Below are 111,567 nucleotides of genomic sequence, written 5' to 3' on the forward strand. Positions count from 1 at the left end.
AAGGTGAGAAGGTCTCGAAAAACCGAGTCTTCGAGGGCGTCGAGGTCGGCGTCATAAATCCAGACGCCATGCGCCCGCTCGGCGTCGCGCTGCGAATAGGCGTCGAGCACGTCTTTCAGCAGCATGGCGGCCGAATCATGCATGGTCCTCAGGCCGATGATCGCGCGAGGGATGCGAATGTCCGCTGCGATCTTGATCGTTCGCTTGGCGATGTTCTTCGCGAGGTCGCCGACCCGCTCGAGATCGTTCGAGATCCGAATGGTCGCGATGATCTCGCGTAGATCGACGGCGAGAGGCTGGCGGCGCGCGATCGCCATGATCGCGCGCTCTTCGATCTCTCGTTGCAACACGTCCAGGCGCGGATCGCTGTTGATAGTCGCCTGAGCCAGCTTCACGTCCGAATCCGCCAGGGCGTCCATCGCGTCGGACAGCATTTTTTCAGCGATGCCGCCCATTTCGGCGATCTTTTGACCGAGCGTTTCGAGCTCCTGATCATAGGCTTTTACGATGTGATCCGGCATGAGAAGCTCCTCGAAAGTCCGGCAATCAGCCAAAGCGGCCGGTAATGTAATTCTGCGTCTGCTTCTGCTTCGGCGACGTGAACATTTGCGCCGTGGTGTCGAACTCCAGGAGTTCGCCGAGATACATGAAGGCGGTGTAGTCCGAGACGCGGGCGGCCTGTTGCATGTTGTGCGTCACGATCGCGATCGTGTATTTTTCTTTCAGCTCGTCGATCAATTCCTCGATCTTCGCGGTCGAGATCGGATCGAGCGCGGAGCAGGGTTCGTCGAGCAGGATCACCTCGGGATGGATGGCGACCGTGCGCGCGATGCAAAGGCGCTGCTGCTGCCCGCCGGAGAGCGACAAGCCCGAAGCTTTCAACTTGTCCTTGACCTCGCCCCACAACGCGGCGCTTTTCAAAGCGGTCTCGACGCGTTCGTCGAGATCGGCTCGGTTGACCTTTTCGTAAAGCCTGATGCCGAAAGCGATATTGTCATAAATCGACATCGGGAACGGCGTCGGCTTCTGGAACACCATGCCGACCCTGGCCCGCAAAAGATTGACGTCCTGATCGGCGCTCAAGATGTTCTTGCCGTCGAGCAGGATCTCGCCTTCGGCCCTTTGCTTCGGATAAAGATCATACATCCGGTTGAGCACGCGCAGCAGCGTCGATTTCCCGCATCCCGAGGGTCCGATGAAGGACGTCACCTTATTGGCGTAGAGGGGCAGGCTCACGCCTTTCAGCGCCCGCGACTCGCCATAATAGAAGTCAAGGTTTCGAACCGAAACTTTTTCGGGCGGAAGAGCCGCGGGGCGAAGGGCGGTTTTCGCCGGAGTCGCGACGACCACGTCGGGGCGCGGCGACGTCGCGGCTGGAGCGGTGGCAGGCTCTCCCTCCACGCGATCGTCGGGGCGGGGCGCGTCCGCCTCTTGGTCGTTCGCCGTCAATATGACGGGGGCGATCATCTCGATGGCCTCCTGGTTTTTTTGGTCTTGCGTCATGGCTTGGACCTCCGTCATTTCGCGGTCCTCTGCGCGCCGAGAATGCGCGCAATGATCGACAGCGCGAGCACGGCGAATGTGATGAGAAGCGCGCCCGTCCAGGCGAGCTGCTGCCAATCCTTGTAGGGGCTGAGAGCGAACTGGAAGATGACCGCCGGAAGGCTGGCCATTGGGGCGTTCAGATTCGTGCTGAAGAATTGGTTGTTGAGCGCCGTGAACAGCAAGGGGGCCGTTTCGCCGCTGATGCGGGCGATCGCGAGAAGGACGCCGGTGATGAGGCCAGCCCGCGCCGCCCTATACGCGACCTTTCCGATTACGATGGCGCGCGGCGTTCCAAGCGCGCTCGCCGCTTCCCGCAAGGGATCGGGAACCAGCAGCAGCATGTCCTCGGTCGTCCGGACGACGACGGGCATGACGATCACGGCCAGAGCCACTGCTCCGGCCACCCCGGAGAAATGCCCCATGCGCGTGACCATAACCTCATAGATGAAAAGGCCGACGACGATCGAAGGCGCGCTGAGCAAGATGTCGTTGATGAAGCGGACGACGAAGGTCAGCTTCGTATGGCGGCCATATTCGGCCATATAGGTCCCCGCCAGCATGCCGAGCGGGGCTCCAATAGCGACGCCGAGAAATGTCAGGATGAGGCTCCCGACGATCGCGTTCAGCAAGCCTCCGGCCGAACCCGGCGGCGGCGTCATCTGGGTGAAGACGGCGGGCGACAGGCCACGAAACCCCTCCCAGAAGAGAGAGGCGAGGATCAGAACGAGCCAGCCGAGCCCGAAAAGGGTGGAGGCGTAGCAGAGGCCGATGTAAATAGCGCTGCCGCGGCGGCGCCGATCATAGCGCGACATGGTTCAGGCGCCCTCCTGCATTTGGAGCCTCATCAACATGTAGCGGGCGATCGCTAGAATGATGAATGTAATGACGAAGAGAATGAGGCCGAGCGCGATCAACGCCGAGGTGTAAAGGTCTCCGACAGCTTCGGTGAATTCATTGGCGATCGAGGCGGATATGGTGGTGCCGGGGGCGAACAAAGACGCCGAAATCCGATGCGCGTTGCCGATGACGAAAGTCACCGCCATGGTCTCGCCGAGCGCGCGGCCGAGGCCGAGCATGATCCCGCCGATGACGCCGACGCGCGTGTAGGGAATCACGACGAAGCGCACAACCTCCCAAGTCGTGCAGCCGACGCCATAAGCCGCCTCCTTCAGAACCGGCGGCACGGTCTCGAAGACGTCGCGGGAGATGGAGGTCACGAAAGGCAGCACCATGATCGCCAAGATGATTCCCGCGGTGAGCATGCCGATTCCATAAGGCGGCCCGGCGAAGAGCGTCGACAGGATTGGCACGTCAGCGAATAGGCTGATGATTCCGGGCTGGACGTGCTTCTGCAGGAAAGGTGCAAAGACGAAGAGGCCCCAGATGCCGTAGATGATCGAGGGAATGCCGGCCAGAAGCTCGATCGCAATTCCGATCGGACGCCGCATCACATAGGGACAAAGCTCGGTCAGAAAGATCGCAATGCCGAGCCCGATCGGCACTGCGATCACCATGGCGATCGCCGCCGTGATCAGCGTGCCGTAGACCGGCGCCAAGGCCCCGAATTTTTCGGTCACCGGATTCCATGTGTCGGAGGCAAGGAAACCGAATCCAAAAGCTCTGAAAGCCGGAAGCGAGCCAATGACCAGCGAGGCGATGACGCCGCCGAGCACCAGCAGGACGGCGAGAGCCGCCGCCAAAGTGAGAAGACGGAAGCCGGCGTCGCGAAGCTGCAGGCCGCGCAGGACCTTGGCGCGTCGCCGGAGCGCAACGGATTCGGAAACGCCACTATCGATTGCCAGGTCGGACACTTTAGTTTTTCTTCCTTGCCGAGGTTGCTTTTTTCTTGGCGCCGAGGCGATCCATCGGCGCGGAACGACGCCGCAGATCTTGGCCGCGTGCTCAAACACTCCAGAATGAGCTGAAAAGGAAGGGGCGCGAGGCCCCATCCCCCACTCGACTCAGTTTAGAGCCTGTTCGCCGAAGAGTTGGACGACTTTTGACGTCGCCCTATGCTCCGGCATTCCAATTTTGCGCGGTTGGCTTCGCTCAGACCGCCCGGCCCGCGCGAAAGCTGGCTAGTTCAAGAGCGCCTTGCCGTCCGCGTCCTTGATCTCGGCCGCCCAGGTCTTCTTGATCAGCGCGACGACCGATTCCGGCAAGGGAATGTAATCCAGCTCCTCGGCGGCCTTGCCGCCCTTGGCGAAGGCCCAGCCGAAGAATTTGAGCGCTTCGGCGGCGGAGGCCGAATCCTGCGGCTGCTTCGGGATCAGGATGAAGGTCGCGGCGGTGATCGGCCAGGAGGCCGCGCCGGGCTCGTTGGTCAGAATTTGGTAATAGCCTGGCGCATGAGCCCAGTCGGCGTTGGCGGCGGCGGACTGGAAGGCCGGAACGGTCGGCGCGACGGTCTTGCCGGCGGCATTGATGAGCTTGGCGGAGCTCATGTTGTTCTGCTTGGCGTAGGCATATTCGACATAGCCGATCGAACCTTGCGTCTGAACGACATTATTGGCGACGCCTTCATTGCCCTTGGCGCCGATGCCGACGGGCCATTCGACGGCGGTGTTTTCGCCGACCTTGGTTTTCCAATCCGGCGAAACCTTCGACAGGTAATTGGTGAAATTGAAGGTCGTGCCGGAGCCGTCGGAACGATGCACGACCGCGATGGCGGCGGACGGCAGCTTGAGCGACGGGTTCAATTTCTTGATCGCAGGGTCGTTCCAGGTCTTGATCTCGCCGAGAAAGATCTTGGCGAGGGTCTGGCCGTCGAGCACGATCTCGCCAGGCTTCACCCCTTCGAGATTGATCACCGGCACGATGCCGCCAATCACCTGCGGCCATTGGACCAGCCCGGCCTCGGTAAGTTCGTCGGCCTTGAGGGGCGCGTCGGTCGCGCCAAAAGTGACGGTCTTGGCCTTGATCTGCTTGATTCCGCCGCCGGAGCCGATGGATTGGTAATTGAGGCCGACGCCGGTTTCCGCCTTATAGGACTGCGCCCATTTCGCATAGATCGGAAAAGGAAAAGTGGCCCCCGCCCCAGTTATGTCGACGGCGCCGGCGCTGGCGGCCACAGTCATCGCCGCCGCCGTAAGCGCCGTGCGCAGGAACATAAAGCTCATTGCTTGCCTCTCAAGTGGCTGGAGATCGGCCGCGCCATGAACGAGGCCCGAATCTTGGGCTTGGCGATCGGCCCGTGGGAAGCGCGGGAAATGCCTGCGCCGCGCCGCGCAAGAGACTCTAGACGCGCTCAACGAGCGGAGTATGAAATTAAAATGACACTGGGATGACGCCGGCCGGGACAAATGCAGGCCGACGGCGTTCAGCGTCCGAGCAATGGCAGGTTCACGCTGAATGTCGCGCCCGAACCGGGCTTCGATTCAATGCCGAGCCGGCCGCAATGGCGTGCGACAATATGCTTCACAATAGCCAGCCCGAGGCCTGTGCCGCCCTTGGCCCTGCTCTGGCCGGCGTCAACCCGGTAGAAGCGCTCGGTGAGGCGCGGCAAATGTTCAGGCGCAATTCCCGGCCCAAAATCTCGCACGCTCAAGACGCATTGCCGCTCCTGCTCGACAAGTGTGATCTCGACCGTCCGATTGAGGCTCGTCGGCTCCGAAGCGCCATATTTTATGGCGTTCTCGACGAGATTTTCGACCACTCTGAGAAGCTCGTCTCTATCTCCCCTAACCATGACCGATTTGGGAGCCTCCAGCTTCAAGGCGACGTCATTGTCTCGCGCCATGGACGCCAGCGTGTCCGCCATATGGCGCAGGATCGCAACCATATCGACCGGCGTCTGCGGTCGAAGATGCAAGTTCTGCTCGATGCGCGACAGCGAAAGGAGATCGTCGACGAGGCGCGTCATGCGTTGCGCCTGCTCGCGCATGATCCCGAGAAACTTGATCCGGTTCTCCTTGTCCTCGCGCGCGGGTCCTTGGAGCGTCTCGACGAAACCAAGCAGCGAGGCGAGCGGCGTGCGCAATTCATGGCTGGCGTTGGCGACGAAATCCACCCGCATCCGCTCGACCCGGCGCGCTTCGCTCATATCGCGCAAAGTCAAGATCATCGTAGGCTCGATCTGTGGACCTTCCATCGGAGCGACGCTGAGCTCGAAGAAACGCTCGACGGGCACCCGCTCGAGCCAAGTCGTGCGCTCCGGGCGGCCCGAGGCGCGAGAGCGAGCGATCGCGTCGAGAACATCCGCCGCGCGCAATCCGCGCGCCAGCAGATCATCCTGCCGCAGAGCCGGAAACAGGGCCTGAGCCGGAGGGTTCACCGCAAGCACGCGGTCGGCCGCGCCGATGACCACTACTGGCTCCGGCAGCGCGTCAATAAAGCGGCCGATAATGAAACGGTCACGAGCCAACTGGCTTTGATCCATGACGCCCTCGTTTCGCCGCCTTATGCCCACTGTTGTGAGCTAAGATCAAGCCTCACTATAAACCAAGGATTGCGGCAAAGGCTGGCCCCAATGCAGGCGGGCGAGTCCTATATCTTCAAATTCGTGCTTGCGCGATGAATCATTCCGCCCGATCTCGCGTCGCTCGGGCGAGCTTGTCCATTGACCGCGGGGTTGAACGAATGGACCAGCGGTCGTCAGCCATCGAGCTCAGGATAATGCCGAAAGATTCCTTGCTCATTGAACGCGAGCCGCCGGGAGCTCTCGAGATAGGCGCGAATGCGAGGACGCCGGGCGACCGCCTGATGCAAGGCCGCGACGCTCGGGGCGTCGGCGAGCGCGCGCTTCATCCGGCGCGGAAAAGCATAGGCCAGGCCCTCCACAACTTGAAACAAGGACAGATCCGCATAGGTGACGGCGGCGCCGACAAGATGCGCCTCCCCGCTAGGATTGCGTGCGAGGATCGTCTCGAACCAAGCGAGAAATTGAGGGATGCGCTCTTCCCGAAAATACTTCGCCCGCCGCAACGCTTCCGGCTTCTGCTCCTCGTAGTAAAGGTTTGCGCCCAGCGGATGATGGACATCATGCGCCTCCGCCACGAGATCGGCGATGGTCAGCTGAATCTGATGCGTCCATATTCGCATCGCTTCATCCTTCGGAGCGAGTTGATGGCGATCGCCAAGATAGAGCAAAATGGCGGAGGTCTGGCCGATCACCACATCGCCATCTTTGAGAAACGGCGCCGCGAAAGGCGGCTGCGCGAGATCTCGCCGCGCAAGAAAATCCAGCAGGGCGCCGTCGCAGTCAGGCTGCCGGCCTTTGTCCAAATAATCCGCAGCGGACTCCTCGAGCGCGAGCCGGACGAACTCCCCGCGTCCCTGAATGCCGGACCAATAATAAAGCTCGTAAGCCATGTTCAAGCTCCTTCCCTCTTTGAATTCCAACGGCGCCTTTGGAGCCGCAGGCGAACTGTTGCGGACATTGAGCGTTTTGCCTGGACTCCAACGGGAGATCGCTTCGTCGAGCGCAGACATTCGATTTGATTGTTCGTGAGCTAACACGCGCCGGAGCTGGACCAGCGCATCAACTTAACTATGGAGCGGATCATAAGGCCCGTCGCGTTCGCAAGCTTAATATCGATGAGCGAGCACATCCCCTAAATCGGGCGACGGGCCGAACAAGGTTGAGCGGACCACAGGGAGAAAGCGCGCCTCCGACGCAACAGAACATTCAAGCCGACAAATTAAGTCCAGCTTCATCCGTTTGCCACGCAATTGCGTCAACGACTTGCCAATGTGCCGACGGGTGCTAAGTTTTCTCCAAAGGAAATTCGATGCGATAGCTCGAAGGCCTTCGCCGCGGCTTATTTTTCATGGACGCGCTTGCAGCGCTCGGGCACGGGAATTGGAAAGGAAAACTCTGTCCCATCGCGATGATGTCTGCTCATCTCCATAGCCAGCCGGCGGCGCCCATTGGCTTGCGACGACGAGACAACTCGAAGCGGCGGCCCGTCGGCGATAATTCGGCGAAGTTCGGTTTCAGCGACGTTTGGTTGATGTGACGACGCCAGAGCATATGGTCACGGGAGGTTGTCATGAATGCGCTTTCGCCGCCTCAATTGTCCGCCCCGACCAAACAGGATCGTCGCGGCCTCCTCGCGTCTCGCCTATTTGAAACGCGTCGTCATTCGCTGGAGCTCGCAGGTCCGCTAAGCGCGGAAGACATGACGCCGCAGGCAATGGAGGATGCAAGCCCCACCAAATGGCATCTCGCACATTCGACGTGGTTTTTTGAGGCCTTTGTGCTTGAGAAGCATCTCGACGCCTACCAGCCGTTCGATGAAACCTTTGGCTATTGTTTCAACTCATATTACGAGAGCCTCGGCGATCGGCAGCCGCGCGCCCGGCGCGGCCTCCTCACACGACCGTCGCTGGAGCGCGTCCTCCAATATCGCGAGCATGTGGATCAGGCTTTAGAAAAGCTGCTGAACGAAAATCTTGCTCCCGACGCCGAGGTCTTGCGGCTCGTCGAGATCGGCGTCAATCATGAACAACAGCACCAAGAACTGCTTCTGACCGATATTCTCGCATTATTTGCCGCTCATCCGTTGCGGCCCGCCTATCGCACTCATTTGCGCGGAGGTCTCCCGGATGAGCCTGATCCATTGCAATGGATCGAATACCCCGGCGGCGTCCATCGGGTGGGTCATCAAGGCGACGGGTTCGCGTTCGACAACGAGCGCCCGCATCATGATGCGCTCATTCACCCATTCCGCCTTGCCGATCGTCTCGTGACGAATGGGGAATGGCTCGATTTTATCGCAGATGGCGGATACCGCGCGGCGTCGCTTTGGCTTTCGGACGGTTGGACGACCCTCAATCGCGATGATTGGCGAGCGCCCCTCTATTGGGAATGTCGAGACGGCCAATGGTTCGCTATGTCGCTCGATGGTTTGACTCCGGTCGAGCGGGCGGCCCCGGTCGTGCATGTAAGCTACTACGAAGCGGACGCATTTTCGCGATGGGCGAGCGCGAGGCTGCCAACCGAGTTCGAATGGGAGGTCGCGGCGCAGGATTCGCCGCCGAATCTGTCGCCTAAGAGCAACGCCATTTCGTCCCGCGCGCTATGGCCTTCGCCGGCGAAGCAGCCCTCCGACGGTCGTCCCCGTCAAATGTTCGGGGAGGTGTGGCAATGGACGCAAAGCGCCTATTCGCCCTACCCCGGCTATCGGCCCCAGAAAGGCGCCCTCGGCGAGTACAATGGCAAATTCATGGTCGGCCAGCAGGTGCTACGCGGCGCCTCTTTTGCGACTCCCTACAATCACAGTCGGTCTACTTATCGGAACTTTTTCTATCCACACCAGCGCTGGCAGTTCATGGGTCTGCGCCTCGCCTCGGAGATCACGCAATAATGACCCGTCCCGCCGCCGCCCATCCCTTGGAAGCATTTGCATTTGCAGATCAAGCTTTCGCCGCCGACGTGATCGACGGTCTGTCACGCTCGCCGAAATCTCTCTCTCCTCGATATTTCTACGACGCGCTCGGCAGCGACTTGTTCGAACGGATTACGCAACTCCCTGAATATTATCTAACGCTCGCCGAGGCCTCGATTCTCAAAGCGCGCGCGGCCGAGATTGCCCACGGCGTCCCGCCTGGCGGCGTGCTTTTGGAATTCGGCTCCGGCTCCAGCCGAAAGACGGAATTTCTCCTCGACGCGCTGCCTCAGTTGGCGGCCTATGTGGCGGCCGATGTGTCCGAGACCGCGCTCGACGACGCGCGACGACGGTTGGCTACGCTTTATCCATCGCTCGACATACGCCCTATCGTCGCTGATTTCTCCCATCCGATCGAGTGCCCCCCCGATCTCGCAGAACGGCCTCGGATCGGTTTTTTTCCAGGATCGACAATCGGTAATTTATTGCCCGCGGACGTTATTCGCTTACTCCTTGTCATGGGGCGCTCACTGGGGTCCAACAGTCGCCTGATCGTCGGCGTCGACATCAAGAAGGACGCGCCACGGCTCGTCGCCGCCTACAACGACTCGGCTGGCGTGACGGCGGCGTTCAATCTCAATTTGTTGACGCGCATCAACCGCGAGCTCGGAGGCTCCTTCGACCTGACGGCGTTCCAGCATAGAGCGCTCTACAATGCGCAAGAGGGCCGCATCGAGATGCACCTCGTTAGCCTCAAGGATCTGTCCGTAAAAGCGGTTGGACGGCAGTTCCATTTTCGCGCAGGCGAAAGCATTCACACCGAAAATTCTTACAAATACGCAGTCGAGGAATTCCAGGGGCTCGCCATCTCGGCGGGATGGATACCGCGGCGGGTCTGGCTCGACGAAGACCGGCTGTTCAGCTTGCATGAACTGATCGCGCCATAGCTGCCCGTAGAAGCGGCGCCTTTGGCATTATTGCTTCTGCGGCTGCGATTTTGAGTTCGCTCAAGGCCCAGACGCTGGACCGGTTCCGTTGACAAGCCAGTCTCACCAAGTAGAAGATTAGAGGGAGCTTGGCGAGGCCTCGGGCGGCGCTTGGAGCCGCATCCGGCCTCGAATGACATGCGCTATGATTCGACTTGACGGCGTCACCAAGTCCTATGGCGGTTCAATCGCCGTCGACGATGTCAGCCTGACGATCCTGCCGGGGCGGACGACGGTTTTGATCGGACCATCCGGGTCAGGAAAATCCACGCTTTTGGCTTTGATCATCGGGCTCGAATTGCCCGACGCCGGCAGGATTGCGGTCGACGAGCATCCGCTCACGCGCCTATCCGCGCTTAGTTTGCGCCGCCGGATGGGCTATGTGGTTCAAGATGGCGGCCTATTTCCGCACCTCACAGCGCAGGAAAATATCTGCCTCATGGCTAAAGAGATCGGCTGGCCGCCTCAGCGGCGCAGAGATCGAATAACTGAGCTTTGCGCGCTAACGCGCTTTCCTCCTACGGCGCTCGGCCGCTATCCAGTCGAATTGTCAGGGGGCCAGCGTCAACGCGTCTCTCTGATGCGCGCATTGATGTTGGACCCCGACGTGCTCCTCATGGACGAGCCCTTGGGCGCGCTCGATCCCATGATCAGAGCCGAGCTGCAGGATGAACTCAAAGACATATTCGGACGTCTCGCGAAAACGGTCGTGCTCGTGACCCATGACCTCAGCGAGGCGGCGTTTTTCAGCGATGCGATCATCCTGATGCATCAAGGTCATGTCGTCCAACAGGGGCTATTCCGTGATTTGATCGAGAGCCCGGCCGAGCCGTTTGTCGGTCAATTTGTTCACGCGCAATTGCGCCGCCTCGCGATGATCAACGAGCGGGCGATGAAGATAAAGAAGGGACGCGCTTGAAGCCCAGCTGCAAAAGCATCGTTTTTATTGCGCTTCTTGTCGCAGCTCTCGCCGGCCCGGCGTCGACGTCGGCCAACGCGGCCAATTCCGGTCCAGAAATCCGCATCGGCTCCAAGAAATTCACCGAATCCGTCATTTTGGCCGAAATGGCAGCGAGTCTAGCCGCCTCGGCGGGCGCGACCGTCATTCATCGCCAGGAACTCGGCGGCACTCGGCTTGTGTGGGACGCCTTGCTTGCCCATGAGATCGACGTCTATCCTGAATATGCCGGAACGCTCGCGAGGGAAATTCTCGCAAATGAGCATGTTGTCGACGAACAATCGCTCGAGGGCGCGCTTGCGAAGCGCGGACTTCGCGTGAGCCGATCGCTCGGCTTCAACGACAGCTATGCGCTCGGCATGATGCGGCAAACGGCGGAAAGATTGCGGATTTCAAAAATCTCCGATCTTGCCCGACATCCCTCGCTCCGATTCGGAATGAGCGATGAATTTCTCGACCGCGCGGACGGTTGGCCGGCGCTCCATAGCGCCTACGGCTTGAGCGCGCCGGACGTGCGCGGCGTGGATCATGACATTGCCTACAAGGGCCTTGTCGACGGGGCGATCGACGTGATCGACCTCTACACGACGGATGCTGAAATTGGGCGCTACCAGATTCAGGTTCTAGAGGATGATCGGCGTCATTTCCTCGATAATGAGGCCGTCCTCATTTACCGGATCGATCTCGAACAAAGCGCGCCGAATGCTTTGCGCGCGATGCTTCAGCTCCAAGGGCGGATCAAAGACTCCGCAATGGTTGAAATGAATGGGACCGTGAAGTTCGAGCAGCGAACGGAAGCAGATGTCGCAGCGCAATTTGTCGCGACGAATTTCGGGATCGCCAATCCAACCCATAATGAAGGGTTGGCGGCGAGGCTCTTGCGACGCACCGGCGAACATCTCAGATTGACCCTGCTGTCTCTCGCGGCCGCGATCGCCGTCGCTTTGCCGCTCGGCGTCGTTGCGGCCTGGCGTCCAACCTTTGGTCACATCATTCTGGCGCTCGTCAGCATTGTTCAAACAATTCCGTCGCTCGCGCTTCTGGTGTTCATGATCCCCCTTCTCGGCATCGGAGCTCTGCCGGCCATAGCGGCGCTTTTCCTGTACAGTCTGTTGCCGATCGTCAGAAATACGGCTTCAGGGATTATGAACATCCCTTTGTCGATCCACAATTCCGCAGTCGCGCTGGGGCTCACCCCGATGCGCCGCCTAAGGCTTATTGAAATTCCCTTGGCGTCGCCGACGATCCTCGCCGGCATTAAGACAGCGGCGGTGATCAACGTCGGCACGGCGACGCTTGGCGCGTTAATCGGCGCCGGCGGCTACGGCCAACCTATTCTCACCGGCATCCGGCTCGACAATTTCAATTTAATCCTCGAAGGAGCCGCGCCGGCGGCGTTGCTCGCGCTCTTCGTGGAGGGCCTCTTTGAGCTTGCCGAGCGTCGCCTCGTCCCACGTGGGTTACGATTGAGGCCGAACCGGTCGGCATAGCGCACGCAACATCGCGCCTATTGGCCTTTGCGCTACCCTAGTGGCGGAAATGCCGGACGCCGGTCATGACCATGGCGAGGCCCGCGGCGTCGGCGGCCTTGACGACGTCATCGTCGCGAACCGAGCCGCCGGGTTGAATGACCGCGGTCGCGCCGGCTTCGGCGGCGGCGAGCAGCCCATCGGCGAAGGGGAAGAACGCGTCCGAGGCGACGGCCGATCCTTTGGCGAGGCTCTCCGACAGGCCTGCCGCGCGCGCCGCCTCCGCCGCCTTCGTCGCGGCGATTCTCGACGAATCGACGCGGCTCATCTGGCCTGCGCCAATCCCTACGGTCGCGCCGCCCTTGGCGTAGACGATGGCGTTCGACTTGACATGCTTGGCGACGCGAAAGGCGAATTTGAGGTCGGCCCATTCCTCTTCCGTCGGCGCGCGCTGCGTGACGACGCGCAAGTCCATATCGTCCACGACGGCATTGTCGCGGCTCTGCACCAACATGCCCCCCGCGACCGGGCGATAGGCGAGGCCCGCCGCACGCGGATCCGGTAGGCCCCCGGTCAAGAGCAGACGCAGATTTTTCTTCGCGCCGACGATCTCTATCGCTTCTTCCGCGGCGTCCGGCGCGATGATGACCTCGGTGAAAATCTTCACGATTTCACGCGCCGCCTCGGCGTCGAGCTTGCGATTGAGAGCGACGATCCCGCCAAAGGCTGAAACCGGATCGCAGCGCAGCGCCAACTCATAGGCCTCGCGCAGAGTCGCGGCCTCGGCGACGCCGCAAGGATTGGCGTGCTTGATGACGGCGACGGCGGCGGCGCGCGTCGGATCGAACTCGGCGATGAGCTCGAAGGCCGCGTCCGTGTCGCCGACATTATTGTAGGAGAGCTGCTTGCCCTGCGTCTGGCGGGCGGTCGCGACGCCGAAGCGGCGTTGCGGCGTGAGATAAAGGGCGGCGGATTGATGCGGGTTCTCGCCATAGCGCAGGCTCTCGGCGCGCGCGCCGCCGAAGGCGCGATAGGCCGGCGCTTCCTCCCCGATCTCCTCGGCGAGCCAATTCGAGATCGCGGAATCATAGGCTGCGGTGCGGGCGAAGGCTTTTTGCGCGAGCCTGCGGCGCAGTTCGATACTGGTCGCGCCGCCCTGCGCCTTCAGCTCTTCGATCAGCGCTCCGTAATCCGCGACATCGACCACGACCGCGACATCGGCGAAATTTTTCGACGCGCCTCTGATCATGGCCGGGCCGCCGATGTCGATATTTTCGACGCAATCAGCGAAATCCGCGCCCCTGCTGATCGTCGCCTCGAACGGATAGAGATTGACGACGAGAAGATCGATCGGCGCAAGGTCATGCGCGAGCATCGCGGCCTCGTGCTCGGGGTTGCCGCGGATCGCCAGCAGCCCGCCATGCACCTTGGGATGGAGGGTCTTGACGCGCCCGTCGAGAAGCTCGGGAAAGCCGGTCAGATCGGCGACCTCTCGGACCGGGACGCCCGCTTCGGCGAGCGCCTTTCGCGTGCCGCCGGTGGAGACGAGCTCGACGCCTAGGCCCACGAGTTCGCGCGCGAATTCGACGAGACCGGTCTTATCGGAGACGGAAATGAGGGCGCGGGCGGCGCGGCGAAGCTCGATCGGCATTGCGATAACCTGCTGAAATGCGCCTGGCGCAGGGCGATGCGCGCGCCGAAGCGGATCGGAAGAGGAGCCGCGAGGGACGCGGAGGGATGGCTGCAACGCCGCGTGTTAGCACAAAGCGCGGGCGGCACCTATTCAAACGAAAATAAGGTCGTGACTCAGTTTGAAATTCGCCCGGCGCGCCTTGTGGGAAGTTCGGCTCAGAGCTTACGATGACGAGAATCAACCCAATGCGGACTCTGCTGGTCCGTGCTCTTGAATGGAAGCGCCGCACTCTAGGCCCAATCTCAACTTGGTGAAATTTTTCAGGATTAGTTAGCGTATTTGTATTCTGGCGCGGCCTTAAGTTGATCAGCGTTTGCGTTCATTGTGGCGTGCCATTTGTGGTCCTTGGCCTTGAAGCTGATTGCCGACGGGTGCACGACAACATAGTGCTCGCCCATCCCGAGAAACTCTCCCACGCTGACGATATAACCGTTTAGGCCGCTTGCATCTAAGGCGATATCCTTGATCGTACCGATGTTTTGCTTGTCTTTGTTGTAGACGTGCAAGCCGACCACGTTCGAGCTGAGTTCGCTATGGGCAGGAACATATATGAATACGCCGCTGGGAGCGGGGTTGGCCCCTCGCATCATGGCGGCGCAGACAAAAACCTCGGATATTCCCGCATGCTTGGCGATTTCCTTGGCCGTGTGAACAGCCGTCAAGAACGAAAGCTGTCCCATGGCGCTGGCCACCGTGATGGTGAGGCCGAGGGGGTCATTTGTTTCCGCATATTCCTCGCCATACATGACGAGCACGTATTTTTGTCCGGCGGGAATCTCGTTTTGTGACGAAATGTATTTTACTTTGGGCATTGGTCGGCCTTTGCATCTTGCCGATGGTTCAGAAATTGCGCGATTTGTCGTTTCAGAGACGATCGCTGCCCGCACCAGAGACTACAACACTAACGTCATCTCCTGGAGCTCGTTCTGATTGGTCGGCACCATGCTGGAAATAGGCGGCCTTTTATGTGACAGGATGACGATGGAGGTCCGTCGACCGCCAGCATGGGTCGTCAGCGCGAAAGGGTCCCCTGCCCCGGCATTCCGTTCTCGGCGCACGGGCTTCATTCCGGCGCCGTCGCAATATGCTCGATGCCTTGAAGCCGGAGCGATTTCCGATCGAGCGAATAAGAACGGGTCGGACGCTGAATTATTCAGCCGGCACAGGCGTTGCGCCGCGCGCGTCAGCCATCGAGACAGCGGGCCTCAGCGGCGCGAAGCGCCGAAGCCGCAGCGCATTGGTGACCACGAAGATGGAGGAGAAGGCCATCGCGCCGGCCGCCAGCATGGGCGACAGGAGAAGGCCGAACGACGGATAGAGCGCGCCGGCGGCGACGGGAATGAGAATGATGTTATAGCCGAAGGCCCAGAACAGATTCTGCTTGATGTTGCGCATTGTGAGCCGGCTCAGCGCGACCGCCGTCGCCGCGCCGGCGAGTTCCCCGCTCATCAACACGACATCGGCCGCCTCGATCGCGACGTCCGTCCCGCTGCCGATCGCTATGCCGACATCGGCCCGCGCCAGCGCCGGCGCGTCATTGATGCCGTCGCCGACGAAGGCGATCGCCTCGTGCCCGGTGCGAAGCTCGTCCAACGCCTTGATCTTACCGTTGGGGAGGACTTCGGCGACGACCTTGTCGATGCCAACCGTCTTGGCGATGGCCTCGGCCGCGCGTCGATTGTCGCCTGTGACCATAAGGATCTCGAGCCCGAGCCGGCGCAGCGCCGCGACCGCCTCCGGCGCCCCGGGCGCGATCGGATCGGCGACGACGATCAGGGCCGCGAGCCTGCCGTCGATCGAGGCGTAGAGCGGCGATTTCGCCGCCTCGCCGAGACGCGCCGCCGCCTCGGAGAAGCCCGATACGTCGACGCCGAGCCCGACCAGAAAGCGATCCGCGCCGATCACGACATGGCGGCCGGCGACTTTGGCCTCGACGCCGAGGCCAGGCCTAGCCGCAAAGCCCACCGCATCTTTTATCTTGGCCTCGGCCCGCCACGAGCCGAAGAGCCGCCTGCCTTTGGCGGCCGGCGCCTCGACTGCCAGCTTCTGGGCGACGCCGGCGCTCTTCGCTGCGGCGACGATGGCGACGGCCACCGGATGTTCAGAACGCGCCTCAACCGCCGCGACAAGGGCCAAGACCTCGTCGCGGTCGAAGCCCGGCGCGACGATGAAATCCGTCAGCTCGGGACGGCCCTTGGTGATGGTCCCGGTCTTGTCGAGCGCGATCGCCGTGATGCGGGACAGGGTCTGCAAGGCTTCGCCCTTGCGGAACAGGACGCCCAATTCCGCGGCGCGCCCGGTCGCGACCATGATCGACACCGGCGTGGCGAGGCCCATGGCGCAGGGGCAAGCGATGATGAGGACGGCGACCATCAAGGTCAGCGCATAGGTCAAGGAAGGTTGCGGCCCGAACCAAAGCCAAACGACGAAGGTCAAAGCGGCGACGGCCATCACCGCCGGGACGAACCAGCCGGTGACCTTGTCGACCAACGCCTGGATCGGCAGCTTGGCGCCTTGCGCGTCCTCGACCATGCGAATGATCTGCGCCAGCACAGTGTCCGCGCCGATCCTTTCGACCCGGAAAGAGAAGCTCCCCGTCGTGTTGATCGTCCCGCCGACCACTTCGGCGCCGACGGCCTTGGCCGCTGGCTTCGGCTCCCCGGTCAGCATGGATTCATCGACAAAGGACGCGCCTTCGACCAGCCGCCCGTCGACCGGAACCTTCTCTCCAGGCTTGACCAGAACAATGTCGCCGACCGCGACCTGCTCGAGAGGAACCTCGACGACCGCCCCCCCTCGCACCAGCCGCGCCATCTTGGGCCTAAGCCCGATCAGGCGCTCGATCGCGGCGCCCGCCCGGCCTTTCGCCCGCGCCTCGAGGCTGCGGCCGAGCAGGATCAGGGTCACGATGACGGCGGCCGACTCGAAATAGACATGCGAGGCGCCGGCCGGAAGCAGACTCGGCGCAAAGGTGACGACGGAGGAATAAATATAGGCCGCGCCGGAGCCGAGCGCGACCAGCGCGTTCATATCGGGCGCGGCGCGCCAGAGCGCCGGCAGTCCGGCCGTGAAAAAGCGGCGGCCGGGGCCGAAGAGCACGAGCGAGGTCAAGGCGAATTGAAGAAGCAGGCTCGCCCGCATCCCGATCGTCGCCATGACGAACTCATGGAAATGCGGGATTAGATGACCGCCCATCTCGATGATGAAGATGGGCGCAGTCAGAGCCAGGGCCAAGGCGAAGGCGCGCATCGCGCTTTCGGCTTCGGCCCGACCTTCGTCTCGCCGCGACTCGGCGGGCGCGTCCGACTTGATCTGACGCGTCGGATAGCCCGCCGCGGAAACGGCCTTGGCGAGAGCGTCGGGCGTCGTCGCGCCGCTGACGAAGCGAACAGATCCAGTCTTGGCTGCAAGATTGACATTGGCCTCGAGAACGCCGGGCACGCTCTTGAAAGCCTTCTCGGCATGGCTGACGCAGGAGGCGCAGCTCATCTTGTCGATCTCGAACCGCGCCGTGTCAGTCGCCGTCTCATAGCCGGCTTTGCCGATCGCCGCGACGACGCCGTCGACGTCGGCCGGCCCCGCAAATTTCACGTCAGCCTGCTTGGTGGCGAGATTGACCGAGGCGGAAGCGACGCCGGGCGTCGCCAAAATCGCCTTCTCGACCCGCCCGACGCAGGAGGCGCAGGACATGCCCTCGACGCGAATGCGGATCGCGCCGGGCTTGTTCGAATCAGCAGCTTTTGACGACATCGACATATCCCAATTCCGGCGGAGCCTGCGCGGCTCGCAGTTCACTGCCTCGCCCCTCCAATCGGCTGCGGAATGGAGCGCGCCCTAGATCAATAGGCGTTGTCGTCAGGCGTCGGATATGTATCCGACGCCAAAATGTCGAAAACACCGATCAACTTATTTGGAACATGCGCTAGGCTTCGGCTGCGGACTCGTAGCCCGCGGCGGCGATCGCCGCGATCACGGCCTCTGTTTTCGGCGCGCCGGCAAAGGTGACCGCGGCCCGCTTGGCGGCGAGATCGACCGCGGCGGAAGCGACGCCGGGCGTCGCCAAAATCGCCTTCTCCACCCGCTCAGCGCATGACGAGCAGGCCATGCCATTGACATGAAGGGTCACGGCGGGCTTGCTCGATGAAGTTGCGGCGAAAGACATTATCGGCTTCCTTCCATAGCGCCAGAACGGCGCGACTGCGATCTACATCATCACGACGCCGCGCCAATGCAAGAGGGAGACATATTCAAGACTGCAAGCCCGATGCGGCGATCGCCCGCGGCACGGCATTTTATCGAGAGACACGGCTCGATCTTTCAGCGGACCGAGTTCATGTATAAATGAAGGATCCAGGAGGCGCGCCATGTCGAAATCGATCGTCGTCACCGTTCCGCATGATCTCGGTCTCGAGAAGGCGAAAAAGCGCGTTTCCGAGCGCATCGAGCTGCTTCGCCGCGACTATATCGACAAACTGGCCTACTCCGAAGTTGCCTGGACCGGCGACAAGGCCGACGTCAGGGTCGTGGCCTTCGGGCAGACAGTCACGGCGCAACTCGACGTCAAGCCCGACAGCTTGCGCATCGAGGTGCAACTTCCATGGGTCTTCGCCCTTCTCGCCGATAAGATTCAAGGAACTTTGAAGAGCAACGCCCAGGATACGCTTCAGATCGGGCATACGCCCAAAACCTGAGCAAGACCGCTTTCCCTGTCTGAAGGTTCGCGCCGCCCGATGAGCTGCAGCGCGAAACGAGAGCGGCCCCGGAAGCTCTGGCCGGGACCGAGCTTTCTACTGGTTTTATATAAACATAATATAGTTCGAGCCAAAGCGCCTGGAGGCGCGACCGAGCTTTACCCAGCCGCGCGGAACAATCGCGCTTTACTCGACGGCGATCATCACATCCGAGGACTTGATGATGGCGTGAGCTTTCTTGCCTTTCACGAGGCCGAGCTCGTCAACGGATTCGTTAGTGATCGAAGCGGTGACGATTCCAGCCTTGATCTCAATCTCGACATGCGCGGTCGTCGCGCCCTTGTGAACCTCTTTGATCGTGCCTTCGAGGAAGTTTCGAGCTGAAATTTTCATAATGCTTTCCTTATCGAGACAATGGCTCCGACGCGCGGAGGCGCGGTTCTGCACGACGTGGCAAAGCCAAATCTTACATAGGATCTTTGTGGATGCTAGACCAGCCCAAGCGCGGGAAATAGGCGACGTGCGCGCAATCCTGCGACATTATATAGCGCATTCGAGCAGGGGCGGGCTGGCGCGAGGCCATGAACATGTTCGACAAGACGCAGGCGCAAGAATAATGAGGCCGGCAATATCCATCGGCTGGACCCGGAGACGTCTCTATTGAATCTGCCCCTTCTGCCGGACGCCCTCCTCGACCAGCTTCTGGCCGACGACGTGCCTTTCCTCGATCTCACGACCCATGTGCTCGGCGTCGGCGAGAAGGCCGGCCGCATGAGCTTTTCGGCTCGCCACGGAATGGTCGCCGCCTGCGTCGAGGATGCAGGGCGCATCATCGAGCGCGCCGGCGCCAAGGTGACGCTGCAGGCGAAGTCCGGCGCCGAGCTCGCGCCGGGCGCCGCTCTGCTCACTGCGGCGGGACCTGCCTCCGCGCTGCTTCGCGCCTGGAAAATCGCGCAAAATCTCATCGAGACGACGGCGGGCATAGCGACGGCGACCAGACGGATCGTCGAAGCCGCCCGCGCGGTCGCGCCCGACGTCGCAATCGCCTGCACGCGTAAGAATGCGCCGGGCACGAAGCTGCTGGCGGTCAAGGCGATTCTCGCCGGCGGCGCGACGCCGCATCGTCTCGGCCTTTCCGAAACCATCCTGATTTTCGCCGAGCATCGCGCTTTTCTCGCCGGCCTCACGGCGGCGCAGATGATCGGCGTGGCCCGGCGCGAGGCGGCGGAGAAGAAGATTGTCGTCGAGGTGGGATCCCTCGAGGAGGCGCTGGCTTTCGCCGCGGCGGGCGCCGACGTGATTCAGGCGGAGAAATTTCGCCCGGAACAGATCGCCGCGCTGCGCCGCGCGCTCAATGAACATTCCCCTCGGCCGTTGATCGCCGCCGCGGGCGGCGTCAACGCGAGCAATGGCGCAGAATTTGCTGCCGCTGGAGCTGATATTCTCGTGACGTCGGCGCCCTATTGGGGAAAGCCTCTCGATGTCGCCGTTCGTATCGAGGCAGTGTAAGAGCTTGGTCGCTAGGCGTTCGCCTTCGTGCGTGCGAAGGGGCGCATTCAAGAGCGACTCTCGGGATGGAAATTTGCTTCCAGAGCGCCCAGCGAAAGTCGAGAAGGACGCGTACAAGGAAAAATGCGCGGTCAATTTTTTTGAATTATGCTGTAAATCTGCGCGCGGAGGTTGACCAAATTCAATTGCCGGCAAAGCATTTCATCATCGAGGCGCGGCGGGAGCCGTCGCGAGGCATGATTCCCACATAGGCTAAGGATACAGGATAGGCTCCCGCGAAGACATGTTGGAAGTTCCAAAACAACGAGCGATCCGGCCAGTCCTCAAGACCGCCCTCCCGGCGCGGGTCCTGAACCACGATCGGGACATGGCGCTGACCACGCTCTTTTTCGAAGACGGCGAATTGCGCGTGCCGATCATCGACAGCCCGATCGGGTCGGGCGTCACCGTGCGGATCGACGCCCGCGACGTGTCAATCGCGCTTTCGCGGCCGATGGACGTATCGATCACCAACCGGCTTCCCGGCGAGATCGCGGAACTCATCCATTTGTCGCCGCCTTATGTCCGCGTGACCTTCAATCTCGGCAAGACCTATCTGCATGCGCTCGTGACGCGCGAATCGGTCGAGCGGCTCGCCCTCGCGCCTGGCGTCAGCGCCTGGGTGATGATCAAGGCCGTCGCGATTTCTGACCGCGAGCTTAAGCCGAATCTCGCGCCGCAGCCGCGACCCTGGCCTTTGGATCGAAAGACCAATCCAAGGACGCGGTGATTTCCTCCACCGACTTCTTCGCCGAATGGGCCGCGTGGCGCTCGATCGAACGATAGAGGGCGACCAACCGTTCGCCGAACTGGGTGATCTCGGCGCCGCCGCCGCGCCGCCCCGGGAAGGTTGCGACGACGGGGCTTTCGAACGTGCGGTTCAAGGCGTCGACGGTCAGCCAGCATTTTCGATAGGACAGGCCGAGCGCCCGACTCGCGCCGATGATCGAGCGCTCGATCCGGATCGTGTCGATCAGGGCGAGATCCTCAGGCCCGAACGAGCCTCCGTTCGGCAAATTGAGGTAGATCGTGACATAGGCGGCCTGCCTCTTGGTCCTTTGCATGGAATGTCCCTTATGCTCGCCGCTCGGTTTCGCGCCAATTCCGATAGAAATTTCTCTTCCGACTTGCTCGCCTGCGCATCGGCGTCACGGATTGCACGCGGAGCTTTGAGGAAACGATTACGGATCAAACAAACGAAACCCTAGGCCTTGAACATGCGCCGCAACAGTCGATCGATTTTTTCGACATAGACATCGGATCTATCCGGAGTCTCATGAAAACATGCTCAAACTTGTCGATCCGGAGCGCGTTCTTGTCATCCGCCCATTCATGTCCAACGCATGCTTCGCCGCGCGATTGGCGCGCCGCGTGAAATCGAACAGGGTTCCTATTCGGGGACATAGTCCTAAAAGCAAAATAAATGAAGACCCGACGCCCTTTCGAAGAAAACGACGATTCAACGAATCCAGCACGCTCCTGCTTAAAAATTTATTCCGGCTCCGCTCGGCGCCGTCGAATGATCCTGCCGCCAGGCCGCGCGGATCAATCGATGAAAAGGCTGAGGCGAGGTTCGCGCAACATCCGCTCGCTCTCGCAGAACATAACCGCCCGCACGGTCGCTTCGGCGATCGCCCTGGCGCGATCGTCGATTCCGGCGCATCGCGCGGCGCGGCCTCGAGGATCGACCTCGACCAGCTTGACCCCCGCCGGCATCTCGGCCCCATCACGCGCGAGCCCGCGCAGCATTCCATCGATCGGCGCCGCGACCGGAGCGCCGTCGAGATGCCCGACGACGACGCCCTTGAAGACGCGCGCGCCGATGTCGAGCGCGGTGCGCCAACGGCCCGCCGCCTCGGTATAGACGAAACGTTCCGCCCCAACCCCGCCGAGCAGGCTCGGCGACGGCCCTTGCGGCTCGGTCGTCCCCTCGCGGAGAACCACACCTGCGCGACCCGGCCGCGTCTCGACAGCGATGTCGCAATTTCCGCGCGCGGTGAAGCCTGGCCCGAGGCCGATCGTGACCCGCGCCAAGCCGCGCAATCGCGGCATCACCCCGCGCTTGTGCATGCGCGCGTCGACGATGACGTCGAGTGGGCCGAGCACGAGCAGTTCGGTCAGGCCGAGCGTCGTCACCGCGACCCGATCCTCACACGAGGCAATGTCGAAAAGCTCGCTGGCGCTTTCGATCCGCGCCGCCGCGATCGCCTCGATCAGAGGCCCATCGTCGTAAAGCGCGTCGTGAAAGGCCATTCGGCGCCGAATCACCGGCGCCAGCGGATCGTGGGTCAACGCCACGGCGCGGCCGGCCCGACTCAGGAAAACTGCGACCGCCGACGCGATCTCGTTAGTTCCGAGCACAACCGCGAGCCGTGACTTCGAAAGGCCGGCCCCCTCGAATCCGCTGCGGCCCTGGGCCGTATGTTCAATCCTGACCTTTTCCATGATCGATCCGCAGAGCCCCGAAAAAAGGCGAGTCGAAGCATTAAGTAAATATACGACATTATATCGCTTGACGCAAATCGAAGGCGCGGCGGCGCCTTGCCTGCCATTGGCGCAAAAGGCGCTTTCCGGTCGCCTCAGGAGCGCGGGAGATCAGCGGCGCTGCTCCAACAGCGTCGCGACAATTATGATAATGTGGCAGAAAAATATGCGCGCAAATGAATAGACTATGACAGGCTTTCCTTCGGCGACAGTTTAAAGCAGCCGAATTTAGTCCATAAAATAAATTCACGATCGCCCGGACGACGCATGATAATAATCGAGACGCGACTCTTGAATTGGGCGGCGAGGACGCATAGAAAATCTACACGCCTTGATTTGTTGAAACTCTTGCCGATGCTTGGCGTTCAAGGCGTGTCGTTTACCCCATTGAGGAGGCAACTATGCAACGTCGCGAATTCATCGCCGCCGTCGGAACGGTCGCCGCCGCCGCCGCAGCCGCAACTCCGGCTTTTGCGCAGGCCGGCGGCGAGGAGCACATGCATCCGCCGAAATATAAAACGCTCGAGCAACTGACTTCCGAATGCGTCGCGACGGGCAATGACTGCCTGAGACATTGCTTCGGCATGTTCTCGATGAAAGACACGAGCATGACGGATTGCGCCGATTCGGCCTATCAGCTCGTCGCCGCTTGCAGCGCGCTGCAGACTCTCGCCTCGGTGAATTCGCCCCACACCGGCCATTTCGCCAAGGTGGTGGAAATGATTTGCTCGGACTGCCAGAAAGAATGCGAGAAATTCCCGAAGATCGCCGAATGCAAGGCCTGCGCGGAGTCCTGCAAGAAATGCGCGGAAGAGTGCCGCAAGATCTCGGCCTAAACATTCTGCTCAACGGCGCTTCCTAGAGCCTTTCCCTATCGAGGAAGGCAAAATTGACCGCCGCGCCTGCGGCGAGAGCGCGAGAAGACCACGCGGCCGCTCCAAGAAGCTTGCGGCCGCGCCTTCCGCCTGCGCATAAAGCGTTGATGATACGTCCACCCGCTTTTCCTTCAGCCGCTCGCCGCTTCGCAGGGCCGCGCCTCCTTGGCGGCGCCTCGGCGTGAGCGCAATGGTCGCGCCCTTCGGCGCTTGGATCTCGCCAGTGACCGTCGAGCTCATGACCGGGACAACGGTCGGACTTGGCTCTGTTCTCGTCGACGGCGGCGATCTCTATTGGCTCGAAGCGAGGCCCTCTGAGTCCGGGCGCGCCGTCCTTTGCCGGCGCCTCTCCGACGGGCGGATCGACGAGGTCACGCCGGCTCCGGTCAATGTCGGCAGTCGCGTGCATGAATATGGGGGCGGCGCCTATTCGGTCGCGCAAGGCGCAATCATTTATAGCGAGCGGTCGGATGGCGGCGTCTGGCTGATTGAGGCCGGGGCCGCGCCTCGGCGCATTCCCACACCCGAAGGCTGCCGCTACGCTGATTTCGAGCTGGATCTCGCGCGCCGGCGCGCGCTCGCCGTCCGCGAGGATCATCGCGGCCGCCCGCCGAATGACCCAAAGGCGTCCATCGTCTCCCTGCCGCTCGATCCCGACGGCGTGGAGGCGATTCTGATCGAGGGGCCGGACTTTCTGAGCTCGCCGCGTCTATCGCCCTCCGGGGACGCCATGGCATGGCTCGCTTGGGATCATCCGAACATGCCATGGGACGCAACCCGGCTCTACTTGGCCGATGTCGGACGCGACGGCTCGGTCGGCGCGAGCCGTCAGGTCGCCGGCGCGACGCCCGAGGCCATCGTGCAGCCGGCCTGGTCGCCCAGCGGACGCCTGCATTTCTGCTCCGACCGAACCGGGTGGTGGAACCTCTACGCGCTAAACGAGGGCTCGTTGGACGACGGCTCCCCAAACGATGGCGTCGTCGCGTTGGCGCCGGTCGAGGCGGAGATCGGCGGTCCGCATTGGGTCTTTCGTCAACGCTATTACGATTTCCTTCCCGACGGACGCATCCTCGTCGCGATCGTCCGCGACGGAATCCGGACGGCGGCGCTGATCGATGCCTGCAAGATCAAGCCGCTCGGCTTGGGACAGGTGCAAGATTGCCCACAGCCCTTGGGCGATGGCCTGGCCTATATAGCAACCCCGCCGACCGCGCCGCCTGCGATCGTCATAACGGATGGACTCAAGGGCGGACGACCCCGCGAAGTGCGCGCCGGAGCGCCGGCTGCGCTTGCGCCCGAGGAGATTTCTCTCGGCGCGGCGATCGATTTCCCGACCAGCGACGGCGTCGGCCATGCGTTCTGGTATCCGCCCACAAACCCCGCCTACAAGGCTCCGGCCGGCGAATTGCCGCCCCTCGTCGTGCTGTCGCATGGCGGGCCGACCAGCATGACGACCAATCATTTCAACTTGAACGTCCAATGGTGGACCAGCCGCGGCTTTAGCGTGGTCGACGTCAATTATGGCGGGTCCACTGGCTATGGCCGCGCCTACAGGCGCCGGCTCGACGGGCGATGGGGCGTCGTCGACGTCGAGGATTGCGTCGCGGCGGCCAAATATCTCGTCGACCGCCGGCTGGTCGACGGCGCGCGTCTCGCCATTCGCGGCGGCAGCGCTGGCGGCTTCACCACGCTCGCCGCGTTGACCTCGTCGACCCTTTTCAAGGCGGGCGCCAGCCTCTACGGCGTAGCCGACCTGATGCTTCTCGCGCAGGACACGCATAAGTTCGAATCGCGCTATCTCGACCGGCTCGTCGGACCTCTGCCGCAAGCCCAAGCGCTCTACGAAGAGCGATCGCCCATTCATCGCCTCGACCGGCTCTCCTGCCCGGCGATTTTCTTTCAAGGCGCAGACGACAAGACCGTTCCGCCGAACCAGGCCGAGACCATGGTCGCGGCCATGCGCGCCCGCGGGCTTCCTGTCGCCTATTATCTCTTTCCGGGGGAAGGCCACGGCTTTCGCCAGGCGGCGACCCTGCGCCGCGTGCTCGAGCTCGAGCTGGATTTTTATGGCCGCGCCTTCGGCTTCGTCGCGCCCGGCTTGAGCGAGCGCGTGGAGATCGCCGATAGGGCTGAAGGCTAGGAGGGCCGACAGCGATCTGTCGGCCTTTTATTAGATCGCGTTGATCGATGGCTTTCAAATGAAAATGACGGATCTCCTTTCTATCGGAAGATTCATGTCAGGGGCCGAAGAGCGTCCCTACCGAAGCTTTCGAAGCAGTGTTCCAAATTTTGAGATCAGTCACAAACTGAGAGGCGTTGATCGCCGAGACGGTCGTCGTGCCTCCGCTCGTAGTCACTGTCGAATTCCAGATCACCGCATCGAGATCGCCGGTGCCCAAGCGGAAATTCGTTCCACAATTCGTGCAATTGTCCCCTTGAAATACGGTGCCGATGATCAAATTGACGCCTTGATCGACAAAGCTGCCGCTTGAATTCTGAAATTGGGCGAAGTTGTAATAACCTTCGGATGAAAAGTCATCGGCCGGCGTGCCGGGAAAACCGGTGATTTTATTGTTGCGGATCTCGACCCCATCGGTGCTGGTGCCAAAGAACGTGTTCTCCGAAATAAGGCCGAAGTCCAAATCTATATACGAATTGAATATGCCTTTTGCATTCGTCAGAATATTGCGGTTGATTTCCAGATTGCGCACCCTGCTGAAATTGAAGCCTCCATCGCCGTCGGGATCGATGTGTTGGTCCGGCCGCGTCCAGATCCCGCCATTGTCAGTGAGAGAATTTGCAATAATGGATATGTTGAGAAATTCGCCGGTGTAAATGAGGATCCCACGTCGATTGCCACTCATGTTATTGTAGGTGATAAGAGCATTTTGCAACGAGGGCACGTCGATTGCGAAATGATCTCCCGGCGATGGAATGACGTCCCATGGCTGATCGATCGTGAACGTATTGTTATTGTGGGCGACGACATTTCGGATCTGTCCCGCGCCCGCGCCGCTGACGACGGACAACACAGAATTGCTATAGTATTTCCAAGGGATGCTCGAGGAGCGCGAATCATCCGCAATCGTCAGGGAGGTGGCGGAGGTCGTCGTGCCGCTGTCGGACCGCTGTTTCTGACCGCCGCCCTCGCTAAGGAAAGTCTCCCCGTCATCCCAATTGAATTTCATCACGGCGCCGGCGGTGTCGAAAATATTGTTCTCGACGACGATTCTGTTGCCGAAATTGATGCTCATCTGCCGGCCGGGCGTCCGCTCGATGACGTCGCCGACGGCGATCGGCTTTCCGGGCCAGGGCCAGGTGACATAGGGCCAGCTCGTCTGCGCCGCCGTCGCGACCATCTGGTCGGCGTTGCGGGTGAAATGGTTGCCGTCGATCACGACATTTGTCATATCGTCCATCAAATTCTGGCCGCTGAACCAGGACACAGTATTGTTCAGGAAGGAGAGATTGCTCACTTGCCCGAAATTGATCGGACCCAAACCGCTTGCGCCATCGGAATAGGGGACCTGATTGTTAGGCGATTGGGTGATCGTGCAATCGCGGATCATGACCCTGTCGCCCTGCATGAAAATGGGCTGGCCGCTGCCTTCATCCCAATTGACGCGCAAAAGGGCGATCTTGCTCACGGATCCAAGGTTGGTGTTGGCGCTAACGACGACCTGGCTTGTCTTGTCGATATTTTGTAGGGAGAGGTCCGCGATGCCGGAGAGGCTGGTTCCGGGCGGCCAGTAGATGGCGAAGAATTGATACGAGGTCGCCTGCGGCGTGGTGGGGCCATAGACGATCTTGGTGTCGGCGGCGCTGTGGCCCCTCAACATCACGCCGGATTTCAAGGTGAGCCCGACGCCTGCCGGAGAGGCGAGGCGATAGGTCCCGGCCGGAAGATAGACGAGGCCGCCGCCATGCGAGGCGGCGGTGTTGATCGCGAGCTGGATCGCCCAAGTCGCGTCGGTGACGCCGTCGCCCTTGGCGTGGACGCTTAGGGACGGATCGCTGGTCACGTCATAGACGTGGTGGTCGTTCTCATTGGTTCCGGCGACGCCAGCCTTGTAGCCTGGTCCATTCTGGGCGATGAATTCGCTCCCCCAGGCTTGCCCCACGCCATAGGCGTCGGTTCCGGCGGCGTGGCCGAGAAGCGTGCTGTCGGCGGTCGCCGAGCCAAAGGTGTTGGTCACCACGACCTGATAGGTCTTTCCGGCGGCTATGCCGTTCGGCGCCTTGAAGTAGAGCTGATAGGCGTCGTTGGGTCCGGTGAAGTCCGGCGTGACGGGCGCGAGCCATGAATTGGTCGCAACGTCGATGAAGTAGATTCGCGGCGTTGCGCCGTTCAAATAGAGGTTTCGGCCCCAGATCCGAAAATATTGGCCGGGAGCGATGTCCGGCCCGCTGAACTGCATGGCGCGCGGCATATTGATGTAGGCGTGAGCGCTCGAGGTCGCGCCGTCTGAGATCCAAAACTCGTAAGTGTCGATGGATTGGGTCGCGGGCACTTGAAACACTGCGACGGTGCTCTGCCCGCGCAAGACTGCAGGCTGTGCGGTTTTGGATTCGTGGACCGACTTGAAAAAGACCTGCGGCGCCGCGCCGAAGCCGGTTCCAGTGACGCTGATGACGTCGCCAGGACTGGCCGAGAAGGGCTGGTTGAAAATGATCGGCTTCGCCGAGGCCGCGTGGGATGAAACGAGCAGAAAGCCAGCCCCGAATAGGGCGATCGATCTTGCCAGACGTTGAATCGACGGCATGACTAACTCCATACGACAATTGACAGTCGTATTTGAACAGCCATGCGCAGTTATTATAATTGATATACATCAACATAATTTAGTCATATTTTTAATAAGCTTGAACGTTACGTTTTTTGGCTAGCCGCTGCAACAGTTACCTGATTGAAAATAAATGGGTTTTTAGGTTCTGCTGATTCTGCATGACGCTGCGGCTCAACAGCGCAGCACTATAACTGGCGTGAGCCTTGCGACAGTATGTGCGGAAGGAAATGACGAGACGTGCGCCTGATGTTAGGCGAAAGAGCGATCACTGCATGACGTCGACCGACGAATGCGAGAGACGCGCCCGCTACACAACGAGGACTGGAAAATGGCCAGCGATTACGCGTTCATTCGCGCCTACTGCAAATATATCGAGGCGAGGGAGCCCTATTTGGACGATCTCGTCCGCCGCGCCCGCCGAGAAAACGCGCATAAGGACGTTTACGCCTATGACGACGACGCCAAGCGCTGGATCTTGTTTTCCGAGCTCGAGGCGAAGGCGGAAGGCGACGCCGCCGTCGCCGAACAGGTCAAGACGATACGCGCGATCATGCGGTGACGCTCGGCGCCCTCTGTGGCCTCAAATCAAGCGGTTTCGATCGCCTCGAACACCTTGAAAGCAGCAACATGCTCGGCGGCGTCATGGACGCGAAAGATCGACGCGCCATGTGCGGCGGCGACAAGATTGGCGGCGATCGTCCCGATAAGCCGATGATCGGCGCCGTCTCCGAGGATTGGGCCGAGAAGCGACTTGCGCGAAACCCCGACAAGGACAGGGAGGTCGTAATCCCGCAGCGCCGTCAACCGATGCAAAGCCTCGAGATTTTGCGCCCGCGTCTTGCCGAAGCCGATGCCGGGGTCGAGAATGATGCGACTCAAGGGAATCCCGGCTTTCGCTGCGAGCTTCAAGGAATGATCGAAGAAACGGCGCATATCGGCGACAATGTCGCATCCGGGATCGACCTCCTCCCGATTATGCATGATGATGACGCCGAGCCCGGCTTCAGCCGCGACATCGGCCATGGCCGGATCGCGTTGCAGGCCCCATACATCGTTGACAAAGGCCGCGCCCTGGGTAGCGGCCCAGCCTGCGATCGCGGCTTTTGACGTGTCCACAGACACCGGCCGGTCGATTGCCGCGACGAGTTCGCCAAGCAGCGGCGCGAGTCGCGCCTGCTCCACCTCGGCTGATACCGGCTGATGGCCGGGCCTGGTCGATTCGGCGCCTACGTCGATAATGTCCGCGCCATCCTCGACGAGCCGACGCGCCTGGGCGACGGCCGCGGACGCTTCCTGAAAACGGCCCCCATCGGAAAACGAATCCGGGGTGACGTTCACAATGCCCATCACCAGGGGATGCTTGCCGGCGCGCGCCAAAAAAGCGTCGCGCCGCGCCGCGGCGGCTCCAGCCATGGTTCCGCTCAAATGGATTTCCTCGCTTGATCCGGATAGCTGCACCGCCATTTCACGACCTTCCGATCCGGGTGGTTATCGGACCATTGCGCTATAGTCGGCGGCGCTTGCAACATACATTGCATCAAAGATCCCTGATCCAGAAAAGCGAGCTGGCGCTCCTCGCATGAGGAAGGATTGGCGAGGCTGCAAACGGTGAGAATCAACTCCACGAGGCTCATTCGCATCTCCTCCTCATATGCGTCTCCTATCTGCCTGCGAGTGCAACGCGTCAAAGTCCCTCTGTGAGTCACTCATGCCAGCGCGCGTCACGCTCCGTATTTGATATAGGCGAAACGCTGATCGCCCTCGGGCGTCCCTTCCAGAGCCCCGCCTTCCTTGCCCGGCCTCCAGAAAATGACGTCCTCGATTTTTTTCGCCAATTCGAAATCCTTGTCAGTAATGCCCTTGGCCGTATGGGTCTGCAAGCGAACCTCGACCCAGGCGTAAGAGGCGGTGAGATCCGGGTGATGCCAAGCGGCTTCCGCGAGATGGCCGACCGTGTTGATCACCATTAGCGTGCCTTTCCAGCTCGCGGTCTTGTAGGTGCGGCGGATCCAGCCGCCCTCCAATCGCCAATGGGGCAACTCGCGCGCGAGCCTTTCCTTGACTTCATCTTCGCTATAAGTTCTCTCCTCGGCGGCGTGGCTCATGGCTAAATCCAATTCCCTTGAGATCGCGATGCATCTGGATCGGACCCATCCGCGTGCATACGCATCCGCTGCAAACAAATCCGCGCATATTGGTCCACCTGCATGCCGCGATTTGGCCTCCGATCGATTCAGAGCGACCAACCGGCGCACGACGCCCGTCCGCGCGGCTCTCGAATCTTGTCCTCTTCGGGCGCGCTACTGATGCCTTTTAACTCCCAGGAGCGCGCCGCGATCCATCGCGCGGCGCAGGATGTCAAAAAGTGAAGGCCGAACTTTCGCATAAAAGCCTGCCCTCGTTTTTGGAACTCCATCGGGACGTCTGGACCCATCCATCCAAAAGCGCTTGATCTGGAAGCTAGAAATGCGCCAGACGCACCTTTCTCGGCGCATCGCAGCAGCATACAGAAAGTTTCGCCATGTCCGGTTCGACCAATTCGCCTTCAAGAGGCTTGGGACCCTCGCCGTCAAGGGATTTTCGGCGACTCGCGTTCGCGGCGTCAGTCGCGGCGACCGTCATGACGCTAAGCTCATACGACGCCCTTTCGCAGCAGCGCGGTAAAGCCAAGACCGACCCGGACTGGCCCTGTCAGCAGATTCTCGTCGAAACGATCTCGTTGCCCGCGGTCTGGTCCGGGCCGTCGATCGAGGACAAGAAGCAGCCAACCGACGCCGCCTTCGAGGATCTTGTCGCTCGACTCTCTGCGCGGCGCCTGCCGCTCGACCAAGCCGAAGCCGCGATCGACTTATTCGCGCGATCCAAGGGCGCGAACCGAGAGTCCGAGCTGACCGCCCTCTTCGCGGCGCTCTTCGAGAGGCTCAACGCCGAGCGCGCGCAAGTCATCGACGGCCTTCGCCGTTTCGGGCGCGGGCAAAGGGAGCTCGCCGCCAAGATCCGGGCCGAGAACGCCTTGATCCAATCGGGCGCGGCGTCGCCAGAGAACGAGGGAAAAGATCAGAAAGCGGACGCCCTGGCCTTGGACCTGCGTCTTTTCGAGGAGGGCCACCAAACGCTGACCTATGTCTGCGAGACGCCGACCCTGATCGAGCAAAGAATGTTTGCTCTCGCCAAGGCCATTGAGGCCAGATTGAAGCAAGCGCAGCCTTGAACCACATTCGAGCTCAAGGCTTCAAAAGCGCATTATTCTCATCGAGCAAAGGCACGCCATAGGCCTCGAGAATGCCGTCGATCTCGCCCTTGCTTTCAGCGATGAGCGCATTGAGGCGGCGCTTCCAGTCCTGGTCGGCGTGGCGGACGCCCATGCCGATCCGATAGACGAGGCGCGGCCCCTGGGCTTCCTTGACCAATGGCGCGATCTTCAGCCCCACCGCGGATTTCTTGGCGAAATATCCGGCGATTGGCCCCCAGAGAATGGCGACGTCGATGCGGCCTTGCTCGAGATCCGCGATCATCTCCGAGGTCGGCGCGTCATGCCTTGTGTCGACGACCAGCGGATAGGATTTGACATTGGGCAGAAGCGCGTTAAGCGCAAGATTGGTCGCCGGAGGGGTGCCGGCGACAATGCCGATCCGCTTGTCCTTCAAGCGTGGATCTTCGAGCGTCTCGACGCTCTCCAGGCCCGATCCTTTTTTCACGACCAAGGCATAGGCGGTGCGGTAATAGGGATTGGTTCCCTGGACGATGTCGTCGCCTTGCGGGATTCCCATGACGACGTCGCATCGATGCGCGTTGAGCGTATTGCGGATAAAGCCCGTCGCGCCGGGGTAGAAACTATAGGCTAAGCTCTTGCCGAGCTTTCGCGCAAAAAGCTCGGCGAGCTTGTTCTCGAAACCTTCGCCGGCTTCGTTGGAATAAGGCAGATTGCGAGGATCGGCGCAAACCCGCAGCACTTGAGGATCGACGAGCTCGATGGAGAACTCGTCAGCCGGCTGCGCGTGGAGTTCGACGCATGACGCCACTGGCGCCAAAGCCGAAGCTAGACATACTGCGACGATCCGCCAACCGCGCATGACGCTTCGATCACTTATCGCCGAGGCAAGCGTGTTCGGCTTCCGTCGTCTTCGGCGTCTTGTCTTCATGACTTTGCGGACGCCCACGCGGAATCGAATCATCCGATCTGGCGCGCAGATAGACGTAAATGTCGTCGATGTAGCACATCACGTTCTTATTGTCGCCGAGCGCCGGCATGACCTTGTTCTCGCCGCCGCCGAGATTCTGGCGTCCGCCGACCACAATGCCGTAGAATTCAGCGTAATTGATATTCTTGACCGATTCCTTGAGCGCCGGCGCATAGGTCGAGCCCTCACCGTCCGGACCATGGCAGACATGGCATTCCGAGTGATAGCGGCGAAAGCCGGAATAGGTGAACCAGTCCACCGCGCCGTCCGGCTTCACATTGAAGGTCGGATCGCCTTTGGAGTCGAGATATTTGCCGCCGTCGTCCTGCTTGACCGCTTTGGAGGGGGCCGGGGCTTCGGCGTTGGCCGCAGTTGCGCACGCAAAAATGAGGGTGAGGGAAGCAGCCCGCACCAAAGAGCTGATTTGCACGAGACTATCCTTGTTTGGAAAAGGCGAGCGTCCAAAAAGACGCTCGGCGCTGATGCGCCGAGCGGATTGGGACGCGAGCGACGAGGCGCTTACTTGCCCGGAAGGGCGAATACGGTCAGCTGACCGCCGAGCGCCGTATAATTTGCGAGCGACGCATAGCCGCCGACCGCGCCAAGACCTTCGGTTCCCTTCGACAGGCCAGCAGCGAGGCCGATGCCCGCCCAGCCGCCGACGCCCGAGAGCACCGCGACATATTGCTTGCCTTTGTGCTCATAGGTGATGACGTTGCCGATGATGCCCGAAGGGGTCTTGTATTTGAAGAGCTCGTCGCCGGTGCGAGCGTCGACGGCCTTCAGGTAGCCTTCCAGCGTTCCGTAGAAGACGACGTTGCCGGCGGTCGCGAGCGCGCCCGACCAAACCGAGAAGGGCTCTTTCTTCTGCCAGACGATCTTGCCGGCCTTGGCGTCCCAGGCGGTGAAATTGCCGAGATTGGTATCGCCCTTCGGCGGATACATCGACAGAGTCGCGCCGACATAGGGCTGGCCCGCCGCATAGCTCACACGGAACGGCTCGTAATCCATCGCGACGTGGTTGGCCGGGATGTAGAACAGATTGGTCAGCGGCGAATAGGCCGCCGGCTGCTGGTCCTTGACGCCGAGCGCGGCCGGCATGACGCCCTGGGTGTTCACGTCCTCGCCATTGGCCTCGGTCGAGAATTCCTTGACGACGAGCGGGCGGCCATAGGTCTTGGAGTTCTTGTCGAGATCGACCTTGGTCGCCCAGTTGACGGCCGGATCGAATTTCTCGGCGACGAGCGGCTCGCCGGTGACGCGGTCGATCGTGTAGCCGAAGCCATTGCGATCGAAGTGGACGAGAACCTTGCGCGCTTCCTGACCGACGAGGATCGACTCGTTGATGGAGTCATAGTCCCACTGGTCATGCGGGGTCAGCTGATAGACCCATTTGGCGACGCCCGTGTCCGCGTCGCGCGCCCAAATCGTCATCGACCAACGATTGTCGCCCGGACGCTGCACCGGGTTCCAGGTCGAGGGGTTGCCCGACCCGTAATAAATGAGGTTCAGATCGGGGTCATAGGAGAACCAGCCCCAGGTGGCCCCGCCGCCGATCTTCCACTGGTCGCCCTTCCAGCTCGAGGTGCTGGATTCCTTGCCAACCGGCTTGCCGAGATAGGTGGTCTTTTCGGGATCGATCAGCGTGTCCGCGTCCGTGCCGACCGAATAGCCGCGCCATACTTTCTTGCCGGTCTTGAGGTCATAGGCCGTGACATGGCCGCGGACGCCGAACTCGCCTCCGGAGATGCCGACCAGAACCTTGTTCTTGATGACCTGCGGGGCCGAGGTGCCGGTTTCGCCCTTGGCCGGATCGCCGTTCTTGACGGACCAGACGACCGCGCCGGTCTTCGCATCGACCGCGACAAGCGTCGTGTCGGCCTGATATTGAATGATCTTGCCGTCGGCATAGGCGACGCCGCGATTGACCGTGTCGCAGCACATGACGGGAATGACGTTCGGATCCTGCTTCGGCTCATATTTCCAAAGGATCTTGCCGTCGTGGTTCAAATCGAGCGCATAGATGATATTGGGGAAGGGCGTGTTGAAATACATCACGTCGCCGATCACCAGCGGGCCGCCCTCATGGCCGCGCAGCACGCCGGTCGAGAAGCTCCAAACCGGGACGAGATTCCTGACATTGTCGGAATTGATTTGGTCGAGCTCGGAATAGCGGCGGTTGGCGTAGTCGCCCGTCGGCAACGCCCATTGTTTGGCGTCTTTCGAAAGGGCGATCAATTCGTCATTGGCGTAAGAGGCGCCACTGGCCAAAAGCGCCGTGGCTGCGACGCAGGACATAAGCAGGAACTTGCGCATTCATTTCCTCCGGACAGTTTAGTCGTGGCGACTGCGATGCTTATCGCGCCTCGGCAGCCGCCTCTCATAGAATGCCTTCGCCGACCGCGTGTCATGACGCCGACGAGGCATTGCAGTTTCCACACGGAGGCCCTGCCTCACGTTCAAAGAGCGCCCGCGGTCCCGTCCGCTGACTTCTTGAAGCCGGAAAACTCCACGAGACGTATATATTGGCGCATCCTGTGACACAATAGCCATTCCAGACGCCGCGCAGAGCGCCGCCCGATCCAAGAAAATCGGCGGATTTGGCTTCGGCGCCCGTTATCCGACGCGATCGGAGCCGAGCGATTTCCTTCGAGATGCACGGATTTTGGGGGCCGACGCGCGACAGCGCAATGATGGACGGACGCGCGCCTTGGAAAATCCTAAAAGCAGCGAATTTCCGCTTCGGCCTGAGCCCGACGCAAATCCGCGGCGGTGGCCTTGGCGAGTTCGCTCGCGCGAAACAAACTGCCGATCTGGCCCTGCGCTTGGCTCATGCTGGCGACCGTCTCCGCCTCGACATAGCGCTCGTAAGGAAGCAAGGACGCGATGACGTCAATCGAGCAGGAGCAGCGCTTCAGCGCGTCGCGCGTCTCTCCGTTCGCCTTCATGCAGACGAAGACATAATCAGCGCGGGCCTCCGTCGGATAATCATTGGCGGCGTCGGCCGCCGCCGCGCCCGCGCCGGAAGCCAAGAGCAAAAGTGAGGCGTAAAGGATCTTCATCGGCCAATATCTATGCAAGAAGACGCGGCGCATCGATGAGATGACGCGGGCGAGCGACGCGCAAGGAAAATGGGCAGACCAATGGATTTGGTCGACCAATTATCCAATTGCGTCTTTTCAAGCATAGATCGGCCGCAGCCGCGGTTCTAGAGCTTTGACGCCCCGGCGTCGGGTTACTCGCCGGGCGTGAGATGAGGCGCCGGAGCGTCGAGGAAAGCTCCGAGCCGCGATCTCAACCTGCCCTCGCGCGGGCCCGCGCTCCAGGAGCGACGGGCGGGCCTCCGCCTCGTCAGCAGTCCCCAAAGCGCGAAGGCCGCCAGGGGCAGGAAAACCTGGCAGGTCATGCATAAAAAAACGCCGAGAAGCATGGCGGGCGCCCGGCCGCCGACCAGATAGCAATGGGCGATCAAAAGGGCGAAGGCCAGCGCCAGCGCCAAGCCGGCGCCCGACAGAAAGCGTTGCGCCTGAAAAAATAACCGGTTCGAAAACATGGCGTCCCCTCGAGAGGCAAGACCTCGCTATATAAGCATGATCTATGCCGCACCGCGTCGCCCGTGTTTGTGCGTTTTCGCTCTTTGCGCGCGCTGCTGACGTCCCGAGCGCGTCCCGATTGGACGAGCGGGAGCATGTTCAGAAAAGATTGATCGACTTTTTCTGAACGTGCCCTAGGCCCGCGGCGCGACCTCGCTGGCGAAGCGCTGAAGGCTCTCGACCGCCAAGCCCGGATCGAGGCAGGAGATTTTCAAGACGAGGCTCCCGACGGGGACGGCTGCGCGCAGAGCGTCAAGCCTGGTTCGGCAAGTCTCAGGCGATCCGATCAGCGCATGCGTCAGAGCGCTTTCGAGCGAGACTGCGGCGGGCGGGCGTCCCATGTGCAGCCGCATCTTATCGGCGAAGCGCTGCAGCGCCGGCAGAGCGGCCTTTTGCGCGGCCTCGTCCGTATCCGCGACGCAGACGTTTCGCAGGATGACGAGGTCAGGGTCGGCGCCGTCAGGAGCCGCGGCGTGATAGGTGGCGCAAAGCTCGCTCATCTGCTCCGGCGACCAGGCATGTCCCGCCATGAGCCCCTGCCCGCGCTGCGCCGCCGCCACGACGGCGCCCTTATCGGCCGAGGCGACCCAAACCGGCAGCCGCGGCTGGAGGAGACGGGGATAGACCGTCACGCCTTCGCAACTTCTCCAGCGGCCCTTGAAAGTCACATCCTGCTCGGCCAGCAATCGAAAGAGAAGATTCGCCGCCTCGTCCGAGCGCGCCCGCACCTCCCCGGGATCGACGTTGAAATGCGCATATTGAGCAGGAAAAGGCCCGCCGCGGGCGAGGCCCAGATTGAGCCGCCCCTGCGAGAGCAGGTCGATCGTTGCGAGATTTTCGGCGAGACGGATGGGATCGTGCAAAGGCAGCAGGATCGCCGCCGCGCCGATCCTGATCCGCCGGGTTCGGCCCGAGAGATAGGCCATGAGCGCTAGAGTCGCGCTCGATTGGGTGAAAGCGCTGAAATGATGCTCGGAAGCCCACAGCTCGTCGAGCCCAAAAAGCTCCGCCTTCTCGGCGAGATCGATCTGGCGCTGAAACGCGGCGAGATTGGTCTCCTCGCCATGCTCGAAATTCAGGAAGAGTCCGAGACGCATTTTCCTCTCGGATTGGCCGACTGAGGCGGGGCCAATTGGCGTGGGGCGCATTTCAATATACGAAATATTCAAAACGAGCCAGGATTGCGGCTCAATTTCTATTTCGCCAAATGCCGTCGAAGCATTCAATATGCCGCCGCCGATCCCAGTTACCCTCGTCGAATATAACGCTGATTGGCCGGGGATGGCCGCCGGCTATGCCGCGTGTTTAAAGCAGGCGCTCGGCTCGAGTCTTGTAATTGTCCATCATATCGGCTCGACTTCCGTGCCAGGGCTGGGCGCCAAGCCAATCATCGATCTGATGCCCCTCGTCACCGATTTGGCGGTGCTCGACCAACAACGCCAGCACGTCGAGGCTCTCGGCTACGTTTGGCATGGCGAACTCGGCATTTCGGGAAGGCGCTATTGCACGCTTTCCGATAAGATCGGCATTCGCCTGGGGCAGCTTCACTTTTTCAAGGCGGACTCGCCAGACGTCCGGCGTCACATCGCCTTTAGAGACTACTTGCGCACGCATCCCGAAGCAGCCCGCGCATATGAGCATGAAAAACGCAGAGCGCGAGACCTGCACCCGGACGATTCACACGCCTACACCGATAAAAAGGCTGCGTGGATTCAAGTGATCGAAGCGAAAGCGCTCATTTGGTTTGAGACGCGAGAACCGGATCTTCGCAGGAATTCAACCTGAAGCTCAAACGCCGCCAAACAGGGCTTATGACGCTGCGAGCGCGCCCGCCGGCGTGCGCGAAATGAAATAGGCGTTGACCGAAAGGCAAAACTCCTTCCAGGCCGCCGCGATGTCGCGCAGGATCGCCTGAAGATAGTCCTTCGAGAGCTTGTCTTCCCCCGGAAAATTCGAGAGGGCGCAGGACGTGCGGTTATATTCGATCACGGAATCGATGAGGTGCTGGATAAGCCCGTCGAATGTCTTGAGGATTTCCGGCGTCAAGGATGACCTCCCGCGTTCGACCGCGACATGGCTCATGTCGAAAGACAGATCCTCGAGCCGCAGAAGGGCGGCGCTGAAAGTCTGCTCCATGGTCGCGACCATCGCCCGCTGCGTTACGATCTCCTTGTCGGCGCTCGCCAGCAGGCGGTTGAGCTGGGTCCGATACGCGTCGAGCAGCTCCGCCTGCCGCCCCGCCACCCATTGGCTGAACAAGGCGACGCTCTCGGCGTTCGAGCCGGCGGGTTTCTCCTCAGTCTCGGAGAAGACCGGAGCGAAACGGCCGATTTCCCTGGCGAGTCGGCGCGCCGAGTCGAGCGCGCCTTCCATATAGCCGCCCGCATAGCTCGCCGTCTCGGAGCCGCCGAAGAACAGCATGCCGCTCCAGGCCGCCTGCCGCAAGAAGGGATTGCCGTAATGAGGATGATCGTCGGGCGGGATCAGGTCGCGCCGCGAGCAGGTATAGGGCTCTGTCGCCCAGTCCTGATAATGTTGCTCGCCATGCTCGAGCTCGGGCCCGAAGAGCTGGCCGATCTGATTGCCGATCAACATCGGCAGGCCGGCCTTAAAGGATTCGCGCAAGGAGGGCGGCAGAGCGAGAAAGCCGCCGATCGCCGCGCGAGTCGCCGTCGCGTCGCAGGCGTCGAAGACTTCGCCAAGAACGGCTTGCTCATGGGTGACATAGGCGTTGCCGGTATAGCCGGCCTCGCGCCACAAGGGGCGCTCATAGGCGACGACAGCCTTCGCCTCGCCGGCCATCCAGGTGTAGGTCTCGCGCATAGCCTCGACCAATTGGTCGTCCAGGCTCGGCTCGAAACGAACGTGCTCCTCGACGACGCGCGGCGGCATGGCGAGGACGACCCGCCGCGCCTGAACGACGAGCAAGGCGTCGCCTTGGCGGAAATGCAGCTCGACGTGATCGCCGCGATTGAAGACCGTGGTCAGCGCCTGCTCGAGGCGCAGCCGCTCGGCGGGGATCTTCTTGGCGAGCGCCTCGATCACCGAAAGCATGCCGCCTTCGACCCGCCGCGCCCCGGCGTGAACGCTTTCATTCTCGGTCGGCGAAGGGCGCTTGTCGTGGTCGTGCAGCCGCATGACGGTCCCGCTGTCATGCTGGGCGAAGCTCACAAGGCCGAGATCCGCGACCAGACGCGTCATGCCGGGCTGCGTGTCGGGCCAATACCAGGTCGGACCGAGATCCACCCGCATGCCGGCCTTTTCGGAGGGCTCGGAAAGCACGCGCCCCCCCAATCTTGGGCGCGCCTCGAACAGGGTGAAGGGCCGCCCTTGGGCCTGCAAGCCTGCGGCGAGCGCTAGCCCGCACAAGCCGCCGCCGACGATTGCAGTGTCCAGCATGATGCTTCTCCCGAACCGAATATTGCCGCGCCGCGCGGCCTTCTCCGCGATCCGCCCCATGAACTTAGCAAGACATGGGCCGATCGCGGGCGGATCCCGCGCCTCGCCGCCGTCAGCTCAGCGCTGCGGGACGATGATCAGGCGCTCGACCGGATTGCCCTCAACGAAATGCGACTGAATGATCTCGTCGATGTCCTCGACCTTCTCTGGCTTGTACCAGATCCCCTCGGGGTAGACGACCATCAGCGGACCAGCGCGGCAAAAGCTGAGGCAGCCCGAGGCGCTCACATTTACGTCGGGAAGCTGCTTGGCCTCGACCTTTTGCATCAGGCGGTCCCAAAGCGGCTGGGCCCCGTTCTCCATGCAACTCCCGCGCGGATGGCCAGGCGGCCGCTTCGTGAAACAGGCGAATACGTGGTACTTGAAGACTATCGGTATATCGAGCGACATAAACCCGTCCTAGATTGGCGACTAAACCGCACTTAGAATTATTCAATTCTTGTGCCGTTCATGCCGTCATTCGCCCACAGACAGGCTAAGACGCCGTCGCCGCGAAGGCTGGAACGTCGGCCGCGAACCCTGCGAGCCAGTGCGCGAGCCTCGGGCGCGTTTCCCGCCAGGCGCCGTGAAAGCGCAAGTCGAGATAGCCAAGCGCGCAGGCGAGAGCGACATGGGCGACGTCGCGGCGGCCCTCGGGCGGCGCGCCTTCGAAGGCGGCGAGACCGCGTGCGACCTTGTCCGCCTGATTCGCCAGCCATTTCTCGTTGCGCGCCGCAGGTTCGCGGAGGCGCTCCTCATAGATTTGGAGCAGGCTCGCGTCGGCTATTCCATCGGCGAGCGCGGCCTTGGTCAGGGTCCTGAACCGAATCGCCGGATCGGCCGGGATCACGACGTCTCCGCCAGCGAGAAAATCGAGATATTCGACGATCACGCGACTGTCGTAATAGGACGTCCCGTCGCTCAGGACGAGGGTTGGGATCTTGCCCAAAGGGTTTTGCTCGCGGAGCACGTCGGCCGGATCGTTCGTGTCGGCGGCGATGATCTCGAGCCGATCCGTCAAGCCGACGAGGGCGGCGATAATTTGGACCTTCCGCCCGAACGGCGACGCAGGCGAGGTGCGCAAGATCAGCTTCGTCACGACAATCTCCTTGGGCCAGCCAGCGGCGGGCGCAGCATAAGGAACCGTCCGCATAAGGCGAGCTAAAGGTCAAGCCACCGCCTCCCGCACGACGCGCCCCTCCGCCGCAGGATTATGCTCCAAGGAATATGCTTCGAGTCTTGAGACGTCAGAGCGATGCGTCGACCGACAGGATGAGCCCGTTTAGTCGAGAAACGCTCCCCACGCGGCGCTCGGCCGCCGCGCAGAAACTATTGAACTTGCAAATCGACCGCTTTTGGCCCCTTGCCTTTCTTATCCGGCTCCACTTCAAAGGCGACGCGTTGCCCTTCCGCGAGCGACGCCAAACCGGCGCGCTCGACGGCGGTGATATGGACGAAAATATCGCGCCCGCCGTCATCCGGCTTGATAAAGCCGTAGCCCTTGTCCGCGTTGAAGAATTTGACGGTTCCCTGCTGCGACATAGGACATTTCCCTTCCCATCGAGTTCTTGCTTTTTGGCCCCTTACATAGAGGGGCCGCACTTGGCCTTGCGGCATCGGACTCCGTTTTAGAATGAGTCCGATTTGAAGAAACTGGAGCAGCGTCAAGCTTTGGCAAGGCGCCTCATGATTTCGCGATCCACTCGATGAGATGGCCGGACGCGCCCTTGGCCAGGCTTTGGCTCAAGCTTGGCAGGATGATTTCGGCCTCCGCATCGAGCCGGTACGGCGGATTGACGATGATGAGCCCGGTTCGGACCAGCCCGCTCCCCGTATCGGGCGCGACCTGAAGCTCGAGCCGCAAGAGCGATTTCGCGCCGGCCTCGGCCAGAGTCCGAGCGAGAGCGTCGACTTGGCCTTTGTCCTTGACCGGATACCAGAGGAGAAAGATTCCGGTCGCCCATTTGCGCTGCGCCCCCTCCAGGGCTTTGGCCAGCTTCAAGAATTCCTCAGCGTCTTCAAAGGGCGGATCGATCAATACGAGGCCCCGCCGCTCGACGGGCGGGATGAACGCTTTGAGGCCCACATAGCCGTCGATCTCGATCAGCTTCGCCCTCCGGTCGGCGCCCAGATGCGCGCGCAGATCCTGAAAGGCGCGCAGATGCAGCTCGCACAGGATCATGCGGTCCTGGCGCCGCAACAGCGCGCGGGCGATTTCCGGCGACCCCGGATAGCGCCGCGGCTTCGCGTCGAGAAATGGGGCGACGACGTTAAGATAGGGCGCGATAAGGGCTTGCGCCTCCGGCGGCAGTTCGGCCGCCGCGAGCCGGCCTATGCCGCCGCGCCATTCGGCCGTTTTTTCGGCCTCTGGAGCGGAAAGGTCATAGATCCCGCTTCCCGCATGAGTTTCGATATAACGGAAGGGCGCCGGCTTGGCGGCCAGATGCAGAAGGATGCGGGTCAGAATAATATGCTTGAGCACGTCGGCGAAATTGCCGGCGTGAAATTCATGGCGGTAATTCATGGCGGTAATTCAGGGTCCCGCGCGCCGTCGCGCGCTTGTTTCGCCGTCCGTCGAAACGGCGCGGCCGCAAACCGGATCGGGTCGGTTCGGGATGTGTCAATTCCATTTCGCTCGAATCAACGCAAATAGGGCTATGGCGCAAAGACCGGCGCGGGACGCCGCTCCGCCGCCTGCCACCACCATGTCCCTCTCTCCAATAAAGGCGCGTCTCGATGCCGACCCTCTATGGCTATCCGGTCTGGATCGCCTTCCTCGCCGGATTGGCGCCGCTGATCCTCGCCACCGAATTTGGGTTTCGCGCCGGGCGGCGCCTCGGCGAGGCCGCGCGGCAAAGGGCGAAATTCGAGACGGGATCGCTCCAGGCCTCCATCCTCGGCCTTCTCGCCCTGCTGCTCGGCTTCACCTATTCGACCTCGATGTCCAATTACCAGGAAAGGCGACTGCTCGTCGTGAAGGACGCCAACGCCATCGCGACGGCCCTTCTACGCGCCCAGCTCCTGCCGAAGCCGCTGGCGCAACAGGCGTCCCAGGCGCTGCGGCGCGTTTTGGACCTTCGCCTCGAATGGGCCGCGGACGACGCCACGCAAGCGCAGTCGGCGGCCAAGCGCGGCGCCGAGGCCCAAAAGGACTTATGGGCGATCGCCGTCCGTTTCGCCGAGCAGGATCGATCGGCCGTGGCGGCGCAATTCATCGTCGCGGCCAATGCTGTCATTGACTCCGGCGCGGAGCGGGAGGCCGCGGCAGCGAATCGCCTGCCCATCCAAATGTTCGGCTTACTCGGCCTACTCGCGCTCGTCGCCATGGCGATCACAGGCTATGGCTGCGGCATCGCCGGCGACCGGGCTTTCGTCGCGACGACGATCGTCTCGGTCCTCGTCACGGCGGTCACCATCGTGATCTGCGACATCCACGAGCCGCGGCAAGGCTTTATCACGAAAAGCCAGCAAAGCCTGATCGATCTGCGCGCCTCGCTGGATTGAGGCGTCGACGCAAGCAAGAGCGCGTTCCAATTTAATGGAATGGTTTAGCTTTCGACCCAAAGCGGACTCTTTCGTTCAGCAGCGGTAGATTGGGTCATGGTCCCTGTGCCGCCCATCCCAGCGAACATGTCAGCTTCTGAGGCCTGCAAGCTATTGGAAGAAGCTGGCTGGCGTCATGTCGGCGCTGGTGACTGGTCGTGGGTTTTCGCGGACCCAAGCGACGCCCGGGCGATACGCGTGACACCTTTCGATCCCGGCTATCGAATGTTCGTCGATGAATGCCTGAGCGGACCGGCTAATCGCTGGTTGCCCAAGATGGAGGGCGTCTTGCCCCTAATCCGAGATGGCTACGTCGTCGTAATGGAGAGGTTGTGGCCAGCCGAAGAAACAGACGCGTCGACATTTTGCGCCGCGCTTGGCATAGCAAACGACACCGGTTACCCTCCGCCGACTCCTGGCCCTGCAGTGGCGCCCGATGAAGCCGATCTCGTCGCGCTACGAGCTCGCATCCGAAACCTGTTGGCGGAAGGGCGAGCGCGTTATCGCCTGTGGGCCGGGTCTGATGTTCGTGAAGGCAATGTCATGGCCGACCGCAAGGGGAACCTCAAGTTGGTCGACCCGGTCGGCGTGAGCGGATGGAAGATCGTCGAGGCTCTCCGCAGTGGCCGAACCGAATTGCTCGCCGACTTCTCCAACAGTCAGTTGGTCGACTTCCTGAGCATCCCGTACTTTGGACCTGGACGAGAAGGCGTTGCTGAAAGGGACGAGCTTCTCAGTCTCGTTGCGCTGCTTGCCGCCAATTCCAGTGGCGCACGGTAACCAGCCACGGCATGCCCGCACGGAGCATGTCAGGTGCTTGTTAAGACGACATTCCTCAGCTTTACGCGATCGCGGCGAATGGCAGCTTTCCACCCATCGCAGGCATTCAAACTGAAACATCACCAAAAACTCGATCAACTTTTTTGGACCATCCTTTAACTGGCGCCGGCATAGGCCCTTTCGAGCGCGGCGACGTCGAGCTTGCTCATTTGCAGCATCGCCTCCATTGCCCGTTTTGCGCCCGCCTTATCGGGGCCGCCGATCAATTCGGGAAGCCGCGCCGGGACGATCTGCCAGGAAAGGCCATAGCGATCCTTGAGCCAGCCGCAGCGGCTATATTGGCCGCCGGCGCCGAGCTTGTCCCACAGCTCGTCGACTTCCGCCTGATCCGCGCAATCGACCGATAGGGAAATCGCCTCCGTGAATTTGAAATAGGGACCGCCGTTGAGCGCGAGGTATTGAACGCCGGCAAGCTCAAAGACGACCGTCAAGACCGAACCCGGCTCTCCCGGCCCGGCCTCACTGTAACGCGCTATGTCGAGGATGCGCGAAGACGCAAACAAGGAGACATAGAAATTCGCCGCCTCCTCCGCCTCGCGATCAAACCAAAGGCAGGCCCGCACTTTTTGGCGCAGATTCATGGCTCCCTCCCTTCAATAGGGGCTCACGCTTCGGCGCGCGTCTTGAGATCGGCGAGCCCCTTTTCGAACGCGCCGCCGACCATCTTGTCGACATTGATGAAAATGCTCATCAGCTTGCCGAAATAGGGCTGTGCGCCGGTCATCGTCCAGGCGACCTCGGTTCCTTCCGGCGCCGGCGTGAGCGCGAACTCGACGCGGTTCCGGCATTTCATCGGACGCTCCATGGCGATGGTCATCACCACCTTCGCCGGGACCACGGATTCGATGATTTCCGCCTGGCCCGCGCCGACCTTGGAGTCGCCCGCAAAGCTGTTGACCGCGCCGACGCCGCTCGCCGGGCCGCTATAGGCGAGCTTGATCGCGGGGTCCGCCTTCACGAAGGGGTTCCATTCGTTCATCGCGCGAAGATCATTGATGAGCGGAAAGATCCGCGCCCGCGGCGCGGCGATTTGGATGGAGCGGGCGACCCGGCACATGTCCGGCTTCGTCGCCGCGTAGATCAGCAGGGCGGCGAGAAAAACGACGGCGCCGGCCGCAATGGTCGTCATCATGGCGGATGTCCTTTCGCGAGAGGGATGATCCAGCCCGGCCGTCAGGCGGGAACGATCACCATCCAGAGCAGGCCGAAGCGATCCTCGACCATGCCGAAGCGCGACGCGAAAAATGTCTTGCCCAAAGGCATGCGCACCTGGCCGCCATCGGACAAAGCAGCGAAGATCTTATCCGCCTCGGCCGCGTCCTTCGCGGCGTAGGTGAGCCCGAAGCTCTTGAAGCCGGCATTCTCAGCGCCGCAGCCGTCGGAGCCGAGAATGATGGAATCGCCGATCTTCAAGCTCATATGCATGACCTTGTCCTCCCAGCCGGGCGGGACCGCGCCTTCCGGCGCAGGATCGGGACTCTCCTTGTAGCGCAGCAGCATTTGCACCTCCGCGCCGAAGACCTTTTGGTAGAAAGCGACGGCTTCATCGGCGCGACCGCCGAAAAACAAATAGGGCTGGATGGTCACAAGATTCTCCTTGCCGTGTTGACGGAAAATAGGGGCCGCGCGCGCTCGCCACGCCCTCAAAGATGCGCTTGGGCGAGTTCCTCCGCGAGCTGCGCCAGGCTGTCGAACGCCCCGGTCCAGCCGTGTCGGTGCGACAACGCCGACTCTTCGGTCGCGAGGCCGGACTGGATGAAGCTCATCTCCGTCTTGCCGTCGCGCTCGTGCAACGCCACGATGATCTTCGTGATCGCGCGGGGCTCAATGTCGTTGCGCTCCCAAGTATGCGTGAAGGCGAGGCGCGAAGGCTTCTCGATCTCGAGATATTCGCCGCAATGAATGTAATCCTCGCCGTCCGGCGAGCGCATTCCCGAGCGCCATTTGCCGCCGACGCGCAGATCATTCTCCGCGAAAAGCACTTTGAAGCCTGCCGGGCACATCCATCGCAGCCAATGATCCGACTCCGTCCAGGCTTTCCAGACGAGGAGGCGCGGGGCGTTGAAGCTGCGATGAAGCACGAGCGTGTGGCCTTCGCCCGCCTCGCCGGTAGCACGCGCCAAGCCTTCCAGTATGGCCGACCAACCGGCGCGAATGCTGGCGTCGAGCGCCGCCCATTCCGGCTCGATCCGATGGGTCAGCGTGAGCATGCCGCCGTCGCCGTCCGGCCGGATCTCCACGGTCACAAGAGAAGAGGCGCTTTGCTTGTCGCTCCCGAAAGCGAAAACGATCCGGCTGGGGCGGAGGATCTCATGATAGGCGCCAAAATGAGTCGCCAAGAGCTCGCCGCGCTGCTCATGGATCGCGAAGCCGCCGCCAACCCTCGGGTCAATCTCGACATGTTTGGAGACGCCGCCGGGCGTGGCGAAAAGCCAGACGCCGACCGTGGTCGGATCGAACCAGGCGTCGAACAGGCGTTCGGGATGAGCGGCGAAACGGCGCGAAACGACGATCGCGTCGCGGGTGAGATCAGTTGCGAGGGTCATCGGGATTCCCCTTCTGCAGGTCCTGGAGATAGGCGTCGAGCCTGTCGAAGCTTCCTTCCCAGAACCGCCGGTAGGTCTCCAGCCAGCCCGCGAGATCGCGCAACCGCGCCGCTTCGAGCCGGCACGGCCGCGACTGCGCCATGCGCCCGCGGCTGATGAGCCCGGCCTGCTCCAGGACCTTGAGATGTTTGGAAATCGCCGGCTGGCTGATCGAGAAGGGCGCGGCGAGCTCGCCGACGGAAGCCTCGCCTTTCGCCAATCGCGCGAGAATGGCGCGCCGCGTAGGATCCGCGAGAGCGGAAAAGGCGGCGCTGAGAGGATCATCCATAGATAACCGCCCGCATATATAACTATATAGTTATATAGCGTACGACGTTTGGCCCGTCAAGCGCCGCCCATCCCGTCGGCGCCGGGTCGCTAGAATTTCAACTTGCGGCCAATGCCTGAGCCCTCGTGGCGAGAGCCACGAGGGCGGCAGGAGTGGGTGCGATGATCAGGCTGAGCGCGCGCCCGTGTGGATAATCGTCCCGACATGTTCGCCGCGGAGCGCCGCAGTGAGACGGCCCGGCACAAGCCCATTCACGATCTGCACATGCTCGAGATGGCGCGCGGTGGCCATGACCTCGATGAGCGCGCGGTCGAATGGCAACGTGCCCTTATGATTTGCGAGTTCGGCGGCCCCCATCTCGCGGAAGAACTGCGCCTTCTCCCCGCCCGGGGCGTTGGGGTCGGCGGCGTACACACCATCCACATCCTCCACGATCGTGAGGCCGGCGGCTCCGAGCGCGTCGGCGAGCAGGAAGGCGCCCGTGTCAGCGCGATGAGTCGGGATGCGTGAGGAGGGAAACTCGTGGTGGTGATATGGAGGAAAGGCGCTCCCCACGACCGCGCGCGCCGCGGTCAGGTGGATCGCGAGCTGGTTTGCGACAGTCGGATGCTCAACGTAGGAGACGCCCTCCGGCGCCAGCAAGGACGCAAGGATGTGGCCGTTTTGGCCGGCCTCGCTCGCGGCGAGCGGGGCGAGCGACCCGACCGGCAGGCCAAGGTCGAGGCCGACGCCGTAGAGGTGGCGGGCGCGGATGCCGGCGCCGGTCAGGATGAGCAGACGGTGCTCGGGCAGAAGCTTGCGGAGCTCGTCCACGATGGGGAGGATGGCGTCCGCGCCGCGATCCATGATGGAGCGGCCGCCGATCTTCACGACCTGAAGCCAAGGGAGGATCCGGACCGGACGCCTGCCGGCGACAGGACGGGTGAGCGTCCCGTCGAGCAGGGTCTGGCGCGCGAGCGGCGAGGCGACGTGTTTGATGCTGTTGGTGTGTTCGGACATGATCGTTGTTCTCTAGCTCGCGGTGATGATGGTGCCGACGTGTTCGCCGGCGAGCGCGCGGGTCAGGTTGCCGGGGACGAGCCCGTTCACAACTTGCACCTGACGGATGTGTCGCGCCGTCTTGAGCAGGTCGAGCATTGGGAACTCGAGGATCGAGTCGTGCAGCCCCTGCGCCTTCATCTCGTCAACGGAGATCTTCGGTATGAATGTGGCGTTCTTCGAGGTTTTCGGGTTTGCCGTGTAGAGGCCGTTTTCGTCCTTCACGAAGATCATCGCCTTGCAGCCGAACTGCTCGGCGACCAGAAAGCAGCCGGCGTCGGTGCGGTAGGGCGGGATGACGTCCTCGGGGCCTGGGCGCATCCAAAGTCCATAGGGCGGCATGCCGCTGAAGATGACGGCGTTCACCTCGGCAAGGTAGAGGGGGACAGCCGAGAGACCGGCGCCGTCGACCGAGGAGATGCCGTGCTTCGCGAGGAGCTGTCCTAGGATTACGGCGTTCTGATTGGCGACCGACGCGCCGAGCTGCGAGAGCACGCCTGCCGGCAGATTAAGCCCCGCCGCGATCGAATAGAGATGCCGGGCCCTTGTGCCTGCGCCTGTCCCGATCAGCAGCTTGTGGGCCTTGCGGACGGCGACGATCTCATCCACGAGCGGGAAGAGGGCCGCGCGGCCGCGGTCGATGACGCTCTGTCCGCCGACCTTGATGACCGTCGCATCCGGCAGAATCCGGAAGTCTTCCGCCGCCTCCGCCGCCGCTAGCAGCTGTGCGTCGTCCAGCGATCGCTGCATGAGGAGCGTCTCAAGCTCCGCCGTTGTATTGGCCATTGGGGCGCCTTTCTTCGTTGCGATGAGTTGTTTTGCCTTAGAACAACTTGTTACAACTAAGAGTGCGGCCAAACAACATATGAAAATAGTGTATCATTACGTGAAAATTACGTGTCGCACACCTTGCCGGGAAAATACTCACAAAAACGCAGAACGCGCTATCCTGCGCTCTTGACGGCGTCGAGATCACAAAAACTGGACCGAGCGCCAACGAATCGCAAAGCCCGCGGCGACGCGACGAGGCTTCCGTTAAACGGGCGTGCATGCTCGGGCTGCGGAGCCCAGGAGCGCATCAATGATTTTGGATTGATCCCGTCCGAGCCGAAACTGCGTCCGGGCGTCGGCTCAAAGGATGCCGGGCACCGAAATTTCCCGCGCCCGGCAGCCTTGGCGGCTCACTTCCGGGCAGGCGTGAAAATCGCGAAGATCCTTCGAGAAGCAGATTCTGACTTCCTGCAGAACGCCGCCAGCGCAAGCGACGCCGATCATTCCCGGCCGCAACCGCCGGTTGGCGGCGATGAAGGCGCGCTCAACGTCGAGCGGCGTCCAGGTTTGATCCTGCTTCGCGGACTGAAAGGACGGCGGGATCGCGATGGCGTCGCGCGCCCTGCGGACATCGGCGAAATAATCCGTCGGGCTCTTCCCCGAGCAGACGCCATGCTTGCGCCATTCGTGCCGGGCGAGCCCTTCATCCGGATAGAGTCCGGCAGCCGACTCGAGAGCTATCCGCGACGGCGTCTGCGCGCCGGGCTCGCAATCCGAAGGATAGCCGCGCTCGTATTGCGGCCAAAGCCCATGGACGACAAAGCCGAGATTGGCGCCCGGATCGCACTGCCCATGCGCCCGCGCCGCCGCCGGCGTGCGGCAAAATCCCGACGACCACGATAAAGCGAGAACATAAAAGTCAAATTCGCCGGGAACGCCGCCGCTCGGTCGCCCGCTGCGAAAGCCGCTTTGCGAAGCCGGGGCCGCGGCGTCGCGCTCAGCGGCGCTGGGCGCTTTATCGGCGCAATTGTCCAGCACGCAGCCCTCGTCGCGCACGGGCCCTTGGGCCGAGCAGATCGGCGACGAGCCGGCAAGCATGAGCAGGGCGAGACCCAGGACCGCCGCGCCGCGTCTCGCAAGGGAAGAGAGAGCCATCGGGCGGGTTCGATCCGTCAGGGTTGGGCCATTTTGCACGCGGGCGAATAGGCGTCGTTGCGGTCGAGCCCGGCGACGCACCACTCGACCCCGAAGCCGACCCCCGTGATGCCGAGCTCCTTGCTGATGGAATAGGAGACCGACCGCGTCCGGCCGTCGTTCAAATAGGCGCGCGCCACGCAAAAGCGCTGCGGAATATAGTCGAGCCCATTCGAGCGGTAGCCGATCTCCCTGACCTCGGCGAAGCCGGCGATCTCGAGCCCAGTCTTCCAGAATTCGGCTTCGCGCGCGTAAAAGCGCGATTGGATCCGTTCGAAGACCTCCGGATCGGCGCAATCCGGCAGGATTCCGTCCCACGGATAGTAGCGCCGCTCCGCCGGCGTCAGCGGGCGCGCCTCGGCCGAAGGCGCGAAGCCGCCGCCGACTTGAAGCAGCATGAGCAAAGCAAGTGCGAAAAGCCCGAGACGCCTAAACATGAATCTTATCGAGACCCGCATCCGTTAACACGCGCCCGATACGATGCTGCGCCAAGGCCAAGCCGTCAAGCGGAAAGCCCTGCGGAGTCGGAAGAGGGAGCCTGATGATGTCAGCGAGCCAAGCTTCAGCGACAGGAGGAGGTCGGGGGCTCGGCGCAACCACGAAGCGCGCGGCCGCCCTTTGGAAAAACAAGGTCTGGCTCAATGGCGGCTTCGCCATCGCCGCGGCTTGCGCCGATCTCTGCGCGCTCGCCTTCGCCGGTCTGGCGGCGAATATCCTGACCCAGGCCTACAAGCGCGGCGAAGCGAATATCGGCGAATCGATCGACGAATTCAGCGCGCTCGCGGCGGCGGCCTTTCTCGTCATTTCCTTCGCGCGCCAAGAATATTCCTACGAGCGCTATCTGTCCTTCAAGACCCATGTCGAACGCTGCGGCCTAACCTGGAGCCTCGCCTTTCCGGCGGCTGTGATGATGGCTTTCATGATCAAGGCGACGCCAGATCTGTCGCGATTGTGGGTATGCCTTTTCTTGATCCTGGGCTTCGCCGTGCTGTTGCTGGCCCGCTATGGCCTCGTCCGCGCGGCGCGCACGACGGCCGCAAAAGGGGGCCTCGCGGCGCGGCGCGTCCTGCTGCTCGGCTATGAGGACCAGATCGAGGAATTCTATCGCAACTACGACCTCAACGCTTTCGGCATGCGGGTCGTCACCGCTTCCGTGCTCCGGGGACCGGATCATCTCGACGAGGACCTTGCCCTGGCGGCCGCGGCGGCGCGCATTTTTCTCCCCGAGGACGTCTTCATCCTGCTTCCCTGGACGGAGAAAGACTCGATCGACCGCTGCATCAACGCCTTCCTTCGCATCCCGGCCGCGCGGCATCTCGGCACGAACAGCTTCCTCAACCGATTCGCCAAGGCGAGAGTCGCCAATGTCGGGCCGATCTCGAGCCTCAACCTCACCTTGCCCTGGTCGCCTCTTCAAGTCCTGGGAAAGCGCCTGTTCGACATTTTCGGCGCGCTCGCCGCGCTCATCCTGCTGTCCCCTGTTTTCGCGGCGCTCGCCCTCGCGATCAAGCTCGACAGCAAGGGGCCGGCGATCTTCAGGCAGCGCCGCTACGGCTTCAACCAGGAGCCATTCCGCATCTTCAAGTTTCGCTCCATGCGGGCGCTCGAGGACGACCGCCATGTCCGGCAGGCGACGGCGCAGGATTCGCGCGTGACGCGGATCGGCCGCTTCATGCGCAAGACCAATCTCGACGAGCTGCCACAACTCATCAACGTGCTCATCGGCGACATGTCTTTGGTCGGGCCGCGCCCGCATGCGCTCGCGCATGACCAGCTCTATGAGCCGTCGGTGACGCTTTACGCCCGCCGCCACAACGTCAAGCCGGGGATCACCGGATGGGCGCAGGTCAATGGCCTGCGCGGCGAGATCACGCCAGAGACGCTCAAGGCCCGGATCGAGCATGATCTCTATTACATCGACAATTGGTCGCCCTGGCTCGATCTCCAGATTTTGTGGGACACACTGATGTCGAAGAAGGCGTTTCGGAACGCCTATTGATTGGAGGATATGAAACTGCATATTCCTCTGCATGCGAAAGGATCGACTGAGTTACGTCAGCGCGCTGCTGGGCAGAGGCTTGAGCTATACGGATATTCAGTCGACCGACCGCGCATTTCGATACGCGGCCGTGTGAACACAAGGAAGAGCGACTATGCTAGATCAAGCGAAAGCGCTGGTTGTGTCGCATCCATTCCTAATACTAACCGCTATGGTCATCGGATTGTTTCTGAGCTGGTTAATAGTTGAGATAGTTAAGGATGCGAAAGCTCTTCGTAAGATAGAGCAGCTGTTTTCTGCTCCTTTGCATTACCAAGGACTTCTCAAGCAGGCCCCGCTTGGTGGGCTAGTAGTGAAAGCTGACTTAGGGCGTGTCTCTGAGAGATATTATCCCGGTGATGCAGCAAAGAAAGCTACCCTAACAGTCCACGGGTGGAAAACCGCATATGATCGAATCATAGCTGAAAACGATTATATTGACCTAGTAGATAGGGGCAGGCTGGAACTGCTCGGCTATGAGATGGGTATTCCTCCAAGAGACCCAACATTTCAAAAGGGCTTACATCGGTTGAACTTGTGCGCATTCCTAGATCAGATGGACCATGGCCCTGTTGTTCCAAAGGAACTTGATTCCTATTACACTGGAACCGGTAGACAAGCCGATGCCGATGTGTGGCGTTTAAAGGATCATATGCCCAAAGACCTGCCCGTACGTATCAAGCAGGGCGAAAATATAGCTTGGGCTTGGAAAAATGTCGGTCTCGGGCAGGACATGGTCTATCGCGAATATCACGGAGACTGGAAGTCAGTGAGCGTGCCCATAGGAAAACGCACTGGAATCCGTTTCCATGCCGGCAGAAAGCATGGCGTGTCCGTGCCGCGCATGCAACGTGTCCAGGTGGACAGTGGTGCTTTTGCTATCACTGATAAAGCAATCTATTATGGCGGTGCGCACAAGGCGTTTCGTATCCCCCACGATAAGATTGTATCAGTGGAAGAGATGTCTGACGGAATTACGATTCTGAAGGATTCGTCTTCTTCAGCAGCAACTAAACCTTGGGCTCTGTATTTACCGGACGCTTGGTTTGCCTACCGTCTCTTAATGCACTTCGCCCCGTCAGAAAATAACTATCTATCTCAAGATGAAAACTCTCCTCGCGGACCTACTCAAGACTTTCCTTCTGATGAACCTGAATTAAATGAGACTATCAAGGAGGCTCCTAGGGCGGTCATGGTCGACCCTGATGAGGCCATGTTGCGTAGTTTGACTGAACGAGATGGTAACTACGAGGACGAAACTCAACCACCGCCCCGCAATGAAGACAAGGTTAATGGTGCAGAGGAAGGCACCGCTTACAAAGCTGGGGATCCAGTTCAAGTCGCGTTACCTGAAAAAAATGGCAAGACAGCTTGGTACAATGGGCAAGTCCTGCGAGTTTTAAAAAATAGAAAATATAGAATAAAAATGGAGACGGGCGAGGAACTTTCCCGCGTCGAAGAAGACTGTTTGAAGCCAGCAAAAAGGGACTTGCACCGTGTGGAAAATAGTGAACCAAAGTTCGAGATTGGTGACAGAGTAAAAGTAATGTTCGGGGAGGAATGGTATGCAGGCGAAGTTAGGCAGATGTATAATAACGACCGTTATAAAGTAGAGTTTGATGACGGCGACACTTTTAATGACATAAGAAAAGATGAGATGAAGCCGTTAGCTGAATAAAGCAAAGCTCTCACGGTTAGCAAAGAAATATTATCTAAGCTGCCCTGTGTAACACAGTTTCTACAAGACCGTATCCTTTTACACGATACATCGTGAGCCTGTAGTTCCATTCACAATGCGCCAATACACGCCCTCCCTTTATAGAAGGACAAATTTGATTCAAGATGTGACGAGTGCCCTTAGGCGAGTTAAGTTCGCGGCGGAGGCCGCGTCCCATCCTCGATCTTAATGGGACGGCCTCGTCTATGTAACACCCCGACACATAAAGGCACGCCTCATCCCCGATTATAAACGTCCTGAATGCGGACGATGTCGTCCTCGCCGAGATAGGAGCCGGTCTGAACCTCGATCAATTCGAGATCGATCTTGCCTGGATTGGCCATCCGATGGACCGAGCCAATCGGCAGATAGATCGACTCGTTCTCATGCACGAGATGAATCTCATTGTCGCGCGTGACTTCCGCGGTGCCCTTGACCACGATCCAATGTTCGGCGCGGTGGAAATGCTTCTGCAGCGACAGCCGTTCGCCCGGCTTAACGACGATGCGCTTGACCTGATAGCGCGTGCCTGAGTCGACCGATTGATAATATCCCCAAGGGCGAAACGAGCGCTTATGTGCGAGCGCCTCCGGCCGGCCCTCCTCCTTCAAGCGGTCGACCAGTTGCTTGACCTTGTCGCCATGGGCCTTGTTGAGGACAAGCACGGCGTCTTGCGTGGTGACGACGATCACGTCGTCGACCCCGACCACGGTGGTCAAATGCTCATCCGAGCGAATATGGACGTTCTCGGCGTTCATCACGACGCCGTGGCCGCGGATCGAATTGCCGCTTTCGTCGCGGTTCGACAATTCCCAAACCGCCGACCAATTGCCGACGTCGGACCAGCCTATGTCGGCAGGCACCACCGCCGCCTTGTCGGTGCGCTCCATGACCGCATAATCGATCGAGATTTTCGGCGCCCGCGCGAACGCATCGGCGTCGAGGACGATGAACTTGAGATCCTGCTTGGACTTGGCGACGGCGTCGGCGGCAGCCTCCGCGATCGCAGGCTCATATTGCCGCAGCTCCGCCTGCATCACATCGGCGCGGAAGAAGAAATTGCCCGAGTTCCAAAGATAGCCTTCGGCGACATAGCGCTCCGCCGTCTCGACATTGGGCTTTTCGACAAATCCGTCGACCCGAAACACGTCGCCCTCGGCCGTGACCGCCTTGCCGGGCTTGATATAGCCATAGCCGGTCGCGGGACCCGTCGGCTTGACGCCGAGCGTCACGATATAGCCGAGCGCCGCCGCCTCAGCCGCCTGCTTGCACAAAGCGACGAAGCCCGCCTTGTTCTGCACCACATGATCGGCGGCGAGCACCGCGACGATTGTCTCCGGCCCTGCCTGCGCCGCAAACTCCGCGGCGACGGCGACGGCCGGACCCGAATCGCGGCGGACGGGCTCCAGGACGATGCGGGCGTCGCGCTTCACCTGCGCCAGTTGATCGGCGACGAGGAAGCGATAATCATGATTGGAGATGACGATCGGCGTCTCGAAAACTTCGTCCTCGAGAATTTCGAGGGCGAGCTGAAAGGTCGAGTTCGCGCCGACGAGCGAAATAAATTGCTTCGGAAGGCTCTCACGCGATTCCGGCCAAACCCGCGTTCCCGAACCGCCGCACATAATGACCGGAAGGATCTTTACCATTCTTGCTCCCCCATAGCGCTATTCGCAGGGTAATTTCGCTTCATATCAACCGTCGCCAGCGCGCGGGAACGGCCTTTGCCTGAGCCGGCTATCGGGGTAAAACTTATATACGCATACGCCGGAAATGTCGCCCTTTTCCGCGCGCGGCAGGCGCTCGGATGAACCTGTTTTTCGTGACGCTGACATGAATTCGCTCCGATTTCGGCGCGCGATCGACGAGCTTGATGGCCGAGCCCAATTTTCACCTTGAACGACGACGTCTGAAGCTGCGGGCTTGGCCCGCCGCGGGCGTGGACGAGGCGGGACGCGGCCCGCTCGCCGGCCCGGTCGCCGCGGCGGCCGTCATTCTCGATCCGCGCGACCTGCCGGCCGGGATCCAGGATTCGAAACTTCTAAAGTCCGATGCGCGCGAGCGGCTCTATGAAGAGATCATGCGACGCGCGCTCGCAGTCGCCGTCGGCCTCGCGAGCGCCGAGGAGATCGACGCGATCAACATTCGCCAGGCGACTTTCGTCGCGATGCGCCGAGCGATCTCCGCGCTGTCCATCGAGCCGCGCTCGCTGTTGATCGACGGCAATGATCCGCCGCCGAACCTGCCCTGCCCCGTTGAAACGATTGTCAAAGGCGACGCGACCGTCCTCTCGATCGCCGCCGCCTCCATCATCGCCAAGGTCACCCGCGATCGCCTGATGCGTAGCCTTTGCGCAAGCTATCCGGCCTATGGTTTCAGCCGGCATTTCGGCTATGCCACCGCGGCCCATCTCGCCGCGATCGCCGAGCACGGTCCCTGCCCGTTCCACCGGATGAGCTTCAGGCCGCTGCGAACCGATTGAACCGAGAAAGCCCAACACGTTCAAAAACGGGACGCCTCGGGCCGCGCGCCCCAGGACGCTTTGTTAACGCCGCGTGACGCAAGGTCATTTCCGCAAGTTGCGTAGCGGTCATCTCTCATGCGTGTCCAAAACGCCGGCCGAGCCGGCGCGAAACCCCGGATCAAGGTAGCGCGTACCGGGGCCTTCGCGCCGGCGTCGTGCGCGCCGGACTCGAAGCTCCCTCGAAACGAGATCCTGGTCGGCGACTGCCTCGAGGAGCTCGCCAGGCTTCCGCCTTGCTCGGTCGATCTCGTCTTCGCCGATCCGCCCTATAATCTTCAGCTCGAATCAGCGCTGTCGCGCCCGGACCAAAGCCTCGTCGACGCCGTCGACGACGATTGGGACAAGTTCGCGAGCTTTTCCGATTATGACCGGTTCACTGGAGCTTGGCTCGCCGCCGTGCGCCGGGTCATGAAGCCGCAGGCGACGCTGTTCGTGATCGGCTCCTATCACAATATTTTCCGCGTCGGCGCGATCCTGCAGGATCAGGGCTTCTGGATCCTGAACGACATCGTTTGGCGCAAAGCCAACCCAATGCCGAATTTTCGCGGCCGGCGCTTCACAAATGCGCATGAGACGCTGATCTGGGCGGCCAAGGACGGCGCCGCCAAGAACTACACCTTCAACTATGAATTGCTGAAGGCCGGCAATGAGGATTGCCAGGTCCGCTCCGACTGGCTGTTCCCGATCTGCACCGGCGCCGAACGGCTCAAGGACGCGTCGGGCCGCAAGGTCCATCCGACGCAAAAGCCCGAGGCCTTGCTCGCGCGCATCCTGCTCGCCGCGACCAATCCCGGCGATCTCGTGCTCGACCCTTTCTTCGGCTCGGGCACGACCGGAGCGGTCGCCAAACGACTTGGCCGCGCCTTTATCGGCGTCGAGCGCGGGACCGCCTACGCGGCCGCCGCGCGCGCGAGAATAGCTTCGATCGAACCACTGCCGCATGATGCGGTCGCGGCCGTCCCGAGCAAGAGATCGGAGCCGCGGATCGCTTTCTCCGCCCTTGTCGAGGCGGGACTGATCCAACCGGGCGAGACGCTGGTCGATGAAAAAAGACGCCATGCGGCGGTCGTGCGCGCCGATGGGGCGATTGCGCTCGGGTCGATCGCCGGCTCGATCCATAAGATCGGCGCCCTCGCGCAAGGCCTGCCGGCCTGCAACGGCTGGACGTTCTGGAGGCTCCTTCGAGACGGCAAATATGAGCCGATCGATTCATTGCGCGCGAAGGTGAGGTTGGAGCTGCGCGACGCGGCGGAATAGGCGACACTCGTCGCGCAATCAAAATTACTTCACGCGCTCGAGCCATGCTGGCCCGCCGGTCCGCCGCGCCCTATCCTGCGTCCGACGCTGGCTCACGAGGAAAACATGCTTGTTCTGGCAATAGGGATCGTCGTCTTTCTCGGCGGGCATATTTTCACGACCTTTCGCGAAACCCGGGACCGGCTGATCGCCCGTTATGGCGAGGCGACCTATAAGGCCGCCTATTCGGTCGTCTCCCTCATCGGCTTCGTCCTGATCGTATGGGGCTTCGCCCGCTATCGGGCGGAAGGGTTGATCCCTCTTTGGAGCCCGCCGATCTGGGCGCGCCACCTCACCATCACGCTGATGTGGTTCGCCTTCGTGGCCCTGGCTTGCGTCAATCCGGCGCCGTCGCGGATCAGAGGATGGCTGCGCCATCCGACGCTGGTCGCGGTGAAGATCTGGGCGCTCGCCCATTTTTTGGCCAATGGCGACGCGGGCGGTCTTTTGCTGTTCGGATCGTTTCTCGCCTGGGCGGTTTATGATCGAATCGCGGTCAAGAGGCGCGGCGACATGGGGGCGCCCCGGATCGCCGCCTTCACGCGCGGCGACGCCATCGCCTTGGGCGCTGGGACCATCGCCTATGCGGCCATGATCCTGTTGCACCCCTACCTCATTGGGGTCCCGGTGATCGGCCGCTGAAACGGCCGAAGGAAGCGAGCGTCAAAGCGTGTTCCGAAGAAGCGCTCGGCTTATTCGGAACATGTTCCAACTTATTTGATCTGGCGCGCGTGCTCGTCGTTTGGACAGCGCGCTAAAGCGCATTCCATCGGGTTGAGGCCCCGCCGATTGGATTGAACCAACCTGATCTCGTTCGGGCCTAAACGAGCGCCGCGAGACAAAAATCGATGACTTGATCGATGGTGGGCTCCGGCTCTTGCGCACATTGCACCATCAGCCGCGGATGGCAGAAGCGCACGCAGGCGCAGCGAACGAGAATCGCGGCGAGATCTGGGTCGCCGGAGTGAAACTCCCCAGCCTCCATGCCGCGCCGGATAATTTCCGCGATGATCTTGTCCATTTTATCATTGTGCTCATGAACAACCGGCCAGTCCTCGTCATAGGCGGTCTCTAGAAGTTCATGCAGTTTTCTATCCTGGAGGAAACGCTGCGAGTTCATCGCCTCGATTGCGGCGATAACTTCGCGCAGAGCCTTGGCCGCCGGCTCCGTCGACCCCGCGATCTCCTCGGCCGAAGCTGCGATCCGGGCTAAGAGCCGCGCGCAGACAGCGGCATTGATCTCCGCCTTCGCTGAAAAAAACCGATACACATTGGCCGGCGACATGCGCAACTCTCGCGCGATGTCGGCGACGGTCGTCTTTTGAAACCCAACGTTGCTATAAAGCCGCTCGGCAACCTCCGCTATATCGAGCTGCATGTTGGTTTCTCTCTCGGCGAACGAATTTTTCATTTATATCTAAACCAAAACTTTCTCAAACGATGAAATGTGAACTGATTTCAACTGTATTTATGAAATCAGGATAACTATGCAAGATGGATTTTCCAATTAAGAATCCGTAACCACATGTCGCGAAGAACTCACCGCGATCGGACTGTGCGCGCTGGCGGGCCAAGTGCTGAAAAAAAGCCCATTCGCACGGGGAAAAAGCGAACAAAATCGGGGAGAGACCATCCGACAGCGTTAAATGATGCGCGAATATGGGGCATTCACAATAATTTGGTTTGGACCAGCGTCACATAATCGTGGTCGGTCTCGATGCAATAGGCCGAGACGCCGCATCCCCTACTCCCCGACGCAGCCCGCGCGCCTCATTCGAACGCGACGACGAGACCGCGTCTTTCGCATTCGGCTTCGATCGCCTGCATGATTTCCTGCAAATCCTCGACCTCGATCGCATTGGCGTCATGCGGCGCGTCCCAACTCACGATCGCGTCGAGGTCGACGACGAAATCCGCCGGCTCTTCGCCGTCGGAAAGGTCCGGCGCATTCACGATGGTCAGGACCTTCTCGCGCCATAAAATGCGTATCGACCCTTCGGTCAATGTGACTTGTGGTCCGGAACGACGTCGCGCAGGCATGTTCTAGCTTCCCCGGCCGCGCTGCTCGCGGCTCATGGCGGCGGCCGCGACCTTGCGCATCACGCTCGGCAGAGCTTCCTTCGCGAGCGCGTCGGCCGGAACCCAACGGCAGCCGGCCGGCGGCGCGCTCGCATTTGGAACTTCAGCGGCATAAATGTCGAGCCGCAAAGCGAAATGCGTGAATATTTGCTCGACGACGGCGTCGAGCTTTTCGTAGCGCGCCGGCATCGGCGCCTCGAGCAAGGCGGAATCCGCGTCGAAATCCGCGCTCCAGGCGGTGCTCGGGAATTCCGCCATGCCGCCGAGCAGGCCCTTGGGCGGCCGCGTGCGAATCAGCGTGGCGCCGTCCCCGCGCCGAACGAAAAACGCCGCGCCGCGCCAGCGCGGCCTTTCGCGCTTGGCCGCCTTGACCGGGAAGCGCGCAGGCTCGCCCGAGACGCGCCCGGCGCAGAAGGCCGCTAACGGACAAAGGGCGCAGGCGGGGCGCCGCGGCGTGCAAATCGTCGCGCCGAGATCCATGATCGCTTGCGCATAGTCGCCAGGACGCCGCTCGGGCGTCAGTAGGCCGGCCTTCTCCCGGATCTCAGCCTTGGCCGTGGGCAACGGGGTCGCGATCGCGAATAGGCGCGCGACGACCCGCTCGACATTGCCGTCGACGACGACCGCCCGCCGTCCGAAGGCGATCGCCGCGATCGCCGCAGCCGTATAGGGGCCGAGGCCAGGCAGCTTACGCAATTCCTCTTCCGCCGCCGGAAAAACGCCGTCGAACGCATCGGCGACGATCCTGGCGCAAGCATGAAGATTTCGCGCGCGGGAATAATAGCCGAGCCCAGCCCATGCCCGCATCACCTCCTCGACCGGAGCTTGCGCCAAATGCCGGACATCCGGCCATCGGCGCAGAAAATCGGCGAAATAAGGCTTGACCGCCGCCACCGTGGTTTGCTGCAGCATCATTTCGGACAGCCAGACGACATAGGGATCGGCCGTCGCGCCCGGCGCCGCGCGCCACGGGAGGGCGCGGCCATAGCGATCATACCAGGCGAGCGCCGCGGGGGCGGCGGACTGCGCGGTCAAAGCGTCGGAAGCCATGTCGTCCATGCGCGTTCATAGAGCATTTTCGCGCGAAACAGATACCGCTCGCGTCAAGAAAATGGGGAAAAACAAAGGTGTAGGGCCGCTCTCGCCGCGGCGAGCCGAAGACGAGCCCTAGTCGCCCCGCCGCGGCGAAGAGTCCCGGTCCCGCGATTGACGCAAAGCGCGGAAACATGGGTATAGTCATGCATCAAAGGATCGCCCCATGCTCACGCGACGCAGCGAGAAACGGACTTGGCCGCGGCCGCTTGCCGATTTGGTCGGACGCGCGCTCGACACTGTCCTAGCGCGGCAAGGGTTCGGGCAGTCCGATCTCATCCTATATTGGGACGATATCGTCGGCGCCCGGCTTGCCGCAATGTCGCAGCCGATCAAGCTGCAATGGCCGGCCCGCGACCCGCGCGGCGGCCAGGCGACGGCCACGCTAGTCGTGCGCGTCGAAGGCGGCTTCGCTCTCGAGTTGCAGCATCTCTCGGGCGCGGTCGTCGAGCGGGTGAACGCGCATCTCGGCTGGCGCTGCGTTTCGCGCCTTAGCCTCAAGCAAGGCCCCATCGTGCGACGCGCCGACGCTGACCGCTCGGTTCGCGCGCCAGATCCCGCTGCGATCGAAGCCGCCGAACAATCGGTCGCCGGGATAAAGGACGAAGGACTGCGGGCGGCCTTGGCGCGCCTCGGCGCCCATGCGCTGAGCGGAGGCAGGACATGAGCCGGATCCAACTCGAGCCCTGGCCCAACTCGGCTCGGCTTGATAGTTTTTGCGAGAGGGCCATTATAAGCTTATGGCCTAGCTTGTCGTCCTGGGACTAGCGTCCTTTGGGAGGGCCTGGCAGATCTCCGTTCCGTTTGGAACGGGGCGCCGCAAGATGCTTGGAAAATAAACGTCGAGGCCGGCTCTGCGATCCTGTCGATCAGAACCGGCTCCCGCTAAATTCGCCCTCTTCCAGCGAGTGGATCAAATTCATGCGTTCGCTTTCTAAATCTGCGGCTTCGTTGAAAAGCCGCCGGGAAATCTTCGAGATCGCGGTCGCCGCGGGCCTGACCCTTGCCGGGATTGCTGGCGTGATCATCGATTCGCGCGCGCCGGCCTTGGCCCAAAGCGCCAGCGTGACAGCCGACCAGTTAATGGCGGGCGAAGCCCTGCCCGACGTGGTTCTCGGCAAGGCGGACGCGCCGGTGACCATCGTCGAATATGCCTCGATGACCTGCTCGCATTGCGCGGCGTTTCACGCGACGACCTATCCCGAGCTGAAGAAGAAATATATCGACGCCGGCAAGGTGCGCTTCATCTTGCGCGAATTTCCGCTCGACCCGCTGGCGACGGCTGGATTCATGCTGGCGCGCTGCGCCGGCGACGATAAGCGCACGGCGATCGTCGACCTGCTGTTCGCGCAGCAAAAGAATTGGGCCTTCACCGAAAAGCCGGTCGAATCGCTCGCCACTCTGGTCAAGCAGGCCGGCGTGACTCAGGAAGCGTTCGAGACCTGCCTCAAGGATCAGACTCTTTACGACAAGATCAACAAAGTGCGCGATCACGCCGCAGAAAAATTCGGCGTGAACGCGACGCCGACCTTTTTCATCAATGGCAAGAAGCAAACCGGCGAAATAACCCCGGAGACCCTCGACAAATTGCTCGAGCCGCTGCTGAAAGGCTGAGCGCGGCTGGCTTCGAGGGGAAAGCCATCGTCGAAAGGACGGCGGCTGTTCCAATTGGATGTAATCGTCCAATCGACAAGAACGCGCTCCAGTCCAAAAAGGCGGAGCCTGTTCCTATCGAAATAGCGAGGCTTCGGCTGCGCGACGCCGCCGGATGATCGGAAACGTTTCGGTCCAATCACCCGGCCACGCGACCGGTCGCTTCGTCAAAACATGTCGAGCGAGACGCGCGCCTCGTCGGACATGCGGCCTTGATCCCAAGCCGGCTCGAACACGATCGTGACGATCACGCCCAAGGTCCCGGGCACGGTGCCGACGGCCGTCTCGATCGAGCGGGTGATTTCGCCGGCGACCGGACAGCCCGGCGCGGTCAAGGTCATTTCGATCTTGATCAGGCGATGCTCGTCGATCTCGACCTTGTAGATCAGGCCGAGTTCATAGACGTCGCAAGGAATCTCAGGATCAAACACGGTCTTGAGCGCGGCGACCACGTCATTCGTGTAGCGCGTCCGCTCATGCGGCAAAACCGAGCCGTCGAAGATCCATTGCGGTTCGTTCGGCAAAGTTTCCGTGGCGTCTTGGGCTTCGATGGTTTCCGATTCGGCCATGGCGGACTCCTCATTCCTTCAGGCAAACAGGCCTTCGGCCTTGATCAGGGCTTCGGCGAGCTTATCGACCTCCTCGAACGTATTGTAGAGGGCGAAAGAGGCTCGGCAGGTTGACGTCACGCCGAAACGGGCGAGCAACGGCTGGGCGCAATGGGTGCCGGCGCGCACGGCGACGCCCGAGCGGTCGATGATCGTCGCGACGTCATGCGCATGGGCGTTCTTCATCTCGAAGGCGATGATCGCGCCCTTGCCTTTCGAGCGGCCGAAGATGCGAAGCGAATTGATCTTCGACAGACGCTCGTGGGCATAATCGCCCAAAGCGCTTTCATGGGCGTGAATGCGGGCGCGGCCGACCTTCTGCATATAGTCCACCGCGGCGCCAAGGCCGATCGCCTGCACGATTGGCGGCGTGCCGGCCTCGAAGCGATGCGGCGGCTCGTTATAGGTGATGCGGTCCTTGGTGACTTCGTTGATCATCTCGCCGCCGCCGAGGAAGGGCGGCAGCTTCTCCAGCCATTCCTGCTTGGCGTAAAGCGCGCCGATGCCCGTCGGCCCATAAAGCTTATGGCCGGTCACGACATAGAAATCGACGTCGAGATCGCGCACGTCGACCTCGAGATGCACGGCGCCTTGCGAACCGTCGATCAGCACGGGAATGCCTCGCTCATGGGCGATCTTGATGATCTCCTTCACCGGCGTGACGGTGCCGAGCATGTTCGACATATGGGTGATGGCGACGATCTTGGTCTTCGGCGTCAGCGCCTTCTCGAATTCCTCGAGGGAGAAATTGCCCTCGTCGTCGACGTCCACCCAACGCAGGACGGCTCCTTTGCGCTCGCGCAGGAAATGCCACGGAACGATATTGGCGTGATGCTCCATGATCGAAAGAACGATCTCGTCGCCTTCCTTGATGAAAGCCTGGCCGAAAGAGGACGCGACCAAATTGATCGATTCGGTCGCCGATTTCGTGAAGATGATCTCGTTGACGGAGCCCGCGTTGAAAAAGGCGCGAAGGCTTTCGCGCGCGACTTCGAATGCATCCGTCGCGGCGTTGGCTAGAAAATGCAGGCCGCGATGAACATTGGCATATTCATGGTAGATCGCATGGACCATGCGATCTACGACCTCCTGCGGCTTTTGCGCGGACGCGGCATTGTCTAGATAGACCAAGGGCTTGCCATAGACTTCCATCGACAGGATCGGAAAATCCTGACGAATGCGCGTTACGTCCAACGGCGCCTCGGCTGTGATGTGCTTGTTCATGCCCTGCTCCATGCTCGGCGTCCGACGTCAAGCCTACGCATCGCCCTAACGGTTCCATTCTTCGAAGCGGGGCGGGACAGACATGCGCCCCGCCGCCAATTCCATTCGTTGCTCAGCCCTTCGACCGCGCGGACAGCCATTTGGCGATTTCAGCGCGAAAGCCCGCGACCAGGGCTTCATTCTCTATTTCATCGACCAATTCGCCCGCGAAGGCGTCGAGAAGAAGCGACTCCGCCTCGGCGAAAGGCAGGCCCCTCGCCTGGAGGTAGAAGAGTTGATCGACATTGAGACCGCCGCAGGTCGCGCCATGTCCGCAGGCGACGTCGTCGGCGAAGATCTCGAGCTCCGGCTTGTTGTTCATCGCCGCCGTATCGGACAGCAGCAAAGCCCTGCTGAGCATCTTGCCGTCGGTCTTTTGCGCATGCGGCGCGACATGGATCTTGCCCTGGAAGACGCCAGTCGATTCCTCGTCGAGAATATATTTGAACGTCTCCCGACCGGAGCAATTCGGCGCGCCATGCTCGACGAACAGGGTGGTGTCGGCGTGCTCGCGGCCGCGCAGCAGCGACACGCCCCTCAGCGAAGCGACGGAATCCGCGCCGTCGAAGCGCATGAAGATCTGCCGCCGCACGAGGCCGCCGCCGGTGATGAGCGCGAAACTGTCGAATTTCGCCTCAGCGCCGACATGCGCGATAAAAGTCTCGAGCCGCACGCTGCCCGCGACGGTTTCCGTCACCATAGCCGTGTGATCGAATTTGGCGCCGTCGCCGACCGAGACGACGAGACAGCCAAAGGTTTGGCCCCTGCGCGCGCCTTTGCCATGGCTCGTTTCAGCGAGGCGGACCGAGGCCCCGGCGCCGACGACGATGAGCGACCGCGTGAAACAGGCTGACGGAGCGCTCGCCGCCGTAGCATAGACGAGATTGATGGGCTCGGCGATCTGCGCGCCGGGCGCGACCTCGATCACGACGCCGTCCTGCATCAGGGCCGCATTCAAAGCCGCGATCGGATCTTTCGCGCCGAGACCCTGCCCCGCCAATAAGGCGATGAGATCGGGACGGCCTTCGGCTAAAACGGACGCGAGCGACCGGACCACGACGCCTGCCGGCATGGAATCGGACAATTCGGGCGCGAAGGCGCCGTCGACCAAAACCAAGCGCTGAGCAAGCGCGCCGGGACCGGCGAATTCGGCGCGAAGCGCCTCGATCGCCGCCGCGGCGGGGAGCGGCGCGATCGGAAGCGCCTCCCGCATTAGCGCGCGCAGGTCGGTATAGTGCCACGCCTCGACGCGACGATGCGGAAGACCCGCATCATGAAAGGCGGCGAAGGACTCTTCGCGCAGCTTGGCCACCTCGGCGCCGCCAGGCAGAGCCGGCTTGGCGGCGGCGAAGGCCTCGGCCAAAGCGGTTTCGGCCGGCGTGCGCGTGGGGATGATTTGAGCGCTCATATCGGCTTCCCCTTAGGCGACGGCCTGCTCGGTCACATAATCGCGATAGCCGCTCTTTTCGAGCTCGAGCGCGAGTTCCTTGCCCCCGGTCCGCACGATCTGGCCTTGGGCCATCACATGCACGGTGTCGGGGACGATATAATCGAGCAGCCGCTGATAATGGGTAATGACGAGGAAGCCGCGCTTGGGCGAGCGCAGCGAGTTGACGCCTTCGGCGACCACGCGCAACGCATCGATGTCGAGGCCCGAATCGGTTTCGTCGAGAATGCCGAAGGAGGGCTCCAGCAAGGCCATCTGGAGAATGTCCATGCGCTTTTTCTCGCCGCCCGAGAAGCCCACGTTCAGCGCGCGCTTCAACATGTCGGACTTGATTCCGAGCTTGTCCGAGGCCTGCTTCACGCGCTTCATGAAGTCGGGCGTCGAGAGTTCTTCCTCGCCGCGCTGCTTGCGTTGCGCGTTCAAGGCCGCCTTGAGAAAGGTCAGGGTCGCGACGCCGGGGATCTCCAACGGATATTGGAAGGCGAGAAACAGGCCCTTGGCGGCGCGAACGTCCGGCTCGAGCTCGAGCAGATTGACGCCGTCCAGGAACACTTCCCCGGTCTCGACCGTGTAATCCTTGCGCCCGGCGATGACATAGGAGAGCGTCGATTTGCCAGTCCCGTTCGGTCCCATGATCGCAGCGACCTCTCCGTCCTGAACGGTGAGGTTGAAATCATTGAGGATCTTGCGATCGCCGATCGAAACGTTGAGATTTTTGATTTCGAGCATCGTGTTTGGTCCTCGTTTCCACTCGAAAGGCGCAGCCGCCGGCATCGCTTCGCCGCAGGCCTGGAGACGGCGCAGCTCATCCGCGCCCGCAAGGACATGAAAGTCCTGTCTCTCGCCGCAAAAAAAGATTTTGGAAGCCGCTAGAACATGTTCTGAAAAGACGATCGAACTTTTCGATCAGAACATGCTCCAACTTATCAATTTCTAGCGCGTTCTTGGTGATTGGACGCGTCCATCCAATCGGAACGCGCTCTTGGCGCGAAGGGCGGAGCGATGATCGCGCCCGGTCCTTCGCCCATGCGCACGGGCTTTCGTCAGCCCACGCTTCCTTCGAGGGAGATCGCGATCAGCTTTTGGGCCTCGACCGCGAATTCCATCGGCAATTGCTGCAGAACGTCGCGAACGAAGCCGTTGACGATCAGCGCCGTCGCCTCCTCGGCCGAGAGCCCCCGCTGCATGCAATAGAAGAGCTGATCCTCGGAAATTTTCGAGGTCGTGGCTTCATGCTCGAATTGCGTGCTGGGATTGCGCGATTCGATATAGGGCACGGTGTGGGCGCCGCAGGAATCGCCGATCAGCAGCGAGTCGCAATTGGTGAAATTGCGCGCGCCCGTCGCCTTGCGATGCGCCGAGATCTGACCGCGATAGGTGTTTTGCGATTTGCCCGCGGAAATGCCCTTGGAGATGACCCGGCTCGTCGTGTTCTTGCCGAGATGGATCATCTTGGTGCCGGAATCGACCTGCTGCTTTCCATTCGAGATCGCGATCGAATAGAACTCACCGCGCGAATTATCCCCGCGCAGGACGCAGGATGGATATTTCCAGGTGATCGCCGAGCCAGTCTCGACCTGGGTCCAGGAGATTTTCGAATTCGCGCCGCGGCAGTCGCCCCGCTTGGTCACGAAATTATAGATGCCGCCCTTGCCTTCGGCGTCGCCCGGATACCAGTTCTGCACCGTCGAATATTTGATCTCGGCGTCGTCATGGGTGATGAGCTCGACAACCGCCGCATGCAGCTGGTTCTCGTCGCGCTTCGGCGCCGTGCAGCCTTCGAGATAGGACACATAAGCGCCCTTGTCGGCGATGATCAGCGTCCGCTCGAACTGGCCGGTGTTCTGCTCGTTGATGCGGAAATAGGTCGAGAGCTCCATCGGGCAGCGCACGCCCGGCGGGATATAGACGAAGGAACCGTCGGAAAACACCGCGCTGTTGAGCGTCGCGTAGTAATTGTCGGTCGTCGGCACGACCGAGCCGAGATATTTCTGGACGAGCTCGGGATGGGTGTGCACGGCCTCGGAGATCGGGCAGAAGATGACCCCGGCCTTGCTCAGCTCTTCCTTGAAGGTGGTGACGACCGACACCGAGTCGAACACCGCGTCGACCGCGATCTTGCGCTCGGGATTGACGACCCCGGCGAGCGCCTCCTGCTCTTTCAGCGGAATGCCGAGCTTGGCGTAAACCTTCAGAAGCTCGGGATCGACCTCATCGAGAGATTTCGGGCCGGCGGCCGTCTTCGGAGCGGAGTAATAATACAGGTCTTGATAGTTGACCGGCGGAAAATCGACGCGCGCCCAAGCCGGCTCGCGCATGGTCAGCCAGCGGCGATAAGCCTCGAGCCGCCATTCGGTCAGCCACGCGGGCTCGTTCTTCTTCGCTGAAATGAACCGGACAATGTCTTCATTCAGACCCTTCGGGGCCTTTTCCGATTCGATGTCCGAGGAAAACCCATATTTATATTCGCTCACGTCGACCGACTTCACCCGATCGACGGTTTCCTGTACCGCTGCCATGCCACTCTCCTCACCTCGGCGGTTTCAAGGACCGCTGGTTGAGACATCACTTCGACCGGCAATATCCCGATCAGCCTGCGCGGCGCGTTCCGCCCGCCGCCTTTTCACGCCTCGCTTCAATTCCGCCGACCGCCGCCTCGAGCGCCCGAACAAATATAGCATAATCGTCAGGATGCGAATTCCACCCCAGACTGACCCGAATCGCGCAACGCGCCAATTCGGGCTTGACGCCCATCGCCGCCAAAACATGCGAGGGCTTGACCTTGCCGGAAGAGCAGGCCGATCCAGAGGATACGGCGACTCCTGCCAGGTCCAACAACATTAGCAAGACCTGTGCCTCCGTCTCCGGCACTGCGAAGCAGGAGGTGTTTGGCAAACGCTCGACTTCGGCGCCAAAAAAATAGGCGCCTGGAGCGATGCGGGCGATTTCCGCCTCCAATTGGTCGCGCCATGCCGCAAAGCGCGTCGCTTCCGCCGCCCGCTCGGCCTTTACGGCGCGAAGCGCCGCGCCCAAGCCGGCGATCCCCGCGACATTTTCGGTTCCGGCCCGCAGGCCCCGCTCCTGCCCGCCGCCGCGCAGCAGCATCTCTTCTATGTGGGGGGCGCGCGTCGCGAAACACAGCGCCCCGACCCCTTGCGGGCCGCCGAATTTATGCGCTGAGAGCGCCAAGGCGTCGGCGCCGAGCCGGCTGATGTCGCAATCGATCTTGCCCATCGCCTGAACCGCGTCGCAGACAACGAAGCCGCCGGCGGCATGGACGCGCTCCGCGGCGGCGCTCACCGGCTGCACGACCCCCGTCTCATTATTGGCCGCCTGCAAGACCAGCATCATCCGGCGCCCCTCATGACGCTGCAAGGCGGAGTCGAGCGCGTCCAGATCGAGGGTTCCTTGCGCCGTCAGGTCGACGGACTCCACCGCGGCCGCGGGAAAACGATGTCCGGCCCGGACCGCCGCATGCTCGCCGGCCCCGAGCAGGAGCAAATCGAACGGCCTACGATCAGCTTGATCGGCGCGCAAATGCGGCGTCAGCGCCAAATTGAGCGCCTCCGTCCCGCCGGAGGTGAACGCCGCTTGGCCCGAAGGCGCATTGACGAAGGATAGAAGCTCCGCCCGCGTCTCCTCGATCAAAGCGCGCGCGGCGCGGCCCTCGGCGTGAACGGAGGAAGCGTTGCCGCAAAGGTCGAAGGCCGCCGCCATGGCCGCGCGGGCTTCCGGGCGCAAGGGCGTCGTCGCATTATGATCGAGATAGACGCGCCGCCGCGCGGTCGAGGGAGCCATGAGTTCCGCAAAAAGGGATTAAGACCGGCGCCCGGGCCAAAGTGCTTGCAATCCGTCCAGGCGAACATGCTAATAGGGTTTTCGCGGCCCTACCTGGATCGTCGGGTTTCGGCGCGCCTTGTCCGAATTCCGCGAGCTCGCCCCTATCTCGTTGCAAGCGCAGCAGAAGAACTTTGAGGCCGCCGGGTTGGCGAGTCAAGCGCGGCGCAGACGACGCGCAAGTCGTGTGCGATCCACGCGGCGCGTTTATATCATAAATCAGCTAGGTGACGGAGAGACGATGCCCGAGGTCATGTTCAACGGTCCCGCCGGCCGCATCGAGGGACGGTTTCATCCTTCGACGGCGCGCGGCGCCCCGATTGCGATCATTTTGCACCCGCACCCGCAATTCGGCGGGACGATGAACAATCAGATCGTCTATAATCTTTATTACGCCTTCGCCGAGCGGGGCTTCGCTGTGCTGCGCTTCAATTTTCGCGGGGTCGGGCGCTCGCAGGGCGGCTTCGATCACGGCCAGGGCGAGCTCTCCGACGCGGCGTCGGCTCTAGATTGGGCGCAGGCGCAGAACCCGGACGCGCGGGCCTGCTGGATCGCCGGCATTTCCTTCGGCTCCTGGATCGGCATGCAGCTTTTGATGCGCCGTCCCGAGATCGAAGGCTTCGTCTCCATCGCCCCGCCGGCCAACCGGTTCGATTTCTCCTTCCTCGCGCCTTGCCCCTCGTCCGGGCTGTTCGTCCATGGCGATCAGGATCGCGTCGCGCCCTTGAAGGAGGTCACCGGCCTCATCGAGAAGCTCAAGACGCAAAAGGGCATCCAGATCGAGCACGCGGTGATTCCCGGCGCCAATCATTTCTTCGAAAATTGCGTCGAGCCGCTGATCGAGGAAGTTGGACTCTATCTCGACCGCCGCTTGGGCAATCCGCCAAGGCTGCCGACGCCGACCCGCAGCGAGCCGGCCGAGCGGAGGTAGGACTAGTCCCGAACGGCGCGCGCCTTCGCGCGTTCTCCTTCGCCGATCATCCACGCGGCCTACGGGCGCGAGAAATAGGCGGAGCGAAAAAATGCAAAAATCGCCATTCTATTTCGCATTGCTTATCGCGGGCGTCAGCCCCGCTTTTGGCGAAGACGCAGGAAAACCTGTCAAGGCGGGCTCCCTCGAATGGACGGACGCGCCGCCGGTTTTCCCCAGCGGCGCAAAAGCCGCGATCGTTTCGGGAGACCCTGCGAAGGAGGGGCCTTTTGTGGTCCGGCTGCAAATGCCCGCGAACTATAAGATTCAAGCCCATCATCATCCGACGGCCGAATATGTCACCGTGCTCGCCGGCGACATTCACTTTGGCATGGGCGACAAGTTCGACGGCGGCAAGGGCCAGGAACTCGGCGCCGGCGACTTCATCGGGGCTCCCGCAGAGATGAACCATTACGCCTGGACGATGGCCGGGGCCACAATCCAGGTGCATGGGCAAGGCCCATTTACGATGACTTACGCCGACCCTGCCGACGATCCGAGCAAGCGCTGAGCGAAATCGAAACCGTCGGCTTTGCGCGGAGAGCGTTCTCCGCGCCGCGCTTTTCGAAAGGAGAGGCCGACTTCCGTAAAGCGCTTCAACGCCCTTGCGGCTCCGCCAGAACGCCGCCGGTCAATGGCCCCGAGACCCCGGTCGTGAGCGGAAAGGTGATCGGCAAGTTCTTCAGGCTTCTGACCGCCAGATAGGCGAAGGCCTGGGCCTCCATGAACTCGACCGACCAACCGACAGAATCCGCGTCCGTCACCGGGCATGGCAGGCGGCGGGAAAGCTCCCGCATGAGCGTCGGATTGCGGGCGCCGCCGCCGCAAATCACCGCGCGCGTCGGCCGCGCCGGCAAAAGTTCGAAGGCGCGGGCGATGCCGGCCGCCGTGAAGGCGGTGAGCGTCGCCGCCGCATCCTCGAGGCCGAGCCCCGCGACCGGCGCTCGCGAAAAATCATTGCGGTCGAGCGATTTCGGCGGCGGCAGGGCGAAATAGGCGTTGGCGAGAAGCGCGGCCAGAATGGCCTCGTCGATCTTGCCTCTCGCGGCCGTCGCGCCGTCGCGGTCGAGCGCCGCGCCGGTCCGCTCCAGCATGAGGTCATCGAGAAGCGCATTGCCTGGCCCGGAGTCGAAGGCTGCCGGCTCCGCGCCCGGAGCGACCAAGCTCACATTGGAGACCCCGCCGATATTGACGACGGCCACGGGCTCGGAAAAGCCCGAGGCCGCCGCCAGCGCGCGATGGAAGACGGGCGCGAGCGGCGCCCCCTGCCCGCCGCGCGCGACGTCGGCGGCGCGAAAATCATAGGCGACCTTGAGCTTCAGCCGCTCGGCGAGCGCCGCGCCGTCGCCGATCTGGGCGGTCAGGCGCCGCTCGGGCCGATGCAGGACGGTCTGCCCATGAAAGCCGACGAGGTCGATTGAATCGCGCGCGATCCTCTGGTCGGCGAGAAACTCCTCGACCGCTTCGGCGTGGCGCGAGGTGACCATGGCCTCCGCCTGCGCCAAAGCGCCCGGCCGCGCGCGCCGGTCTTCGAGCGCCAGCGCATCGGCGAGCGCGCCGCGCAACAGCGCCCGATCCTCCGGCGCATAGGGGAAAGATCCCGCCGCATGAAGCGCGATGGCCTCTTCGCCATCGGTCTCGATATAGGCGACGTCGACGCCGTCCATCGACGTGCCGCTCATCAGGCCTATGGCGCGGGTGAAGCTCATTGCCAGATTCTCCTCGAGGCGGAAGAATAGCCCGAACGATCGCCGCCCGGCGCCCGAATCGCTTCGTCGCGCGTAAATTTGCTTAGCGTTGCATAAAGGCCACGTTGCTCTTAAAGCTCACCGGTCGCACGGCGGCGACCGCACCCCAAGCCTGCCGGCAAAATGCGCTTGAAGGAATTGATTGTGTCCGACGATTTCCGCCCCGCGTCCGACTTTCTCGCCGTCCTGACCGAACGGGGATTTCTGCACCAATGCTCCGATCTCGCCGGGCTCGACCTGCTGGCGAAGAGCGGCGACCTTGTCGCCTATATCGGGTTCGACTGCACGGCGGCCTCACTCCATGTCGGCTCGCTCGTCCAGATCATGTTGCTGCGCTGGCTGCAAAAGACCGGCGGCAAGCCGATCGCGCTGATGGGCGGCGGCACGACGCAGGTCGGCGACCCCTCAGGCAAGGACGAGAGCCGCAAGATTCTCACGCTGGAGACGATCGCCGCCAACAAGGACGGCATCAAGCGGATCTTCTCGAAATTCCTGACCTTTGGGGAGGGCCGGCATGACGCGATCATGCCCGACAACGCCGAATGGCTCGGCGCGCTCAACTATATCGAGTTCCTGCGCGAGGTCGGACGGCATTTCTCGGTCAACCGCATGCTCGCCATGGATTCCGTGAAAATGCGGCTCGAGCGGGATCAGGAATTGTCCTTCCTCGAATTCAACTACATGTGCCTTCAGGCCTATGATTTCGTCGAGCTGCACAGGCGCCATGGCTGTGTGTTGCAGATGGGCGGCTCCGATCAATGGGGCAACATCATCACCGGCATCGATCTCGGCCGCCGCATGGGCGCGAGCCAGCTCTACGCCCTGACCTCGCCGCTGCTGACGACGGCCTCGGGCGCCAAAATGGGCAAGACGGCGCAGGGCGCGGTCTGGCTCGAGGAAAGCATGCTGCCCGTCTTCGACTATTGGCAATATTGGCGCAATTGCGAGGATCAGGACGTCGGGCGCTTCCTGAAGCTCTTCACCGAATTGCCGCTCGACGAGATCGCGAGGCTCGAGGCGCTCGGCGGAGCCGAGATCAACGAAGCCAAGAAAGTCTTGGCGACCGAAGCAACCGCCATGGTTCACGGCCGCGAGGCGGCGCTCCGCGCGAGCGAGGCCGCACGCAAGACCTTCGAGGAAGGCGCCTTGGCGGAAAGCCTACCCGCGATCGAGATCGCGCGTGGCGAGGTCGAGGCGGGCCTCGGCGTTCTGACCGCTTTCGTGAAAGCCGGGCTCGTCGCCTCGACAGGCGAAGCCCGTCGCCAGATCAAGGGCGGAGGGCTCAAGATCAACGATCGGACGGTCGAGGACGAGCGCGCGGTCGTCGGCCTCGGCGACGCGACCGACGATGTCGTGAAGCTCTCGCTCGGCCGCAAGCGCCATGTGTTGCTGAAGCTCGTTTAGGACGAGATTTTTCAGCGGAGAGCGCAAAAAGGGGGCGGATCATGACCCGCCCCCGAACAGACTAGCGATATTACTTAGGCACTACAACGCCGCTGCCGCCGCCGCTGCCGCACTGGGGCGGCGTGCCCGTGCCGAAATACACCTTGGCGACTTCGCAATAGGCCTGCCTCGGATTTTGCGGATCGATCTGATATTGAGCGCTCCAGAGGGTCCCGATCGGCGCGTTCGGGTTCTGATAGGTTTGCGTGTGCACCGACATGGCGGCGGGCTTGCCCCAGTTTCCCGGCCCTTGATTGAAGTTCGTGATCGTGAAATTGGGCTCCGGCGGAGCGATCCAATAGCGATATTCATTCACGAAAGCCATCGCTCCAAGGAAATTCGTCGGCTTGTTCGTCCACATGGTCTGGAACTGGGTCTTGACCCACGCCGCCTGACCCGTCTCGTCCGGAGGGGTCGTTTGGTCCGAGCTCCGACCATATTCCGTGAACACAACAGGCGTGGCGGTAGGAATGCCGTGTTGGGTGAACCATGCCGGAAGCGTGACAGTCAGCCAATTGCGCATGAAGGCGCCGTCATTGAACGTGTTGACGGCGTAAACGATCCGGGCCTTCCAAAAATCTATGCCGAGGGTCGGAGCGGCGACGATGGCGTTGAACACGCCGAGAACATTGCCCCCCGGGAGGCCGTTCGCAATGCCGAAAGTGACGGGAAAGCTGATCAACAGCCGTTGCGCGTCGGGGATATTATTCTGATCCTCCATGCGCTTCCATTCCGCAGCGACTTGCGCCACGAAATTCGGGTTCTTGCAGTAATTGACATCGAACTCGTTGAAGATTTCCAACATCCCCGCGGCCTTGTCGACGACGCTGGACTTGTAGATTTGACCGAAGACCCAATCCACATTCTGCTTCCAATCGCCGGAGGCGTCGCCGCACATGATCTTCAAAGTGTAGGTCGATATCGGAATGGAGACATGCATGCCAAGCGTCTTGGCGTAGTTCAGAAATGGCTGATGGTTACGGATGGCGGGGTTCGGTTGCCAATCGTAAGGACGGATATAATTCGCGTTGAGCTCAGCTTTATATCGCCCGAGATCGTCGCGATATTGGCTCCCCGAGACCCCCCATAGCGGCGTGAAATCGGCATTGTAGAAATCGGAATCGTTGTAAATGGTATATTTCGCGTCAAGAAGGGCGGGCTGTGGATTGCCTTGACAATCATAGACTTGGGTTTGGCCTAGGAAATAAGGCAGTGGGCCCGGGCATTGCTGGTAAAGCGCCGGGTCGAAAGGATGTGCCGGTCCCTGCGGCGCGGGAATGTAGACCATGCCGCGCATGTCTGTGAGGCCAAAACTTGTCGCGCGTTGCATGGCGGTCATGCGAGTCGCCGCATGAGCAATCGTCGTCGCCCCTATAAGGGCGCAAAGTGCAATTGCCATTCTATGCCATAGACGCATATAAATCTCCTGAGCTGGATCACGATGCTTTCGGATGGAATCCTTCAAAGCATGAGGCGCGATCGATCCTCCACGATGAGTGCGGGATTTTGTGCGGAAAACCCACTTTTTTGCATCCCGCGCTAGCAACGGAATCGCCGATTCCGTCGCGACAGCCTACGGCAATTTGGTTTGGCTTCAATTGATGAATATCATCAGAGAGAGTTAATCCCTATAATCGCACCGCCCACGATCTTGGCGTCCAGTTCGATGACCGCAGTTTGGGTTCATCTGGCTTCGATTAAGATAAGAAAAGGCGGAAGCCGGCTGTCCGCCCAGGCCGCTTTGAGCAAGGCGCCGATCACATCACATTTATGGGGCGCGCACGAAAAGCGAAGGGCCAAGCGCGGCGACCGCCCAGCCGACGCGCGCGGAAGCGGCTCAGGGTCTATTGCCTCACCGCGCCCGGCTGCTGGAAATTGCCCCCGACGCCGAAAATCTGCCGGAAGATTCCAGGCGCGATCGCCGAAAGCGGATTGATGTTGAGAGTCGGCGCACTGACCAATCCATCGACCCGGTAATTGACTCCGAAGAGCCCTTCCTCGCTGCCGCCGCCGAGGATCATCCCGAAGACGGGAATCTTCGAGAACAGATTGTTGACCGCGTAGACGGGCACGAATGTGCCGTGCATATCGACTCGATCATGCGCGTAATCGACCCAGCCGTCGACGGTGAGTCCGATCGCCTCGCCGTGCATCGTGCCCTCGCGCAACTCCACGCGGCTGCCGACGCGCTCGAATTGCACCCGCAATTTCGCAAAGGCCATGGAGCCGGCGTCGATCTTTCGGCCGCGCGCGACTTCGCCCGAAGGGACCCCTTCGGCGACGAGCCGACGCAAGGCCGGCTCGTCGCGCAAGATGAAAGATTCGATCTCCAGCGTTCCATCCAACGTGTCGGGGCCGGTCCGCATCGCGACCGCAAGGCGGCCACGCTCCATGTGCTTGTAGAGATCGATGAAGGACAGAAGCGAGCCGGCGTCCTCCGACAGGAAGTTGATCTGCGGCGCCGTCGGGAACCCGGTCAAATTGCCCGAGATCGGATCACGGCCGAAACGCCCGGCGAAGGACAGTTGCTTGATCTGATCATCGCCCCGCACAAGCCGCAATTCGGCGCCCGAGATGACCTGCTTGTTATAGCCGGTCAAAAGCCCGGTCTTGAGATCGAGCTCGATCTCCTTCGGGCCTAAATCCTTCGCCGGCTCGCCGGCGGCGAGGGTTGGTGCGCTCGAGGCCGGATCCTTCGGATCTTTGGCGTCCTTCGCGTCCTTGGCGCCTTTCGCTGCGGCGGCGGGAGGCGCCGGATCGGGCGAAGCCGCGATCAGCCATTTGACAAAGGGCCTGGCGTCTATGGTCGAGCCGCGGATCATGACCTTGAGGCTGTCCCCGACGCGTGTCGCGTCGAGCTTCATGTCGTCGCCGGTCGAGGCCTTGAATTGCGACAGCTTGACCGAGGCGAGAGATTGATCGGGGCCGAGCTCGACCGAGCCGCGCGCCTGGATCGCGCCGGCGTCGACCACGATCTGATCGAGCGAGGTCGAGTTTTCATTGACGGCGATCGAGAATTTCGCCTTGCCCGGCTTGCCGGCCGGCTTCGACATGCCGAGCCAATCAAAATTCACGCGCTGGAGATCGAGTTCGGCCTGAGCCTTGAGCTTGTCGCCGGTCCCGATCGGCGCCTTGAGGGTTGCGCTGATCGGCCCGGTGAGGCCCGGCAGGACGGAGATATTATGTTTCGCTCGCGTGGCGTCATCGAGAACCAGGCTGATCGAGGCGTCGGCTGGCTTGCCCGCCGGGCGCAGCACATCGACGGTCGCTGGCGCGTCGAACATCCGGCCCTGCCCGCTGACGTGCATGCCGACCGGATCGACGGCGACGACAAGCGTGGCCGCCTCGAGCCTTTCCTTACCGATCAGGTTTTCGGCGCTGAAATTCGTGACGCCCGCGTTGATCCTCAGGCTGATGTCGTCCGGGGTCATCGCCGGTCCGAGATTCATGTCGATCTCAAGCCGCCCATCGACCTGCCCCTTCAAGGTCGTGGGATCGAGCGGCAGGCCGGCGTAAGGCTTCAACGCGTCATGCGCGAGAAGATCGCCGACCGCCTCGACGCTGCTCGAGACCTTGGCCACGATCACCCCCGGCGTGGGCTTCAGCGCCGCGTCAGCGACGTGAAAGCTGCTGCCCTCCGCGACCAGCAGGCGCCGCCCGTCGCCGACCTCGATGAAGCCTGTGTTGGTCGTCGTGAAGGTCGAGCTCCGGCCCGTGACATGGCCGACCCCGTCGACGCCGCGCAGATAGGGAACGCCGGAGAGAAATTCCAAGCTTCCGTCGGACACGGTGAAATCGAGCGAAACCGTATCGTCCGGCGGGGGAATCTCGGCGCGCATGGCGTTCAGCACCTCCGCGTTGAAGTCGAGCCGAAGCGCTGCGCTTTCGACCATCCCGCCCCGGGCGTGCGAGGTCAAATAGGAGCGCACCGGCGCGACCATGAAGGAAGGCCAAAGGCGGGTCACGATAGAGATCGGCGTCGGCGCGATCGAGGCGCCGAGGCGCATGTGCGGCCCGTTCGTCCATTCGACCTCGCCAGCCATGGCGAATCCGCATAGAGGGCCGCTGAAAGCAAAGCGATCGAGCAGGAATTTCTTTTCGTCGAGGAACAATCGTCCCTTTAATTCGCCGTGGTCGATTTGGACGGGCTTTTGGCCCGGCCGTTCCGCGGCCGCGACATTCGGCTCTTCGCTGACGAGATTGAAGGTCCAGGGATCGCCTTCGCGAATCGGCGGCGCGATGGAGCCCATGACCGCCGCATGGGTCGCGTCGGCCTTGAGCGTCGAGCGATCGATTATGATGCGGCGCGCCGCCGAGTCCCAATGAAATCCAGCATGGATGGAATCAACCAGCATGGGCTCGTCATTGGGGTCGTCGAACCGCAGATAGCCCGCGCCGAAATCAATTTTGCCGGACGCCTCCGAGAGAGATCCGTCGGGATATAGGCCGAGATCGAAACTGGCCGAGGCGGGCATGTCAAAATCCGCGCCGATCGACCGCGCGCCGGTGGCGAGGAGCATCTCGTCCAACGAGATATTGCGCAAGGCCAAGGCGAGGCGACGCTCCTTGCCCGGCGTCCCCCGCGCGAAGCCAGCCGCCTCCCAGCGACCGTTCGGCCCATCGACCGAGAGATTGAAAGTCGTGTTGCCGGTGGATTTGTCGAAGCCGAGCTTCACCCCGTTGAAAACCATCGTCTGATCGGCGGTGCGGTCCTCGATCACGACGCGGCCGCGCGAGATGCCGACCCGGTCGACGGCGGCGATCGGGCTTTCGGGACTGGTCAAGGCGTCGACCGCGAGCCGGATCGAGGCCGCCAATTGCTTGACGAGCCTGGCCCTCGGCCGGACTCCGGCGGGCGCGCCTTCCGCGCGGACCTCCAATGATCCCGCGACGGGTTCGGTCGCCTGCGGCGGGGCAACCGCGCCTTGCGGAAAAGCGCCGGCGCGCGGCGGCGAGGCCGCCTCCTTGCCTTGCGGAACGCCCGGAAGCTCCAGCGACCCATCCGGCGACAAGACCATATGCAGCTCGACGTCGAAGACCTCGAGGCGCTTCGGCGTCACCCGGCCGCCGACAAGCGCCAAAAGATCGACCGAGACCTCCGCCCTCGGGGCGGCCAGGATCGTCTTGCCGCTCGCGTCCTTGAGGGCGAGCCCATCGATGCTCAACGTCGGCGCAAAGCCGCGCTTGACGATAGAGGCTTGTCCAAGCCGAAAATCGTAGCCATGGCCGAAACGCTCGTCGAGCGCGCTCGCGATTTGGGCGCCGAGGCCAGAAATCGCGATAGGTCCTTGCGCCAGCCGCACGACAAAGAGACCGACGGCGAGCAGCGCCAACGAAAAACAGCCCAAGAAAATATAGCACGTGGACCAGGCCACCCGCGCCGCGCCGCGCGCTCTCCGCGGCGCCGTTGCGCCAAATGCGCCCCCTGGCCCCGCCTGACCGGCGGGACAAACGCCCTGCGGGGCCGTCTGTTCCTGACGATGCTCGACCAACCGCGCGCGGCCCTTCCGTGGCAAGTGAATCCGATGACCGCCATGTTACGCGAAGGGGCTTGCCTTGTCGAAGGGCCGCGCCCTTGCCCAACAGGAACTTCCGCCGACGGCTTTTGTCGAGAACGAGACGGCCAAGGCCAAGAAAAGATGTAAACTGATAAAGCTCGTGAAATAGCTACAGGTCTAACCCGATCATCACGCCGATCGGTAGAAGGCTCAAAGTTTTTTGAGCTCGCGCTTTTTGGGCTCGAGCGAATTATCGATCGGCCGAAGGACCCTTCGGTCAGGCAGCGCGTCAGGCCGATCTCCTAATTGGGAAAAGGTCCTCACATTACGACGAAAGGAAGGCGAAATGGGCGGAAAATTGGCGGCGGGCGACAAGGCCCCGGAGTTTACGCTGCCTGACGACGCCGGTGGAAAGGTCTCGCTCGCGAGCTTCGCCGGCAAAAAGCTCGTGCTCTATTTCTATCCGAAGGACGACACCTCCGGCTGCACCAAGGAAGCGATTGATTTCAACGGATTGAAAAAGGACTTCAAAAACGCGGGAGCAGAGATTCTCGGCGCCTCGCCCGATTCGGCGGCGAGCCACGCCAAGTTCAAGACCAAGCACGCGCTCGACCTCGCCCTCGCCTCTGACGAATCGAAGGCCATGCTCGAGTCCTATGGCGTATGGGTCGAGAAAAGCATGTACGGCCGGAAATATTTCGGCGTGGAACGGACGACCTTTCTCATCGGCCCGGACGGCCGGATCGCGAAAGTCTGGAACAAGGTGAAAGTCCCGGGCCATGCAGCGGCTGTCCTCGACGCCGTGAAAGCGCTGTGACGCCGATTGGTTGCTGCGCCTTCCAGGCGGGGCAACCAATCGTATCGAAAGGCAAACTACCCTCGCGAAGAGGCCCAACCCGCCACGGCGCGAGCGTGTCGATTTCCGCGCGTTGCTGAGAAGTTTCTATTGAATACAACTAAAAGTTGATTATACTTACCTCGCATCGGATCACGCGCAGCAAGCGTGCAAAACCTTCGGAGGGGCGGGTCGAAACATGGTTGCGCCGAATATGCTCGAATCTCCGCAGCCTCTCGCTAAAGGGAAGGTCCGGGCCGCAACGTGGCCAAGTCCTGCGGGCGGCGTGACGGCGGAGGCGACGGCCCATTACATCGCGCAATTGACCGCCGCGCTGGCGCCGCTCTCGAAGCGCAGCGGGCTTCGCCTGTTGACATATTTGCTCGACATGGCGCGGCTCGAAGCCGAGTTCCATTGTCATTGCGCGGCGATCAAAAGTCCGGCGCGGCGGGCGGCGCTCGAAACAGGGCTGCCGAGCGCGCCGCCCCGCGCGCGGCTTGAAGCGCATCGGATGTGAAATCGGACCGCAACTGGTCGATTTGCAGCCGCCGCGACTTTGGTCCTCGTCCGCTCGTCGTGCGCAATGGCCGAAAAGGCGCGGGCTTGATCCGCGGACGTTAGGCGACGCGAAAGGCGCTGAGTCTAGTCGATCAGATCGACTAGACTATGCTCAAATCTCCGAAGCTGGCGCGCTTCCCAACCGAATGAGTCCATTCAATTGGAAAGCCCACCGGGCGGCGAACCGCCTCCGAATGTCGGCTGTAGCCGCATTCACCCGTTTCGACCGTGCGATCGCCGCGCATCGACATTCGCACCATCAGATGACTCGTCGGCCGGAGCGTGACGAAGCCGATAGTCGCGCGGAGATGCGCCGTAAGTCTGTTTGAACGCGCGGCTGAAATGGGAAAGGTCGTTAAAGCCCCAGCCGAAGGCGATGTCCGAAATCGTGCGCCCGGCGCAGGCTGCGCTGAGCAGATCGTCGCGACAATGTTCGAGCCGGCGGCGCCAGACATAGCGCATCGGCGACGCGCCATCCTCTCTAAACAGATCATTGGCGTAGCGCGGCGAAAGCCCGACGCCGGCGGCGATCGTCGCAACGTCGAGATCCGGATCATGCAGGCGTTGCTCGACAAAGCGCTTGAGCCGGCCTTTCGTCATCGCTCGGCCTCGTTCCGGCGCGGCGTCTCGCCCCTGGACCGAGGTCAGGGCCAAGGCGAGTAGGTCGGCGCAGGGGCCGGACAGGGCGCTGAATTCCATTTGCGAGAGTTCGCCGGCGCGGCGCGCGGCGGAACGGACGAAATCCGCCGTCACAGCGCCAAGTCCCGAACCGCCATCGATCCGCCGCGCGGTGCAATGCTCGACGCCAGCCGCCTTTTCCCGCAGGAGCGCGCGCGGGATAGAGACGATGAGTTTCACAAAGCGCGTCGGGCAGATAATGTTGTGAGGCCGTGCAGCGTCATAGATCGCCATGTCTCCCGGCCTCAGCACGGCCTCGCGCCCATCCTGTTCGAGGCGATATTCGCCGGAAAGGAGGACCACCGCGAGATAGGCGTCATGACAGTCATGGCGAGGCTCCCCGGCCGGCCGCTCGATGCCGATCGCGTTCGATCGAATCGACGAGAGCCGCAAATCCCGCCAGGGATAGATGATCATCTCATTGAACAGAGGGGCGTCCTTGGGCGGCGCGATTTCTACGTCGGCATATTCGCGGCCAATCACCTCGCGCAGCCACTCGGGCCTCTGACGAAGCGGTAGATCTTCTGTGCAGAGCTTGACGCCGTTGACCATCCCGCCTCGTTCCTCTCCGCATTGACGCGGACGAAGATCGCGCGCGGAAACCGCCGCTTCAATCAAATTCTTGCGCCGTTGCAGGCAAGCGGCGGGACGCCGCATCTTTTATGATGCGGCTCTCTTTACGCCGCGCATGTCGAGGACGACGATGAAGCAAGGTTCACATCAACGCCTGAATATCGAACTGCCGATTGGAGCGGCCCTCTGGCTGCTGGTCGCCCTGGTCCTTGCGTGGTGCCTCGTCGGGCTCAATCTCGGGGTCCCATTTCTAAAGGCGATTTTCGCCGGCAAGCAGGTCAGGCTGGTTCAGGCCCATATCGACTTCCTGCTCATGACCGCCTTGATCCTGGGGATTTACGCCACGAGGACGCCGCTGCACTGGACGCTTCGCTGGTCGATGGTCCTCGGCGCATTCACCAACTCAAGCCTGTTCCTGCTGATGGCGATATTTCCTGTCCTGGATTCGCCGACGGCCGCGGACAATGGGTTGGTCGCGCTCTACAAAATCTACACGCTGGCGAGCGTCTCCATGACGAGCTATGGATTCGCCGGCGCCGCCATCACGATCCTTTGGCGCATATTCCAAGGCGCGGCCATGGGCCCTTTCGCGAAGGAATGACCTTCACGGTTCGCCGCGCGCGAACCGAGACCGAGCCCGTCAGAACGGGTTCCAGGTCGAGGCCTGCGTGAATTTCAGATAGCTGACATTGAAGCCGAGGCGAGCCCCGACGCCGGACCGGATCGGCACGACATAGACGCCGTCATTGACGAGCGCGGTCATGCCCAATCCGCCGATGATATAGGCCGAGCCGTCCACGCCGCCGTAGCGGCGATAGATCGCGTCGGTCGCCGGCAGGTTGTAAACCAGCATCATGGTTCGGTCGCCGTCGGCTCCCGCGTCGAGCCCGAGCGAAGGCCCCTGCCAGAACACCCGCAGATCCCCGGCGTTGCGCGTATGCATGACGCCCTCGCCGTAGCGCAAGCCGCCGAAAAAGGCGCCCGTCGCCTCTTGGCCGAGGATATAGCCGTTCGGACGACCCCATTGCTTGGTCGCCTTTTCGACGAGCTCGGCGAGCCCCCGAGAGATCGAGCCGAAAAAGCGATGGCCATTGGCGACGATTTCATCCGGCGCATATTCGTCCGGCCGTCCCGCCGGCGCGTTCGCCCGCGCGCCGCCCGCATTTAACGAGAGTCCCGAAATCCCAGCGGCCAAAGCCGCGAGTTGAAGCGTCAATTCTCTTCGCGTCTGCATGTCTTGTCCTCCGCGAAACGGACGCGTCCTTGAGCTCCTTCGGACGGGTCGAGACGAGGAGCTTTGAAGCAATGGCGTTAAGGAAAGATTGACGCCTCGTCCGATCCGGTTTTGCCGCCCGCTTCCGAGGCGCCATCGGCGGCAGGGACAATAGCCGGGCCTTGAGGCGAGAAAACGACGGATGCAGCCTCAAGCGGCGGCTTGTCCTCGAATCCGCCCCGAGGCGGAGATGCGCCTTAGTATCCGCTCGCCGGCGGGTCGCCCCAAGCGACGAAAGGCCCGTTCCTGAATTGCGCCCCGGCCTTGCCATAGCGCAAGGGGCGCCGCTCGCGATCGAGGACAATGCCGCCCGCTGCGCGCAAGACGGCGTCGCCCGCCGCCGTATCCCATTCCATCGTTTGGCCGAAGCGCGGATAAATATCCGCTTCACCCTCGGCGACCGCGCAGAATTTCAAGGAAGACCCGGCGGCGCGGCGCTCACGAATGGGAAGATCCGCGAGGAAAGCCTCTGTCTCGGCGTCGGAATGGGAGCGGCTCGCAACCGCCGTCAGACCTTGGCGCGGCGCGGGCCGGACATGAATCTCGCGGCGCTCGCAAAGCGGCGGCAGGGGTGCGCCGGGCGCGACAACGCAGCATGTCGCTTTTGCGCCGCCGAGCCAAAGCCGTCCGAGCGCGGGCGCGTAGACCACGCCGGCCAAGGGCTCGCCCTCGACGATCAATCCGATATTGATGGTGAACTCGCCATTATGGCTCAGGAACTCGCGCGTTCCATCGACCGGATCGACGAGGATGAAGGTCGAGCCGGAGACGGTCTTCTTGCCATGAGCAGCCGCCTCCTCCGCAAGCACCGGCAGATCGGGCAGGACCGCGGCCAGCCGCTCGAGAATAATGGCCTCGGCGTTTTCGTCGGCGTCGCAGACCGGGCTCTTGTCGGGCTTGCGCCGCGCATGGCTGTCGCTCGCATAGACCTCCATGACGGCGACGGCCGCCTCGACGGCGATCTCGGCGAAAATTTCCGCGATCGCGTCGCGATCGAGGGTCTGGCGGCTATAGGGCGACGGACTTTTGGCGAGCGGCGCTTCTATGGGCATTTTCTGCGTCGATTTGGAGCGCGTTCCGGCATCCGGTCAAAACGCCGCTCGACCTATGACTTTCGGGCCGTCGCGCGTTGCGATCGGATGGATGAGCCCGACCTTCCGCGATCTCGCCGCTTCAATAGCTCAAATATGTCGCGGGATCGGCCCCGCCCTCTCGGCTCACGCGATTCCCGTAAGCCTTGCAACAGGCTAAAGCCCGTTCCGTCCAATAGAAAGATCTTTTCGATTAAATTCTGCGACATACCCTCAGATTCGCTCAAACATCCGTGATTTGTTGCGGCGCAGCGCGTCTTGACGCGTCGCAAAACTGTTCACGTCGCCAATATAGACTGCGGCGCAGCAAGCAGCGGCGCGCGGCTCACGCCGGCCGCGCTTTCGCCTTCTCCATCATTTCGACGAAACGGCGAAACAGATAATGGCTGTCGCGCGGGCCGGGCGAGGCCTCCGGATGGTGCTGCACCGAGAAGGCCGGACGATCGGTCAGCTCCAGCCCGCAGTTCGAACCGTCGAAGAGAGAACGATGCGTCTCGCGCGCATTGGCCGGCAGGCTCGCCGGATCGACGGCGAAACCGTGATTCATCGACACGATCTCGACCTTGCCGGTGGTGAAGTCCTTCACGGGATGATTGGCGCCGTGATGGCCTTGGCGCATCTTCTTGGTTTTGGCGCCGATCGCGAGGCCGAGCATCTGATGGCCGAGGCAGATGCCGAAAGTCGGAATCTTGCTCTCGAGAAGGGTCCTAATGACCGGAACCGCATATTTGCCCGTCTCCGCCGGATCGCCGGGCCCATTGGAGAGAAAGACCCCATCCGGCCGGAGGCCCTCGATCGCCTCGGCCGAGGTCGTCGCCGGCACGACCGTCACCTCGCAGCCGGCGTCGGCCAGAAGGCGCAGGATGTTGCGCTTGACCCCATAATCGATGGCGACGACCTTGAACTTGCCCGCGCCCGCCGCGCGATAGCCGTGATCCGGAGTCCAGGCCGCCTCTGTCCAGCCATAGCGTTCCGGCGCCGTGACGCCGGGGACGAGATCCATGCCCTCGAGCCCCGGCCATTGGCGCGCCTTCGCGCGCAGGCGCTCGATGTCGAAGACGCCGTCGGGAGAATGAGCGATCACGGCGTTCGGCATGCCATTGTCGCGGATGTAGGTCGTGAGCGCGCGCGTATCGAGCCCATAAAGGCCGATGATTCCGCGCGCCTTCAGCCAGGCGCCGAGCGACTGAGTCGCACGGTGATTGGACGGCTCGGTGATCGGGGCGTAAAAGATCGCGCCGCGCACGCCCTCGGGCGCCGCAAGATTGCTCGTCTCGACATCCTCGTCATTGACGCCGACATTGCCGATATGGGGAAAAGTGAAGGTGACGATCTGTCCCGCATAGGACGGATCGGTGAGAATCTCCTGGTAGCCCGTCATGGCCGTGTTGAAGCAGACCTCGCCAACGGCCTCGCCGACCGCGCCCTGCCCGAAGCCTTCATGGACAAGGCCATTGGCCAAGACGAGAAGCGCCGTCGCGCGGGGCTTTCGCCAAAATCCAGAGGCCTGATCTTGATCCTGCGTCATGCTCTGTTTACACCCATGCGCTTCGCGCCGCTTCGACGCGGAGGCGACGCGAAGCGAACGGCGAGCCGGAACCGGCTTTCGTGATTTTCGAGCGCGTCCCTTTCGATCGGAATGAATCCGATCGAAAGCGCCAGCTCAAGGAAATTTCGGGGTCTAGGACGCCCGGAACCTAGGCGCAGCGGCCAAATACGTCAATTCGCGCCCTCGTCCCGGCGCCCTACGCGGACATCAGGAGATCCCATGCGCGAACAATTCACAAGCGAACTCAAGACGGCGATGAAGGCCGGCGACAAGCGCCGCGTCGAGACGATCCGCATGATCACGGCCGCGCTGAAGGATAAAGACATCGAGGCGCGCGGGCAGGAAAAATCCGTCTCGAACGACGACATCCTCGCGCTGCTGCAAAAAATGGTGAAGAGCCGTAAAGAATCCAAGGAGATCTATGAGAAAGCCGGCCGCGCCGACCTCGCGACGCAGGAAGGCGAGGAAATCGCCATTATCGAGAGCTTCCTGCCGCAGCCTTTGAGCGAGGCTGAGGTCGAGGCGGCGATCGCCGCCGCCATCGCGGAGGCCGGCGCCGCGTCGATCAAGGACATGGGCAAGGTGGTCGCGGCGCTCAAAAGCAAATATGCCGGGAGGGTGGATTTCGGCAAGGCGAGCGCGCTGGTCAAAGCCAAGCTCGGCGGGTGACCTTTTAATCCCAAAGCGCCTCGGATCTCGCGCGGAATTGTTTGTCGCGCGGCCCGCCTATTTCAGGCTGGCCCCAGCCTCGTTCAAAAAAATCTCCAGTTCCTCCTTCGCCATATGGAGGACATTGGCCTCGGCCGGAAAGCTCTTTGTCCGGATGTCCGACACATAGGCTTTCGCCGCCTCCTGCATGGCCAAACCGACCTCCTGATAGCGGCGGTTATGTCGGTAATTGGCCGGGGTGAAGCCGAGCACGTCGCAAATGACGAGGACCTGGCCATCGGTCCTCCGCCCGGCGCCTATGCCGATGGTCGGAGCTTTCACGGCGCGCGTGACCTCAGCCGCGACCTCTTCCGGGATGAGTTCGAGGACGAGCAACGCCATGCCCGCGTCGTCGAGCCCGATTGCGTTCTGCACGAGCTTAGCGGCCTCCTGCGCCGAGCGCCCCTTGAAACGCTTTTCGGCATGATGCTGGGGCTCGAGCCCGAGATGGCAGCAGACCTCGATCGAGGCCGAGGCCAAGGCTTCGACAAGCTCTGGCCGGAAGCCCTCGAATTTCACAATGTCGGCGCCAGCGTCGACGAGGCGGCGCGCATTCTCGACCGCGGCGCCCGGCGTTTCATAGGTCTGATAGGGAAGATCGGCGATAATCGCGGCGTTCGGCGCGCCGCGCCGCACCGCGCCGACATGATGTGCGATTTCGGCGAGCGTCACGTCTGTTTCGCTGGCGTAGCCGAGCATGTTCGCGCCGACGCTGTCGCCGACGAGGAGAATGTCGACGCCGGCCTCCGTCTCCGCTTTGGCGGTCGGCGCATCATAGGCTGTCAGGACCGAGATCGGCCGGCCCTGCCGCTTCATCTCAAAAAATCGGTCGGTCTTGCGCATCGGCTTCGGATCGGCCTCCAGCCCGTTTGGCTTCGACACCATGATATTGGGGCTGCCGGGTCCAATATCATGGGGATTGATCCCGCTCCATGAGAGCGCGGTCTGGAAAAGTTGCTAACCCCGCGCTTGGCCTCAGCGCAGCGGCGCGCCTCGGGCGTTGAGCTGATCCGCCAAATAGCTCAGAGCCTTGGCGCGCTTTCGGTAAAAGGTGTGCGGAGCCCATTTCTTTTCGGCGCACAAGGCCTTCACCGAGCGTCCACGCGCCGCCCGCATCGCCCAAAAGGTCGTCACCAGAGCCATCCCGGAATCCACGTCGCGCAATTCGCGCAGCCAATCGAGCGCGGCCTCCATTTGCGTGATCTCGACGCTGGTCGGGCGGATAAGCGCGCGATTGGCGATCCGATGACGCTCCTTGCGCTCGCTTTCGTCGAGTTCGGCCTGAGCCAGGAGGTCCTCCCATTCGACGGCGCAGCGCGGCCAATGCCCGCCGGGCTCGCGCGGCCCGCGTGGGCGCGGCAGGCGGTCGAGCGTCACGAAAGCCTTCACGAGCCGCTTTGCGACCTGATCCGGGTCCCAGCGGGAAGGCGTGGCGTCGCCCTCGAAGGAGTCGAAGCCTTGATCTATGTTTATGTTTTGTTCTTGCGACACGCTCAGGCTCCGTCGTCGAGAATATTGTCGAGCAAGGAAGGATCGGCGGCGACGACCAAAAGCAGCAGCCGGATCATGGATTCGCGCGTGAGGCTGCGCTTGGCCGCCGCGGCGTCATAGAGGCTCGCGGCCTCCGGCGGCAGGCGCAGGGCGACGGCGGCCGCGGCGGCGCGAAAGGCGAGGCCGAAACGCTGCGCCTGGCGATGGACATTATTGGGCGTCGAGTCGATCAGCGGATCCTCGGCGATGCGCTTTGCGTCCCAGCCGAGGCCCAGAAGAAAACCGAGTCGAGCGATGCGCTCCCCGGTCCAGCGCGCCTTTCGGATTTCGGTGCGAACAGTCACGGCCATGCACTCCATTTTTCCTTGTGCTCTTTCCTTTTGGCGGAGCCTGAAGCCAAGCTTGGGCTCGCAAGAAAAGAAGTACGGTAGCTCTACCGTTCTGTCAAGGTAATTTTACCTGGTGCATTCCAGGCCATGTACGGTTATTCTACCGCTATGGATCTCGAAGACGTTCTCGCCCGAATCGAAAGCCGGCTCGCCGCGCTGGGCCTTTCCGCTCATGCCGCGTCGATCGCCGCGAAAAAGCCGGACGCCATCCGCAACCTGAAGCGCGCAGTCAAGAACGGCGAGCGCCGCGGCGTGACGACCGAAACCTTGACCGCACTGGCGCCGGTCCTGAAAACGACCGCCGCCTGGCTTCTCGAAGGCGTCGGCGAGCCGACGCCGGGCAATCGCGTCCGCGTCGTCGGACGCATTGGCGCGGGAGCCGAGATTCAGCCCGAATTCGAGCAGATTCCGCCCGAGGGACTCTATGAAATCGAGGTGCCGTTTCCGATAGATAAGGATGCGATCGCCTTCCTGGTCGAGGGCGACAGCATGTGGCCGCGCTACGATCCCGGCGACGTCATCATCTGCTGGCGTCAGGGGGCCAACGCCGAGGAGGTCGTTGGCTGGGAGGCGGCGGTGCGGACGGCGGACGGCAAGCGCTACTTGAAGCGCATTCAGCGCGGCTCGTCGCCGGGAACCTTCGATCTCGAAAGCCATAACGCCGCGCCGATCCGCAGCGTGCGTCTCGAATGGGCCGCGGAGATCCAGGGTGTCGTGCGATCCGGTCAATGGCGCCGGAGGTAAGATGCCGCTTCGATCGGCCCTTATTCGGTAATAATACCTTGTTACAGGTAAGTATACCTAATAGCGTCTCCAGCTTACCGGAGACGCTCGATGCCGAATCCATCATCCGATTTCGAAAGCGCTCTGCAGGCTCAAGCGCGCCGCACCGCGGCGCGAATGGTCAAGAGTCGCGCCAGAGCCTATTTGCGTCGCCCTATCGCCCTGGACAGTCTTTCGCCGGGCCTCGCCAGCGCAGGGCCGAAAGCGACCATCGCGGCGGCAATTCATCTGCTGGAAAAAGAGAAGCATAGGCCGCGGCGCTGGTGGGGCTTCGGCGGCGAGACGCCGACGCTCAATGCGCGCGCGGCGCTTTTGCTCGGTCGGGCTTTGAGGCGCGCGCAACGCCACGAAGCCCAAGGCCCGTCCGCGCAGGTTGAAGGAAGCGCGGCTCAGCCGAACTTGAACAGGACGCCGAAGCCGCCGCGCGGATAATTCCAGGTGATGTCGCCCGCCGGTTCGGCGACGACGCGGCAGGTGCCGCATTCGACGCATCCGTCGGTCGAGATCTCGACCTGACCCGAATCCGTTTGCGAATAGCATCCGGCCGGGCAAATGCGGGTCAAGGACAAAAGCCGCTGCGAGGGAACCGTATGCGGCGTCACCGTGATATGGGGGCGCCCGGCGTCCACGAGATAGCGGTTCTGAAAGAGCTTGTCCTCGACGCGGACCATGGTTTCAACACTCATCGCTCGCTCCTTGCTCGACACGCCGTGAGCGGCGCGGCCGTGACATAATCAGCTGTCGGCTTGCCGCCACGAAATCGTCATTCTTCAACGCCAAGCACGGGCCATGCCAAGCACGTCCCCGATAAGGCCCTTAAGCCGACGGGTCTGGAAGAAGGATTTGACGATCGCATTTTCCTTCGACTTCTTGTCGAGCCCGTCGACCCTGAACCAGGTTTGAGCGGCCTTGGACAGAAGCTGGGGATAGGTCGTGAACAAGTGCTTGTTATGCAGCGTGCCCGGAAGGTTCTTGTATTTCTTCAGATCCTTCATGACGAATGAATCGTCGAGCCGCGCCTTGTAGCTCGCCAGATTGGCCGCCGTCGGCGGCGCGTGGCGCGATTTCAGATCGGCGATCGTCTCGGCGGCGAGGCGGCCGGTCGTCATCGCGAGATTGGAGCCTTCACGATGCACGGCGTTCACGAACTGGCCCGCGTCGCCGACAATGAGCCAGCCGTCGCCGAAGAGCTGCGGGATCGCCTTATAGCCGCCCTCGGGAATCATATGGGCGGCGTATTCCTTGACCTCCGAGCCGGCGAGCAGCGGCTTGATCGAAGGATGCGCCTTGAAGGACTCGAGCAGGCCATAGGGCGTCTGGCCCTGATCGGCGAAGTCCGAAATGAGGCAGCCTATGCCGATCGAGATGCTTTCCTTGTTGGTGTAAAGGAAGCCGGTGCCGGTCATGCCTTTGGTGATCGTGCCGGCGGCCTCAATGACCACGCCTTCGTCGCCTTGCAGGTTGAAGCGCGCCTCGATCGTCTCCCGCGGCAGGAAGTGCATTTCCTTGACGGCGAGGGCCACCGTGTCCGGCGGCGGCACCGCCCGAAGGCCCGCGCGCGCGCCAACGAGGCCGCTCACGCCCTCGGCCAGGACCACGACGTCGGCATAGATCGGATCCCCGTCGCGGTCGGTCCGCACGCCGATCACCTTGCCGTCGGCGTCGCGAATGAGCTCGACGACTGTGGTCTCGCAGAGCAACAGCGCGCCCGCCTGCACGACGCGGCGGGAGAACCATTTATCGAACTGCGCCCGAATGATCGTGTAGCGGTTCGGCCGGTCCTCGTTGAAATCCTCCGAGCGATAATGCGCGCCGCAAAAGGAACGGTCGTCCATCATCCAAATGCGCTGCTCGATGATGTGGCGTTCGAGCGGCGCATCCTCGCGAAAGTCGCCAACAAGGCCTTCGAGCGCGTCGGCGTAGAGAATCGCACCCTGCACATTCTTCGAGCCCGGATACTCCCCGCGCTCGAGTTGGAGAACCTTCAGGCCGCGCGTCGCCAAGCTGAAGGCGCACGCATTGCCCGAAGGGCCGGCGCCGACGACGATCGCATCGAATTTCTCTTGCGCCATGGTGGGCTCCTTTATTCTGCCGCGGGCCGCGTGGCGGCGGCTGACAGACGTTTGCGAAACGCTTCGGTCAGGGCTGGAAGCGCCAATGCGGCGTCGGCGACGATTCCGACATGGGCGAAATCGAAGATCGGGGCGTTCTTATCCGTGTTGATCGCGACGATCAGATCCGCGCCTTCGACGCCGACGCGATGCTGGATCGCGCCCGAAATGCCCGCGGCGATATAAAGGCGCGGCCGGATCGTCTTTCCGGTCTGGCCGATCTGGCGATCGGAACTGATCCACCCCTTTTGCACGAGCGGCCGCGATCCGCCCCATTCGCCGCCGAGCACGTCGGCGAGCTGGCGCACCAGCAGATAATTATCCGCGTTCTGCATCCCGAGGCCGCCCGCGACGACAATATCCGCATAAGGCAGATTTGCCTTGTCCGTGCTGCCGTCGGGCAGAAACGCCAGGATCTTGGTGATGATGTCGTCCTCGGGCAAGGAGACGTCGTGGCGGACGATCCGACCGGTGCGGCCCGCCTGATAGAGCGGCATGGGCGCAACGCGCGGACGCATCGTCGCCATTTGCGGCCGGTAGTTCAGCGTGTAGATCGTGCAGAGAAGCGATCCGCCGAAGGTCGGGCGCGTCGCCGCGAGCGAGCCGTCGGCGTCGACCGCAAGCTCGGTGCAATCGGCGGTGAGGCCGGTGAGCAGGGTCGTCGCCACAGAACCCGCAAGATCGCGACCGAGATTGGTCGCCCCGAGCAGGAGAATCTCGGGCTGATATTTATGGACGAGCTCGGTCATCACCGCCGTGTAGGGTTCATTGCGGTAATCGACGAGGGCAGGATTTTCGACAACATAGCAGACGTCGGCGCCATAGGCGAAAGCGTCAGCGACAGAAGCGTCGGTTCCGCCCGGCGGGCCGAGGACGACCGCGCCGAGATCGACTTTGAGCTGATCCGCCAGCTTGCGGCCTTCGCCGAGAAGCTCCCAAGAGACCGGATGAACGACCCCGCGCTCGAGCTCAAGCATGACCCACACATGCTTGTAGCTCTTCAAATGCTCCGGCAGCTCCTTCTTCTGATTGGCGCGGCTCTTGGGTTCCGCAGCTGGAGCTTTCGCCTTCTCGTTCATAGGAAGCTTCCTTCAATACGAATGCGCATCAATAGCTCATCGCCCCTTTGAGCATGTCCCGCTCGAGCACGGGTTGCCGCTTGCCGATTTCCGCGATCAAGGCGTCGGAAATATCGCTCATTGACTTGCCCTCCACCTCGATCTGGAAGGCTTTTTCATCGCGCGGCTTAGGCGCGAAGACTTTCTTCACGATCGTCGGAGAGCCGCGCAATCCGCATAAGGTCAAATCCGTGATGCCGGCTTGCGCCGCGTTCCACGTGATGATCTCGGTGCGGGCCCCCCGTAGCGCGTCCTCGATGCTGCCGCGCCTAATGTCATTCGTGCCCTCGAGCATGGTGATCAAGCAAGGCAGCTTGGTCTTCAACACTTGAATGCCGCCCTCGGCGCGGCGATCCACCGTGATCTCGCGCGCCTCCATATCGAAACTCTCGATCTTGGACACATAGGTCAATTGCAGCAGGTTCAATCGCTTCGCGACGCCGGGGCCGACCTGCGCCGTGTCCCCGTCGATGGTCTGCTTGCCGCAGAAAATAAGGTCCGGCGCGCCCCAATTTTCAGAGACTTTCTTGATAAGGAACGACAGGGCGTAGGAGGTCGCCAGCGTGTCCGACCCAGCGAAGAAGCGATCGGTGAGCAGCACGGCGCGGTCAGCGCCGAAGGTCAGGCATTTCCGCAGGGCGGTGTCGGCCATCGGCGGCCCCATGGTCACTACGGTCACTTCGCCGCCGTGACGATCGCGGAGACGCAAAGCTTCCTCGAGCGAAAAAAGGTCATAAGGATTGATGATCGTCGGCACGCCCTGCCGCATGATCGTGTTCGTCACCGGATGGACGCGAATTTGCGCGGAATCCGGCACCTGCTTGACGCAGACCACAATATGCATCGATCGCCTCTCGTCTACGCGCAAAATTTTTCCTGATATATGAAAACAGCAAGTCCCGGACCATTGGCGACGGACCGGGCGATTGCCGCATCGCCGATTGGAATTTGCGCTTCGGAAGCCGCCGAAGCGCAAATATGTCTAATGTTTAGGCAAACGAAGCCTGGACGCTCATTTCAAAAGATCGGTGAAGGGCACGATCGGGGGAGGCGCTGGCGGCGCCTTTTCCTGTACCGCTTCCTTCAAAACCTTGAACACGCGCTCCTTCAACGGATCTGATTTCTGAAAATCCTCATAGGCGCGCTCAAGCGTCGCGCGGCACCGTTGCTTGACGATGTTGTCGGGGAGTCCATCGAGATCCTCGGTCGCCAAATATTGCCCCATGCGTTTCATAATGTGCATGCGGACAACGTTGACCTTGGTGGAATCGTAGGGAACCTCAAGCAGTTTGAAGAAATCTTCCGCGGAAGACATGGATTGTAGAGCCTTCAAAGTCTCGCTCATGACGATGCGTCCTTTACGAATTATCAACCCTTCGACGACGGGCGCCCGTAGACGGGGATCGGCCAGAACCAAGCACGCATCGTGCTATTCCACGCGATCCTGCAGAGATCCGATCGGGTCGCCGATTTTGCGCCGCGCCAGCAGGGTCGCGTCAACGACCCGCGAGCCGGCGAACGCCGGCTACGCGCATCCTGAACGGATCCTCCCGAACCTCCGACGATGAACGCAGACTCGAAACGGCGCGACAGCGGCGCCCGCCGAGCAGACGCCAAGTCGCGACATCAAGCCTTTCGCGATCATCCGCTCCGGAACTTTTTTGCGTCGCTGTCCGCGCGCGTTCCAATTTCGAGCGTGGTCGCCGTCTTCCAGGCTCCCAGAACGAGCCGCCGCGCGCAAAGTTTCAAACGAACGTTGCGCTATCGCCGTTGGCCGCCACGTCACCTATCACGACGCAACCGCCGCGATCAATAAAGAATCGTCGTCCAAACGTCGCACTGAGACCGACTTTCCGCACGCATATGACGCTTGCATCAGCGAGCGGAGGCAAGCGAACCTCTGCTTTCCCGACCGTCGAAAAAGACGCGCGAATCGCCGCCCAATCAACATCTGCTCCGGTCGATCAACAAGGAGTTGGTCTCGTCCAACCATCCGCGACGACGTAAACCGCGTTGTTCAGCCCGACGCTTGGCGGCGACGAAAACCAAGCCAAGAGCTGCCCAGACCGATCAGCCGAAACGCCGCCGGCGAACTCATTCCCTAATGCGGCAATGCCGATCCATCACAAGGCGGCCTGGCGCGACCCGCGCGCGACTCCGAGCCGCTCACGGTCTCATAAATTCCTGTGAGCCGATCCATGGAGACGCCCGCCTTGGTCCGTTGCGCGTCCGCCTTGATCTCGCTCAAGACAATCCTGGCCTCTTCCAAAGAGGCGTCGAAGCCGAGCTCCTTCAGCGCATTCACCACAGCGCCGACTCCAGAGTGCTTGCCCAGAACCATCCGGTGGCTGCGCCCCAGCACAGCGGGGTCGAGCGCCTGATAGCAATCCCGATTCTTCAAAAGTCCATCGACGTGAATGCCGGATTCATGGGTGAAAACCGCATCGCCGACAATCGCTTTGGATTCCGGGATTGCGCGCCCCGCAGCCCGCGCGACAAGCTCGGCGACCTCCGAAAGACAGCGAAGGTCGATCCCGCTTCGATAACCGTAGAGCACTCCCACCGCCACCGCGACCTCCTCGAGCGGCGCATTTCCGGCGCGCTCGCCAAGCCCGACGACCGTCACGCTGGCATGGCCCGCCCCCGCCCTCAACGCGGCGAGCGTGTTGGCGGTCGCCAAACCGAGATCATCATGCGCGTGGATCTCGATTTCCAAATCGCTCGCGCGCCGCAAACGCTCAATCATCGCGTAAGTCGAGAACGGGTCGAGCACGCCCAGCGTATCCGCGAAACGAATGCGCCGCGCCCCGGCCTGCGCCGCGCAATCGGCGACATGGAGCAGGAAATCCATATCCGCTCGGGAGGCGTCCTCACAGCCGACCGCGATGTCGAGCCCCTTGTCTCGCGCATAGGGGACGACATCGGCGATCAGGGATAAGGCGTGGTCACGTCCCGCCCGAAATTTCGCCTGAAGCTGAATATCGGAGACGGGAACCGAAACATTGGCCATAGGCACGCCGGATGAGACCGCGGCGTCGACGTCGGAGCGCCGCATGCGGCACCAGGCGATGGGCGTCGGCCCCAAGCGCTCGCAGACGATTGCATTGATCGCCGCGATTTCATCAGCGCCCATAGCAGGGGTGCCGACTTCAATTTCCGATACGCCGGCCCGGGCCAAGGCCCGAGCAATCGCGACTTTCTCGCCAGCGGTGAACGCCACCCCTGGCGCCTGTTCGCCATCCCGCAAGGTCGTGTCGTTCAAGGCGATCGACGACGAGCCGTCGGGCGAGGCGATGGACTGGACGTCTGGCCTTACAGCCATTTTGGCATACTCCGGTCCCAAGCCAAGACTTCGAGCAACAAGACTTCAAGCGACACGGTTACGAGCGAGAGAAGCCGTTGCCTCCCGCCCAAAGAGACATCCAATGCGCAACATTACAAATGGGGCAAATTGCCGCCGACCGGGATGACGCGGATCATGCGCCCCGTCGCCTCGACAAGCTTGGCCTGCACGCCATTGAGGGTCATGGAGGACAATTGGCAACCGACGCAGGCGCCCGTCATCTTGACGAAGACCTTATCGCCCTGAACGTCAATCAACTCGCAATCGCCCTTGTCTCTTTGGAGATTGGGCCGAATGCTCTGGATCGTCGCCTCGATCACCTTGCGCCGCTCGATGGCGGCGTCATCGGCGACAGTCTCGGCAGGCGGCGAAGCAGCTTCGTCCTTGGCGTCGATCTTCTGCGCGGAATTCAACATTAAACGCCCCTTAACTGAATGACTTGCCGCAAGAGCAGGAATTTGTCGCATTCGGATTTTCGAAAACGAAGCCCGCGCCTTCGAGGCTTTCGACAAAATCGATCTGCATGCCGGACAGCAGCGGCTGGGACAGAGAGTCGACGAATACCTTGACGTCGTCGCCAGCGTCCACGACCGTGTCGCCTTCGCGCGCCTCGGAATCGAGCCCGATCTGATATTTATAGCCGGCGCAGCCGCCTGCTTCGGCCTTGACGCGAAAGCCCGCCCCTTCTTTCCCGGAACGAACGAGGGCGTTCTTCACGGCGCTGAGCGCGGTGTCGGTGAGAGAAATCATGCAGCGAACCTCCTTGACCCTATTCACAAGCCCTATTCGAGCAAGTCTTGTGCCACGCCCGAACCAGGCCGACGTCCTCGGCGCACGAGCATACGCGCCTGTCGTGATCCAGACATGCGTCACAACGCAGACAGGCTCTCGCATGAATAGCGCGAAAATACGACGCCGTCGCCCGCCACGGGTCGACGCACGCTTCACGTCTCGCCGCTATAGATTACAGCATGGATATAAGGAGATGAGCCGGAAGATCTGCTATTCAGGGGCCATCAGCGGAGGGCGACAGGCAAGCATCCAGACATCTCCCAATAGCAACTAGGCGCATGCGACGCCCGAAGATCAGAGACAGGACGGCAGGACTTAGCCTGCATTCGCGTCGCGGTTCGCACGCGCTAGAGCGGAGGGACCGGATTCGTCTGAAAAACAAATATGAAATTCGGCGCAGGCGTCGCAGGTGGGCGAAGGACACATCGAAAAGCCCTCGGCCTCACAAAGCGCGCGATAAAGAAATTTTTTCCAGCGCATATTGCGGGTGTTCTTTTCCGCGAGCCCCGGAAAATGCCGAAGGAGCAAGGTCGAGAGATCCGTCCTCTTCGCGAGGCCGAGATCCTCCCACAAATGATTGCTCTCCAGCGACCGCCGGGCGATAATGCCGCTGAGCCAAGAGCCGATGGGATTAGCTTTCGAACAATTCTGCCTGAGCAGAGTTCGCACCATGGTTTCTTCGTCTTCCGGCGCCGCGTTGCGCGACGCCGCGTCGGCGCTCAAACCGACGACGCCCAAATAATCGGCGAGAGCCTGCAACTCGTCGGTCTCGAGCCCAAGTCGATCCGAGACAGGATCGCCTAGCCGATCCGCCTCGGACGCGGACAGAAGAAACACGCGCCCCAGGACATGGCGGTCGAAACTCTCGCCGGTCAGCGCGGCCCCTTGGCTCGCGCCGCCTGTCGACATCCCGCCGCCAGAACCCCTATCCGTCGCCTCGATGACGCGCATGGCTCAGGCCCCGATTTCCTCCAACTCACCCGCCTTCGTATGCGTCTGGCAGTCCTTCGGACAGACCCGAGCGCAAGCGCCGCAGCCGATGCAGGCGCCGATGTCATTCATCGCCATGACCTTGCGATCGAAATCATCGTCGTCCTCGTCTTCGAGCTCGACAATGTCGCCGTCCTCGTTGACGCCTTTCAGCGTCATGACGTCGCGCCCGCAGACCTTGTAGCAGCGGCCGCAGCCGATGCAGGTTTCCGGATCAATCGCCGTCAGAAACTCCGGCTCCCACATGCGCCCGTCGCGCGTTCCCTTCGCTTCCATCATTCCGTTCCTTCAACAAGGTCGACTCATGCGGGCTGCGACGCATTCAGCTCGGCCCGCTTGCTTTCCAACAATTCAAAAGCTTCATGAGCGCGCTGGGCGACAGAGAGGATTTGCTGCCAATTGATCGGCAGCTCCTCGGAAAGATCATGCAAGTCCATCTTGGCCTGCATCGCCTTGGCCGAAAGCTTCTTGATTTCCGCCTTCAGTGCGTCCGCGTCGCTCATGCAACAAACCTCCAGATCTTCTGCAGCAACTTAATATTTCGCCACTTCGGGATATTTTTCGATCATCTCGATTCCCGCGGCGACCGCCTTCTCGCCTTCGTCGGCGAGCTTTTCCAGGCTGTCGTAGCCGTAGCGATGCACGTCGCGCAGCATCTTGTTCACGACGATGAGGCGGCCGGCCATCAAAATCATGCGGCCGAAGCCCTCATGCGACATTTTCATCATTGGCGAGACCATGCAGCCGGTAGAACGCTCGATGGTGAGGCCGATCGCATTGTAGAAAAGCTCAAGGCGCCACAGCGTTTCCGGGTCCGGATCGCCGACGAGGGGGATTTCCTTCCGCTTGACCTTATCCACGATATAGGGCTCGAGAAGATCGAGATCCGACTTCCCGTCCCAAGCGCCGTGCATATCTTGCGCGCGCCACTGCTTGACCAATTCCTTGACGAAAACCCTATCCATCGCCGCCGGCTTGGCCGACTCAATTACAACCTCTGACATGATGCGCCCTCAATCGTCGTAGTCGACTGTCTCTTTTTCTGCGTTCTTAGCCATCGCCTTGCGAAGCCATGGCGGCGGCGCCGGCGCCTTCAAAACATCCTGCAGCTTGGTCAAAAGATCGGAAATCGACTCCGGCTCCTTGACCTTCATGGGGAAAATATTGTTCGCGACGACGCGCGCCGCCCCCGAGCCGCCGATGGCTGCGACATAAAGAATCGCGCAGTCCTTCACCGCATTGATTTTCGGCTCGAGCTTGTCTTCGTTGCCGTCTTCTTGAAGATCGCCATTGAATTCAATCGTCTCAAGGAATTCATGACCATCGGGCGACACGTCGTAAATCGAGATATTCTTCGCCCAGCCGAAGTGAGCGTCGACCCTCACCAGATCCTGAGTAGCAAACGCGACCTTCATGCGACCTCCACAATCTTTCCTGCGTGACCCGCCCGAACCGAATTCAATGCGCGACCGTCGGCGAAGCGAGGCTGTCCGCCCCTTCAGCCGGATGCGGATACCAGGTGTCGGGCCTGGCGACATGCGCATTGGCGATAAACATATTCGCTATATCGAAAATCAAATCGCGCGCGCCCCTGTAGCCGACCGCCGTGATATGCCCGGCGCCGAGCCGATCGAAGATCGGCAAGCCCATGCGGAAGAGCGGTATGTGCAAGCGTTCGGACGCTTGCCGGCCATGGGCATGCGTGATCAAGAGATCGCAGCCCGCGCCAAGCCTTTCCAAATCCTCCAAATCCCCGATCAGCACGGATTCGCACTGAACTTTTTCCAGGATCGGCGTCGCGTTTGTCGAGACAGCCGCGGTAATATGGCAGCCCATTTCGACGAGAAAGCTCGACAGGTCGTAGAAGAAGTCCGGCTCCAGACCCATAGCAATTTTCTTGCCGCCAGTATGGAAATGCCCGTCGAGCATCGCGTCGACGAGCTGGCTGCGTTGGCGCTTGATCCGAAGCGGAACCTCACGACCGCTGATCTCCATCAGATGCGCGATGAACGCGTCCGTGGGCAGCAGCCCGATCATCCGTTCGAAAAGCTTGAACGGAACGCCCGCCTTTTTCTGAAGGGTTTCCGCCGCCAATTTCATATGAGAGCCGAGCGCGATGCAATGCGCGGCGTCGCCAAGCGCGGCGATCTCCTCGAGCGAGATTCCGCCGAGCGAAGTCGGCGTGAAATCGTCGGGGATATGCCCGTCGAGCGAAGCGGCGAGATCGGGCAAGAACAAAGGCTCGAAGCCGAAGCCTTCGATAATGTCGCGCAATTCGTCGAGATCGCCCGGCGTGTATTGAGAGCCGGGCAACACGACGAGCTTTTTTTGATCGCGCGCGACGTCAGGCTCGGGTTCCTTCACCAGCTTTTCGATGATCTTCGCAACGGTCTTTTCCCAGCCGTCCTGAAAGGCGTCCTTGAAGTCTGGCGTCGAGACATAGACGAGCGCGATGTCGTCTAGTTCCGGATGCTGTTGCCGAACCAGGGATATATAGGCGTCGACATCGTCGCCCTTGGTTTCCGTCACGCCGGTGGAGCAAATGCCGATCAGGCGCGCCTTCTGCTTGTTCGAAATATTGACGATCGCCTGCTCGACATTTTCATAACCGCCGAGCACCGTCGCCACCTCGCTCATCGCGGTGGTTTGGAGCGGGATGGCTTCCTTGAAATGGCGCACGAAAAGAACAAGTCCAAAGGACGTGCAGCCTTGCGAGCCGTGGAACAGCGGCATGCTGTCCCTGATGCCCATGAAGGCGAGCGCCCCACCGATCGGCTGACTCATTTTCAAAGGATTGACGGCGCAGGCCTTCTTGCCGATCTCGACGATGGCCATAGGATCACCTCATTCAGCAGCGACAGCGATGGGAGCGACGATTTCCGACAAAATGTCGTCAATCGTATCGCAGCAGCTCGTGCAGCCGCCGCCTGCGTTGGTCGCTTCGGTCACTTCCGCGACCGTAGTCAAATTTTTGGCGTGCACGGCGTCTTCGATCATGCCGCGCGTGACGTCCTTGCAATTGCAGATCTTGACCGCGCGCCGCTCTTCCAGCGTCAGCTCGACGACCGGACCGCCGGCCAGACCTTCCAGAATGCCGCCAATCGCACCCCGGCACCCTGTGCAGCCCGAACCGGCATGGGTGATGTCGACAACCTGTTCGACCGTCGTCAGCGCGCCGGTCGAGATCGCATCTTCGATCGTGCCGAGATCAACCGTCTTGCACTTGCAGATTTTCTTCGAACGGCGCTTGGCCTCAGCCTTCGCCGGATCGGCGGCGAGTTCGGCGGCTTCGCGCGCGGCCTCGGCGTCGGCTTTGGCCTGCCAGCTATCGGCGGCGTTTTGCCAGGGCGCGATCGTCCGAACCTGATCCCAGATCGGATTATAGAGCGCCTTGTCGATCTCCTTGACGAGATCGACCATGCCCTTGTAGCCGGAATAAGCGTGATGACGCTCCTGGTTGATGTCGAGCCAGGGCATATTGGCCTTGAGTGCGATGAACTGGGACCGGCCGCCCGAAAGCATGATGTCGGCCCGCGCGTCCTTCAACATCTTGTACATTTCGCGCGGCGACATGTCGTCGAAGGCATGCGCGTCCTCACCCATCAATTCCTTGATGCGCTCTTTATCTTCCTTGGTCGACTTCTTGACCGAGGTGCCGACGATCTCCATGCCGACTTCCTGCAGCGCCGCGACGACCGACCAGGACTTGACGCCGCCGGTGATGAGCAGGACCTTCTTGCCCTTCAGCCGCGGCAGATAGGACATGATCTCGTCCCAGGCGAGCTTTTCCTCGCGTGCGATCACCGCCTCGACACGGTCCATGAATTCCGCCGGAGCGCCCCGGTCGATGACAAGCTGGGCAAGTTGCCGCAGCGAGTCGCTCATATCGCCAATGCCGTAGAAGGAGCCTTCAAAATAAGGAATTCCGTATAGATCCTCGAGCTTGCGCGTGATGTTGATCATCGCCTTGGAGCACACCATCATCGTCGCCCGGGCGCGATGCGAGCTCGCGACATCCGTATATTTAGCGTCGCCGGAAATGCAGGAGAGGATCCGAAAGCCAATTTCCTTCAGAAGCGGCTCGACCTGCCACATTTCACCGGCCAGATTATATTCGCCGATGATATTGACGTCATATGGCGTGGTATATTCGGGCTCGACCGTGCCGATCACATGCGCAAGCAAAGCCTCGCCCGCGAGCTTATTGCCGAGATTCTTCGGTCCAACGAAACCCGGCGAATTCACCGGCACGATCGGCTTGCCGAATTTCTTCGAGGCCGCCTTGCAAACCGCGTCGATGTCGTCGCCGATCATGGCGGGGACGCAGGTCTGATAAACAAAGACAGACGGAGGATTATATTTCTCGATAATTTCCTTGATGCTCTTATAGAGCCGCTTCTCGCCGCCGAACACGACGTCGGTCTCGTTCAGGTCCGTGGTGAAGCCGGTCCGATAGAGCGTGGAGCCCGAGGAATAGGCGCCGCGATTGTCCCAGGAATTGCCTTCGCAAGCGATTGGGCCATGCACGAGGTGAGCGACGTCGGTGATCGGCTGCAGCGCGATTTTTGCGCCGTCGAATGCGCATCCACCCGCGGCCCCGCCCGGCTGCAATTGCTTTGTGCAGCCCTTCTTGCGTTCCTTCTCCGATTTCGCCGCATTTTTTGGACATGCGGGCTCGTTGAAAACGTCCTGGACCGTCGCCGACACACTGCTCATGTCATTCTCCTCATCCGCCCGCTTCAAAGGCGCCGGATCGGTTTCGACTAAAAGCGCTTCAATTTTCGTGCCGCGGCGTTGAAGAGCGCTCTCAGCCTCTGTCATTATTCCAAAAATAGTTCGGCGGGCATGGATGCTTTTGAAAGATCCATGCCCGCCGACGCATTTCCTGACCTTGTCCGCCGATTAGCGGATAATGTCGTAGCTGAAATCCGAATGCGCGGGCACGATCGTATTCTGATCGATGACCTCGAAGATCCGGTCAAGGATCCAGACCAGGACGTTCAAGCCGCCCTGATAACCCCACACCGGATAGCGATGGTGATGGTGGCGATCGAAGATCGGGAAGCCGATGCGGATCAGCGGGGTGCCGGTGTCGCGCTCCAGATATTTTCCGTAGGTGTTGCCGATCAGGAAATCCACCGGCTCGGTGAAGAGCAGCGAGCGCATGTGCCAGAGATCCCGAAGCGGATAAACATGGCAGTTTGCGCCGAAGGGGTTCGAGTCGAGCAGGGCCTGAACTTTAGCTTCCCATGCCTTGCCGCCATTGGTGGCCAGAATATGGGTCGGCTCGCCGCCGCATTCCATCAGGAATTCAGCAAGGCCGATGCAGAGATCCGGATCGCCATAGATCGCGAATTTCTTTCCGTGAATATGCGCGCTCGAATCGGCGAGGGCGTCGACGAGACGGCCGCGCTCCAGCTTGATCTGCTCCGGAACCGGCTTGCCGGTCAGGCGCGAGATCTCAAGAAGGAATTTATCGGTCGCAGCGACGCTGATCGGGTGATTGAAGGCGGCGGTCTCGTGCTTCCACTCTTCGTCGATGTATTTCAGGGTCTTTTCTGTGCAGTATTCCTGCATCGAGACCGTCGCCTTGGCGTTGACCGCGGCGTTCATCTCGTCGATCGTCGTGCCGCCGTCGAACATGCGGAACGTGCCGTCGGTCGGGGTGTCCCACACGTCGCTATTATCGGCGATAATCGTATATTCGACGCCCATGAGGTCGAAAATGCGCTTGATCTCGCGGAGATTGCCGACCGTGTAAGGGTCGAAGCCGCCGATGAAATTGATCGTCTCGTTCGGCACGCGCGCGAGCTTCTCGACCGTGCCGGCCTTGCCGCCCCAGAAATGCTCGAAAATGCCTTTCAGGACATTGTCATAGCCGGTGATATGGCTGCCGACGAAGGCGGGCGTGTGGGCGAAGGGAACGTCATAGGCTTCCGGAACGGAGCCCTTGGTCTTCGCGGTCTTGATGAAGGCGTTCAAATCGTCGCCGATCACTTCCGCCATGCAGGTGGTCGAAACCGAAATCATCTTCGGCTTGTAGAGATTATAGGTATTGGCGAGCCCGTCGATCATATTGTTCAGGCCGCCGAAAACCGCCGCGTCTTCCGTCATCGAAGACGAAACGCAAGAGCTCGGCTCTTTGAAATGGCGCGAAAAATGGCTGCGATAATAGGCGACGCAACCCTGAGACCCATGAACGAAGGGGACCGTTCCTTCAAAGCCGACGGCGGCGAAAACGGCGCCGAGCGGCTGGCACGCCTTGGCCGGATTGACGGTCAGCGCTTCGCGGGCGAAATTCTTGTCGCGATATTCCTGCGTCTTGGTCCACTCGACCACGCGCTGCACTTCAGCATCGGCGACCGGATTCTCAAAATTCTTCTTCTTGTTCGCGAGCATCTCCCGATATTCCGGCTGGCGGAACAAGTCGAAGTGGTCGAGAACGTGATCGGCGTTCTGGGGCATACCAAAAATCCTCTTGAATTGTTTGTCTCTTAGCACTCCGACCGACGCCCTCCCCTCGAAAGGGGAGGGCTTGAGCGGAGATCAGAATGGCGCCTTCGTGAGGCCCCAAATCGGCGAGTTGATCGCCATGTCCATATCGCGGGCGAAGATGGCGAAGCCGTCATAGCCGTGATACGGGCCCGAATAGTCCCAGGAATGCATCTGGCGGAAAGGCACGCCCATCTTCTGGAAGACGTACTTCTCCTTGATGCCGGAGCCGACGAGATCGGGCTGGATCTTTTCGACGAATTTCTCGAATTCGTAACCCGTCACGTCGTCATAGATCAGCGTGCCGTCCTTCACATAGTGGGTCGTGCGCTGATAGTCGTCGTTATGGCCGAATTCATAACCCGTGCCAACGACCTCCATGCCGAGATCTTCGTAAGCGCCGATGACGTGACGCGGACGGAGACCGCCGACGAACAGCATCACCTTGCGGCCATGCAGACGCGGACGATATTTCGCGATCACGGCGTCCGACAGCGCCCGATATTTCTCGATGACGCGCTCGGCGCCTTCCTTGATCTTGTCGTCGAAATGGCTGGCGATGGTGCGCAGCGATTCGGCGATCTTGCTCGGTCCGAAGAAGTTATATTCGACCCACGGAACGCCGAACTTTTCTTCCATGTGGCGCGAAATATAGTTCATCGAGCGATAGCAGTGCAGGACGTTCAGCTTCGCCTTCGGGGTCGCTTCGAGCTCAGCGATCGAACCGTCGCCCGACCATTGCGCAATCACGCGCAGGCCCATTTCCTCGAGCAGAATGCGCGAAGACCAGGCGTCGCCGCCGATGTTATAGTCGCCGATGATGGCGACGTCATATGCGGTCTGCTCGAAAGTGGCGGGCTTGCCCTCCATCTTGTCGAACACCCAGTCGCGGATCGAGTCGTTGGCGATGTGATGGCCGAGCGACTGAGACACGCCGCGGAAGCCTTCGCAGCGAACCGGAACGATCGTCTTGCCGCCGTATTCGCGCGACTTCTGCTTCGACACCGCCTCGATGTCGTCGCCGATGAGGCCGATCGGGCATTCCGACTGAACCGTGACGCCATGGTTCAGCGGGAACAGCTCCATGATCTCGTCCATGATCTTCGCGAGCTTCTTATCGCCGCCGAAGACAATGTCCTTTTCCTGGAAGTCCGAAGTGAACTGCATCGTGACGAACGTGTCGACGCCCGTCGTGCCGATGTAATAGTTGCGGCGCGCGGCCCAAGAATATTGGCCGCAGCCGACCGGACCATGGCTGATGTGGATCATGTCCTTGATCGGGCCCCAAACCACGCCCTTCGAACCGGCGTAGGCGCAGCCGCGGATCGTCATCACGCCGGGAACCGACTTGATGTTCGACTTGACCGAGCAATCCTTGCCGCCCTGCTGGAACTGGTTGAGGTGCTTGGCGCGGTTCTTCTTGCTCTTTTCGGGATAGGCTTCAAGGACCTCGGCGATGAGCTCCTTGTTCCTTTGCTTGATCTCTTCAATTGTTTCGGGTGCAGAAAGGCTCATGCCAATCTCCTCAGAACGCGATAAGGGCGAGCGCCGGCCCCATGAAGGGGCCGGCCTTTAGCGAATACGCCTAAATTAGGCGACGGCCTCGGCGGCGGTCACGCCGATCTGCGACTCGTCGACTTGCTTCATGATGCCATGGGCCATGAGCATGTCCTCGAGCTCGTCCATGGTGATCGGGGTCGGGATGATGCCGTTGCCCTTGTTCCCATGGATCTTGGTCGCGAGATCGCGATATTCGCCAGCCTGCTTGGAGTCGGGAGCGTATTCCACGACGGTCATGCGGCGCAGCTCAGCGTGCTGAACGATATTGTCGCGCGGCACGAAGTGGATGAGGAAGGTGCCAAGCTTCTTGGCGAGTTCCTCGGCGAGCTCGAGCTCCTTGTCGGTCTGACGCTCGTTGCAGACGAGCGCGCCCAGGCGGACGCCGCCGGAGTTCGCATACTTCAGAATGCCCTTGGAGATGTTGTTGGCCGCATACATGGCCATCATCTCGCCGGACATGACGATGTAGATTTCCTGAGCCTTGTTCTCACGGATCGGCATCGCGAAGCCGCCGCAGACGACGTCGCCAAGAACGTCATAAGAAACGTAATCGACGTCTTCGTAAGCGCCGTTCTCCTCGAGGAAGTTGATCGAGGTGATGACGCCGCGGCCCGCGCAGCCAACTCCCGGCTCCGGTCCACCCGACTCGACGCACTTGATGTCGAGATAGCCGACCTTCATGACGTCTTCGATCTCGAGGTCCTCGACCGAACCAGCCGCCGCCGCGAGGCTGAGAATGGTGTCCTGGGCCTTGCTGTGAAGGATCAGGCGGGTCGAGTCAGCCTTGGGGTCGCAGCCGACGATGAGGATCTTGTGGCCAGCCTCGGCGAGGCAGGCGAGGGTGTTCTGAGAGGTCGTGGACTTGCCAATGCCTCCCTTACCGTAGAATGCAATCTGGCGCATATTTCACTTCTCCATTTGGGCCGTTTTGCTGTTAACCGTGAACCCGGGACGCTCGAACCCCGATAAAGAGGCATCGACGCGCCATGGCGGCGCGGGACACGACACGTCACATGCCTTAGATAACGGCGACGTATCCCCGCGCTCTTTGTGGCAATCGCCGTGCCAGCCACGGCAAAAGATGCAACCCACTGAAATTTAAGCAGTATGGCGTCGATGCGGGGCGCCGAGCGGGCGTGTTCCGATTCCGACAGTGGGCTTTGGTGTCACGAACAAAACAGGTAAAAAGACGAAAGCGCTGCGGGAGTCGGTTGAATCGGTTCGTCGGCTCGGTTGGCGCAAGGGGATTGGGCGGTTCGGCAAGGCGTCCTGGGAATGAATCTTGCTTTTCCGCCTTTCGGCAGTGCGCGCCCGGCCGCGTCCGGCGCTCTTTATTCTGAATGAGGTCAGCATGCAGATTGGCGTCGATAATGACCGTAGGGTTGAGAACAAGCGCGTTTTCATCATCGACAATGATGGGATAACCGGGTCGATCCTTCAATTTATGTTGGAGGACGACAATGAGACGCACGAATTCGCGACCGTCGAAGAAGCGTATGAAGCGTCGGAAAAAGTCGTTTACGGCAAGACCGAAAAATCAATCCCGCATCTTCTGCTGGTGGGATTGAACATCCTCGAGGCGAAAGGCCTCGATATTCTTAAGGAGATTTCTGAGAAATTTCCTCAAGCCAAGGTCATAGTCGTCGCCGAGAACGCGGAAGCTCCCCTCGCCAAGCAAGCGCTCGCCAAGGGCGGCGGCGCCCATGGGTTGCTGACGAAGCCGCTAACCGTCGAGGTCGTTCGGCGCAAGGTGGACATGCTGCTCGGGCGCTTGAAAAGCGAATTTGTCCAGCTCGGCGATTTCAACTTCGGCTGAGCCGGTTCGATGATTGGGAGGCGGCGGCGGCCCCAAATTGGCCGCCCCCAGCTGCTCGAATGCGCTTCTAAGGAAGCGCCCGAAATTCTCGGGAAGACTCAATGGCGCATATCATCTTTTACGAAAAGCCGGGTTGCGCCAATAACGCCAGGCAAAAGCGGCTGCTCGAGGCGGCCGGGCACAGCCTCAGCGTCCGCGACATGCTGACCGAGCCCTGGACCGCCGAGCGATTGCGCGATTTTTTCGGCGACCGGCCAGTCGCAGAATGGTTCAATCGCGCCGCGCCGAGGGTCAAATCAGGCGCCGTCGAGCCGGAGAGGCTCGATGCGGAGCGGGCGATCGCCTTGATGCTGGACGAGCCGCTTTTGATCCGCCGTCCGCTGATGGAGGTCGAGGGAGAGCGCTCCGTCGGGTTCGATCCGGATCACGTGGACGCCTGGATCGGCCTGAGCGCGCCCTCCGTGCAGGGCGTCGATCTCGAGACCTGCCGCCGCCCCACGACAGCGCCGGCCTGCGCCGCCGAGCCGGACGCCGCGCCATGACCGCCGCCCCGACGCCCTCCGCAAACGCCGCGGAAGTCATCCTCTCCTATCATCAGCGCACCAAGCATCGGCTCGAACGCTATGCCGCGGGCCCTGAGACGCTCGATTGGTCGGAGCAGCCGAACCCTTTCCGCGAATATTCAGGTAGCGCGCGGATCCTGCTGCCGCTTGGGGGAGACGCGCTCAAGACCACATTTTCGGATATTTACGCTAAGGAACATGGGTCCGCCGCGCCCCTCGCCCTCGATTCGCTCGGAATCTTGCTCCAGCTCTCCCTGGCGCTCGCCGCCTGGAAGGAATACGGCCCCGATCGATGGGCTGTGCGCTGCGCGCCGTCGAGCGGCAATTTGCATCCGACCGAGGCCTACGTCCTGGCCCGAAACATCGAAGGGCTGACTGACGGCGTCCATCATTATGTGAGCCTTGATCATAGCCTCGAGCTTCGCCGCACATTCGCCGCGACGGCAAAGGTCGAGCCGCAGCTCTGGATCGGCCTTTCCTCAATCCACTGGCGCGAAGCCTGGAAATATGGCGAGCGGGCTTTTCGCTACTGTCAGCTCGACGTCGGCCATGCAATCGGCGCCTTGCGCTATGCCGCTGGCGTCCTCGGCTGGAAGGCCGAGATGCTCGAGTCGCTCGGCAGCCGGGACGTCGCGGCGCTCCTCGGGCTCGACCGCAACGAGGATTACGCCGGCGGCGCCGAGCGGGAGGCGCCCGACCTGATCCTGCGCATAGGCGCGACGCCGGGCGTCTCCCGCCTCACGGACGACGAGCCGGGCGTTTTTGCCGGCGAAGGCGCAAGCGATTGGCAGGGTCGCGCCAATATCCTCGACCGCCATCCAATGTATAAATGGCCGGTCATCGACGAGGCTTCGGCGGCGACGCGCAAGACAGCCGCCGCGCCAGAGCCGCGCCATAGGGTGAACTATCCGCCCATAGGCCTCGGCTCGCCCGAGCCAGCCGCCGGCGTGATCCTAGGCCGGCGCAGCGCGCAAGGCTTTGATCGTAGCGCAAGCATGGGCTCCGGCGCCTTTTATCATCTGATCGACCGTTTGCTCGCCCGCAATGTCGCGCCTTGGGACGTCTGGAGCTATGCGCCGCGCATCCATCCCATCTTCTTCATTCATCGCGTCGACGGGCTCGAGCCGGGCGTTTACGCGCTGGTGCGCAATCCCGACGCCGCGATGCGGCTACGTCAGGCGATGCGGCCGGAATTTCTCTGGAAGCGCCCGGAGCATGTGCCGCCGCAGCTCGATTTCTATCAGTTGCTGCCGGGCGACTGCGCCAAGGCGGCGCGAACCCTGAACTGTCATCAGGCGATCGCCTCGGACGGCTGCTTCGCGCTCGGAATGCTCTGCGAGTTCGAGGAGATCGTTCGCGGCGAGCCTTGGCGCTACAAGCAATTGCATTGGGAGGCGGGCCTCCTCGGCCATGTGCTTTATCTCGAAGCCGAGACGCTGGGTTTTCGCGGCACCGGAATCGGCTGCTATTTCGACGATTCCTTGCATGAAATCCTAGGCTTAAAAGACGCGGCCTTCGCTTCGCTCTATCATTTCACCGTTGGCCGCGCCCTTGTGGACGCGCGGATCAGCACCTTGCCGCCCTACGCCAATCGGAATGTCGCAAACCAGACACATCCCGAAGCTCAGGGATCTGACGCTAAATTAGGCGGCATGCATAAAGGAGAAGCAGCTATGGCCGAAGAAGCCAGTTTTGAAAGGATCGGCGTCGAAGCCGCCCGCGCCTTGATCGATGCCGGGGACGCCCTCGTGCTCGATATGCGCGACCCAGGCTCCTATGACGGCGGCCATATTGACGGCGCCGAGCATGTGACCGAAGCGAATATTTTCAACTTCCTGTCGGGAACGCCGAAGGACAAGCCAGTTCTGATCTACTGCTACCATGGCAACGCCAGCCAGGTTTACGCCAAGACATTCGCCGATTTTCGCTTCACCAAAGTCTACAGCCTCGACGGCGGCTATGAAGGCTGGAGGCAGCGCGGCGCATAGCTCCACCGGAGCCCTTCCGCTCTGGTCGAGCAGAACCGACGTCGCGAGCGTGGCAAATCGGCTTTCGCTCAGATAGCCACGCCGGGCCGGGACCCGCTGCCTGTGACGGCTATCGCCGCCGAGACTTTCTCGATCAGGAGGACATGGTCGTTTGTGAGCGCGTCCTCCCCATCGATGAATTTTTGGATCAATAATTCCCGGGCGCGCTCGATCTCCGCTTCGATGATTTTCAGATCCTGCTTCAAGGCGCCGGTCTGCTTCCGGCGACGAACATACGCCTCCACGCCTTGATCGAACGCCTCAAGCCTGCCCCAATTGGTCAGGGCGGATCCATTGGAGCGCGTGGTCGAGAGACTTTTATATTGCGCGAATTTTTTCGCGGAATGGCTGAATTCCCGCGCCTGCTTCGGCGTGAGCCCTTCAGCTTTCAGCGCGCGATAGCGCCTCGTCGCGGCGGAGGCGGGATAATCCGGGCCATAAGGCGCATCGGATAAGGTTCGGCCCTTAGCGATGGTTTCCAGGGCGCAGTCGGCGACCAATGCAGCGCTTTCGCCCCGAACCGCGGTCGGAGGACTGGTCGGCAGACTTGGCGGACAACTTGGCGAAGAGGGTGCGACAGCCGGCGCCGCGGCGCTTTGCTGGTCGCCGACGAAGGGCGCGCTGAGGATCTCGGCGACGCCCTCCAGGGTCTTTTTGACAAAGGATCCGAATGTTCCGAAGGCGCTCATCGCAGTTCATGCCTTTGAAGAAAAGCTGCAGGAATACGCTGATCACGCAACCGCCGCGTCACGCGGCCTCCTCCCAGAACGAGATCGATTTTTTTGTTTGGGCCCTTATCCGGGCGCCATAGGTGGTCGCGGAAATCGGACGACCGGACCGAAGCCCCGTTAGCCTTACGCGCTGTTCGCGGCTTTCAAATGACGAGAGCGCTGCCGAACCTGCGCCGGTCCCGCTTCCGTCCAACGCGCGAGGGATGCGACGCAAGATCCGTCGCCGATGAAAATGCGACGGTGCGAACGTCTCCGCGACTTCCGACGCATCTGATCCTATCGTCATTCAGGCTAACATGATTCTTGCGCAAGGAAGCGACGAAGTTCGCGCTGAATCTATTGTCCACAACGATCGACGCGCCCATGGACGAAATATGGACGAGATAAGGACAGCGAGACGTGCCGGAACTGCCTGAGGTCGAGACGGTTCGACGCGGACTCGAGCCCGCCATCTTGGGCGCGCGGCTGATCCGCATCGAGCAGAGGCGGCCGGACCTGCGCTTTCCCTTTCCCGAGAATTTCGCCGAACGTCTCGCCGGCCGGCGTGTGGAGGCGCTCGGACGCCGCGCGAAATATCTCCTGGCTGATCTCGACGACGCGCAGGTTCTCGTGATGCATCTCGGCATGTCGGGATCGTTTCGAATTCACGCAAGCGAGGCTGAAACAGCCGTTGGTCCCGCCGCGGCTAAGAACCCCGCCCATGATCATGTCGTCTTCGAATTCTCCAACGGCGCGCGGGTCACCTATAATGATCCGCGCCGGTTCGGCTTCATGTTGCTGATCCGTCGCGCCGAGTTCGCCGCCCACCCGCTCTTCAAGGCCATCGGCCTCGAGCCTCTCGGCAATGAGCTGGACGGACAAACGCTGGCGGCCCTTTTCGCAGGAAAAGCGACATCGCTGAAAGCGGCGCTTCTCGATCAAAGCCTGATCGCGGGCCTCGGCAATATTTATGTCTGCGAGGCGCTCCACCGCGCTGGGCTGTCGCCGCGCCGCGCCGCTGGCGGCCTCGCCCGCAAGGATGGGACAGCCGGCCAGCGCGCCCATGTC

The 111,567-nt window shown here is 61.6% G+C and carries 110 protein-coding genes (2 of these 110 running past the window's edge); 34 read left to right on the forward strand and 76 right to left on the reverse strand.

Annotated elements, in window-relative coordinates; all coding sequences use genetic code 11:
* The 7 genes from phoU to METAC_RS0112930 all read right to left on the reverse strand — a co-directional run.
* Window positions 1-521, reverse strand: partial view of a phosphate signaling complex protein PhoU gene (phoU, locus tag METAC_RS0112900; RefSeq protein ID WP_026607355.1) — the 5' portion only. It extends 193 nt beyond the left edge of the window; 521 of the gene's 714 nt are visible here — the first part of the coding sequence; its start codon is at window positions 519-521; the stop codon falls past the left edge of the window.
* A 25-nt stretch (window positions 522-546) separates the two neighbouring features.
* Window positions 547-1,503, reverse strand: coding sequence for a phosphate ABC transporter ATP-binding protein PstB (gene pstB, locus METAC_RS0112905; RefSeq protein WP_245257480.1), 957 nt, complete (start codon window positions 1,501-1,503; stop codon window positions 547-549).
* Window positions 1,504-1,517: 14 nt separating this feature from the next.
* A complete protein-coding gene (pstA, locus tag METAC_RS0112910) occupies window positions 1,518-2,357 on the reverse strand; it encodes a phosphate ABC transporter permease PstA (protein ID WP_026607357.1) in 840 nt (279 codons plus the stop codon).
* 3 nt (window positions 2,358-2,360) lie between these two features.
* Window positions 2,361-3,356, reverse strand: a complete 996-nt coding sequence (gene pstC / locus METAC_RS0112915; protein ID WP_026607358.1) for a phosphate ABC transporter permease subunit PstC — start codon at window positions 3,354-3,356, stop codon at window positions 2,361-2,363.
* Window positions 3,357-3,623: 267 nt separating this feature from the next.
* Entirely contained in the window at window positions 3,624-4,664 is a 1,041-nt protein-coding gene (gene pstS / locus METAC_RS0112920) for a phosphate ABC transporter substrate-binding protein PstS (protein WP_026607359.1), read from the reverse strand.
* Window positions 4,665-4,864: 200 nt separating this feature from the next.
* Window positions 4,865-5,923 (reverse strand): ATP-binding protein, encoded by a 1,059-nt coding sequence (locus METAC_RS0112925; protein WP_026607360.1) that lies wholly within the window; start codon window positions 5,921-5,923, stop codon window positions 4,865-4,867.
* 215 nt (window positions 5,924-6,138) lie between these two features.
* Window positions 6,139-6,855 carry a glutathione S-transferase gene (locus METAC_RS0112930; protein ID WP_026607361.1) on the reverse strand — a complete coding sequence of 239 codons (717 nt, stop codon included), beginning with the start codon at window positions 6,853-6,855 and terminating at the stop codon, window positions 6,139-6,141.
* A gap of 680 nt (window positions 6,856-7,535) precedes the next feature.
* Here METAC_RS0112930 and egtB point away from each other — a divergent pair.
* The 4 genes from egtB (at window position 7,536) to METAC_RS0112960 (ending at window position 12,307) form a co-directional block, all read left to right on the forward strand.
* Entirely contained in the window at window positions 7,536-8,852 is a 1,317-nt protein-coding gene (gene egtB, locus METAC_RS23535; protein WP_036255568.1) for an ergothioneine biosynthesis protein EgtB, read from the forward strand.
* Window positions 8,852-9,820 carry an L-histidine N(alpha)-methyltransferase gene (gene egtD, locus METAC_RS0112950; RefSeq protein ID WP_051335558.1) on the forward strand — a complete coding sequence of 323 codons (969 nt, stop codon included), beginning with the start codon at window positions 8,852-8,854 and terminating at the stop codon, window positions 9,818-9,820. Before egtB ends, egtD begins: the two co-directional genes overlap by 1 nt.
* A 184-nt stretch (window positions 9,821-10,004) precedes the next feature.
* On the forward strand, window positions 10,005-10,778 hold the full coding sequence (locus METAC_RS23540) for an ATP-binding cassette domain-containing protein (protein WP_036255570.1): 774 nt from the start codon (window positions 10,005-10,007) through the stop codon (window positions 10,776-10,778).
* Window positions 10,775-12,307, forward strand: a complete 1,533-nt coding sequence (locus tag METAC_RS0112960) for a glycine betaine ABC transporter substrate-binding protein (protein ID WP_036255572.1) — start codon at window positions 10,775-10,777, stop codon at window positions 12,305-12,307. The genes METAC_RS23540 and METAC_RS0112960 overlap by 4 nt, the downstream gene beginning before the upstream one ends.
* A 37-nt stretch (window positions 12,308-12,344) precedes the next feature.
* Here METAC_RS0112960 and purH read toward each other — a convergent pair whose 3' ends face one another.
* The 4 genes from purH to METAC_RS0112980 form a co-directional block, all read right to left on the reverse strand.
* On the reverse strand, window positions 12,345-13,937 hold the full coding sequence (gene purH / locus METAC_RS0112965) for a bifunctional phosphoribosylaminoimidazolecarboxamide formyltransferase/IMP cyclohydrolase (RefSeq protein WP_026607365.1): 1,593 nt from the start codon (window positions 13,935-13,937) through the stop codon (window positions 12,345-12,347).
* 308 nt (window positions 13,938-14,245) lie between these two features.
* The gene (locus tag METAC_RS26500) at window positions 14,246-14,791 is read right to left on the reverse strand and encodes a PRC-barrel domain-containing protein (protein ID WP_156898212.1); all 546 of its coding nucleotides are present in this window, start codon (window positions 14,789-14,791) and stop codon (window positions 14,246-14,248) included.
* Window positions 14,792-15,128: 337 nt separating this feature from the next.
* On the reverse strand, window positions 15,129-17,735 hold the full coding sequence (locus METAC_RS23550; RefSeq protein WP_036255575.1) for a heavy metal translocating P-type ATPase: 2,607 nt from the start codon (window positions 17,733-17,735) through the stop codon (window positions 15,129-15,131).
* Between the two features lie 166 nt (window positions 17,736-17,901).
* Window positions 17,902-18,141 (reverse strand): heavy-metal-associated domain-containing protein, encoded by a 240-nt coding sequence (locus METAC_RS0112980; protein ID WP_026607366.1) that lies wholly within the window; start codon window positions 18,139-18,141, stop codon window positions 17,902-17,904.
* Between the two features lie 202 nt (window positions 18,142-18,343).
* Here METAC_RS0112980 and METAC_RS0112990 point away from each other — a divergent pair, with 202 nt between their 5' ends.
* The gene (locus METAC_RS0112990) at window positions 18,344-18,670 is read left to right on the forward strand and encodes a polyhydroxyalkanoic acid system family protein (protein ID WP_026607367.1); all 327 of its coding nucleotides are present in this window, start codon (window positions 18,344-18,346) and stop codon (window positions 18,668-18,670) included.
* A 186-nt stretch (window positions 18,671-18,856) separates the two neighbouring features.
* Here METAC_RS0112990 and METAC_RS0112995 read toward each other — a convergent pair whose 3' ends face one another.
* The gene (locus tag METAC_RS0112995) at window positions 18,857-19,063 is read right to left on the reverse strand and encodes a TOBE domain-containing protein (protein WP_026607368.1); all 207 of its coding nucleotides are present in this window, start codon (window positions 19,061-19,063) and stop codon (window positions 18,857-18,859) included.
* A gap of 267 nt (window positions 19,064-19,330) precedes the next feature.
* Here METAC_RS0112995 and modD point away from each other — a divergent pair, with 267 nt between their 5' ends.
* Both modD and METAC_RS0113010 read left to right on the forward strand, forming a co-directional pair.
* Window positions 19,331-20,179: a ModD protein gene (gene modD, locus METAC_RS0113000; RefSeq protein ID WP_026607369.1), complete on the forward strand. Its 849-nt coding sequence runs from the start codon at window positions 19,331-19,333 to the stop codon at window positions 20,177-20,179.
* Window positions 20,180-20,462: 283 nt separating this feature from the next.
* Window positions 20,463-20,948, forward strand: coding sequence for a TOBE domain-containing protein (locus METAC_RS0113010; protein WP_026607371.1), 486 nt, complete (start codon window positions 20,463-20,465; stop codon window positions 20,946-20,948).
* Here METAC_RS0113010 and METAC_RS0113015 read toward each other — a convergent pair.
* Window positions 20,878-21,282 carry a winged helix-turn-helix domain-containing protein gene (locus METAC_RS0113015; RefSeq protein WP_026607372.1) on the reverse strand — a complete coding sequence of 135 codons (405 nt, stop codon included), beginning with the start codon at window positions 21,280-21,282 and terminating at the stop codon, window positions 20,878-20,880. The two genes, METAC_RS0113010 and METAC_RS0113015, sit on opposite strands and share 71 nt — an antisense overlap.
* Before the next feature lie 481 nt (window positions 21,283-21,763).
* A complete protein-coding gene (locus METAC_RS23555; protein ID WP_245257481.1) occupies window positions 21,764-22,663 on the reverse strand; it encodes a xanthine dehydrogenase in 900 nt (299 codons plus the stop codon).
* Between the two features lie 440 nt (window positions 22,664-23,103).
* Here METAC_RS23555 and METAC_RS0113030 point away from each other — a divergent pair, with 440 nt between their 5' ends.
* Window positions 23,104-23,538, forward strand: a complete 435-nt coding sequence (locus tag METAC_RS0113030; protein ID WP_026607374.1) for a four-helix bundle copper-binding protein — start codon at window positions 23,104-23,106, stop codon at window positions 23,536-23,538.
* Between the two features lie 229 nt (window positions 23,539-23,767).
* The gene (locus METAC_RS0113040; protein WP_051335559.1) at window positions 23,768-25,717 is read left to right on the forward strand and encodes a S9 family peptidase; all 1,950 of its coding nucleotides are present in this window, start codon (window positions 23,768-23,770) and stop codon (window positions 25,715-25,717) included.
* A 97-nt stretch (window positions 25,718-25,814) separates the two neighbouring features.
* Here the strand turns inward: METAC_RS0113040 and METAC_RS0113045 are convergent, their stop codons facing one another.
* Window positions 25,815-28,340, reverse strand: coding sequence for a glycosyl hydrolase family 28-related protein (locus METAC_RS0113045; protein WP_026607377.1), 2,526 nt, complete (start codon window positions 28,338-28,340; stop codon window positions 25,815-25,817).
* A gap of 352 nt (window positions 28,341-28,692) precedes the next feature.
* On the opposite strand from METAC_RS0113045, the gene METAC_RS0113050 reads away from it, so the two are divergent.
* Window positions 28,693-28,923, forward strand: a complete 231-nt coding sequence (locus tag METAC_RS0113050) for a hypothetical protein (protein ID WP_026607378.1) — start codon at window positions 28,693-28,695, stop codon at window positions 28,921-28,923.
* A gap of 26 nt (window positions 28,924-28,949) precedes the next feature.
* Here METAC_RS0113050 and folP read toward each other — a convergent pair whose 3' ends face one another.
* A complete protein-coding gene (gene folP / locus METAC_RS0113055) occupies window positions 28,950-29,777 on the reverse strand; it encodes a dihydropteroate synthase (protein ID WP_026607379.1) in 828 nt (275 codons plus the stop codon).
* Between the two features lie 308 nt (window positions 29,778-30,085).
* Window positions 30,086-30,469, reverse strand: a complete 384-nt coding sequence (locus tag METAC_RS0113065; RefSeq protein WP_026607381.1) for a 4a-hydroxytetrahydrobiopterin dehydratase — start codon at window positions 30,467-30,469, stop codon at window positions 30,086-30,088.
* Between the two features lie 515 nt (window positions 30,470-30,984).
* On the opposite strand from METAC_RS0113065, the gene METAC_RS0113075 reads away from it, so the two are divergent.
* Window positions 30,985-31,575 carry a hypothetical protein gene (locus METAC_RS0113075; RefSeq protein WP_026607382.1) on the forward strand — a complete coding sequence of 197 codons (591 nt, stop codon included), beginning with the start codon at window positions 30,985-30,987 and terminating at the stop codon, window positions 31,573-31,575.
* A 13-nt stretch (window positions 31,576-31,588) separates the two neighbouring features.
* Here the strand turns inward: METAC_RS0113075 and METAC_RS0113080 are convergent, their stop codons facing one another.
* The 6 genes from METAC_RS0113080 to METAC_RS23560 all read right to left on the reverse strand — a co-directional run bounded on the left by METAC_RS0113080 (window position 31,589) and on the right by METAC_RS23560 (window position 37,235).
* On the reverse strand, window positions 31,589-32,437 hold the full coding sequence (locus METAC_RS0113080) for a substrate-binding domain-containing protein (RefSeq protein WP_036255577.1): 849 nt from the start codon (window positions 32,435-32,437) through the stop codon (window positions 31,589-31,591).
* A 10-nt stretch (window positions 32,438-32,447) separates the two neighbouring features.
* Window positions 32,448-32,969 (reverse strand): c-type cytochrome, methanol metabolism-related, encoded by a 522-nt coding sequence (locus tag METAC_RS0113085; protein WP_425338932.1) that lies wholly within the window; start codon window positions 32,967-32,969, stop codon window positions 32,448-32,450.
* Between the two features lie 95 nt (window positions 32,970-33,064).
* Window positions 33,065-34,861, reverse strand: coding sequence for a lanthanide-dependent methanol dehydrogenase XoxF5 (gene xoxF5, locus METAC_RS0113090; RefSeq protein ID WP_026607385.1), 1,797 nt, complete (start codon window positions 34,859-34,861; stop codon window positions 33,065-33,067).
* 404 nt (window positions 34,862-35,265) lie between these two features.
* Window positions 35,266-35,607: a hypothetical protein gene (locus tag METAC_RS0113100; protein ID WP_026607387.1), complete on the reverse strand. Its 342-nt coding sequence runs from the start codon at window positions 35,605-35,607 to the stop codon at window positions 35,266-35,268.
* Window positions 35,608-35,780: 173 nt separating this feature from the next.
* Window positions 35,781-36,098, reverse strand: a complete 318-nt coding sequence (locus METAC_RS0113105) for a hypothetical protein (protein ID WP_026607388.1) — start codon at window positions 36,096-36,098, stop codon at window positions 35,781-35,783.
* A gap of 174 nt (window positions 36,099-36,272) precedes the next feature.
* Complete coding sequence (locus METAC_RS23560) at window positions 36,273-37,235, reverse strand: LLM class flavin-dependent oxidoreductase (protein ID WP_036256473.1); 963 nt, start codon at window positions 37,233-37,235, stop codon at window positions 36,273-36,275.
* A gap of 130 nt (window positions 37,236-37,365) precedes the next feature.
* On the opposite strand from METAC_RS23560, the gene METAC_RS0113115 reads away from it, so the two are divergent.
* Complete coding sequence (locus tag METAC_RS0113115; protein ID WP_026607389.1) at window positions 37,366-37,923, forward strand: GrpB family protein; 558 nt, start codon at window positions 37,366-37,368, stop codon at window positions 37,921-37,923.
* A gap of 24 nt (window positions 37,924-37,947) precedes the next feature.
* Here the strand turns inward: METAC_RS0113115 and METAC_RS0113120 are convergent, their stop codons facing one another.
* From METAC_RS0113120 to METAC_RS0113140, 5 genes are all read right to left on the reverse strand, one after another.
* On the reverse strand, window positions 37,948-39,537 hold the full coding sequence (locus tag METAC_RS0113120) for an FAD-dependent oxidoreductase (protein ID WP_026607390.1): 1,590 nt from the start codon (window positions 39,535-39,537) through the stop codon (window positions 37,948-37,950).
* Between the two features lie 117 nt (window positions 39,538-39,654).
* Window positions 39,655-39,987, reverse strand: a complete 333-nt coding sequence (locus tag METAC_RS0113125; RefSeq protein ID WP_026607391.1) for a (2Fe-2S) ferredoxin domain-containing protein — start codon at window positions 39,985-39,987, stop codon at window positions 39,655-39,657.
* Between the two features lie 85 nt (window positions 39,988-40,072).
* Window positions 40,073-40,666: a glutathione S-transferase N-terminal domain-containing protein gene (locus METAC_RS0113130; RefSeq protein WP_036256477.1), complete on the reverse strand. Its 594-nt coding sequence runs from the start codon at window positions 40,664-40,666 to the stop codon at window positions 40,073-40,075.
* Window positions 40,667-40,905: 239 nt separating this feature from the next.
* The gene (locus METAC_RS0113135) at window positions 40,906-41,118 is read right to left on the reverse strand and encodes a cold-shock protein (protein WP_026607393.1); all 213 of its coding nucleotides are present in this window, start codon (window positions 41,116-41,118) and stop codon (window positions 40,906-40,908) included.
* Between the two features lie 142 nt (window positions 41,119-41,260).
* Entirely contained in the window at window positions 41,261-42,100 is an 840-nt protein-coding gene (locus METAC_RS0113140) for a 23S rRNA (adenine(2030)-N(6))-methyltransferase RlmJ (RefSeq protein WP_026607394.1), read from the reverse strand.
* A gap of 212 nt (window positions 42,101-42,312) precedes the next feature.
* Between METAC_RS0113140 and METAC_RS0113145 the strand changes: the two genes are divergently transcribed.
* Together METAC_RS0113145 and METAC_RS0113150 are read left to right on the forward strand one after the other, a co-directional pair.
* Window positions 42,313-43,080 (forward strand): bestrophin-like domain, encoded by a 768-nt coding sequence (locus tag METAC_RS0113145; RefSeq protein WP_026607395.1) that lies wholly within the window; start codon window positions 42,313-42,315, stop codon window positions 43,078-43,080.
* A gap of 237 nt (window positions 43,081-43,317) precedes the next feature.
* Entirely contained in the window at window positions 43,318-43,899 is a 582-nt protein-coding gene (locus METAC_RS0113150) for a hypothetical protein (protein WP_210162542.1), read from the forward strand.
* Window positions 43,900-44,054: 155 nt separating this feature from the next.
* Here the strand turns inward: METAC_RS0113150 and METAC_RS0113155 are convergent, their stop codons facing one another.
* The 9 genes from METAC_RS0113155 to METAC_RS0113195 all read right to left on the reverse strand — a co-directional run bounded on the left by METAC_RS0113155 (window position 44,055) and on the right by METAC_RS0113195 (window position 50,273).
* Entirely contained in the window at window positions 44,055-44,540 is a 486-nt protein-coding gene (locus METAC_RS0113155) for a VOC family protein (RefSeq protein WP_026607397.1), read from the reverse strand.
* A gap of 23 nt (window positions 44,541-44,563) precedes the next feature.
* Window positions 44,564-45,091, reverse strand: a complete 528-nt coding sequence (locus METAC_RS0113160) for an SRPBCC family protein (RefSeq protein WP_026607398.1) — start codon at window positions 45,089-45,091, stop codon at window positions 44,564-44,566.
* A gap of 41 nt (window positions 45,092-45,132) precedes the next feature.
* Window positions 45,133-45,546, reverse strand: a complete 414-nt coding sequence (locus METAC_RS0113165; RefSeq protein WP_026607399.1) for a VOC family protein — start codon at window positions 45,544-45,546, stop codon at window positions 45,133-45,135.
* A gap of 56 nt (window positions 45,547-45,602) precedes the next feature.
* Window positions 45,603-46,505 (reverse strand): SRPBCC family protein, encoded by a 903-nt coding sequence (locus tag METAC_RS0113170; RefSeq protein WP_026607400.1) that lies wholly within the window; start codon window positions 46,503-46,505, stop codon window positions 45,603-45,605.
* Window positions 46,489-46,833 carry an ArsR/SmtB family transcription factor gene (locus METAC_RS0113175; RefSeq protein ID WP_026607401.1) on the reverse strand — a complete coding sequence of 115 codons (345 nt, stop codon included), beginning with the start codon at window positions 46,831-46,833 and terminating at the stop codon, window positions 46,489-46,491. The genes METAC_RS0113170 and METAC_RS0113175 overlap by 17 nt, the downstream gene beginning before the upstream one ends.
* Window positions 46,834-46,998: 165 nt before the next feature.
* The gene (locus tag METAC_RS0113180; protein WP_026607402.1) at window positions 46,999-47,832 is read right to left on the reverse strand and encodes an amino acid kinase family protein; all 834 of its coding nucleotides are present in this window, start codon (window positions 47,830-47,832) and stop codon (window positions 46,999-47,001) included.
* A 12-nt stretch (window positions 47,833-47,844) separates the two neighbouring features.
* The gene (locus tag METAC_RS0113185; protein WP_026607403.1) at window positions 47,845-48,657 is read right to left on the reverse strand and encodes an amino acid kinase family protein; all 813 of its coding nucleotides are present in this window, start codon (window positions 48,655-48,657) and stop codon (window positions 47,845-47,847) included.
* 345 nt (window positions 48,658-49,002) lie between these two features.
* On the reverse strand, window positions 49,003-49,797 hold the full coding sequence (locus METAC_RS0113190; RefSeq protein ID WP_026607404.1) for a ribonuclease T2 family protein: 795 nt from the start codon (window positions 49,795-49,797) through the stop codon (window positions 49,003-49,005).
* Window positions 49,798-49,814: 17 nt separating this feature from the next.
* Window positions 49,815-50,273, reverse strand: coding sequence for a hypothetical protein (locus tag METAC_RS0113195; protein ID WP_036256478.1), 459 nt, complete (start codon window positions 50,271-50,273; stop codon window positions 49,815-49,817).
* Window positions 50,274-50,377: 104 nt separating this feature from the next.
* On the opposite strand from METAC_RS0113195, the gene METAC_RS23565 reads away from it, so the two are divergent.
* Together METAC_RS23565 and METAC_RS0113205 are read left to right on the forward strand one after the other, a co-directional pair.
* On the forward strand, window positions 50,378-51,835 hold the full coding sequence (locus METAC_RS23565) for an exopolysaccharide biosynthesis polyprenyl glycosylphosphotransferase (protein ID WP_051335560.1): 1,458 nt from the start codon (window positions 50,378-50,380) through the stop codon (window positions 51,833-51,835).
* A gap of 154 nt (window positions 51,836-51,989) precedes the next feature.
* Entirely contained in the window at window positions 51,990-53,552 is a 1,563-nt protein-coding gene (locus METAC_RS0113205) for a tudor domain-containing protein (protein ID WP_156898214.1), read from the forward strand.
* A 275-nt stretch (window positions 53,553-53,827) separates the two neighbouring features.
* On the opposite strand, the gene METAC_RS0113210 is transcribed toward METAC_RS0113205, so the two are convergent.
* Entirely contained in the window at window positions 53,828-55,240 is a 1,413-nt protein-coding gene (locus tag METAC_RS0113210; RefSeq protein ID WP_026607407.1) for a mannose-1-phosphate guanylyltransferase/mannose-6-phosphate isomerase, read from the reverse strand.
* 224 nt (window positions 55,241-55,464) lie between these two features.
* Between METAC_RS0113210 and METAC_RS0113215 the strand changes: the two genes are divergently transcribed.
* From METAC_RS0113215 to METAC_RS0113225, 3 genes are all read left to right on the forward strand, one after another.
* The gene (locus METAC_RS0113215) at window positions 55,465-56,073 is read left to right on the forward strand and encodes a ribonuclease HII (protein ID WP_036255580.1); all 609 of its coding nucleotides are present in this window, start codon (window positions 55,465-55,467) and stop codon (window positions 56,071-56,073) included.
* A gap of 117 nt (window positions 56,074-56,190) precedes the next feature.
* Complete coding sequence (locus METAC_RS0113220; RefSeq protein ID WP_026607409.1) at window positions 56,191-57,372, forward strand: site-specific DNA-methyltransferase; 1,182 nt, start codon at window positions 56,191-56,193, stop codon at window positions 57,370-57,372.
* 105 nt (window positions 57,373-57,477) lie between these two features.
* Window positions 57,478-58,053: an NnrU family protein gene (locus METAC_RS0113225; protein WP_026607410.1), complete on the forward strand. Its 576-nt coding sequence runs from the start codon at window positions 57,478-57,480 to the stop codon at window positions 58,051-58,053.
* 178 nt (window positions 58,054-58,231) lie between these two features.
* Here METAC_RS0113225 and METAC_RS0113230 read toward each other — a convergent pair whose 3' ends face one another.
* From METAC_RS0113230 to mutY, 3 genes are all read right to left on the reverse strand, one after another.
* Window positions 58,232-58,789 (reverse strand): TetR/AcrR family transcriptional regulator, encoded by a 558-nt coding sequence (locus METAC_RS0113230; RefSeq protein WP_245257483.1) that lies wholly within the window; start codon window positions 58,787-58,789, stop codon window positions 58,232-58,234.
* A 392-nt stretch (window positions 58,790-59,181) separates the two neighbouring features.
* On the reverse strand, window positions 59,182-59,451 hold the full coding sequence (locus METAC_RS0113235) for an Imm74 family immunity protein (protein ID WP_026607412.1): 270 nt from the start codon (window positions 59,449-59,451) through the stop codon (window positions 59,182-59,184).
* 3 nt (window positions 59,452-59,454) lie between these two features.
* Window positions 59,455-60,549: an A/G-specific adenine glycosylase gene (mutY, locus tag METAC_RS23570; RefSeq protein ID WP_051335562.1), complete on the reverse strand. Its 1,095-nt coding sequence runs from the start codon at window positions 60,547-60,549 to the stop codon at window positions 59,455-59,457.
* 199 nt (window positions 60,550-60,748) lie between these two features.
* On the opposite strand from mutY, the gene METAC_RS0113245 reads away from it, so the two are divergent.
* Together METAC_RS0113245 and METAC_RS0113250 are read left to right on the forward strand one after the other, a co-directional pair.
* Entirely contained in the window at window positions 60,749-61,249 is a 501-nt protein-coding gene (locus METAC_RS0113245) for a DUF721 domain-containing protein (protein WP_026607413.1), read from the forward strand.
* Between the two features lie 254 nt (window positions 61,250-61,503).
* Window positions 61,504-62,196 carry a DsbA family protein gene (locus METAC_RS0113250; protein ID WP_026607414.1) on the forward strand — a complete coding sequence of 231 codons (693 nt, stop codon included), beginning with the start codon at window positions 61,504-61,506 and terminating at the stop codon, window positions 62,194-62,196.
* 206 nt (window positions 62,197-62,402) lie between these two features.
* Here METAC_RS0113250 and METAC_RS0113255 read toward each other — a convergent pair whose 3' ends face one another.
* From METAC_RS0113255 to METAC_RS0113280, 6 genes are all read right to left on the reverse strand, one after another.
* The gene (locus METAC_RS0113255) at window positions 62,403-62,804 is read right to left on the reverse strand and encodes an iron-sulfur cluster assembly protein (protein ID WP_026607415.1); all 402 of its coding nucleotides are present in this window, start codon (window positions 62,802-62,804) and stop codon (window positions 62,403-62,405) included.
* An 18-nt stretch (window positions 62,805-62,822) separates the two neighbouring features.
* Window positions 62,823-64,067: a cysteine desulfurase gene (locus tag METAC_RS0113260; RefSeq protein WP_026607416.1), complete on the reverse strand. Its 1,245-nt coding sequence runs from the start codon at window positions 64,065-64,067 to the stop codon at window positions 62,823-62,825.
* A 112-nt stretch (window positions 64,068-64,179) separates the two neighbouring features.
* Window positions 64,180-65,514 (reverse strand): Fe-S cluster assembly protein SufD, encoded by a 1,335-nt coding sequence (sufD, locus tag METAC_RS0113265; RefSeq protein ID WP_026607417.1) that lies wholly within the window; start codon window positions 65,512-65,514, stop codon window positions 64,180-64,182.
* A gap of 12 nt (window positions 65,515-65,526) precedes the next feature.
* A complete protein-coding gene (gene sufC / locus METAC_RS0113270) occupies window positions 65,527-66,282 on the reverse strand; it encodes a Fe-S cluster assembly ATPase SufC (RefSeq protein ID WP_026607418.1) in 756 nt (251 codons plus the stop codon).
* A gap of 314 nt (window positions 66,283-66,596) precedes the next feature.
* The gene (gene sufB, locus METAC_RS0113275; RefSeq protein WP_026607419.1) at window positions 66,597-68,072 is read right to left on the reverse strand and encodes a Fe-S cluster assembly protein SufB; all 1,476 of its coding nucleotides are present in this window, start codon (window positions 68,070-68,072) and stop codon (window positions 66,597-66,599) included.
* Window positions 68,073-68,142: 70 nt separating this feature from the next.
* Window positions 68,143-69,351, reverse strand: a complete 1,209-nt coding sequence (locus tag METAC_RS0113280; protein ID WP_026607420.1) for a cysteine desulfurase family protein — start codon at window positions 69,349-69,351, stop codon at window positions 68,143-68,145.
* Between the two features lie 280 nt (window positions 69,352-69,631).
* On the opposite strand from METAC_RS0113280, the gene METAC_RS0113285 reads away from it, so the two are divergent.
* Together METAC_RS0113285 and METAC_RS0113290 are read left to right on the forward strand one after the other, a co-directional pair.
* The gene (locus tag METAC_RS0113285; protein ID WP_026607421.1) at window positions 69,632-70,321 is read left to right on the forward strand and encodes an alpha/beta hydrolase; all 690 of its coding nucleotides are present in this window, start codon (window positions 69,632-69,634) and stop codon (window positions 70,319-70,321) included.
* A 91-nt stretch (window positions 70,322-70,412) separates the two neighbouring features.
* Window positions 70,413-70,871: a cupin domain-containing protein gene (locus tag METAC_RS0113290; RefSeq protein ID WP_026607422.1), complete on the forward strand. Its 459-nt coding sequence runs from the start codon at window positions 70,413-70,415 to the stop codon at window positions 70,869-70,871.
* A gap of 85 nt (window positions 70,872-70,956) precedes the next feature.
* Here the strand turns inward: METAC_RS0113290 and METAC_RS0113295 are convergent, their stop codons facing one another.
* Entirely contained in the window at window positions 70,957-72,069 is a 1,113-nt protein-coding gene (locus tag METAC_RS0113295) for an anhydro-N-acetylmuramic acid kinase (protein ID WP_026607423.1), read from the reverse strand.
* A gap of 183 nt (window positions 72,070-72,252) precedes the next feature.
* On the opposite strand from METAC_RS0113295, the gene tyrS reads away from it, so the two are divergent.
* Window positions 72,253-73,512 carry a tyrosine--tRNA ligase gene (gene tyrS / locus METAC_RS0113300; RefSeq protein WP_026607424.1) on the forward strand — a complete coding sequence of 420 codons (1,260 nt, stop codon included), beginning with the start codon at window positions 72,253-72,255 and terminating at the stop codon, window positions 73,510-73,512.
* A 70-nt stretch (window positions 73,513-73,582) separates the two neighbouring features.
* Here tyrS and METAC_RS0113305 read toward each other — a convergent pair whose 3' ends face one another.
* Both METAC_RS0113305 and METAC_RS0113310 read right to left on the reverse strand, forming a co-directional pair.
* Complete coding sequence (locus METAC_RS0113305) at window positions 73,583-74,890, reverse strand: hypothetical protein (protein WP_026607425.1); 1,308 nt, start codon at window positions 74,888-74,890, stop codon at window positions 73,583-73,585.
* 505 nt (window positions 74,891-75,395) lie between these two features.
* Window positions 75,396-78,926 carry a YhdP family protein gene (locus METAC_RS0113310; protein ID WP_156898215.1) on the reverse strand — a complete coding sequence of 1,177 codons (3,531 nt, stop codon included), beginning with the start codon at window positions 78,924-78,926 and terminating at the stop codon, window positions 75,396-75,398.
* A gap of 469 nt (window positions 78,927-79,395) precedes the next feature.
* On the opposite strand from METAC_RS0113310, the gene bcp reads away from it, so the two are divergent.
* Both bcp and METAC_RS23575 read left to right on the forward strand, forming a co-directional pair.
* On the forward strand, window positions 79,396-79,866 hold the full coding sequence (gene bcp, locus METAC_RS0113325) for a thioredoxin-dependent thiol peroxidase (RefSeq protein WP_026607427.1): 471 nt from the start codon (window positions 79,396-79,398) through the stop codon (window positions 79,864-79,866).
* A 217-nt stretch (window positions 79,867-80,083) separates the two neighbouring features.
* On the forward strand, window positions 80,084-80,401 hold the full coding sequence (locus METAC_RS23575; protein ID WP_036255584.1) for a hypothetical protein: 318 nt from the start codon (window positions 80,084-80,086) through the stop codon (window positions 80,399-80,401).
* A 254-nt stretch (window positions 80,402-80,655) separates the two neighbouring features.
* Here METAC_RS23575 and METAC_RS23580 read toward each other — a convergent pair whose 3' ends face one another.
* Window positions 80,656-81,672, reverse strand: coding sequence for an AraC-like ligand-binding domain-containing protein (locus tag METAC_RS23580; protein WP_051335847.1), 1,017 nt, complete (start codon window positions 81,670-81,672; stop codon window positions 80,656-80,658).
* 151 nt (window positions 81,673-81,823) lie between these two features.
* Between METAC_RS23580 and METAC_RS0113340 the strand changes: the two genes are divergently transcribed.
* Window positions 81,824-82,294, forward strand: coding sequence for a hypothetical protein (locus METAC_RS0113340; RefSeq protein WP_026607428.1), 471 nt, complete (start codon window positions 81,824-81,826; stop codon window positions 82,292-82,294).
* Between the two features lie 39 nt (window positions 82,295-82,333).
* Here METAC_RS0113340 and METAC_RS0113345 read toward each other — a convergent pair whose 3' ends face one another.
* From METAC_RS0113345 to carA, 3 genes are all read right to left on the reverse strand, one after another.
* Complete coding sequence (locus METAC_RS0113345; RefSeq protein ID WP_026607429.1) at window positions 82,334-82,927, reverse strand: DUF1134 domain-containing protein; 594 nt, start codon at window positions 82,925-82,927, stop codon at window positions 82,334-82,336.
* 236 nt (window positions 82,928-83,163) lie between these two features.
* Entirely contained in the window at window positions 83,164-84,018 is an 855-nt protein-coding gene (cysQ, locus tag METAC_RS0113350) for a 3'(2'),5'-bisphosphate nucleotidase CysQ (RefSeq protein WP_051335563.1), read from the reverse strand.
* 364 nt (window positions 84,019-84,382) lie between these two features.
* Window positions 84,383-85,585, reverse strand: coding sequence for a glutamine-hydrolyzing carbamoyl-phosphate synthase small subunit (gene carA, locus METAC_RS0113360; RefSeq protein ID WP_026607432.1), 1,203 nt, complete (start codon window positions 85,583-85,585; stop codon window positions 84,383-84,385).
* Window positions 85,586-85,825: 240 nt separating this feature from the next.
* Here carA and METAC_RS0113370 point away from each other — a divergent pair, with 240 nt between their 5' ends.
* Window positions 85,826-86,275 carry a GatB/YqeY domain-containing protein gene (locus METAC_RS0113370; protein WP_026607433.1) on the forward strand — a complete coding sequence of 150 codons (450 nt, stop codon included), beginning with the start codon at window positions 85,826-85,828 and terminating at the stop codon, window positions 86,273-86,275.
* Window positions 86,276-86,332: 57 nt separating this feature from the next.
* Here the strand turns inward: METAC_RS0113370 and panB are convergent, their stop codons facing one another.
* From panB to METAC_RS0113385, 3 genes are all read right to left on the reverse strand, one after another.
* Window positions 86,333-87,199 (reverse strand): 3-methyl-2-oxobutanoate hydroxymethyltransferase, encoded by an 867-nt coding sequence (panB, locus tag METAC_RS0113375; RefSeq protein WP_245257484.1) that lies wholly within the window; start codon window positions 87,197-87,199, stop codon window positions 86,333-86,335.
* A gap of 90 nt (window positions 87,200-87,289) precedes the next feature.
* Window positions 87,290-87,805, reverse strand: coding sequence for a hypothetical protein (locus METAC_RS0113380; protein ID WP_026607435.1), 516 nt, complete (start codon window positions 87,803-87,805; stop codon window positions 87,290-87,292).
* Window positions 87,806-87,807: 2 nt separating this feature from the next.
* Complete coding sequence (locus tag METAC_RS0113385) at window positions 87,808-88,149, reverse strand: hypothetical protein (RefSeq protein WP_026607436.1); 342 nt, start codon at window positions 88,147-88,149, stop codon at window positions 87,808-87,810.
* Window positions 88,150-88,281: 132 nt separating this feature from the next.
* On the opposite strand from METAC_RS0113385, the gene METAC_RS0113390 reads away from it, so the two are divergent.
* On the forward strand, window positions 88,282-88,938 hold the full coding sequence (locus METAC_RS0113390; protein ID WP_245257485.1) for a S24 family peptidase: 657 nt from the start codon (window positions 88,282-88,284) through the stop codon (window positions 88,936-88,938).
* Between the two features lie 90 nt (window positions 88,939-89,028).
* Window positions 89,029-89,409 carry a hypothetical protein gene (locus METAC_RS0113395; RefSeq protein WP_026607438.1) on the forward strand — a complete coding sequence of 127 codons (381 nt, stop codon included), beginning with the start codon at window positions 89,029-89,031 and terminating at the stop codon, window positions 89,407-89,409.
* Here the strand turns inward: METAC_RS0113395 and METAC_RS0113400 are convergent.
* From METAC_RS0113400 to nifH, 18 genes are all read right to left on the reverse strand, one after another.
* Window positions 89,367-89,663, reverse strand: coding sequence for a ferredoxin family protein (locus METAC_RS0113400; protein ID WP_026607439.1), 297 nt, complete (start codon window positions 89,661-89,663; stop codon window positions 89,367-89,369). The genes METAC_RS0113395 and METAC_RS0113400 overlap by 43 nt on opposite strands.
* A gap of 84 nt (window positions 89,664-89,747) precedes the next feature.
* On the reverse strand, window positions 89,748-91,049 hold the full coding sequence (locus tag METAC_RS0113405; RefSeq protein ID WP_026607440.1) for an FAD-dependent monooxygenase: 1,302 nt from the start codon (window positions 91,047-91,049) through the stop codon (window positions 89,748-89,750).
* A gap of 11 nt (window positions 91,050-91,060) precedes the next feature.
* Window positions 91,061-92,167, reverse strand: coding sequence for an electron transfer flavoprotein subunit alpha/FixB family protein (locus METAC_RS0113410; RefSeq protein ID WP_026607441.1), 1,107 nt, complete (start codon window positions 92,165-92,167; stop codon window positions 91,061-91,063).
* A gap of 28 nt (window positions 92,168-92,195) precedes the next feature.
* A complete protein-coding gene (locus METAC_RS0113415) occupies window positions 92,196-93,050 on the reverse strand; it encodes an electron transfer flavoprotein subunit beta/FixA family protein (protein ID WP_026607442.1) in 855 nt (284 codons plus the stop codon).
* Window positions 93,051-93,218: 168 nt separating this feature from the next.
* A complete protein-coding gene (gene nifW, locus METAC_RS23585; protein WP_026607443.1) occupies window positions 93,219-93,551 on the reverse strand; it encodes a nitrogenase stabilizing/protective protein NifW in 333 nt (110 codons plus the stop codon).
* Window positions 93,552-94,307: 756 nt separating this feature from the next.
* A complete protein-coding gene (gene nifV, locus METAC_RS23590; protein WP_084143637.1) occupies window positions 94,308-95,528 on the reverse strand; it encodes a homocitrate synthase in 1,221 nt (406 codons plus the stop codon).
* A 113-nt stretch (window positions 95,529-95,641) separates the two neighbouring features.
* The gene (locus METAC_RS0113435; protein WP_026607445.1) at window positions 95,642-95,965 is read right to left on the reverse strand and encodes a NifU family protein; all 324 of its coding nucleotides are present in this window, start codon (window positions 95,963-95,965) and stop codon (window positions 95,642-95,644) included.
* Window positions 95,966-95,975: 10 nt separating this feature from the next.
* Window positions 95,976-96,299 (reverse strand): HesB/IscA family protein, encoded by a 324-nt coding sequence (locus tag METAC_RS0113440; RefSeq protein WP_026607446.1) that lies wholly within the window; start codon window positions 96,297-96,299, stop codon window positions 95,976-95,978.
* Window positions 96,300-96,656: 357 nt separating this feature from the next.
* Complete coding sequence (locus METAC_RS23595; protein WP_051335564.1) at window positions 96,657-97,292, reverse strand: nitrogen fixation protein NifQ; 636 nt, start codon at window positions 97,290-97,292, stop codon at window positions 96,657-96,659.
* Window positions 97,293-97,295: 3 nt separating this feature from the next.
* The gene (gene fdxB, locus METAC_RS0113450) at window positions 97,296-97,607 is read right to left on the reverse strand and encodes a ferredoxin III, nif-specific (protein ID WP_026607447.1); all 312 of its coding nucleotides are present in this window, start codon (window positions 97,605-97,607) and stop codon (window positions 97,296-97,298) included.
* Between the two features lie 26 nt (window positions 97,608-97,633).
* A complete protein-coding gene (locus METAC_RS0113455; protein ID WP_026607448.1) occupies window positions 97,634-97,834 on the reverse strand; it encodes a CCE_0567 family metalloprotein in 201 nt (66 codons plus the stop codon).
* Window positions 97,835-97,864: 30 nt separating this feature from the next.
* Window positions 97,865-98,335, reverse strand: a complete 471-nt coding sequence (locus METAC_RS0113460; protein ID WP_026607449.1) for a NifX-associated nitrogen fixation protein — start codon at window positions 98,333-98,335, stop codon at window positions 97,865-97,867.
* Window positions 98,336-98,344: 9 nt separating this feature from the next.
* Window positions 98,345-98,746 (reverse strand): nitrogen fixation protein NifX, encoded by a 402-nt coding sequence (nifX, locus tag METAC_RS0113465; RefSeq protein ID WP_026607450.1) that lies wholly within the window; start codon window positions 98,744-98,746, stop codon window positions 98,345-98,347.
* A 43-nt stretch (window positions 98,747-98,789) separates the two neighbouring features.
* Window positions 98,790-100,166 (reverse strand): nitrogenase iron-molybdenum cofactor biosynthesis protein NifN, encoded by a 1,377-nt coding sequence (gene nifN / locus METAC_RS0113470; RefSeq protein WP_026607451.1) that lies wholly within the window; start codon window positions 100,164-100,166, stop codon window positions 98,790-98,792.
* Window positions 100,167-100,175: 9 nt separating this feature from the next.
* Window positions 100,176-102,047 carry a nitrogenase iron-molybdenum cofactor biosynthesis protein NifE gene (gene nifE / locus METAC_RS0113475; RefSeq protein WP_026607452.1) on the reverse strand — a complete coding sequence of 624 codons (1,872 nt, stop codon included), beginning with the start codon at window positions 102,045-102,047 and terminating at the stop codon, window positions 100,176-100,178.
* A gap of 186 nt (window positions 102,048-102,233) precedes the next feature.
* Window positions 102,234-103,796 (reverse strand): nitrogenase molybdenum-iron protein subunit beta, encoded by a 1,563-nt coding sequence (nifK, locus tag METAC_RS0113480; RefSeq protein WP_026607453.1) that lies wholly within the window; start codon window positions 103,794-103,796, stop codon window positions 102,234-102,236.
* Window positions 103,797-103,877: 81 nt separating this feature from the next.
* Window positions 103,878-105,338, reverse strand: a complete 1,461-nt coding sequence (gene nifD / locus METAC_RS0113485; protein WP_026607454.1) for a nitrogenase molybdenum-iron protein alpha chain — start codon at window positions 105,336-105,338, stop codon at window positions 103,878-103,880.
* A gap of 75 nt (window positions 105,339-105,413) precedes the next feature.
* Entirely contained in the window at window positions 105,414-106,286 is an 873-nt protein-coding gene (gene nifH, locus METAC_RS0113490; protein WP_026607455.1) for a nitrogenase iron protein, read from the reverse strand.
* A 448-nt stretch (window positions 106,287-106,734) separates the two neighbouring features.
* Here nifH and METAC_RS0113495 point away from each other — a divergent pair, with 448 nt between their 5' ends.
* The 3 genes from METAC_RS0113495 (at window position 106,735) to METAC_RS23600 (ending at window position 109,750) form a co-directional block, all read left to right on the forward strand.
* Window positions 106,735-107,199, forward strand: a complete 465-nt coding sequence (locus METAC_RS0113495) for a response regulator (protein WP_036256492.1) — start codon at window positions 106,735-106,737, stop codon at window positions 107,197-107,199.
* Window positions 107,200-107,300: 101 nt separating this feature from the next.
* Window positions 107,301-107,741: an ArsC/Spx/MgsR family protein gene (locus METAC_RS0113500; RefSeq protein ID WP_026607457.1), complete on the forward strand. Its 441-nt coding sequence runs from the start codon at window positions 107,301-107,303 to the stop codon at window positions 107,739-107,741.
* Window positions 107,738-109,750: a rhodanese-like domain-containing protein gene (locus tag METAC_RS23600; protein WP_026607458.1), complete on the forward strand. Its 2,013-nt coding sequence runs from the start codon at window positions 107,738-107,740 to the stop codon at window positions 109,748-109,750. Before METAC_RS0113500 ends, METAC_RS23600 begins: the two co-directional genes overlap by 4 nt.
* Window positions 109,751-109,818: 68 nt before the next feature.
* On the opposite strand, the gene METAC_RS0113510 is transcribed toward METAC_RS23600, so the two are convergent.
* Complete coding sequence (locus tag METAC_RS0113510; protein ID WP_026607459.1) at window positions 109,819-110,478, reverse strand: hypothetical protein; 660 nt, start codon at window positions 110,476-110,478, stop codon at window positions 109,819-109,821.
* 441 nt (window positions 110,479-110,919) lie between these two features.
* Here METAC_RS0113510 and mutM point away from each other — a divergent pair, with 441 nt between their 5' ends.
* A protein-coding gene (mutM, locus tag METAC_RS0113520) for a bifunctional DNA-formamidopyrimidine glycosylase/DNA-(apurinic or apyrimidinic site) lyase (RefSeq protein ID WP_026607461.1) crosses the window boundary here: on the forward strand, window positions 110,920-111,567 show its 5' portion. Its footprint extends 225 nt past the window's final position; 648 of the gene's 873 nt are visible here — the first part of the coding sequence; its start codon is at window positions 110,920-110,922; the stop codon falls past the right edge of the window.

Source organism: Methylocapsa acidiphila B2, from assembly GCF_000427445.1.
GTDB classification, from domain to species: Bacteria; Pseudomonadota; Alphaproteobacteria; order Rhizobiales; family Beijerinckiaceae; genus Methylocapsa; species Methylocapsa acidiphila.

Excerpts from the sequence above, each read along its gene's own strand:
- METAC_RS0113250 (WP_026607414.1), top strand. The coding sequence starts at position 61,504 with ATGCGTTCGCTTTCTAAATCTGCGGCTTCGTTGAAAAGCCGCCGGGAA.
- METAC_RS0113390 (WP_245257485.1), top strand. The coding sequence starts at position 88,282 with ATGTACGGTTATTCTACCGCTATGGATCTCGAAGACGTTCTCGCCCGA.
- METAC_RS0113235 (WP_026607412.1), bottom strand. The coding sequence starts at position 59,451 with ATGCCTGCGCGACGTCGTTCCGGACCACAAGTCACATTGACCGAAGGG.
- METAC_RS0113395 (WP_026607438.1), top strand. The coding sequence starts at position 89,029 with ATGCCGAATCCATCATCCGATTTCGAAAGCGCTCTGCAGGCTCAAGCG.
- METAC_RS0113075 (WP_026607382.1), top strand. The coding sequence starts at position 30,985 with ATGACGCTAAGCTCATACGACGCCCTTTCGCAGCAGCGCGGTAAAGCC.
- carA (WP_026607432.1), bottom strand. The coding sequence starts at position 85,585 with ATGACGCAGGATCAAGATCAGGCCTCTGGATTTTGGCGAAAGCCCCGC.
- METAC_RS0113495 (WP_036256492.1), top strand. The coding sequence starts at position 106,735 with ATGCAGATTGGCGTCGATAATGACCGTAGGGTTGAGAACAAGCGCGTT.
- pstB (WP_245257480.1), bottom strand. The coding sequence starts at position 1,503 with ATGACGCAAGACCAAAAAAACCAGGAGGCCATCGAGATGATCGCCCCC.
- METAC_RS0113245 (WP_026607413.1), top strand. The coding sequence starts at position 60,749 with ATGCTCACGCGACGCAGCGAGAAACGGACTTGGCCGCGGCCGCTTGCC.
- METAC_RS0113305 (WP_026607425.1), bottom strand. The coding sequence starts at position 74,890 with ATGACCGCCATGCAACGCGCGACAAGTTTTGGCCTCACAGACATGCGC.
- METAC_RS23565 (WP_051335560.1), top strand. The coding sequence starts at position 50,378 with ATGATGTCAGCGAGCCAAGCTTCAGCGACAGGAGGAGGTCGGGGGCTC.
- METAC_RS0113145 (WP_026607395.1), top strand. The coding sequence starts at position 42,313 with ATGCCGACCCTCTATGGCTATCCGGTCTGGATCGCCTTCCTCGCCGGA.
- METAC_RS0113510 (WP_026607459.1), bottom strand. The coding sequence starts at position 110,478 with ATGAGCGCCTTCGGAACATTCGGATCCTTTGTCAAAAAGACCCTGGAG.
- METAC_RS0113180 (WP_026607402.1), bottom strand. The coding sequence starts at position 47,832 with ATGTCCGAACACACCAACAGCATCAAACACGTCGCCTCGCCGCTCGCG.
- bcp (WP_026607427.1), top strand. The coding sequence starts at position 79,396 with ATGGGCGGAAAATTGGCGGCGGGCGACAAGGCCCCGGAGTTTACGCTG.
- METAC_RS0112980 (WP_026607366.1), bottom strand. The coding sequence starts at position 18,141 with ATGTCTTTCGCCGCAACTTCATCGAGCAAGCCCGCCGTGACCCTTCAT.
- cysQ (WP_051335563.1), bottom strand. The coding sequence starts at position 84,018 with ATGCCCATAGAAGCGCCGCTCGCCAAAAGTCCGTCGCCCTATAGCCGC.
- METAC_RS0113500 (WP_026607457.1), top strand. The coding sequence starts at position 107,301 with ATGGCGCATATCATCTTTTACGAAAAGCCGGGTTGCGCCAATAACGCC.
- sufB (WP_026607419.1), bottom strand. The coding sequence starts at position 68,072 with ATGGCAGCGGTACAGGAAACCGTCGATCGGGTGAAGTCGGTCGACGTG.
- METAC_RS0113100 (WP_026607387.1), bottom strand. The coding sequence starts at position 35,607 with ATGAAGATCCTTTACGCCTCACTTTTGCTCTTGGCTTCCGGCGCGGGC.
- METAC_RS0113205 (WP_156898214.1), top strand. The coding sequence starts at position 51,990 with ATGCTAGATCAAGCGAAAGCGCTGGTTGTGTCGCATCCATTCCTAATA.
- METAC_RS0113065 (WP_026607381.1), bottom strand. The coding sequence starts at position 30,469 with ATGAGCCACGCCGCCGAGGAGAGAACTTATAGCGAAGATGAAGTCAAG.
- nifD (WP_026607454.1), bottom strand. The coding sequence starts at position 105,338 with ATGAGCCTTTCTGCACCCGAAACAATTGAAGAGATCAAGCAAAGGAAC.
- METAC_RS0113030 (WP_026607374.1), top strand. The coding sequence starts at position 23,104 with ATGCAACGTCGCGAATTCATCGCCGCCGTCGGAACGGTCGCCGCCGCC.
- METAC_RS0112930 (WP_026607361.1), bottom strand. The coding sequence starts at position 6,855 with ATGGCTTACGAGCTTTATTATTGGTCCGGCATTCAGGGACGCGGGGAG.
- METAC_RS0113040 (WP_051335559.1), top strand. The coding sequence starts at position 23,768 with ATGGTCGCGCCCTTCGGCGCTTGGATCTCGCCAGTGACCGTCGAGCTC.
- METAC_RS0113195 (WP_036256478.1), bottom strand. The coding sequence starts at position 50,273 with ATGTTTAGGCGTCTCGGGCTTTTCGCACTTGCTTTGCTCATGCTGCTT.
- METAC_RS0113370 (WP_026607433.1), top strand. The coding sequence starts at position 85,826 with ATGCGCGAACAATTCACAAGCGAACTCAAGACGGCGATGAAGGCCGGC.
- METAC_RS0113125 (WP_026607391.1), bottom strand. The coding sequence starts at position 39,987 with ATGTCGCTCGATATACCGATAGTCTTCAAGTACCACGTATTCGCCTGT.
- METAC_RS0113215 (WP_036255580.1), top strand. The coding sequence starts at position 55,465 with ATGGCCGAGCCCAATTTTCACCTTGAACGACGACGTCTGAAGCTGCGG.
- sufD (WP_026607417.1), bottom strand. The coding sequence starts at position 65,514 with ATGAGCGCTCAAATCATCCCCACGCGCACGCCGGCCGAAACCGCTTTG.
- METAC_RS23575 (WP_036255584.1), top strand. The coding sequence starts at position 80,084 with ATGGTTGCGCCGAATATGCTCGAATCTCCGCAGCCTCTCGCTAAAGGG.
- METAC_RS0113405 (WP_026607440.1), bottom strand. The coding sequence starts at position 91,049 with ATGGCGCAAGAGAAATTCGATGCGATCGTCGTCGGCGCCGGCCCTTCG.
- METAC_RS0113120 (WP_026607390.1), bottom strand. The coding sequence starts at position 39,537 with ATGCTGGACACTGCAATCGTCGGCGGCGGCTTGTGCGGGCTAGCGCTC.
- METAC_RS0113440 (WP_026607446.1), bottom strand. The coding sequence starts at position 96,299 with ATGATTTCTCTCACCGACACCGCGCTCAGCGCCGTGAAGAACGCCCTC.
- METAC_RS0113190 (WP_026607404.1), bottom strand. The coding sequence starts at position 49,797 with ATGGCTCTCTCTTCCCTTGCGAGACGCGGCGCGGCGGTCCTGGGTCTC.
- nifW (WP_026607443.1), bottom strand. The coding sequence starts at position 93,551 with ATGAGCGAGACTTTGAAGGCTCTACAATCCATGTCTTCCGCGGAAGAT.
- pstS (WP_026607359.1), bottom strand. The coding sequence starts at position 4,664 with ATGAGCTTTATGTTCCTGCGCACGGCGCTTACGGCGGCGGCGATGACT.
- METAC_RS0113010 (WP_026607371.1), top strand. The coding sequence starts at position 20,463 with ATGTTGGAAGTTCCAAAACAACGAGCGATCCGGCCAGTCCTCAAGACC.
- METAC_RS0113345 (WP_026607429.1), bottom strand. The coding sequence starts at position 82,927 with ATGCAGACGCGAAGAGAATTGACGCTTCAACTCGCGGCTTTGGCCGCT.
- METAC_RS0112925 (WP_026607360.1), bottom strand. The coding sequence starts at position 5,923 with ATGGATCAAAGCCAGTTGGCTCGTGACCGTTTCATTATCGGCCGCTTT.
- METAC_RS23600 (WP_026607458.1), top strand. The coding sequence starts at position 107,738 with ATGACCGCCGCCCCGACGCCCTCCGCAAACGCCGCGGAAGTCATCCTC.
- METAC_RS0113105 (WP_026607388.1), bottom strand. The coding sequence starts at position 36,098 with ATGTTTTCGAACCGGTTATTTTTTCAGGCGCAACGCTTTCTGTCGGGC.
- METAC_RS0113295 (WP_026607423.1), bottom strand. The coding sequence starts at position 72,069 with ATGAGCTTCACCCGCGCCATAGGCCTGATGAGCGGCACGTCGATGGAC.
- nifN (WP_026607451.1), bottom strand. The coding sequence starts at position 100,166 with ATGGCCATCGTCGAGATCGGCAAGAAGGCCTGCGCCGTCAATCCTTTG.
- METAC_RS23560 (WP_036256473.1), bottom strand. The coding sequence starts at position 37,235 with ATGCGTCTCGGACTCTTCCTGAATTTCGAGCATGGCGAGGAGACCAAT.
- METAC_RS0113400 (WP_026607439.1), bottom strand. The coding sequence starts at position 89,663 with ATGAGTGTTGAAACCATGGTCCGCGTCGAGGACAAGCTCTTTCAGAAC.
- METAC_RS0113045 (WP_026607377.1), bottom strand. The coding sequence starts at position 28,340 with ATGCCGTCGATTCAACGTCTGGCAAGATCGATCGCCCTATTCGGGGCT.
- METAC_RS0113410 (WP_026607441.1), bottom strand. The coding sequence starts at position 92,167 with ATGAACGAGAAGGCGAAAGCTCCAGCTGCGGAACCCAAGAGCCGCGCC.
- METAC_RS0113155 (WP_026607397.1), bottom strand. The coding sequence starts at position 44,540 with ATGAATCTGCGCCAAAAAGTGCGGGCCTGCCTTTGGTTTGATCGCGAG.
- METAC_RS0113230 (WP_245257483.1), bottom strand. The coding sequence starts at position 58,789 with ATGCAGCTCGATATAGCGGAGGTTGCCGAGCGGCTTTATAGCAACGTT.
- METAC_RS0113455 (WP_026607448.1), bottom strand. The coding sequence starts at position 97,834 with ATGAGCGACGCGGACGCACTGAAGGCGGAAATCAAGAAGCTTTCGGCC.
- egtD (WP_051335558.1), top strand. The coding sequence starts at position 8,852 with ATGACCCGTCCCGCCGCCGCCCATCCCTTGGAAGCATTTGCATTTGCA.
- METAC_RS23555 (WP_245257481.1), bottom strand. The coding sequence starts at position 22,663 with ATGGAAAAGGTCAGGATTGAACATACGGCCCAGGGCCGCAGCGGATTC.
- egtB (WP_036255568.1), top strand. The coding sequence starts at position 7,536 with ATGAATGCGCTTTCGCCGCCTCAATTGTCCGCCCCGACCAAACAGGAT.
- METAC_RS26500 (WP_156898212.1), bottom strand. The coding sequence starts at position 14,791 with ATGCCCAAAGTAAAATACATTTCGTCACAAAACGAGATTCCCGCCGGA.
- METAC_RS0113255 (WP_026607415.1), bottom strand. The coding sequence starts at position 62,804 with ATGGCCGAATCGGAAACCATCGAAGCCCAAGACGCCACGGAAACTTTG.
- nifX (WP_026607450.1), bottom strand. The coding sequence starts at position 98,746 with ATGAAGGTCGCGTTTGCTACTCAGGATCTGGTGAGGGTCGACGCTCAC.
- METAC_RS0113280 (WP_026607420.1), bottom strand. The coding sequence starts at position 69,351 with ATGGCTCCCTCGACCGCGCGGCGGCGCGTCTATCTCGATCATAATGCG.
- METAC_RS0113260 (WP_026607416.1), bottom strand. The coding sequence starts at position 64,067 with ATGAACAAGCACATCACAGCCGAGGCGCCGTTGGACGTAACGCGCATT.
- METAC_RS0113435 (WP_026607445.1), bottom strand. The coding sequence starts at position 95,965 with ATGTTGAATTCCGCGCAGAAGATCGACGCCAAGGACGAAGCTGCTTCG.
- METAC_RS0113015 (WP_026607372.1), bottom strand. The coding sequence starts at position 21,282 with ATGCAAAGGACCAAGAGGCAGGCCGCCTATGTCACGATCTACCTCAAT.
- METAC_RS0113160 (WP_026607398.1), bottom strand. The coding sequence starts at position 45,091 with ATGATGACGACCATTGCGGCCGGCGCCGTCGTTTTTCTCGCCGCCCTG.
- METAC_RS0113285 (WP_026607421.1), top strand. The coding sequence starts at position 69,632 with ATGCCCGAGGTCATGTTCAACGGTCCCGCCGGCCGCATCGAGGGACGG.
- METAC_RS0113225 (WP_026607410.1), top strand. The coding sequence starts at position 57,478 with ATGCTTGTTCTGGCAATAGGGATCGTCGTCTTTCTCGGCGGGCATATT.
- METAC_RS0113170 (WP_026607400.1), bottom strand. The coding sequence starts at position 46,505 with ATGACCCTCGCAACTGATCTCACCCGCGACGCGATCGTCGTTTCGCGC.
- METAC_RS0112990 (WP_026607367.1), top strand. The coding sequence starts at position 18,344 with ATGTCGAAATCGATCGTCGTCACCGTTCCGCATGATCTCGGTCTCGAG.
- METAC_RS0113415 (WP_026607442.1), bottom strand. The coding sequence starts at position 93,050 with ATGCATATTGTGGTCTGCGTCAAGCAGGTGCCGGATTCCGCGCAAATT.
- METAC_RS0113185 (WP_026607403.1), bottom strand. The coding sequence starts at position 48,657 with ATGGCCAATACAACGGCGGAGCTTGAGACGCTCCTCATGCAGCGATCG.
- METAC_RS0113460 (WP_026607449.1), bottom strand. The coding sequence starts at position 98,335 with ATGTCAGAGGTTGTAATTGAGTCGGCCAAGCCGGCGGCGATGGATAGG.
- METAC_RS0112995 (WP_026607368.1), bottom strand. The coding sequence starts at position 19,063 with ATGAAAATTTCAGCTCGAAACTTCCTCGAAGGCACGATCAAAGAGGTT.
- purH (WP_026607365.1), bottom strand. The coding sequence starts at position 13,937 with ATGCCGATCGAGCTTCGCCGCGCCGCCCGCGCCCTCATTTCCGTCTCC.
- METAC_RS0113210 (WP_026607407.1), bottom strand. The coding sequence starts at position 55,240 with ATGGTAAAGATCCTTCCGGTCATTATGTGCGGCGGTTCGGGAACGCGG.
- nifH (WP_026607455.1), bottom strand. The coding sequence starts at position 106,286 with ATGCGCCAGATTGCATTCTACGGTAAGGGAGGCATTGGCAAGTCCACG.
- METAC_RS0113135 (WP_026607393.1), bottom strand. The coding sequence starts at position 41,118 with ATGTCGCAGCAGGGAACCGTCAAATTCTTCAACGCGGACAAGGGCTAC.
- METAC_RS0113140 (WP_026607394.1), bottom strand. The coding sequence starts at position 42,100 with ATGAATTACCGCCATGAATTTCACGCCGGCAATTTCGCCGACGTGCTC.
- folP (WP_026607379.1), bottom strand. The coding sequence starts at position 29,777 with ATGGCTGGAGCCGCCGCGGCGCGGCGCGACGCTTTTTTGGCGCGCGCC.
- METAC_RS23580 (WP_051335847.1), bottom strand. The coding sequence starts at position 81,672 with ATGGTCAACGGCGTCAAGCTCTGCACAGAAGATCTACCGCTTCGTCAG.
- panB (WP_245257484.1), bottom strand. The coding sequence starts at position 87,199 with ATGGTGTCGAAGCCAAACGGGCTGGAGGCCGATCCGAAGCCGATGCGC.
- METAC_RS0113340 (WP_026607428.1), top strand. The coding sequence starts at position 81,824 with ATGAAGCAAGGTTCACATCAACGCCTGAATATCGAACTGCCGATTGGA.
- METAC_RS0113050 (WP_026607378.1), top strand. The coding sequence starts at position 28,693 with ATGGCCAGCGATTACGCGTTCATTCGCGCCTACTGCAAATATATCGAG.
- mutY (WP_051335562.1), bottom strand. The coding sequence starts at position 60,549 with ATGGACGACATGGCTTCCGACGCTTTGACCGCGCAGTCCGCCGCCCCC.
- METAC_RS23540 (WP_036255570.1), top strand. The coding sequence starts at position 10,005 with ATGATTCGACTTGACGGCGTCACCAAGTCCTATGGCGGTTCAATCGCC.
- METAC_RS23595 (WP_051335564.1), bottom strand. The coding sequence starts at position 97,292 with ATGCGCGTCATCGAGGCGACGGATAGGGGTTCTGGCGGCGGGATGTCG.
- METAC_RS23550 (WP_036255575.1), bottom strand. The coding sequence starts at position 17,735 with ATGTCGATGTCGTCAAAAGCTGCTGATTCGAACAAGCCCGGCGCGATC.
- nifV (WP_084143637.1), bottom strand. The coding sequence starts at position 95,528 with ATGGCTGTAAGGCCAGACGTCCAGTCCATCGCCTCGCCCGACGGCTCG.
- nifK (WP_026607453.1), bottom strand. The coding sequence starts at position 103,796 with ATGCCCCAGAACGCCGATCACGTTCTCGACCACTTCGACTTGTTCCGC.
- METAC_RS0113220 (WP_026607409.1), top strand. The coding sequence starts at position 56,191 with ATGCGTGTCCAAAACGCCGGCCGAGCCGGCGCGAAACCCCGGATCAAG.
- METAC_RS0113115 (WP_026607389.1), top strand. The coding sequence starts at position 37,366 with ATGCCGCCGCCGATCCCAGTTACCCTCGTCGAATATAACGCTGATTGG.
- METAC_RS0113290 (WP_026607422.1), top strand. The coding sequence starts at position 70,413 with ATGCAAAAATCGCCATTCTATTTCGCATTGCTTATCGCGGGCGTCAGC.
- METAC_RS0113080 (WP_036255577.1), bottom strand. The coding sequence starts at position 32,437 with ATGCGCGGTTGGCGGATCGTCGCAGTATGTCTAGCTTCGGCTTTGGCG.
- METAC_RS0113175 (WP_026607401.1), bottom strand. The coding sequence starts at position 46,833 with ATGGATGATCCTCTCAGCGCCGCCTTTTCCGCTCTCGCGGATCCTACG.
- sufC (WP_026607418.1), bottom strand. The coding sequence starts at position 66,282 with ATGCTCGAAATCAAAAATCTCAACGTTTCGATCGGCGATCGCAAGATC.
- pstA (WP_026607357.1), bottom strand. The coding sequence starts at position 2,357 with ATGTCGCGCTATGATCGGCGCCGCCGCGGCAGCGCTATTTACATCGGC.
- nifE (WP_026607452.1), bottom strand. The coding sequence starts at position 102,047 with ATGAGCAGTGTGTCGGCGACGGTCCAGGACGTTTTCAACGAGCCCGCA.
- fdxB (WP_026607447.1), bottom strand. The coding sequence starts at position 97,607 with ATGGAAGCGAAGGGAACGCGCGACGGGCGCATGTGGGAGCCGGAGTTT.
- xoxF5 (WP_026607385.1), bottom strand. The coding sequence starts at position 34,861 with ATGCGCAAGTTCCTGCTTATGTCCTGCGTCGCAGCCACGGCGCTTTTG.